This is a genomic window from Janthinobacterium pasteuri (genome assembly GCF_051380775.1).
In the GTDB taxonomy this organism is placed as follows: domain Bacteria; phylum Pseudomonadota; class Gammaproteobacteria; order Burkholderiales; family Burkholderiaceae_D; genus Janthinobacterium.
In genome coordinates, this window is sequence record NZ_JBNYXS010000007.1 from 113,564 (window position 1) to 225,004 (window position 111,441).

A 111,441-nucleotide genomic window follows, 5' to 3' on the forward strand; every position below is an offset into this window, starting at 1 on the left:
CAAGAGGCGCCGGACGCTGTCGGCTTGCTCAGTAAAGAGAACCTCGACCGCTGGCTGCCGGCCTCGCGCGACGTCGATGCCTATTTCCTGGGGCCGCAGCCGTTCATGCGGGCCGTCAAGCGCTACTTGCGCGAGCTGGGCGTGCCGGAACAGCAGACGTACCATGAGTTCTTTGGACCGGCTGCCGCATTGAATTGAATTTCTGCCTGCATTGTGTTGTCCCCGCGAGAAAAAACCGCTGCCGTAAGGGGCGGGTAAGTCTCGCTCCGTATTGTGAAGGCAAGCTCGATAAGAAAAGAGCAGGCTTTTTCATAACGGAGGCAACACCATGCATGACAATCTGGTACAAAAACTCAAGAGTGACCCCAATTATCATCGGTTGGTCAAGGTACGCTCCCGCTTCGGCTGGGCGCTGACGGGCCTGATGATGCTGGTGTACTACGGCTACATCCTGCTCATCGCCTTCAACAAGGAATTTCTTGCCACTAAAACGGGCACAGGCGTGATGACCTGGGGCATGCCGATCGGCCTGTTCGTCATCGTGTTTACCGTGGTGATCACCGGCATTTATGTGCGCCGCGCCAACAAGCAATTCGACGACCTGACCAGCGCCATCCAGGCACGGGTGCAAGCATGAACGGCGCCCCATCGATGCAACGCAAACTCACCTGCCTGGCAGCCCTGACCTTGCTGGCGAGCGCCAGCAACAGCGTGCTGGCGGCCGGCGCCGACCTGGGCCAGGCAGTCAAGCAACCGACCAACTGGACGGCGATCACCATGTTCGCCGCGTTCGTCATCTTCACCCTGTTCGTCACCAAGTGGGCGGCCGCCAAGACCAAGTCAGCCTCCGATTTCTATACGGCCGGCGGCGGCATCACGGGCTTCCAGAATGGCCTGGCCATTGCGGGCGACTATATGTCGGCCGCTTCCTTCCTCGGCATTTCCGCCGCCGTCTTCCTCAACGGCTACGATGGCTTGATCTATGCCATCGGTTTTCTCGTCGGCTGGCCCGTGATCACCTTCCTGATGGCCGAGCGCTTGCGCAACCTGGGCCGCTACACTTTTGCCGATGTGGCCGCCTACCGCTTCAAGCAGGCGCCGATCCGCATTTTCTCGGCGTCCGGCACCCTGGTCGTGGTGGCGTTTTACCTGATCGCGCAAATGGTGGGCGCAGGCCAGCTGATCAAGCTGCTGTTCGGCCTGGAATACTGGATCGCCGTCGTCCTGGTCGGTACACTGATGATGATCTACGTGCTGTTTGGCGGCATGACTGCCACCACTTGGGTGCAGATCATCAAGGCCGTGATGCTGCTGGGCGGCGCCACCTTCATGGCCGTGGCCGTGCTGGCGCAATTCAACTTCAGCCCGGAAGCGCTGTTCGCCAAGTCGGTGGACGTACATGCCACCAAGGAAGCCATCATGGGCCCTGGTTCCTTCATCAAGGACCCGATCTCGGCCATTTCCTTCGGCATGGCGTTGATGTTCGGTACGGCAGGCTTGCCGCACATCCTGATGCGTTTCTTCACGGTGCCGAGCGCCAAGGAAGCACGCAAGTCCGTGTTCTGGGCCACCACCTGGATCGCCTACTTCTACATTTTGACCTTCATCATCGGTTTTGGCGCCATTGTGCTGGTGAGTACCAATCCCGAGTTCAAGGATGCTGCCGGCAAGTTGCTGGGTGGTAACAACATGGCGGCCGTGCATCTGGCCAAGGCCGTGGGCGGTAATGTATTCCTCGGCTTCATGTCGGCGGTCGCGTTTGCCACCATCCTGGCCGTCGTGGCGGGGCTGACCCTGTCGGGCGCTTCAGCCGTATCGCACGACTTGTATGCCACCGTCATCAAGAAGGGCAAGGCTACGGGCGCCAATGAATTGAAAGTGTCGCGCGTGACGACCATCGTGCTGGGCATTATCGCCGTGGTGCTGGGTATCGCCTTTGAAAAGCAGAATATCGCCTTCATGGTCTCGCTGGCCTTCGCCATCGCCGCCTCGGCCAACTTCCCCGTGCTGTTCATGTCGGTGTTGTGGAAAGACTGCACCACGCGGGGCGCCACCATTGGCGGCTTCCTGGGCTTGACCACGGCCGTCGCGCTGACGGTGGTGTCGAAGTCCGTGTGGGTCGACGTGCTCGGTCATCCCGCGGCGCTGTTCCCGTATGCTTCGCCGGCGCTGTTCTCGATGACGGCCGGGTTCGTTGGCATCTGGCTGTTCTCGGTGCTCGACAAGAGCCCGCGCGCGCGCATCGACCGCGCCGGTTACGAAGCGCAGCAAATGCGTTCGGAAACGGGCATCGGCGCCTCTGGTGCCAGCGCGCATTGATGGCGTAGTGAGTTATTGAAGGAAACAATGCCCGGCTTGCCGGGCATTGTTGTTTTTGGCGCGCGCTTACTTCGCCACGCGCAGGGGAATCACGCCCGCCGCCAGCGCCGGCGCGCCCGGCGTCGCTTCGAGTATCGATGCCAGCGTCACCGTGTCGAGCACGGCCAGGAAGGCAGCTGTGGCCTGGCCCAGCTTGGCTTTCAGCAGGCAATCGGGTGTCAGCGGGCAAGTGTTGTTTTCCTTGTTAAAACATTCCGCCATGAAAAAATCGTTTTCCGTCTCGCGCACCACCGTGCCGATATTGATCTCGGCCGGATCGCGCGCCAGGCGCAGGCCGCCATTCCTCCCACGCACCGTTTCCACGATGCCTGACAGGCCCAGCTGGTGCACCACCTTCATCAGGTGATTCTTTGAAATGCTATGCAGGTCGGCGATGTCCTGGATGGTGACGAGGCGGTCGCGGTGCACGCCCAGATACATCAGGGTGCGCAGGGTATAGTCGGTATAGGCAGTCAGTCGCATGAGGTTCGCTTATAAAGATGTGGATTACATCCTTGTTTCAAGCCGCCAGCATACAGGAGAGTGCCTGGCCACCGCCACCGGCATGTGACTTGCGCCGTCACTTTTCAGCTGGGAAAGACAAATTTGGTTGCCTTTCGCTTAAATGCGTAGTAAATTTTCATATTGTTGTGCTGGCAAACAGCTTGCAAGCCCTTTGCTGCCCTTTTGACGTGGATTTTATTGATGAAAATCAAGAGTGTGGTGAGACAATAAGGTAAATTTACTACAAAATGGATGATGGGCGTTTCCCGAGCCGGGGAGCGCGTACTACGCAATCTGTGCGGAGCCGCCGTGGCCGCCCCAGGAAATGAATACCATGCAAATGAATGAAGTGAAAGACGAGCTGCTGAGCAGCGATATCCGCCAGCTGGGCCGTCTGCTGGGCGACGCCATCCGCAACCACCTGGGCGACCCCGCCTTCGAGCGCATCGAGCATGTGCGCCAGCTGGCCATTCGTTTCCGCCGCGACAATGATGAAGTGGCGCGCGCGCAGCTGTCGGACGCGCTGCAAGCGCTGTCGCAGGAAGAAACCACGCAATTGACGCGCGCTTTCAGCTATTTCTCGCTGCTGGCCAACATTGCAGAGGACCAACACCACATCCGCCGCACGCGCGCCCATTTGATCGCCGGTTCGCCGCCGCGCCAGGGTAGCCTCAGCCATGCCGTCGGCAATGTGTTCGACGCGGGCAAGGCCGATGCGCTGGAAACGTTCTTTGAAGATGCGTTTGTCAGCCCCGTCTTCACGGCGCATCCGACGGAAGTGCAGCGCAAGAGCATCCAGAATTGCCAGATGGCCATCGCGCGCCTGTTGAGCGAGCGCGACCGCGTGCAAATGACGCCGGAAGAGGCCGAGCAAAACGAAGAAGCGTTGGGCCGTGGCATCGTCACACTGTGGCAGACGCGGTTGTTGCGCACCAGCAAACTGTCCGTCATGGATGAGGTGGCCAATGGCCTGTCGTTCTACGATCACACCATCCTGCGCGAATTGCCGAAACTGTATTCCTCGCTGGAAACCATGCTGGCCCAGCGCGATGCCCGCTGGGAAGATGCGGAATTGCCCAATTTCATGAAGGTCGGCAGCTGGATCGGCGGCGACCGCGACGGCAACCCCTTCGTCACGGCCGACATCCTGCGCAGCACGCTGCAGACGCAGGCCGACAAGGTGCTGGACTTTTACCTCGGTGAATTGCGCAAGCTCGCTTCGCAACTGTCCTTGGCACAAATACTCAATGCATGCAGCGAGCCGCTGCGCGCGCTGGCCGAGCGCTCGGCCGATGCGTCACCGCACCGGGTCGACGAGCCGTACCGCCGCGCCCTGCATGGCATCCATGCGCGCCTGGATGCCACGCGCGTGGTTCTTTCTGGCAAGGGCAAGCAAGCCGAAGGCGTGCAGCCTTACGCTGCCGCGTTGGAATTGCTGGCCGACCTGGACGTGGTCCAGCATTCGCTCGTCAGCAATGGCTTGCGCGCGCTCGCGCGTGGCCGGCTGCGCCAGCTGCGCCGCGCCGTCAAGGTGTTCGGCTTCTCGCTGGCACCGCTCGATCTGCGCCAGAACTCCGACGTGCACGAGCGCGTCGTGGACGAACTGTTCGCCGGTGCCCAGCCGGGCCTCGTGTATCTGGACCTCGATGAAGAGCAGCGCATCGCCGTGCTGCTGGCCGAACTGGAATCGCCGCGCCTGCTGACCTCGCCGTATGCGCAATACTCCGAGGAAACCACGTCCGAACTCGACATCTTCCGCGCCGTGCGTGAAGCCCATGTCAAATATGGCCGTGAATCGGTGCCGAACTGCATCATTTCGAAGGCAGCCAGTGTCTCGGATTTGCTGGAAGTGGCCTTGTTGCTGAAAGAAGTGGGCTTGCTGCGCCAGGATAGCCGCGAAGTGGACGTCAACATCATTCCCCTGTTCGAAACGATCGACGACTTGCGCGCCGGCCCCGCCATCATGGCGCGCGCCTTCGGCCTGCCGTTCTACCGTGGCTTGCTGGCGTCGCGCACTGACCAGCAGGAAGTCATGCTCGGCTATTCGGACAGCAACAAGGACGGCGGCTTCTTGACCTCCGGCTGGGAACTCTACAAGGCCGAGATCGAACTGGTGACGGTCTTCAAGCAATACCAGATCAAGCTGCGTCTGTTCCATGGCCGCGGCGGTTCCGTCGGACGTGGCGGCGGCCCCAGCTACGAAGCCATCCTGGCCCAGCCGGCCGGTGCCGTGCAGGGACAGATCCGCCTGACGGAGCAGGGCGAAGTCATCACGGCCAAGTATGCGAACCCGGAAGTAGGGCGCCGCAACCTGGAAGTGCTGGTGGCTGCCACCATTCAGTCGACCCTGCTGCCGCAGGCGCAGCTGCAGCCGAAGGCCTCGGCCGGCGCGGGCCACCTGGCGGCCATGGAAGAGCTGTCCGGCACGGCTTTGAACGCTTACCGCGACCTGGTCTACGGCACGCAAGGCTTCGAACAGTATTTCTGGGAATCGACAGTGATCGCGGAAATTGCCGCGCTCAATATCGGCAGCCGTCCCGCCTCGCGCAAGAAATCCACGTCCATCGAGGATTTGCGCGCCATTCCCTGGGTCTTGAGCTGGGCACAATGTCGCTTGATGCTGCCGGGCTGGTTCGGTTTTGGTTCCGCCGTGCAAGCCTACCTGGCCGCCCATCCGGCCGATGGCGCCGACGTGCTGCGCGGCATGTACACGGATTGGCCATTCTTTACCTCCTTGCTGTCGAACATGGATATGGTCCTGGCAAAGAGCGATATCGCCATTGCCGGCAAGTATGCGGAACTGGTCAAGGACAAGGCCTTGCGCGAGGCCATCTTTACACGCATCCGCGCCGAATACGCGGCCACGCTGGACGCCTTGAAGCTGATTACGGGCCAGGAAGAGTTGCAGCAAGCCAACCCGCTGATGCAGCGCTCGATACGCAACCGCTTCCCGTATATCGACCCGCTCAATCACGTGCAGGTGGAGCTGTTGAAACGCTTCCGTGAGGGCAAGCAAGATGCGGCGGCGCGTACGGGCATCCATTTGTCGATCAACGGCATCGCGGCGGGGTTAAGGAACAGTGGTTAATTGTTAGGGTCAGTCACTGCGTGATCGGAATGCGCCCCACTGGGGCGTATTCCCCCGCCGGGTTTGACCCCAGCAGTTGTGTTTGGGCTGGTTTTGAGTAAAAAACAACAAGGAGACAGCATGACCATCAAAGTTGCCATCAATGGCTATGGCCGCATCGGCCGCAATGTCTTGCGCGCGTTTTATGAAGGCGGCAAGCAGCAGGATATCGAAATCGTCGCCATCAACGACCTGGGCGATGCCAAGTCAAATGCGCATTTGACGCGCTACGACACGGTGCACGGCAAGTTTCCCGGCGTCGTCACCATCGATGGCGACAACATGATCGTCAATGGCGACCGCATCCGCGTCTTCGCGCAGCGCGACCCGGCCCTGATACCGTGGGGCGAACTGGGCGTGGACGTGGTGCTCGAATGCACGGGTTTCTTTACCACCAAGGAAAAAGCCTCGGCCCACCTGAAGGGGGGAGCAAAGAAAGTCATCATTTCCGCGCCGGGTGGCAAGGATGTGGACGCGACCATCGTGTTTGGCGTCAACCAGCACGTGCTGAAGGCATCGGATACGGTCATCTCGAACGCTTCGTGCACGACGAATTGCCTCGCGCCACTGGTCAAACCGCTCAATGACGCCATTGGCATCGAATCGGGCCTGATGACCACCGTGCACGCCTACACGAACGACCAGGTACTCTCCGACGTGATGCATGAAGACTTGCGCCGCGCCCGCTCGGCCACGCATTCGATGATCCCTACCAAGACGGGCGCGGCGGCGGCTGTCGGTCTGGTCTTGCCGGAACTGAATGGCAAGCTGGACGGTTTCGCCATCCGCGTGCCGACGATTAACGTCTCGCTGGTCGACCTGTCTTTCATCGCCAAGCGCGACACGACGGTGGTCGAAGTCAATGCCTTGCTGAAAACGGCGTCGGAAGGCGCGCTGAAAGGCATCCTCACATACCAGACGGAACCGCTCGTTTCCATCGACTTCAACCACAACCCGGCTTCGTCGAACTTCGATTCGACCCTGACCAAGGTTTCGGGCCGCCTCGTGAAAGTGTCGTCGTGGTACGACAACGAGTGGGGCTTCTCGAACCGCATGCTCGACACCACGGTTGCCCTGATGGCGGCCAAGTAAGAACGTAGTACCGCTGATCCAGCGCACCAGGACGGCCGGCCCACAAGGCTGGCCCTTGTAGCAACTCATTATAGAAAGCAGCACACCATGACCATGCAAGTACAGCAACGCGCCACCAAGATCGTTTCCACCATCGGCCCTGCTTCGAACGATATCGATACCCTCGTCCGCATGTTCAAGGCCGGCGTCGACGTCGTGCGCCTGAACTTTTCGCATGGCAAGGCGCAAGACCATATCGACCGCGCCCGCATGGTGCGCGAAGCGGCAGCCCTGTGCGGCCGCGAAGTGGCCATCATGGCCGACTTGCAAGGGCCAAAGATTCGCGTCGGCAAGTTTGAAGAAGGCAAGATTTTCCTGGAAAACGGCGCTTCCTTCATCCTCGACGCGAAGTGGGGTGAAAACGGCGAGCTGGGCAACCTGGAACGCTGCGGCCTCGACTACAAGGAATTGCCGCGCGACTTGCGCACCGCCGACGTGCTGCTGCTCAACGACGGCTTGATCGTGCTGACGGTCGATAAAGTCGTCGGCAGCGAAATCCACACCACCGTCAAGATCGGCGGCGAATTGTCGAACAACAAGGGCATCAACCGCCAGGGCGGCGGCCTGTCCGCGCCGGCCCTGACGGCGAAAGACATGGAAGACGTGAAAACGGCGATGAGCTTCCAGGCCGATTACGTGGCCGTGTCCTTCCCGAAAAACGCCACCGACATGGTGATGGCGCGCCAGCTGGCCAATATCGCCGGCGAAGCGTGGGACCATAAGCCGATGATGATCGCCAAGATCGAGCGCGCGGAAGCCATTCCTGCCTTGCAGGAAATTCTCGACGCTTCCGACGGCATCATGGTGGCACGCGGCGACCTGGCAGTCGAGGTGGGCAATGCGGCCGTGCCGGCCTTGCAAAAGCGCATGATCAAGATGGCGCGCGCGTCGAACAAACTGGCGATCACGGCCACGCAGATGATGGAATCGATGATCGTCAACGCCGTGCCGACCCGCGCGGAAGTATCGGACGTGGCCAATGCCGTGCTCGACGGCACGGACGCCGTCATGACGTCGGCCGAAACGGCCTCGGGCCGCTATCCGATCGAAACGGTGGAAGCCATGGCCGCCATCTGCCTGGACGCGGAAAAATGGGATACCTGCAAGCTGGACGCCGATTTCCTCAACGCCACGTTCTCGCGCATCGACCAGTCGATCGCCTACGGCGCCCTGTTTACGGCCCATCACCTGCGCGTGAAAGCCATTGCCACCCTGACGGAATCGGGTTCCACGGCACTGTGGATGAGCCGCTGCAACATCGACATCCCCATCGTCGCGCTGACCCCCAGTGTGGGCACGCGCCGCAAGCTGGCCCTGTACCGCAACGTCAGCACGCTGGAACTGACGTCCGGCACCGACCGCGACAAAGTCTTGCAACAGGCGGAAGACTTGCTGCTGGAACATAAGGTCGTGGCCAAGGGCGACACCGTCGTGCTGACCTGGGGCGAGCCGATGGGCAAGGTCGGCGGCACGAACGCGCTGAAAATCATGAAGATCGGCCAGCACTAAGCATGGCATAGTTGGAAACGGCGTAAGCCGGCTTGGCGCTGCGCGCACAAGCCGGCAAGCGTCGCTGCAGACTTAAGAATGCCTGAAACAGGCGTCCACACCGGCGAACCGCAGGCTAGATGCGCAATCAGCCGTTGCGGCGCCCACATTTCCGTGTCAGCATGGTTTTCCTGCCTTCCGAGGCGACTCCGGAGTCCATGATGAGTACCTACCTTCCTGCCTTGATCTGGTCGCTATCGGCCTTCGCCTGCCTCTACATTGCCAAACGCCGCTGCTTGAAAACAACTGTCTTGCGGGCAGTCCTGGTGGTTTTTCTGGGACCGTTTGCCATTCCCTTCGTGCTGGCCGCAAGCCCAGAGACCCGCCATCGGGCATAATCGCCCGCGACCAGCTGATCGAATACGACAGTATATAAAGCACTAGCAGCCACGTTGAAACAACAGTTTCCAGGCATCAGTGGCCACTGGCATTGACGCCGGACGTTCGCCCCGTTGGCCGAGGTGACCGGCTGCGGCCGGCCCTGAACCTGCCCGTCCCGGGCGCCCTCGCCAGGTCCCGTGGCCAGGCAACTGGTGCGATCGGCTCGCGCGTGAGAAGATAGATACTTTCCCATTTGGCAATTGAAAGAACCGTCAAGATGAAACCCGGATATGCTGCTGTATTGATGCTCATGCTCGCTTGCACGGCCCAGTCCCGGGCGCAGGACGCATCATGCGATGCGGACGACAGAGCGGCCGTGACATCGCTCGATGCACTCCCTGCCCAGGTTCAGGACTTGCTGGGGCGCGCCAGGCCGGGCATCGACGGGATCGCGGACATCGGTGGTAAATTCAATCCGAGCGATGTTATCCTCGATCAAACCGTGCCGATGCGCAGGCTGATTGGCGGTGTCGCAGGCCAGCGCTGCATCTCGCTGACCGTCGAATACGGCGGCGTGGGTCACTATGAAAAAAAACTGGAGTACCGCTTGATTGCGCATAGCTGGGTGCAAATAAAGGGAGCGAATGCGGAATGGGCGCCTGCCGCCTTGCCACCGGGGATACGCTGATGCTGACACCACCATCTACCGGCTCTTTCAGGAGTGAACGTGAAACCGAATGACATGCGCATCGCCTTGTTGATCGATTGCGACAACGTGAGCAGCAGCGCCGTAGAAGGCGTCCTTGCCGAGCTGGCCAAGCATGGCACCGTCAATGTGCGGCATGCGCATGGCGACTGGAAGAGCAGCTATCTGAGTGGCTGGGTAGAAAAACTCCATCCCAATGCGATACGTCCCTTGCAGCAGTTCGCGTATACCAGTGGCAAGAATGCGACGGACGCTGCGATGATCATCGATGCGATGGACTTGCTGTACAGCAAGAACGTCGACGGCTTCGCCTTGATGACGAGCGACAGCGATTTCACGCCGCTGGTCATGCGGATCCTGGAGAGCGGCTTGCCTGTCTTCGGCTTTGGCGAACGAAAAACGCCTTTGGCCTTCGTGCAAGCGTGCTCGCAGTTTATCTACATTGAAAACCTGGTGCCCGCGTCGCAAGTGGCGGCGGGGCAGGCAACGGCCGAGGCCGAACCCGTTCGTGACAGCGCGTTGATCGAGGATCCCGTCCTGACGCAACTGTTGCTCAATGCCGTGAGTCAGACTTCCGAGATCGACGGCTGGTCCCATTTGAGCAAGGTCGGCAAGTACGTGTCCAATACCAGTTCTTTTTCGCCCATCAACTACGGTTACAAAAAACTCAGTGAAGTCTTGCGCGCGAGCGGCATATTCGATATCGAGATGCGCAGCGATAACACGGCGATGTATGTCAAGCCCAACATCGTGCGGCATGCGCCGGCGGCAGCGAAGCCCGCGCAAAAACGTTAAGCAGGCGTTGAGGGGCTGGTAATGAAGAGCTTGTATATGAACCGCCAGCAGCCACACTGAAACAACAGTTTGCCTGGATGGACGGGCGCCGGCATTGACGCAGGCGTGCAGTGTTTGCGATAATGAGAATTATTCTCAGTTGGGTGGCGTGTTCCACCCGGCTATCGCAACCCCTCTACCTTGCCGCTTGCAGCGCAGGAGTCCCTAGTGAACATTGCGCAGTCCGGCGAATCGATCGCAGTCATTTACAGCAATCATCATGGCTGGCTGATGCGCTGGCTGCGCGCCAAGCTGCAGTGCGCGGACCATGCGGCCGACCTGGCCCACGATACCTTTGTGCGCCTGCTGACGGCCCCGCAAGGAGGCCGGCAAACCTTGCATGAACCGCGCGCCTACCTGACCACCGTGGCGCAGCGCTTGCTGATCGACCATTACCGGCGCCTGTCGCTGGAGCAGGCGTGGCTGGAAACCCTGGCGCAGCAGCCCGATCTGCTGATGCAGTCGCCGGAAGAGCGTTTGCTGGTGCGCGAAGCCTTGCAGCGCATCGATACCATGCTCGATGGCTTGCCGCCGCTGGTGCGCAGCGCCTTCCTGCTGGCGCATGTCGACGGCCTTGCTTACGGGGAAATCGCCCGGCGCCTGGCCGTGAGCGAGCGCAGCATCAAGCGCTACATGGTGCAGGCGTTTGAGCGCTGCATCCTGCTGATCCTGTGAGCGCCAGCATGATTGCCATCGATCCCGGCGCCGCGCGGGCGGCAGCGCAATGGCTGGTGCGCCAGCATGCAGGCGCCTTGACCCCCGACGAGCAGCAAGCGTTCCAGACCTGGCGCGCCAGCGATCCCGCGCACGAAATGGCGTGGAAGCGGGCCGAGCTGGTGTGCGGCACCCTGGCCAGCGTGCCGGCCGCGCTGCGCCAGACGGCGGACACGGTGCCAACATCGCCGCAGCGGCGCGCCGTGCTCTACGGCCTGGCCGGGCTGATCGCGGCCGGGCCGGCACTGTGGCTGGCCAGCCAGTCGGCACCCTGGCAGGCTTGGCGCGCCACCATCCGCACGGCCAGGGGCGAAATCCGCCACTTGACCTTACCAGATGGCACGCAACTGGCGCTCAATACGGACACGGCCATCGACCTGCGCTTTGACGGCGCGGCGCGGCTGGTGCTATTGCATGCGGGCGAACTCCATGTCGCCACGGCGCACGACGGGGCCGTGCCAGCGCGCCCATTCCTCGTGCGCAGCAGCAATGGCGTCGTGCACGCGCTGGGCACGCACTTCAGCGTGCGCCACGCTGGCAGCGTGCTGGCGCCGCGTACGCAGGTGAGCGTCAGCGAAGGCGCCGTCGAGATACAGCCAAGTGAAGCCCCCGGCGCCTTGCGCAGGGTCGATGCGGGCCGGCAGGGCAGTTTCGACGACCGTGCCGTTTCTGCCTTGACGCCGCTGGCGCCGCACGCTGCCGGCTGGCTGCAGGGCGTGCTGATCGCCGAGCGCATGCCGCTGGGCGAGGTGCTCGAACAGGTGGCGCGCTATCGCTACGGCGTGCTGCGCTGCGATCCGGCGCTTGCTGCCATGCCCGTGGATGGCATTTTTCAGCTGAACGACCCGGACAACATCCTGCTCTTGCTGCAGCGCGCCTTGCCGATCCGGCTGGTGCGTCGCACGCGCTACTGGATCAGTGTCGAGGCGGCTTGACGTCACTTGCAGAATTTGCCGTTTGCCTGTCCCTTTTTTCAGATTGCTCCGTCATACAAGGTAGAGAACGAACAATCCGAACCATCGAAAGGGCTTACATGGCTTTGCAGCACCGCATCCTTGCACCATTTTCACCAGCGCGACTGACGCTCCATCCCACCACGGGCGCCGTGCGCGCCGCGCTGGTCCTGTTCCTTGCCGTGGGCGCGGCCGGCGCCAGTTTGCCGCAGGCCGCGCTGGCCGCCGAGTCCGGCGCTGCCGCCAGCGCGCGCGCCTATCATATTCCTGCCGGCAGCCTGCGCGATGCGCTGTCCACGTTTGCCATCGCCGCAGGGATCAACCTGTCCACCCAGGGCGTGGCACTCGACGGCCTGGCGACGCCGGGCTTGCAGGGGCGCCATGGCGTCTCCGCCGGCTTGCAAAAACTGCTGCAGGGCAGCGGCCTGGAAGTGACGGATGGTGGCAATGGCAATTATCTGTTGCGTAAAATCAATACCAGCACGGCCGATGGCGGCCTGGCCAGCATGCCCGCCGTGATCGTCAGCGCCGAGGCGGACCGCGCCACGGAAGGCACGGGTTTATACACGTCGAGGAATATGTCGACCGCCACGGGCTTGAACCTGTCGCAGCGCCACACGCCGCAAACGGTCAGCGTCATTTCGCGCCAGCAAATGGAAGATTTCGACCTGACCACCTTGCAGGACGTGGCGCGCGCCACGCCCGGCCTGTATGGCAAGACGCAGGGCGTGTCCGACCAGGAAACCACGTATTTTGCGCGCGGTTTTGCCTTGAGCCACGTGAATGTCGATGGCTTGCCGCTCGATGTCACGGGGTTCAATGAACGCAACGTCTCCGCCGACATGCTGATGTACGACCGCGTGGAAGTGGTGCGCGGCGCCACGGGCCTGATGGAAGGGGCGGGCGCACCGTCGGGCAGCATCAACATGATACGCAAGCGTCCCACGGCCACGCCATTGCTGAACGCGTCTGCCCACCTGGGCAGCTGGAAGGACCGGCAATTGACGGTCGATGCCAGCAATGCGCTGAATGAATCGGGCAAGGTGCGCGGGCGTGTGGCGGCCAGCTGGCGCGACAGTGACAGCTTTGTCGACGTGGTCAACAATACCAACGGTACCGTGTATGCGATCGTGGAAGCGGACCTGACGCCATCGACCACGGCCGGCATCGGCTTTTCGCGTCAGCACAGTCGCACCGACGGCGTGTTCGTCGGCTTGCCGACCTTGCTTGACGGCCGTCACATGGACTTGCCCCGCTCGACTTTCCTGAATAATGCCGATTCCTTCCAGAAACGCGATAACAACGTGGTCTTCGCCGACCTGGAAACGCAGCTGGAGAAGGGCTGGCGCAGCCGCTTCGCCATCACGCGCATCGATGCCTCGTCAAGCACGCGCAACACCACGAACAGCCGCGTCGATGGCGAAACGTATTTGCTGGAACAGTCGGAAACGGGCTGGAAGTACAACACGCAACAAGTGGTGGCCGACTGGCGCTTGAGCGGCCCCGTCACCTGGTTCGGCCGCCAGCATGACCTCATCGTCGGCGCCAGTTACCGCCATGACGACTCGGATGCGGGCCAGAGCTGGGAAGGCGCGCAAACGCGCGTGATCGATATCCGCCACTGGAATCCGCGTGCCTACCCGATGCGCGGCGGGCCGTTCGAGCCCTATAACTGGGGCCGCAAGACGGACGAGAAGGGTATCTATGCGGCCGGCAATTTCAGCCTGGCCGATCCGCTGCGCCTGGTGCTGGGCGGACGCTTCGGCTGGTATGCGCAGGACGTCACGGGCTGGTATGCCAGCAACCCGACGTGGCGCCGCGACCTGACGGAAAACGCCAAGTTCACGCCGTACGCGGGCCTGGTCTACGATCTGGACCAGCACCATTCCCTGTATGCGAGCGGCACGCAGATCTTCCAGCCGCAAAGCGTGCTCGATGTACAGGGCAATACCTTGCCGCCTTTGAGCGGCAGCAACCTGGAAGCGGGCGTCAAGGGAGAATATTTTGGTGGCAGGCTCAACGCCAGCGGCGCCTTGTTCCGCATCAAACAAAACAACCGCGCCATGACCGATGAAGTCAATTGCCCCACGGGCGGCGCCATCTACTGCGCCCGCGCTGCCGGGCAGGTGCGGAGCGAAGGCGTCGATCTGCAATTGTCGGGCTCGCCTTTGCCGGGCTGGCAGATCGCGGGCGGCTACACCTATGTACTGGCCAAGTATACGAAAGATAGCGTGACCGCCAACATCGGCCAGCGCATCGCCACCGATGAGCCGAAGCAATTGTTCAAGCTGTACACGAATGTGCAGCTGAGCGGCAGCCTGGCGCGGTGGAATATGGGCGCCTCCGTGACTGCACAGGACAAGATTGACCGCCGCGACACGGCTTACCTGACGCAGCAGGGCGGCTACGCCATCGTCGGGCTGACGGCCGGCTACCGTCTCAGCGAGCAGCTGCAGCTGCGCGTGAATATCGATAATGTGCTGGACCGCCGCTATTACCAGGGCCTCGGTTATGCCTGGTCGGGCGGGCTGGAACGCTACGGTGCGCCGCGCAGCGTGCTGCTATCTCTGAACTACAAGCTGTAGCCGTGGCGCCAGCGGAGCGCGCCCGTCGGGGCGCCTCTGCTACACTGCCGCCGTCTTCATTTTCACACTGCTCCCATGTCCGCTACGCCAGTCCTGACGCCCCTGAAAAACGCTTTCCAGCTATCGCGCGCCGAGAATAATATTGAGCTGATCCTGCCCGAACTGCTGGCCGCGCAACTGCATGTCGTCATCGGCGGGCAAAGCGAGCAGATCGACCTGTTCCTCGTGCCATCGCCCAATCCCGAGCGCCAGTGCGTGACGGTGGCGGAAGACCTGGCCTTCCTGAGCGGCATCGCGTTCCCCAAGATTCCCGTCACGGGCGCGCAATTGCTCGCCTCGATTCCGCCCGGGATCGAGATCGTCATCCTGCATGGCGACGGCGCCAACTACCTGACGCGCGAGCAGCTGGCGTGGTTTCGTGGCATGCTGACACCCGGCGCTTGAAGCCGGCGCGCGCCGAATGGATCCGTTTTTCGCCGGCCGACGATGCAAGTTCTCATGCGGAGATGATGGCCGATCTGCGTCACGTGCTGTGGCGCAGCGAGGGTTGCTGTGCCAGATCAAGGACGAACTGAGCCGCCGCTGTAGACTGGCCGGTCTTCCTGTCAGCGAGACGGCTGGCCGAATCCGCCAGCAATCCGGGGCCAGCCGCGCACGCTGGCCGCAGGCACAGGCGGCCATTGTCGTATCGCCGCCGCAATAAATATCATTTTTGATAACTATATTGCTGAAGTCCTATGAATATGTTCGCAAAGCAACTATACTCATGGCTCTTTAAAAAATCATCGTCACGCTGGCGGCCAGACATCCGCGCCAGAGTTCGTACGCATTCCGCTTTTTCACTCTGTAAAAGCACCTTTCCCCCGCGCGGCAGGCGCGGGCGTGATGACCGAGCCTTGCCCTGGTCGACTGCTACCGTTGTCATTTCCGCTGTGTTGCCGCTTTAGTAAAAAGCGTGGCGCCGGCGCGCGCGGTGCGCCGTCATGTTTTGCGACGTCACGTTTCACTCACCTTATGCCACGACAGTATGCTTAGTTCCATGTTTGATGTATCGGACAACACGCTTGCCTATATCTATGGCACGCACAATGCCTGGCTGGTGCTGTTTTCCATCGCTATCGCCATCTTTACCTCGTTCATGGCGCTGCAGATCGCCGGCATGGCGCGCAGCAGCGAGCGCGGCTTCCAGCGCCAGACAGCCATCATCACGGGCGCCATCGCGCTCGGCGGCGGTATCTGGTCGATGCACTTCATCGGCATGCTGGCCTTCGACATCTGCACGCGTGTGTCCTTCGAGCCGAGCCTGACTCTGCTGTCCATGCTGCCAGGGGTGGCCGCTTCGTGGGTGGCGCTGCACTTGCTGGCGCGCCCGCGCATCAGCTGGCGCCAGCTGGTGGTGGGCGGCGTGCTGGTGGGGCTGGGCATCGGTTCCATGCATTACAGCGGCATGGCCGCCATGCAGACTTCGCTGACCCTGCATTACCAGCCCTGGCTGTTCGCGCTGTCGCTGCTGGTGGCCGTCGTCATGGCCATGCTGGCGCTGTGGATACGCTTCGGCCTGAGCGCCTTTTGCCAGCGCCTCAGTGCGCTGACTGCGCTGCTGGTCAGCAGCGTCGTCATGGGCCTGGCCATTTCGGGTATGCATTACACGGGTATGCTGGCGGCGCGCTTTTCCGGTACGCCCACGGCAGGCGAAAACACGATTACCGTGCAAGCCTCGTTCGTGGCCCTGGCCGTGGCACTGATCACCGTCACCCTGACCGTCTTCGTGGCCGCCGCGAACGGCTTGCTGCGCTACCGCCAGTTGCTGCGCCACGCCAGCGTCAGCGAGTCGCGCCTGCGCGCCATCGTCGACACGGCCGCCGATGGCCTGATCACCATCGATGGCCAGGGCAAGGTGCGCTCTTTCAATCCCGCCGCGGAAAGCCTGTTTGGCTGGAGCGAAGCGCAGATCGTCGGGCGCGACGCCAGCGTGCTGCTGCAAGCAGCCGACGGCGCCGAGTACGAGGGCTATCTGCGCGACTACCTGGACACGGGCGCCTCGCGCATCCTCGACAGCGGACGCGAACTCGATGGCCGCCACAAGGATGGTGCGGTGCTGCCCATGCGCGTGGCGATCGGCAAGATCGACACGCCGGGCCAGCCCCTGTTCGTGGCCTTCGTGACGGACATGCGCTCTTCTCGCAGCATGGAGCAGGCGCTGAAGGACAGCGAGCGCCAGTACCGTACCCTGATCCGCAATATCCCCGGCGTGTCCTTCCACTGCAGCTTCGCGCCCGAATGGAAGACGATCTTCATCAGCGATGCCGTCTTCAACCTGACAGGCTGGATGCCGCAGGACTTCGTCGAAGGGCGGGTCAGGCTGTTCGACCTGGTGCATCCGGACGACCGCCAGCGCGTCAACGATACCTGCGTGCAGGCGGCCGGCGAAAAACGCGACTTCGAGAACGTCTACCGCATGATTCACCGTGACGGGCGCGAGCGCTGGGTGCGCGAAAGCAGTGGCCCCGTGCTCGATAACGATGGCGTGGTGCGCTGGATCGACGGCGTCATCCTCGACATCACGGAAAGCGAATTGCGCAACGCCGAATACGAAGGCAAGGTGACGGCCATCTCGCGCGCGACGGCCGTCATCGAGTTCGACCTGCAAGGGCGCATCCTGGCGGCTAACCAGAACTTCCTCGACCTGGTTGGCTACCAGCTCGACGACGTGCTGGGCCTGCATCACAGCATCTTCTGCGAACCGGATTATGTGACCTCGCCGGACTACATCGCGTTCTGGCAGCAGCTGGCCAATGGCCAGTTCAACACGGGCGAGTACAAGCGCATCGACAAGCATGGCCGGGAAGTGTGGATACAGGCCTCGTACAACCCGATCTTCAACACGGACGGCAAGCCGTTCAAGGTGGTCAAGCTGGCCACCGACGTCAGCGAGCGGCGCGCCATGCAGGAAAACCTGCGCGCGGCGAAAGACCGCGCCGAGCTGGCCGCCGAATCGAAGACCAGCTTCCTGGCCAACATGAGCCATGAAATCCGCACGCCGATGAACGCCATCATCGGCTTTACGGAAGTGCTGCTGGGGACAGCGCTGGACAGCCTGCAGCGCCGCCATCTGGGCACGGTGCGCCAGTCGGCGCGTTCCCTGCTCGAACTGCTCAACGACATTCTCGACACGGCCAAGCTGGAAAAAGGCGCCACCGAGCTGGAACTGGTGGACTTTTCGCTGCCGGACCTGGTCGACCATGTGGCGGCTTCCCTGCGCATCACGGCGCAGGCGCGCGACCTGGTGTTGCATGTGGATGTCGATCCGGGCATGGCCCAGTTCTTCCTGGGCGACGCGCGCCGGGTGCAGCAGGTGCTGACCAATCTGATCGGCAATGCCGTCAAGTTCACGGAAGTGGGCCATGTGCGCGTGGCAGTCGGCATGCAGGGCGAGCAGGTGCATATCGCCGTGCAAGACACGGGCATCGGCATCCCCGCCGACCGCCTGGACAAGATCTTCGCGCCGTTTACGCAAGCCGATTCCTCCATGAGCCGGCGCTTTGGCGGCACGGGCCTGGGCACGACGATTTCGCTGCAATTGGTCGAACTGATGGGGGGCACCATCACGGTGGAAAGCACCCTGGGCGTGGGCAGCGTGTTCCACGTGCTGCTGCCGCTGGCGCCGGGCAAGGCCGTGTTGCGCCGCAGTGAGCAGCCCGTGGTGGCTTTGCCGCCGCTGCGCATCCTGGCGGCCGACGACGTGCCGCAGAACGTGGAGCTGCTCCTGATCAGCCTGGGCGCGGCCGGTCACCAGGTGATCGCCGCCAGCGATGGCGAGAGCGCCGTGCGCGAGTTCAGTAAAGGCAGCTTCGACATCGTCCTGATGGACGTGCAGATGCCGCGCATGGATGGCCTGGAAGCGACGCGCCTGATTCGCGCGCACGAGCGCGAACAGGGCTTGAAGGCGACACCCATCATCGCGCTGACGGCCAGCGTGCTGGAACAGGACCGGCGCGCCGCGCAGGCGGCGGGCATGAACGGTTTTGCTTCGAAACCGCTTGAAATGCACAAGCTGACGGCGGAAATTGCCCGCCTGCTCAATATCGCCGTGGCCATGCCGGCTCCTGCGTCCGGCGCGGCGACGCGTGCGGCCGCCGGCCAGGTGGACTGGCAGCGTGGCATTGCCCTGTGGGGCGGCCGCGAAGCCTTGCAGCGGGCCATTGCGCGCTTCGTGCAGGCGAATGGCGATTGCGCCGCCATGCTGGCCGCGGAGCTGGAACGTGGCGGCAGCAGCGTGGCTGGCCACCTGCTGCACCGTATCAAGGGCGCGGCGGGCAACCTGTGCCTGGTGCAGGTCGAAAGCCTGTTGGAACGCATCGAGCAAGCGATCGCGCGCCAGCTGCCGGCGACCGAATTGCTGGTGCAGCTGGCTGCCGCCTTCATGGCCCTGGCCGGCGAGCTGGAGGAGGGCACCATGGCGACACCGGCGCAGGCCAACGCAACGCCTGATGCCGCCGTACCGCTCGATGCATCGGTCGCCGGTGCCTTGCTGCGGCAAGCCATCGCCAGCCTGGAAGGCGGGCAGCTGGACGACCCCTTGATGGCGCAGATCGCCGCCATGCTGGCGCCGCACGGCCAGCAACAGCGCCTGCAGGCGCTGGCCAGCGCCATCGACGACTTTGAATTTGCGCGCGCCGCGGGCGTGCTGCGCCAGCTGCTGGCGTGGCTGGCAGCACCTGCACCTGCCGACCTTTCCTGATATTGGGCTAACGATGACCTTACACGAAGACAAACCGATCCTGCTGCTGGTGGACGACGAAGCGACGAATCTGCAGGTGCTGCGCCAGATCCTGCAGGACGATTACCGCCTGCTGTATGCCAAAGATGGCGAGAAGGCGCTGGAACTGGCGCAGAACAATCCCGTCGAACTGATCTTGCTCGACATCATGATGCCCTCCATGACGGGCTATGAAGTGTGCCGGCAGCTGAAAGCCATGCCGGCCACCGCGTCCATCCCCGTCATTTTCGTCACCGCCCTGTGCGACGTGAAGGATGAGGCGGACGGCTTTGACGCCGGCGCCGTCGACTACATCACCAAGCCCGTCAGCCCGTCCATCGTGCGCGCCCGCGTGCGCACGCATCTGTCGCTGGTAGACGCCGAGGAATTGCGCCGCTCGCGCCTGCAGGTGATCCAGACCCTTGGCCAGGCGGCCGAATACAAGGATAACGAGACGGGCATGCACGTCATCCGCATGAGCTATTACGCGCGCCAGCTGGCGCTGGCGGCCGGCTACAGCGCGGCGCATGCGGAAGATTTGCTCAACGCGGCCCCCATGCACGACGTGGGCAAGATCGGCATCCCCGACGCCATCCTGCAAAAGCCGGGCAAGCTCGATGCGGACGAATGGCAAGTCATGCGTCGCCACGCGGAAATCGGCGCGGCCATCATCGGCGAGCACGCGGGCGGCCTGCTGAAAATGGCGCGCACCATCGCCCTGACGCACCACGAGAAATGGGATGGCAGCGGCTATCCGCAAGGATTGAAAGGCGAGGAAATCCCCCACGAAGGCCGCATCGTCGCCATCGCCGACGTCTTCGACGCCCTCACCAGCGAACGCCCGTACAAGCCCGCCTGGACGGTGTCGGACGCAATCGCCACCATGCAGCGCGACAGCGGCACGCACTTCGACCCGCAGTTGCTGGCGCTGTTCGTGGAACACTTGCCGGCCATGCTGGAGATCAAGGACAAGTGGCGCGAGCCGGCGTAGGGCGTATCAAGTCAGGGCGGGTTCACGCGCAGGTGATCGGCAAGCAGGCGCGCGTATGCATCAGTGTTGCCGAATTGCACGTTTGAGCATGCCATGCTTTTGCCCAATGTTGCCATATGGCGTGACGATATCGCATAGGCCAGTTTGCCGGGCTGGCGGCGCGATGGATACATGAAGCCGTGAATTGCGCCGGTCTCTTGCGCAATGATCTGATCCAGCTGCCAGCCCAGCCATTGGCACCAGGCGTGATCGGGACTGCGCAATTGATCGTAAATACCAAGCCGGCTGGCTGCCAGCCCTGTCAGGTCGAGCAAGTTCAGGGGGATGGCGAATGACAAGGTTGCGATCAGCGCTAGTTCTGCCCTGCGCGCGATGTAAAACGTGCCCGGGCGCGTGACATCGTTGCAGTAAAGCTGAGCTTCCCAGGCCGCCGTGTAGGCATCGTCCGCGATATATACCCAGTGATAGGGGAAACCGTCCGGGCCGGCCAGCTCGGCAGGTGGGCCGAAGCGGTAGGTGCGTCCGACCTTCGCCGGCCAGATGGATGCTGTGTTCCACGCCGCGCGCACCAGGGCCTGGTCGGCTTGAAAGGTGACGACATTGCGCAATAGTTCAGCGCGTAGCGATGCCAGCGCCGGCAGGCGCGCAGCTATTTCTGGCGGGATAGGTGTTTCTTCCAGTTCAGGCCTCATGCCGGACTAGCCTACGATGTCAGCCATCCCCCTATGCTGCCACTTGGCCGCCGTCAGCACCTTGCGCAATCTCGCGTTTGCCGGCAGATCCAGCAGCGCTTGCTGGCTTGGATGGATCTCGGCTCGCGTCTCGAATGATTTGCCTGCAAGCATCTCTGCTGGCGACAGTTCGTTAAATTCGTCGACACTACTGACCCAGAAGGCATGGATTTCACTCGTCGGCTGGTCGGAAAGGACGGCCAGTACCGGTTCAATCAGTTCCGGCACCGGCTGGACAAATTGCCAGGCTGGAAATTCCTTGCCGATGCTGCGTCCCTTGGGCGTCACGCAATAAAACCGCCTGCTTTCCACTGCGCGATACAGCGACGCCTGCGACAGTTCCACCCATCCTTGTCCAATGACATCGGACACCTTGAGTTTTGACACGGGAAGCTGGAGCGGCGCGAGCGGCCGCGCGGCGCCCAGCGAGGCGCGCGCCTGATGGAGTGCGCGCGTGGCCAGGTCGATCAGGCGCTGGCGCTCGGGGCCTTGCGCCAATATGTCGAGTTGTGCGGTCACGAGCTGCGAGAATTGTTCCACCACCCGCAGGTCGCTATCTGTTGATGCCTGACGGTCGGGCGCCAGAGTATCGTGATGCAGATGCGCTGTCATGATGATTCCTTTGCAGTAGCATGGTAAAGAACATCTTATACAAGATTCTCATGTTTCGCAACTTTATCATGCGGCGCAACTTTCTTATCCAACGGTAAGCCATGCGGGGGAGAATGCCAAGTGCCTTAAGGCAAAGTGTCCGGCTGGCGCAAAATCCGCCGTATCTCCAGGATCGCCTGCGGGCTTTCCTGCACGCTGTGCCACGAGGGGATGACTTTTTCCGACAGCGCGCCGTCGAGGTGGGCGCTGGCGTAGGGCACCACGCCGTCGCTCGATTCCGCCAGGGGCAGCTGCGGCGTGTCGTTGCCCATGATGGAGTAGTAGCGCACTGTCGGGCTGATGGGCAGGTCGGCCACCAGGCGCACGAACGGGTCCTTGTCGCTGAGGTTATCGATGCTGTTGGGGATGCGCAGCGGTTCGCTGCTGCCCGTGTCGAGCTGCGCCAGGCTGCCGGCCGCGTCCGATAACTGGTCGAGCATGGTGATGGGCAGGGTGACGAGGTTGGCGATCCAGCGCGCCACTTTATGGTTGGCGAACGAGGTGCCGCGGTGCGGCGCGGCGATGAAGATGGCGCGGTTTACCTGCGGCATGGCCGTGAAATTCAGGTAGGGCGCCAGTCCGGCGCGTACTTTTTCTGCCTTCTTGCCCTGTAAATTGTATTCTTCCGTGATGGCGTCGAGCAGGGTGTTGCTGGCGTCCGAGATCATCAGGCGCGCCAGCACGCCGCCCATGCTGTGGCCGATCAAGACCATGTCGTTCGCGGCATCGGCCTTGGCCGAAGGGTCGAACTGCGCCAGCGTCGCGGCCAGCGCCTGGCGGATGGCGGCGTTGTTGGCGGCCAGCGGCGCGTTGCTCGGGTAGTACACCTGCCAGATCTGGTAACGGCGGCGCAGCTGCTCGTCGCCCATCAGTTCATTCGCCACGTTGATCCACGCTTCCGGGCTGCTGGCCAGGCCGTGCAACATGACGATGGTGCGCTTGTTCGGGTCGTAGGGCTGCATCAGGTGCACCTGCGGGCGCGAAATGCCGTCGGCGCGGCCGAACAGGGTGCGCAGCGCCTGTACGCCGAAGCCGGAACGGGCCAGCCACAGGCCATAGCCGGCCGTGAAATTGGCCGCGACGGGCAGTTCCTGGCCCGCCATGCGCATCGATTCGCTGCGCGTCGGGTCCACCAGCATCACCATCAACTGCTGCGTAGCCAATACCTCCTGCAGGCTGTTGCCGTCGAAGCGGATCAGCGCCGTGACGACCGGGAAGCGGGTTTCCTGGTAGGGCACATACGCGTCTTTCGATGCGCCTGGCCTGGGCATGACGGCGACCAGGTCGGCGCCGAAGCCGTCGCGCCGGTATACATTGCGCAGGCCGGAAAACGACAGCGAGGTGGCCGGCAGCAGTTCTTCGGGCAGGCTGCCGTCTTCGGGCAGGCGCAGGGCCGACAGTTCACTGTCGATCTGCCAGCCGGCGACGCGGATCACATGGCCGTCTGGGCGATACTCGCCACGGTGGCGGAACAGATTGCCGACAGCCTTTTGCACGGCGTAGTTATAGTAGTCGCGGATTTGCGTCTGCCGCTCCTCGAAGGCGCGCTGGCCCGGCGTGCGCGTCGTGTAGAACAGGTAAGCATAGGCGTAGCGTGCCGATTCCAGCCAGGCGGCCAGCAATTCGGCGCTGGCATGGCCCCCTTGCTTCTCTTCTGCCAGCGCGCTTTCCAGCCACAATTCTGACAGCGTGGCCAGGCGCTGCTCGTCGCTGAGCAGATCGGAGCGGGCCAGGTCGGCGCGGCAGCTGCCCGTATTGGTTTCGCAGGCGGCGATGTCGCTGCCGATAATGCGCAGCACTTCGCTGGCCGAGGCGCTGAGTTTTCCCGTGGTGAGGATGTCGCCGCGCCGCTGCTGCAGGTAGTCGGCCGGAGAAATGGCGCTGACGGTGACGGCGGCGCAGCCGCTCAGCAGCGCCGTGGCGCACACGAGGGCGCAGGCGCGCAGACGCTGCATCAGCATTGGGTGGCGCGCCTTAGAAAGAGTAGACCAGGGTCAGCGACGTCTGCGTATCGGTGTTCTTCTTGTCGTCGGGCACGCGCGTGTCGTTGCGGGCGCTGAAGGCGGCCTTCATCTGCATGGTGCCGTTGATCTTCGTGCTGAGGGAGGTTTCGGCAATCGAGTGGGTGTTCGACGTACCGCGTTCCACGCTGACCGTTTGCGTAAACATCGCCGACTGGCTGATCTTCCACTTCATGGCGGCCGCGCCGCGCACCGTCAGGCCGTGCTCCGATTCGCCCGTGTCGTTGGTGCCGCTGAAATAGCCAGGACCGATTTCCACGTCGACGCTTTTGTCGCTCGACTGATACCAGCGCGAGCCATGACCGACGGCCAGGGTCGAGTACTTGGTGTAGGCGCCGAACTTGTCGTTCACGTGCGAAGCCAGCACGAACAGTTTTTCATGGTCGGCCATCAGCTTGTAGGCGGCCTTGGCGGAGGCGGAAAAGCGTTCCGCCGAGCGCTCGCGCACTTTTTGTCCGTCGTCGTCGGTGATTTCGTCTTCCTTGAAGTAGCCGCTGAAGATGTACTGGTTGCTCCAGTCATCGAGTTCCTGGCGCGCGTCAATCTTGCCTGTCACCGAGGTGCCGACCGTATTGCCCGAGGTGGTGATGGCGCCCAGTTCGGCGGAGGTGCTCCAGCTGCCGATGGGAATTTCATCGAACAGCATGCTTTGTTTTACGTCTGCTGCTGCGGCGCTGCCGCAGGTGATGGCCATGGCCAGTGCCAGTGCGAGAGAGTGGGTCGATTTCATGGCTGTATTGGTCTGTGGCGCGCGCCAGGCGCGCCTGCTGTTCGTTAATGGCAGTAGTGGCTATGCAGGCCGCGGCAAGCCGGGCGGCGCCTGAAACAGGAGCGCGCGGGCGCGGCCAAACAATGTCGAGGCTGTATTGTACCCGACCCCGTCATCGCTTGCCGCACGCGACGGGGCTGGCAAGTGGCGCGCGCCTGGCGTATGCTGCGCATGTTTGCTGTCCCGATCTTTACAAGGAATTCCCCGTGCGCTGCCTGGTCATCGAAGACGAAGCCGAAACTTCGCGTTACATTTGTGCTGGCCTGCGCGAGGCGGGCCACGACGTCACCGCCTGCGACAATGGCATCGACGGCATGCGTCTGGCCTGCGGCGAAGACTGGGATGCGCTGGTGCTTGACCGCTTGTTGCCCGGCGAGATCGACGGCCTGGCCATCGTCGCGCGTCTGCGCGGAATGGGCCGCAACACGCCCGTACTGGTGCTCTCGGCCCTGTCCAGCGTCGACGAGCGCGTGCGCGGCCTGCGTAGCGGCGGCGACGATTACCTGTCGAAGCCCTTCGCCATCGCCGAACTGCTGGCACGCATCGAGGCGCTGCTGCGGCGCGCCGCGCCCGTGCCCGAATCGACGCAGTTGCAGGTGGCCGACCTGGTGCTCGACATGCGCACCATGCGCGTGACGCGCGCCAACCGGCAAATCGCCCTGCAGCCGCGCGAATTTCGCCTGCTGGAATACCTGATGCGCCACCAGGGCCAATCCGTCACGCGCGCCATGCTGCTTGAAGCCGTGTGGGATTACCATTTCGACCCGCAGACGAACGTCATCGACGTGCAGGTGAGCCGCTTGCGCACCAAGGTGGACAAGGAATTTTCGCCGCCGCTGATCCACACGGTGCGCGGCGTCGGCTACACCCTGGGCGTGCTCGATGGTGCGTAACTGGCACCGCTCCATTGCGGCCCGGCTGGCACTTGGCTATGGCGTGCTGGTGGTCGTCTCGATCAGCATCGTGTGCGCCGTATTCTATGTCGGCACCATCGGCGTGCTCGATCGTAGCGTGGACCGCAAGCTGATTTTGCTCTCGGAGCGCCTTGCCGCGCTGTACGAGCAGGGCGGCAGCAGCCGCACGACGGCGGAAATCGCCCATCTGCTCACCGACCGCACCGATAGCGACACGGAGATCTTCTTGCTGGTGGATGCCGGTGGCCACCGCGTGGCCGGTAATCTGTCATCCTGGCCCGACGCGGCCAGTCCCGTGGGCCGCTTGCTGCACCGCGACGTCACGCGCGAAGGGCGCAGGGTGCCCGCGCGCATGCTGATCCGCGACCTGGCGGGCGGCGCGCGCCTGTTTGTCGGACGCGATATGGAAGAGGGCAAGTCCATCCGCACTCTGGTGCTGCGTTCGCTGGCCTATGGCGGCGGCGTGGCCATCTTGCTGGTGGTGGCGGGCGCCTGGCTGTTCCGCCGCCAGCTCGAGGCGCGCATCGGGCAAATCCGCCGCACGGCGGGCGAAATCGAGGCGGGCGACCTGAGCCGGCGCATTCCCGTGGCCAGCGAGGATGAATTCGGCTTGTTGAGCCGCGACATCAACCGCATGCTCGACCGCATCGAACACCTGATGGAAGGCGTGCGCCACGTGTCGAACGCCATTGCGCACGACTTGCGCACGCCGCTGGCGCGCATCCGCAACAAGCTCGATGGCGCTTTGCGCCAGCAGCAGAGCGTGGCCGGTTTTGAGAACGCGGCGCAGGCGGCCATCGACGACATCGACGACCTGACGCGCGTGTTCGACAAGCTGCTGCAGATCGCGGCCGCCGAATCGGGCATGCGTCCCGAGAATTTCGACGACATCGACCTGCAGCAGATCGCTTCCGATATCGTGGAAATGTATGAAGCCACGGCCGACGAGCAGGGCGTGCTGCTGGTGCAGATGGTTGGCGACAGCGTGCCGGCGCGCGGTGACCGCAACCTGCTGGGCAGCGCGCTGGCCAGCCTGGTCGACAACGCCATCAAGTATGCGGGCCCGGGCGCCACGGTGGAAGTGTCGGCCGGCAGCGATGCGCAGGGCAGCTGGCTGGCCGTGCGCGACAACGGCCCCGGCGTGCCAGCGGAAGAACTGCCGAAGCTGACGCAGCGCTTTTACCGGCTCGACAAGAGCCGCCATCTGCCCGGCAATGGCCTGGGTCTGTCCATCGTGGCGGCCATCGCGGCCCTGCATGGCGGCAGCCTGGAAATCGAGGATGCGGCGCCGGGCTTGCGGCTGCGTTTCAGGCTGGACGGTTTTGCTGTCCGCTAAGCCAGCCTTGCTAGTCGTGATATTTTTTTGACATAAGAGTTGCCATATTTTCTTTTTAATAAAATATCATGATATAATTTTGATACTTTTTGTGGCATCGCCATTTGACGGTGGATCCTGCCCGTCGTCGGGCGGCCGCATCGAGTGATCGCCATATCTGCCTGGTTCTCATTGCTGGCGCGGTGCGCCAGTTCGACAGGCGGATATCGGGGGTAAGCATGACTGGTGCTGGCATGAAGAATGGCCATTTCAGCGGCCGTATCGTTTCTCTCGATGGCTTGCGTGGCCTGGCCGCGATGCTGGTCGCCGTATATCATCTGCCGTTCATCTTCGGCTTCAAGGTCACGCACGCCTATTTGGCGGTTGACTTCTTTTTCATCCTCTCCGGCTGGGTCATGGCACATAGCTATGAAGAGCGCATCCGCCTTGGCATGCCGTTCAGAGACTTTCTGTATAACCGCTTTGCCAGGTTGTATCCGCTGTACGCCGTCGCGCTACTGGCGGCCGTCGCCGTTGCCGTGATCAAGAGCCGCATCGGCCCCATGTCGGCTAACATCGCATGCTTCGTGCCCAATGCGCTGATGCTGCCCTGCCTGCAGGATGACGGGTCTACTTTTCCCTTGAATGGACCCAGCTGGTCGATTTTCGTCGAGGTGTGCATCAATCTGATCTGGTTCCCTGCCGTCCGCATGGGCATGCATACTTTGCGCTGGAAGTTCGCGCTGCACCTTGGCTCGGCGCTGCTGCTATGGGGATTCGCCGTCTGGATGAATCGCTACCTGGCCGGCTATGAGTCGAATGACCTGCACGAAGGCTTGCTGCGTGGCCTGCTGGGCTTTGCAGGCGGCTTGCTGTTGTTCCAGTGCCGCATGCATGCCTGGATACTGGCCTATTTTGCGGCCCTGACGCTTGGCGTGTTTGCCGCCTTTTATGCGGCGGGCGATACCGCCAATGTCATTCCGCTGGGCATCGTCGTGATGGGCGTGCTACCCGCGACGGTATGGCTCGCCGCCAGGCTGCGGCCGGCGATACTGGAGGGCCGGGCGGCAGCCTTCCTGGGCGACTGCTCGTATGCCATCTACCTGCTGCATGTGCCGCTGGTCATGCTGTTGCAAAAGCCGCTGCGTCTGATGCTTCCAGGCACGGGCATAGCGGATTACATGATGAAGGCGGCGATCTTCACCGCCATCCTGCTCATTGTCAGTAACATCAGCTATCGCTTGCTGGAAGTGCCGGCACGGCGTTGGCTGCTGCTGCGGCTCAAGCGCGGCCGCAGGGAGGCGGCAGCCGGCGCGATACCATAATGTGCTGGTGCGCCAGACGCCAGGTCGACATTACCAACTTGTAACCCCCTTCGTTTTCACCTCCCCCTATCATTCGCTCTACCCCGGCATAGAGCGGCTGCGCACGCGCAGCAGCCTGTGACGGGCTGTTTGCGGCCGTCGCCGCGTCCCGTTCAGCAGAGCCGTTCGCATGCATACTTTTACCGCCACTGGCGACAGCGCCGCGCCGCAGCAGCCGGCACTGCGCCAGCATGGCCACCGCCTCAAGGCCGCCCTGGGCGCGCTGGTCTTTCCCGTGCAGCGCGCGCGCTGGCAAGCCTTCATTGCCGGCACGCCGGGCCTGGCGGCGCTGGCGCAAGCCCATCCCAGCCTGCTGTACAAAATCTACCGGCCCTACGCCAGCCGCCGCTTCGGCTGCGCGGCGCGGGCGGAGCTGTTGCGTGGGCATTACCGCTTCCTGTGGCAGGCTGGCGCGCGGCCGCTGGTGGAATACGCTGCCCGGCGCGCGCTGGTGCTGGCCAGCATCGAGGGCAAGGATGGCGCCACCTACCGCTTGCAGCTGACCGCCATCTACGACAGCCATCGCGAAGGGGAGTTGTGCCTGCGCCTGACGCGCGACGGCGTCTCGCTGTACCTGGCCAGTTTCCTGTTCCGGCCGCAGCCTGGCGGCGGCGTCATTCAGCTGGGCGCCTTGCAGGGCTTGCGCTCGCCCGCCGGTGCACAGGCGGTGAAAGAGGCCACGCGGGCGCTGCACGGCTGCCGGCCCAAAAACCTGATGGTGGCCGCCTTGCGCGACCTGGGCGACTTTTTCGGTTGCGGCCATCTGGACCTGGTCAGCAACGCCAACCGTATCGCGCTGAACTGGCGCCGGCGCCGCCACATCTCCTGCGACTACGACCTGGCGTGGCAGGAACTGCATGCGCTGCCTACCAGTGACGGCAATTACCGCCTGCCATGCGGCCCTTGCCGGATGCCGGAGCTGGAGCAGGTACCATCGAAAAAACGCGCGGACGCGCGCCGCCGCGGCGCCATGCTGCTGCAGCTGGCGGCGGACATGCGCTGGCAAGTGGCGGCCCTGCTGCAGCGTCAATGAAAGTACAAGCCGGAATTTTTTGACCTGCGCGGCTTTTTTGCCGGGCGGCCCGGCGCAACTGGCGCGATGGGCGTATACTTGTTGGCGTTCTCAACCTGAAGCCAGTCACCCCATGCCAGCACAATTCCCCACTTCGCGCATGCGCCGCCTGCGCGCGACCCCGCAACTGCGCGAGCTGTTCCGCGAGACCGAGATCAATCCGCGCGACCTGGTCCTGCCGATCTTCGTCGATGAAGGTGCCAGCGATTTCATCGACATCAAGTCCATGCCCGGCGTGCGCCGCATTCCCGAAGCGAAGCTGGCGCAGGAGGTCGAGCGCTACGCGCGCGCCGGTTTGCGCTCCGTCATGACCTTTGGTATTTCGCACCACAAGGACAGTCACGGCACGGACACCCTGAACCCGGACGGCCTGGTGGCGCGCATGTCGCGCATTATCAAGGACGCCGTGCCGGAAATGGTGGTCATGTCCGACACCTGCTTCTGCGAATACACGGACCACGGCCATTGCGGCATCCTGCATGGCGACACGGTCGACAACGACAGCACGGTGCTGAACCTGGGCAAGCAGGCCGTCATCGCGGCCCAGGCGGGCGCCGATATCATCGCGCCATCGGCGGCCATGGATGGCCAGGTGGCGGCGATCCGCAGCGCGTTAGATGCAGCCGGTTTCCACGATACGCCCGTGATGGCGTATTCCACCAAGTTCGCTTCCGGCCTGTACGGCCCGTTTCGCGATGCGGCAGGCAGCACCCTGAAGGGCGATCGCAAGACGTACCAGATGGACCCGATGAACCGCCGCGAAGCTATCCGCGAGTCCTTGATCGACGAAGCCGAAGGCGCGGACGCGCTGATGGTGAAACCGGCCGGTGCCTACCTGGACATCATCCGCGACCTGCGTGAAGTGACGCGCCTGCCAATCGGCGCCTACCAGGTCAGCGGCGAGTACGCGATGATCAAGTTCGCCGCGCAGGCGGGCGCCATCGACGAGCGCCGCGTGGTGCAGGAAACCCTGGGTGCCATCAAGCGCGCGGGCGCGGACATGATCTTTACGTATTTCGCGATGGATGTGCTGAATAATCCGTATTAAGCATTTCCCCATCAATTATCTTCACCCCCAAAGCAAGTTCCGGGGTCAGACCCGCCGGGTCTGACCCCAGCATTCACGCCGTTGGGTATTCTTAGCTTCCCATGCCCCTGAAAATCTCCCGCATCCTGCACGCCGGCTATGTCTTCGAATGCGAAGGCACGGCTATCGCCTTCGACCCCATCGTCGAAAACCCGTTCAGCCGCAATTGCCACGCGTTCCCGTCCGTGCGTTTCGACCTCGACGCCGTGCGCCGGCTGCGCTGGGATGCCGTCTTCATCTCGCACTTCCACGACGACCACTGCTCGCTCGACAGCCTCGATGTGCTCGACCGCGCCACGCCCATCTACCTGTACTGCGTCTTTGACGAGCTGTTCGCGATGATCCGCGCGCTGGGTTTTACCGCCGTCGAGCGGCTGCACGTGGACGTGCCAGTGCGGGTGGGCGCCATCGAGGTGATCGCGCGCAGGGCGCTCGACGACGATGTCGACTCGCTGTTCCAGGTGCGCGCCGCCGGCCTGAACGTGCTCAACGTCGTCGATTCCTGGATCGGCCCCGAAACCCTGGCGCAGCTGGCCGCATTTGCGCCCTGGGACATGGTCTTGTGGCCGTTCCAGACCATGCGCGAGATCGCCGTCATCGCACCGTCGCAGGCAGTGCGGGGGCAAGTCGAGCTTCCCGACGACTGGATTCCCCAGCTGCGCGCACTGGCACCCCGTTGCCTCGTGCCCAGCTCTTGCCAGTTCGTGCAGGAAGACTGGTCCTGGTACAACCACGCGATGTTCCCGATTACCTACCGCCGCTTCGCCGATGAAATCGGCGCCGCGCTGCCGGGCGCGCACATCTTCCGCCTCGACCCGTCGACGTCGGTGCTGCTCGACGCGCACGGCGTGAGCAGCGCCGAACCCTTGCCCTGGGTCATACCCGTGGGGCCGCAGGACGTCGATTTCGACTATCGCCCCGAGGTGCTGCCATCCGCCACGGCGGAGATTGCCCGCCGTTTCGCGCCCTTAAATGCCGCTGACACGGCGCTGGTGCTGGACTTCTGCCGCCATGGCTTGCTCGAACGCTACCGCGACATGGAGCTGTCCGAGGATAGCTACTTCCAGGCGCCGCGCCTGTGGCGATTGTCGCTGTATGGCCACGACGGCGCGGCCACCGTGCTGCACTACCGCACGCATGGCGACTTCATCGACCTGGTGCCCGCCACCGGCGAGGCGCCCGGCTGGACCACCGAGGTGCCGCTGGCGAAGTGCCATGCGGCGCTGGTGCTGGGCGAATCGCTGACGTCGATGTACATGCGCATCAACGATGGTCCTTTCGACGCGGCCACGCAGGCCGGGCTGATGGAAGCGGACATCGTCGATGACCCCTTGATCCGCTGCCTGTTCAACGACGCCATCGGCGCCTACCAGGCGGCGCAGCTGAAACGTTTGCTGGCCCGCTGAAGAAAACGCCGCGACAGGGTAAGATAAGGTTCTCAGATCAAGGAATACACAACATGACACAAGACACCGAAACCGCGATCCTGGCCGGCGGCTGCTTCTGGGGCGTGCAAGACTTGCTGCGCCGCTATCCGGGCGTGATCGCCACGCGCGTGGGCTACAGCGGCGGCGACGTGGCCGACGCCACCTACCGCAACCACGGCACGCATGCGGAAGCGATCGAAATCATCTTCGACCCGAACACCATCAGCTACCGCAAGATACTCGAATTCTTCTTTCAAATCCACGACCCCAGCACGGAAGATCGCCAGGGCAACGACCGCGGCACGAGCTACCGCTCGGCCATCTTTTACACCAGCGACGAGCAAAAACGGGTGGCCGAAGACACCATCCGCGACGTCGACGCCTGCGGCCTGTGGCCAGGCAAGGTGGTGACGGAAGTGGCGCCGGCCGGTCCTTTCTGGGAAGCGGAACCGGAACACCAGGATTATCTGCAGCGCTTGCCGCACGGCTATACCTGCCACTACATCCGCCCGGACTGGGTCTTGCCGCAGCGTCAACAATAAGCGTCACGGGAGGCAGCCATGCGCTATTGGCAGGTGGCGCGGCGGCAGGCGGAAGGCCAGCTGGAGCTGGTGCGCGCCCTCGACCTGGTGGCCGCCATCGGCCACGCGGACGTGAATGCCATGGCGGGCGCTATCCTGAAAACGGCCGGCGCGGCGGGCATTTTTTGCAGGATATCGCCGACAGCTACACGTGCCATGACTATGCACTCGACGGCAACCAGAGCGTTATCGCGCCCGACTGGAATCCAAAGCAATAATGTGAGCATATTGACACGAAAATAAAGGCTATGCTGTCGGCAGAGTGTTGATGCGCCGGGAAACAACGGCCATCGGCAAGGCTGATAGCCAGTGCCTGTCGCCGCGCGCGATCTCGCCTTTTCATGGCTCAGGAATCATTCTTCGAAGGAGTCCATTGTGTCCTCATCTGAACTGAATGCGGTAGAACACGTCTATCTGATCGCCGGTAATCTTGGTCTGCCCGGCGCGCCCATCCTGAATCTGGCCCTGTTTTACAACCCTGACGATGGCAGCGTCAGCGGCGAAGCCCTGATCACGCAATCGATCGCGCCACCGCATGGTCGCGTGGTGATCCGTCCCGTCAGCGGCCCCGTGCACGGCCTGGGCATAGGCGGCGCCACGCGTGTCTTCAGCCTGAGCGGCGAATACGTGGTGTCAGTGCCGCCACCGGCCATCGGCAGCTACCTGGCCAAGTTTGAAGCGACCTTTGTGACCGATAATAACTGGAGCGGCCACGGTTCCTTCAGCTATGGCAACCAGAAGATCGACAACGTGCCCATCAAAAAACGCGGTTAAGTAATCCTCAGGAAATTATTGTGAAATTATGACGAACAGAACCGGATGCTCTATGCAAGGCGCCCGCTGCGACGCAGTGCGAGCACTGCTAGCAGCGGGCAACGCCCCCAAAGCGTCGGTTATGGAAGTCAGAAATCACAATAATCTATTGGCGGTTACTTAGTCCTTTTGGCCAGCGATTGTCCCCAAAATGGGGGGCAGCCGCTGGCCTGGTCGTCTGCATACTGTGTTGCAAACCGGAGCATCCGGCCGCTCTCCCCCAGCAAAATCAACAAGGGGAGAGTGATACTTCATGGTGACATGCATGACCATCGCCCAAGCGGCCACCCCCGCCATTTCCGCCACTACTGCGCCCGTTTTTGACGCGGCTGCCAATCAGCTGGAACAGCAGGTGATGCGCAAGGTATCGCGCCATGTGCTGAGATTTTTGTTCCTGCTGTTCGTATTTTCCTTTCTTGACCGCGTCAATATCGGCTTCGCCAGCCTGACCATGATGCAAGACCTGGGCTTGTCCGGCACCCGGTTCGGCTTTATCACCACGCTGTTCTACACTGCCTCCATCGCTTGCAGCATTCGCCATCGCCTATGCGCAGTCGCCCCTGAATGCGCCAGAGAACGAAACGTTTGCCGCCGGTCCGTCGCCGGGTACGGTCATGCCGGAATCTCCGCTGGTGCTGCCGCACAACGGCGGGCAAAAAGCGGGGTATATTAGCGATCTGGTGCAGCGCTCCGATGGCGATGTTACGGGACTGTACTTCAGCGACGATGGTGCCGTGCCGCTGGCGGCGGCCAGCATCGTCCAATCAAAGTAACAAGGAGACAATATGACCGACATTGAACTGGACAATCTTAATACCGGGCTGTGCCACACCATGGGCGGCCTGTGCGAACAGCGTTCGGCCTTGTTCCTGGCGGTGAGCGCATGATAGGGGCCGGCTACCAAAGTGGCTTCGGCAACGAATTTGCCACAGAGGCCGTCCCCGGAGCCTTGCCGCACGGGCAAAACTCACCGCAACAGGCGCCCCTGGGCCTGTATGCGGAACAATTGTCGGGCACGGCCTTCACGGCGCCGCGCGCGCAGAACCGCCGTTCCTGGCTGTACCGCATTCGCCCCGCCAGCCAGCATCCGCCGTTTAGCTTGCTGGGAAATACGCGCATCGTCAGCGATTTCCACGCCATGCCCCCCACGCCGCCTAACCAGCTGCGCTGGGACCCGCTGCCGCTGCCCGACAACAGCACGCCGGTCGACTTCATCGACGGCTGGCAGACGCTGGCAGGCAACGGCAGTGCCGAAGCGATGAGCGGCTGCGCCATCCACGTGTATGCGGCCAACCGTTCCATGCAGCGCTTCTTTTACTCGGCCGATGGCGAGCTGCTGGTCGTGCCGCAAGAGGGCCGGCTGGCGGTTGCCACGGAACTGGGCTTGCTCGAACTGGAACCGCAGGAAATCGCGGTGATTCCCCGCGGCGTGCGCTTCCGCGTGACCGTGCCGGACGGCCATGCGCGCGGTTATGTGTGTGAAAACTTCGGCACGGCTTTTCGCCTGCCTGACATGGGACCCATCGGCTCGAACGGCCTGGCCAATAGCCGCGATTTCCTCACGCCGCACGCGGCCTATGAAGATATCGATGGCGAGTGCGAACTGGTGGCCAAGTTTGGTGGCCATTTGTGGCGCACGACGCTCGACCATTCGCCGCTGGATGTCGTGGCCTGGCATGGCAATTATGCGCCGTACAAATACGATTTGCGCCGTTTTAACACCATCGGCTCGATCAGCTACGACCATCCCGACCCGTCGATTTTCCTCGTGCTGCAGGCACCCAGCGAGAACCCGCTGCTGGGCGCCATCGACTTTGCGATCTTCCCGCCGCGCTGGCTGGCCGCCGAGCATACTTTCCGCCCACCCTGGTTCCACCGCAACGTGGCCAGCGAATTCATGGGCCTGATCCATGGCGTGTACGACGCCAAGGCGGCCGGTTTCGTGCCGGGCGGTGCCAGCCTGCACAACTGCATGTCCGGCCACGGTCCCGATGCGCAGACGTTCGAGAAGGCCTCGCACAGCGACACGTCCGCGCCCATGAAGGTGGGCGATACCATGGCCTTCATGTTCGAGACGCGCACCATCCTCAGGCCCACGCCGTTCGCCTTGGACGGCGGCCTGCTGCAAAACGACTATTTCGAGTGCTGGCAAGGCTTGCGCAAGCATTTCGATCCTGATCAGGGGTAGCCATTCAGAGGGCCTGCGCCCGCGCGTGGGCTGCCGTGATCCTTGCCCTCAGCGCTTCAGTGCGGCACGCACACGCGCCCTGCCACGCTGGCTACGCCATCGCCCGCATGCGCGCGCAGTTGCAGCAGCATCAGCGCCACGCCCAGCATCAGCGCCGCAGCGCAGAGTTTCTTGTGCATCGTCTTTCCCGTTTTCACTATTTTTATGGAGGTTTGCGACAATATTATTGCCGAAATTCAGCGTGCGGATGATCAAATTGCCAAGCGTGCTCTACAATTATGCATCTTGCGCATCCGCGCCATCTGAATGCTATGCATAGTATGTGAAGGGAATGACAAGCCTGTGACTTCCAAGCCGATCAAGATCGCCGCCACCGTCGTCGTGGCACTCGCCGCTGGGGCCGGCATTTACACTTATACCCGTCCCGCCGCCACCGCCACGCCTGGCGCTCCCGCCTCGGGCAGTCCGGCCGCCGCGCCCCGATCCGCCGTTGATACGGCCGCCGTGGCCGTCCAGTTCCGCGATTTGCTGGGCAATTTCCGCAAGATCATCGTGCTGCTGGCCGACGAGCAAAGCTTGCCGGAAGGCGCGCGCGACGAAGCCCGTAAAGTGGGGCAGGCGCTGTTCCATGAAAACCAGGAACGCATCGCCAAGCTCGATGCGGCGCTGGACCAGCTGACGGCGCCCACGAATCCGGGCCGCTTCGAGGCGCTCGACAGCCTGCTCACGTATATCGAATCCGACCCCGGCCTGTATGACGCGGACCGCCTGGCCTTCCGCGAGCTGCTGCAAAGCATGCTGGCCGACGTGGCCAAGGATTCATCCTTGCCGGCGATCAAGCTGCACAAGCGCATTTCGGAAGACCTCGATGCGCTGGGCGAGATCGAGCGCAATTACGAGAAGGAAATCCGGCAAATCTTTGGCAACCTGGGCCAGCGCGCCATCGAACTCAAGCGCGAGCGCTGGGACGATTACGTGGCGCAGCTGAAAAAGCTCTACAGCCGCGAACAGATTCTCAAAGAAAACGGCATTGTCGTGCCTTATGCGGTGCCACCGGCCGGCTCCGTACCTGAAGCCAAGCCCGTCCCGAAGAAGGACGAGGCGGAAATCTTCGGTCTGGGCTTGCCGAAGAAAACCATCGTGCTGACCTTCGACGACGGCCCGCACCGCCGCTATACGGAAGAAATCAGCGCCATCCTGAAACAGTATGGCGTACCGGCCGTGTTCTTCAACGTGGGCCGCAACCTGGGCAGCCTGGATGCGGAAGGCCACGCCAAGCTGAACGCGGGCGCGGAAGTGAGCCGCAAGCTGATGCAAGAGGGCTATGCCGTGGGCAACCACAGTTTCAGTCATGCCCAGCTGTCGAAACAGACGGGCGACAAGCTGAAAGGCGAGATCCTCGGCACCGACACCTTGTTGAAAGCCATCAGCCCCGAGCGGGCCGCGCTGTTCCGCTTTCCGTATGGCGCGCGCAACAGCGAAGGCATGGCCGCGCTGGCCGATGCGCAGTTGAAATCCGTGATGTGGAATATCGATTCGCTGGACTGGGCCGACCCCGTGCCCAGCTCCATCACGAATCGCGTGCTGGCGTCCGTCGACAAGGCGGGACGCGGCATCATCCTGTTCCACGACATCCATGAACGCACGGTGAAAGCCTTGCCTGCCGTGCTAGACAAGCTGATCGCCGAAGGCTACCAATTCGCGGGCTGGGATGGCACGAGCTTCCAGGTGGCAAAAAGCACGGCGCCCGCGCCGGAAAAAGTGCCTGTGACCACGGGTTATGCGAATTCCTGGGCCGTGGTGATCGGCATCGATGATTATGCGAAGTGGCCAAAACTGCAATACGCGGTGCGCGATGCGCAAGGCATCCGCGAAACCCTGATCGAAAAATTCGCTTTTGCGCCCGAGCGCGTCGTGACCCTGAAAAATGGCGAAGCGACGCGCAACAATATCCTGGCCGCCTTCCACGACAAGCTGGCGCATGGCGGCGTGCAAAAGAATGACCGCATCTTCGTCTTCTTTGCCGGCCACGGCGCCACGCGCAAGCTGAGCTCGGGACGCGACCTCGGCTACATCGTGCCCGTCGATTCCGACCCGGCGCAGTTCGCCACGGATGCGATCCCGATGACGGAAATCCAGAATATCGCCGAGTCCCTGACAGCCAAGCATGCGTTCTTCGTCATGGATGCCTGCTACAGCGGCCTGGGCCTGACGCGCGGCGCCGGTTCCAGCTCCTTTTTGCGCGACAACGCCAAGCGCATCGGCCGGCAAATGCTGACAGCTGGCGGCGGTGACCAGCTGGTGGCCGATGGCGGGCCGAACGGCCACTCCGTGTTCACCTGGACCCTGCTGCAAGGCTTGGCGGGCAAGGGCGACCTGAATGGTGATGGCTTGATCACTGCGACGGAACTGGCCGCCTACGTGGCGCCGGCCGTCTCCAGCGTCTCGAACCAGACGCCCGCGTTTGGCAGCCTGCCTGGCTCGGAAGGCGGCGATTTCGTCTTTGAATTGCCGGGCGAAACGGAATTCCTCAGCCCGAATACGACACAGCTGTCGACGGAAGCCATCGCCCTGAACAGCAAACTGGACGCCAAGCCGGCGGCCGCCAGCGTGACGGTGAAGGATTTGCAGGGCGGCGAACAGAAGATCGTCACGCCGGGCGCCGTGCCGACGTCCACGCGCCAGCTGGCGCAGCGGGCCAACGACCGCGGCTTGCAGTTGTACAAGGAGAAACAGTATGCGGCGGCGGAAGCGCAATTTACGGAAGCGCTGAAATTGCGCCCCGATTTTGCGCTGGCCGCCAATAACCTGGGCTTTGTCTTTTACAAGCAGGAAAAATACCGCGAAGCGGCCCGCTGGTTTGAAAACACGGTCAGGATGGATCCGTCGCGCGCCATTGCCTACCTGAACCTCGGCGATGCGTATGCCAAGGCCGGCGATGCCGCCAAGGCCAGGGCTGCATACAAAACCTATCTGGAACTGGCACCGACGGCGTCGACGGCCCCGGCCGTGCGGCAAAAGATGGAGAAGCTTTAATTTTGCCCATGGTTCACGTCTTCACCTGCAGCGGCCGCTTCACCAGCCGGGAAGCGCTGCAGGCCTATCTGGCGCCCACGTACACGGAATATGGCAATGAAGTGCCGTCGCCATTCTTCCTGGAAACGGGTCTCACGCAGTACGCGTCAGCGTGTGTGGAAAGCGCGCTGCTGGCGGCGCCAGCGCCGCTGGCGCAATTGCTCGCTGGCGTGTCGCATGGCGATAGCTGGCTGGCGCAGGCCTGTGCGGACGCGGAGGCGCAGGGCGTGCAGGCCGACGCGAGCGTGTGCGTGTTTGCGCCGAATCGACTGGCGCATCCGCAGCGCAGTTCACTCCATTACGTGGGCAGCTACCGTTACCGGGTGGATTGATCGCCGTCCTGGCGCTCTTCGTTCAATAGTTTGTTGACGCTGGCCAGCAGGCTGGTGCCCGACGTGGTGATGAAGCGCGCGCCTGCCGCCTGCGCTTGCGTGCCGTAGCTGGCGACCGTATCTTTGCTGCAATACACCACGATCGGCAGGTCCGGCTGCACTTGCCGCACCTCGCGCACCGTGCGCACGCCCGCATCCTTGATGCGGCGGCGGTTTTCCATCCGTGCCATGTCCGTGATCAGCAGCGCATAGTGTCTCTGTTGCAGCATGGCCAGCGCCTGCCGCATCGATACAGCCTGGTCGACCTTGATGTTTTCCCGTTCCAGCTGTTCCACCAGCAAGGTATTGTTGCGCGGATGGTCGTCCAGCCACAGCACCAGACTGGACGGCTTTTGCGCCCCCGGCACGCCGGCCAGGGCCGTGACGGCGGCGCCGCCATCGGGCGGGTGGGCCAGCAGCAGTTGCGTGACGGCTTCCTGCATGTCGTCGAGCGACTTTTGCTGCAAACGGCTCAGCTCCGTCACTTCGATTTCCTTGCCGCTTTCCAGGCGCACGGACTCGTTTTTGACGAGGCTGTCGGCGCGCTTGATCATGATGGACAGGTAAATGCGCGTGAGCAGGTAGCCGATCAGGAAACCATGCACGGAAAAGAACAGCATAATGCCGCCCACCACCGCCATTCCCGTGGCCGTGTCCGTGGCCAGGCTTGGGGCGATGAAGGCGGTCATGCTGCGCGCGCTGCCGGGCAGGCTTTTAAGTTCGATCAAACCCACGCCGACGATGATTTTCGTCAGCCAGTCCGACACTTCCACCAGATTCGAATTGATTTCCATGGGCGTGGGCGTGCCCAAAAACAGGGTATTGCTGGGGTTGCCGGCCGCCGCATCGGCGCTTGCTGCGGGCGGTTCGTCCGTGCGATGGCTCTTGCCATTGGCCCGCTCGTCGGACGGTGCCACGTTGACGGTGCCCGAAGGCAGGCTGCGCGGTATGCCGAACAAAAAGCCCAGCAGCATGCCGCTGACACAAAAGCCCAGGCTCCACAGCAGGGCTGGCACGGCGTGGTAGTACGGCGGCAGCAGCGCGCCCGCCAGCACGGCCAGCAGCCCCGCCAGCAGGATGTACAGCAGGATGTACGGCAGCACGTCGCGCTTGCGCGCGGCCGTTATAGCGGTTTTGCTCGCTTTGCCGGTGCTGTCGCTGTCGCTGTCGTTGATGTCCACCGTCGCTCCTTGAAAAATGCTGAATCCAGGCTGCCAGCCTGCCGCGTATATATCCGATGGGAGCCTGTACAGCCATCATAAAAAGGGGAGACGCGATGCGATTGAGAAAACGCAAACTGCTGGCAGCTTGTGCACTGGTATTGTTGAGCATGGAGCGCCAGGTGGCGGCGCAAGCGCCAGCCGAGGCGGCCACCGTCGCCGACGCAGCGCGTACCGTACGTGTGACGGGCCACTACGACAACGCCGTCGGCACCTCGGACGCGGCCAGCCAGGGCGTCATCACGACGGACTTGATTGTCAACCGGCCCGCCTTGCGCACGGGCGAATTGCTGGAATTCGTGCCGGGGCTGATCGTCACCCAGCACAGTGGCGACGGCAAGGCCAACCAGTATTTTTTGCGCGGCTTTAATCTTGACCACGGCACGGATTTCGCCACGTATGTCGACGGCATGCCCGTCAACATGCGTACGCACGCCCATGGACAGGGTTATTCCGACCTCAATTTTCTGATTCCCGAGCTGGTGCAGCGCATCGATTACAAGAAGGGGCCGTATTTTGCCAGCGAAGGTGATTTCGCCTCGGCCGGCGCGGCGCGCATCCGCATGGCCGATAAATTGCCGCAAGGCCAGGCCAGCATGTCCGTCGGCCAGCACGGCTATGTACGGGGCGTCGTGGCCAATTCCTTTGGTGCAGGACCAGGCACCTTGCTGTATGGCCTGGAAGTGAATCGCAACAACGGCCCCTGGGACGTGCCGGAAAACGTCCGTAAATATAGCGGCGTGCTGCGCTACAGCCAGGGCACGCCGGACGCTGGCTACAGCGTGACGGCCATGGCGTATCGCAACAGCTGGAACGCCACCGACCAGGTGCCGCTGCGCGCCGTGGACTCCGGGCAGATCGGCCGTTTCGGCTCGCTGGCGCCCAGCGACGGCGGCGACACGTCGCGTTACAGCCTGTCGTACGCCATGCGCCAGCGCACTGAAAACCGGCTGTTCGAGCTCGATGCTTACCTGATCCGCTCGCAGCTGGAGCTCAACAGCGATTTCACCTACCTCCTGGCCGACCCGGCTGCAGGCGACCAGTTCCAGCAAAGCGAGCGGCGCACGGTGGCGGGCGTGAATGCCAGCGAAAGCTGGACCACGCAGCTGTTCGGTCTTCCCCTGCGCAACAAGCTTGGCGTGCAGGCGCGTGTCGACCGGCTGTCGCCCGTCGGACTGTACAGCACGGTGGAGCGGGTACGGCAAAGCACGGTGCGCGAAGACCGCGTGCGCGAGGCCAGCGTCGGCCTGTATGGGGAAAACACCGTGCAATGGCTGCCCTGGTTGCGTTCCGTGGCAGGCGTGCGCTACGACGCCTACCGTTTCCAGGTCGACAGCAACGTGGAGGGCAACAGTGGCACGGCGAGCGACCATGTGGTGTCGCCCAAGCTGTCATTGATATTCGGGCCGTGGCGCAAGACGGAGTTTTTTGTCAATTATGGCAAGGGATTCCATAGCAACGATGCGCGGGGCACGACGCAGACGCGCTTGCCCGATGGCACGCCTTCCACACCCGTCACGCCCCTGGTGCCGACCAAAGGCATGGAACTGGGCGCGCGCACGGAATGGCTGCCGGGTCTGCAAAGCTCGCTGGCCCTGTGGCGCCTCGATCTCGCATCGGAATTGCTGTTCGTGGGCGACGCGGGCGAGACGCAAGCGAGTCGCGCCAGCCGCCGCCACGGCATCGAGTGGAACAACCATTACATAGCCGCCCCTTGGCTGCTGTTCGACCTGGACCTGGCCGCCTCGCGCTCGCGCTATACGCAACATGATCCGGCCGGCAACTTCATTCCGGGTTCCATCGACAAGGTGGCTTCGTTCGGCGTGACGGTGACGGACCAGGGGCCCTGGTCGGGCGCCTTCCAGCTGCGCTATTTCGGTCCCCGACCCTTGATCGAGGACAACAGCGTGCGCTCCGCCTCGACAACCCTGGCGTACGCGCGCCTTGCGTATCAGCTCAACCGCAAGACGCGGCTGTCGCTCGACGTGTTCAACCTGTTCGATAAACGCGCCAGCGACATCGATTATTACTATGCGTCGCGCCTGCCCGGCGAGGCGGCGGACGGGGTGGACGACCGGCATTTCCACCCGGTGGAACCGCGTTCCGCGCGCCTGACCTTGTCATATGCGTTCTGACAACGGTAAACTGTGGCATGACAGATCATTTGGTCACTACCAGTAAATTTCTTTCCCTCGTACTGCGCCACGCGCCCGAGAAAATCGGCCTTGCACTCGATGCCCAGGGCTGGGCCGACATCGGCCAGCTGCTGGCGCAGGCGGGCAGCCATGGCCGCTCCATTTCCCGTGAACAATTGCAGGATGTGGTGGCGCGCGACAGCAAGACGCGCTATGCCATCAGTGCCGACGGCTTGCGCATCCGCGCCAACCAGGGCCACTCGCTGGCCGCCGTCGACATCGGCTTGCCACCCGCCACGCCGCCTGCCATGCTGTACCACGGCACGGCCAGCCGTTATGTCGAGGCGATCCGCGCGGGCGGCCTGCTGCCCGGTTCGCGCAATCATGTCCATCTGTCTGCCAACCGCGAAACGGCCTTGGCCGTGGGCGCGCGCCACGGCAAGCCCGTCGTGCTGACGGTGGATGCGGGTGCCATGCAGGCGCAAGGCCACGTGTTTTATGTGTCGGACAATGGGGTGTGGCTGGTTGATGCCGTGCCGCAGGCCTGTATCGGCTTTCCTTGAATCGGCATGCGCTGATGCGCCGATGCATGGGCCCGGCTCATGCACTCACGCGCTGATCAGCTTGATGTCGGCTATCCGTTCGACCAGCCACACACACGCCACCAGGGCAATCGCCAGCGATCCCACTGTCAGCACCTGGCGGTACAGCCAGGTCTTGCGCAGCAGCCAGGCGACGGGCAGGAAGGCGGCGACGATGGCCAGCTGGCCCAGTTCCACGCCGACGTTGAAGCCCAGCAGGCTGGCCAGTAAGGAACCTTGCGGCAAGCCCAGGTCGCGCAGCACGCTGGCAAAACCGAAGCCGTGGATCAGGCCAAAGGCGAAGGCCGCCACGGGGCGCTTGCCCCGGAACAGGGGCAGCAGGTTATTCAGCGCAGCCAGGATCACGGAAGCGGCAATGGCCGACTCCACCCAGCGCGATGGCATGGACACGAGCGACAGGCTGGCCAGGCTGAGGGTGATGGAGTGGGCGAGCGTGAACGCCGTAACGACTTTCAGCACGTCGATAAATGCTGCCTTCAAGCCCTGCTGTTGCTCGCGCAAGCCGGGCAGCAGCACGGCCGGCAGCAGCAGCGACAGCAGAAATAGAATATGGTCATAGCCGATCCAGATATGCCAGATGCCGTGTTTGACGTAGGCGCCGAACTGCGCCAGGCGGTCGGGTGCGGCCAGCGAAATCGTCTGGCGCGGGCTGTCCGGGTCGAAGATGGCCGTTTGCGTGGCGCCGCCGCTGTTGATCTTGAGCAGCCCCTTGTGCTGCGGGTCGAGGTCGGCGAACAGGGTGTAGCCGATCGTCACCCTGGCTGGCGCGGTGCCGGGGCAGGTGGCCTGGAAGCGCAGCACGTTGTAGGCGCCGTCCGTGTGGCTGTCGATCAGTTGCGCTACAGCTTTCAACGGGCAAACGCCCTGGTCGCTGGCCACCTGCAGGCGCTGCAGTGCATAGGCGGCGATCGCGTCGTGGCGCGCGCGGATTTCATCCCAGGTCAGGGCGCCGTCGCCATTGCCATCGAGGCCGATGGCGAAATCGAGGTCGCGCAGGGCGATATCCCATTGTCCCTCGATCTGCTGGCCCTGGATAGCCAGGCTCAAATAGCTGTCGCTGGGCTTGTGGGCTTGCGCGGGGGCCAGCCAGGCGCACAGTAGCAGGATGAAAAGGCAGCGTTTCACAGTACACCTGCCTTCTTTGTCGCACTGAGTTTCTGGCCATCCTGCGGCCCCAGCTGCCTGACGAGGCGCTGCAGGGCCACGTCTTCCACGCCATTCGCGGCGATCCAGGCCAGCACCGGTTGCGCGGCCCCGTAATTGCGCGCGGCCAGCGATGCTTCCAGCAGGACGCGCATGTCGGTCACTTCCTTCTGGATGGCCCAGTTTTTCTGCGCCAGTTGCAGCGCAGCGGGGATATCTTGCTGCAAAAACAGCGCGAAACGGGCTTGCTCGCGCTGGTGCACGGTGTCGCCACGTTGCATGGCGGCGTTGAAGCGGGCCGCCAGTTCCGCTTTGGCCGCCAGGAATGCCGTCTGCTGGCCGGGCAGAGATTGCAGGGCCAGCGCGTAACGCAGCAGCAGCGCGTCGATGCGCTGCTGGTCTTTCAATAACTTGACGACGTCCTGCGGGCGTTGCTGGTCGAGCAGGAAATCCGCGTAGGCGCCCAGCAGATAGCTGTCGCGCGGCTGCTGCGCCAGCGCCTGCTTGTAGCGCGCTTCGGCCAGCGCCGTTTCGCCGCGCCGCGTGGCCATTTCCGCCAGCAGGGTTGCGGCCCAGCTTTCCAGCTCGGGCGCCGCGCCGCTGCTCCTCTGCAGGGTCAGGTCCAGCAGACGCTCGCTGCTGGCGGCGCGGCCCGTGACGCTGGCGATATTGGCAAGGCAGGTGACGGTGACCAGTTGCGTCGTCAAGGCTGACAGGCGGGCGCAGGCGGCCGTTGCCTGCGCGTAATCACCCTGCACGGTGAGTACGGTGGCGCGCGTCAGCCAGGCCTGGCCATTTTGCGGCTGCTGCGCGATGACGGCATCGAGATCCTGCAGCGCGAGGCCGAACTTGTGGGTACTTTGCAAGATAGTGGCGCGTAGCAGGCGCACGGGCAGGGGCGGCGCCGCCTGCCGCCACCAGGGTGCCAGCGCCGCTTGCGCATAGCCGAGGTAGCGCGGGTCCGTTTCGCTGCGCGCCAAGGAAATATAGCGCTGCGCCAGGCTGCTGGCCAGGGCCAGGTCTTGTGGCGTCGCATCGAGTTGCTGGCGCAGGCCGCGCAGGGCGAGCTGCGTGGCGTCGGCGCGGCGCGGCAACTGTTCGATGATGGCGTTGCCATCTTTCGGCGTGTAGGGTGCGGCCAGTGCGAATAAAGGCAGGCAGGCGCACAGCAGGGAAATCGGTGTTTTCATTGTGGACGCCATCGACAGGAATTGGCACGGGCGCCGGGGAGCGTACTCCCAGGCGCCCGCAGGGGCTTACAGCGGCACCGGTTCCGTATCTTCCGGAGACGTCGCCATGATGGCGTCGATGGCCACGCCGTCCTTGTCATCGCTGGTGGTCAGGATGACGTTGCTGACGGCCACATAAAACGCGTCGAGCAAGACCACGGGTGGAGGATTGACACCACCATTGTCGCCGTCGTGACTGCTGCTACCGCCGCCACCGCAGCCGGCCAGCAAGGCCGTGAGCGCCAGGGCGCCGCATGCATAGAGCTTTTTCATCGCATTCTCCTGGTTACAGCTGCGGCGAACCGGCCACGGGGGTTTTCAGGTAAGGAAAACCTGCCGTGAACGACGTTTCGTCAAGGAAGGCGCCATCCGTGAAGTGCAGGCCGCCGGCAGGAGCGTCGGCCGGAGCGCAGCCGATGTTCAGGGTGCACAGCTTGCCCATGGCCACGCGCAGCACCACGTCGACCACGTCGTCGCCGGGGCGGCGGCCGTTCGGGAAGCCTGCGTTATCGCCGCCGATGACGCCGAGGCGGTTTTGCGCACCGACATTGGTGGCCGCGATCGAGGTGTTCAGGCGCAGCATTTCCGATGCCGTCACGGTGACGGGCTGGTTCACGCCCTTGATGCCCGTGAGGAAAGTAGCCACCAGGTCGTTGCGGGGGAAGTTGGTGGGCGCCTTGGCGCCTGCCGAGCCGAACAGCACTTCCACCAGCGCTGGCGCCGTCGGGTTGGTGACATAGTCGGCAAATTGCGCGTCGCCCGAAGGCTTGCTGGCGTTGAAGCGGTCCTTGTCCTTCAGGCCGATGACCAGTTCATTTACCAGCGGCATGCCCAGACGCGACACTTGCACCCACGCGCCGCCTTCCTTCGACGCCGCGGTGCTGCCCGGCGCCGGGTTCAGCAAACGGCCCTGGCGCAGGCTGGCCGTGGTCCAGCCGCCGATGACGGGGTCGGTGCCCGCCGTCAGGCAGGTGGTCGGCACTTCCATCTCGATAGCCGTGACGTTTTTCCGCGCCAGGTCATCTTTGGCTGCGGATTCCGCATTCGCGGCAAACTCCGTGGCAGGCGCCTTGATATTGATCAAGTCGAACGTTTCGCCCAGGTTCACCACGAACGGGTCCTTGCGCTGGCCGACGAACATGCGCGCCGGCGTGGCGCAGCCGGGGATGTTGACCGTGTAGACGTGCTGCGCGGCATATGCGGCGTAGTTGGGAATGGACTTGGTGCCGATGTAGTCGACTGGTTTATCGAAGGTCGTGCCGCCGCCCGTGGCATTGGTCACGCTGCTGCGCGTACCCGTGCGGCGGTCGCCCCGCACCACCGTTACGCTGTAGGTTTCGCGCACGTTCAGCCCAGCCGGGTTGACGCTATCGATGGCGCCGCCGTTGATGACGAGCGGAATCGAGACTTTCTTGCCGCCCACGGTGAACTGGCCATCCTTGATGGTGTTGGTGAAGCGGAACTGGAAGGTGAGGTCTTCCTTGCCGTCGCCATTGTTGTCAATATGGATTTCATACAGGGCGTTGGGGTCCATGGCGAAATAGTTGGGCCCGCCGTAGGCGTCTTGCAGGGGAATGTAGTCGGCCACCAGGGTGGTGTAGGCGCCGCGGCCCGTTTCATAGCTGCGGAACATATAGAAGTCGGTGGCGTCGACTTTGGGGTTTTGCGTGATGAATGGCGCTTCGCGGTGGCTGGAGGCAAAAGCGGGCGGGGCAATGGCCGCCGCCAGAAAATTGCCCAGGATGGCCGCGCCAAGCGCGGTTTTCGATATTGACAAAGACATTTCGATTCTCCCGATTTTTGTTAGCGTTGACAGACAAGTCCAAGAAACTGCAGGCTGCCTAACTTGTACGAACGGGGAAAAAGAACGGATTCAACTTTTTATCAACGTGTGCAGCTGATTTTGCCAGCCCCTTACCAGACCAGCACTTTGGGGCCGATGGCCGCGCCGATGGCGGTCGGCACCAGCATGCCCAGCACGTACCAGAAGCCGACGAAGCTGGCCGCCAGCTCGGGGCAGTGCAGGCAGTACACGAGCGCCGCCATGGCGCCGGCGGCAAAGCCGGCAGCCGCGCCCGCCAGGCGCAGGCGCGTGGGCGCCAGCTGGCGCATCAGGCGCAGGACGGCGGCCAGGATGGGGAGCGAGAGCAGGGCGATCAGCAAGGGGCAGCTACGCCAGGTGGCGCCCCAGAACAGTTCGGCGCGTTGGTCGGCTGGGGCTTCCTGCACGATAATGGCGCCCAGCGCCCACATCAGCAGCAGGGGCGTGGCGATCAGCAGTGGCAGGGCGCGCGCGTTGGCGCCCGGCACGCACAGGCGGCGGCTGACATGCCAGGCCGCAAGGCAGAGGCACACGACAAAGCCCACCTTGATCCAGAAGTCGGGCAGCAGTGCCAGCTGCTCCAGATTGGGGCGCACGCCCAGCAGCATGGCCGTCAAGGCCACGCTGGCCAGCAGGCCGGCGCCCAAAGTGGACGCGGCGCGCCAGTGCGTACCCGGGGGAGCTGCTGTGGCCACGTCCGGGCCACTGGCCAGCATGGCGATCAAGTCATCGGTTTTCATGGTGCGCTTCCTTCCATCCTTAAATTGGCTGCCAGTGCCTTCAAGCCGCGATGTACGGCCACCTTGACGCTGGCTTCCGAAATGTCCATGGCGGCCGCCGTGTCGCGCACGGACCAGCCGTCGAGCTTGGTATGCACGATGGCGTCGCGCTGCTGCGCCGGCAAGGTGGCCAGCAGCTTGCCCAGGTCGCGGCTGGCCTCGGCTGCCTCGGCATCGGCGCTGGAAAACATTTCCTGCGCACTATCTTCTTCGTCATACGGCAAGTGCTGCGCCTCGCGCCGCCCATGCCGGCGCAGCCAGTCGATCAATTTGTAGCGTGCGATCGCATGGATCCACGACGTCAGCGGCACACTCGTGTCATACGTCAGCCGCTGGTTGTGGATGGCCAGCAAACATTCCTGCACCAGGTCTTCCACCTCGTCCGGCCAGCGCTGCAGGCGGCGCCGGAAGAACGCACGCAAATGGGCGCTGCTTGCCTGCAAGAAACTGCGGTACGCCTGCGCATCGCCATCAAGCCCGCGCAGCATCAAGCCATGCAGCCGCAATTCCGTGCTGTGCAGATGTTCGCTAACAGGTATTCGTTGCATGCAGGCCTTTGGTGACAGGCGTTGAAAAAAATAAATTGAAAAATAATGGAAGGTGGCTGTAACCAATCCCGCCATCGCGGCGAATTGACAAGCAAGCACGTTTCTTCATTCACTATAACGGGTAGTCATCATGCATATCAAGCACCGCCTTGCCGCCAGCCTCGTTCCGCTCTGTCTGTGGGCCGCGACTTCACCCGCTTACGCGCAGATGGCGGCTGGCCAGCGCTGCGCCGTGCAAAGCGGACCGCAAACGGCGGCGCTGGTGGAGCTGTACAGCAGCGAAGGCTGCTCCAGCTGCCCGCCCGCCGACCAGCGCCTGAACGCCTTGCGCAAGGAAGCGGGGGCGGCCAGCCTGGTCGTGCCACTGGCGCTGCACGTCACGTACTGGGACCAGATCGGCTGGACGGACCCGCTGGCGCAGGCGCAATTCGATGCGCGCCAGGCCGAACTGCTGCGCCACCAGCCGCGCCATGTGGCTTACACGCCCCAGTTTTTCGTCGGCGGCACGGAATTGCGCAGCTGGGATACGCAGTTGCCGGCCGCCATACGCCGCATCAACGCGACCGCCGCGCCCGTCGCTATCCGCCTGTCCGCCACGCCGGGCCAGGATGGAAAACTATTGCTGGAAGCCAATGCCAGCGCGCCGGACACGCAGACGGGCGGCCAGTTATACCTGGCCATCAGCGAAAGTGGCATCGTGTCAACGGTGCTGCGCGGCGAGAACCGCGGCGCCACCCTGCATCACGATGCCGCCGTGCGCCTGTGGCTGGGGCCGGTTGCACTGGCGCAAGGCCGCGCCCAGCTGCGCCGAGAAGTCAAGCTGCCCGCCAGCTGGCGCCCCGAGAACCTGCAAGTGGTGGCCTTCGTGCAGCGGGCCGACAGCAGCGCCATCCTGCAAGCCGTCAGCACAGCGCAATGCGCGAAAGGAGTACTGTGATGCATACGCCCACTGTTTCAAGCGCCGTGATCCATCCCGCGTGGCTGCGCCTTACGCACTGGCTTAATGCGGTGGCCGTCGTGATACTGGCCACCAGCGGCTGGCGCATCTACAATGCTGCGCCGTTTTTCCCGTTCGAGCTGCCGCGCGCCCTGACCCTGGGCGGCTGGCTGGGCGGCGCCCTGCAATGGCATTTTGCCGCCATGTGGCTGCTGGTAGCCAATGGCTTGCTCTATTTGCTCATTAATATCGTATCGGGACGGCTGCGGCGCCAGTTCTTTCCTCTCTCGCCGCGCCTGCTGCTGGCCGATTTCCTTGCCGCGCTGAAGGGCAGGCTGGCCCACGCAGACCCGCGCCACTACAACATGGTGCAGCGCGCCGCCTATCTGTTTGTGATGTTAGATTGCATCGTGCTGGTGCTGTCCGGTCTGGTGCTATGGAAATCCGTGCAGTTTCCCCTCTTGCGCGAGCTGCTGGGCGGCTACGAGAGTGCGCGCCGCGTGCATTTCATCGCCATGGCGCTGCTGGTGGGCTTTATCGGCGTACACTTGCTGATGGTGGCGCTGGTGCCGCGCACCCTGGTCGCCATGCTGCGCGGCCGCTAAAGGAGATGATCATGAAAAAAACCATCCTCTTGCCTGCGTCGGGCCAGGCCATGCTGGCCGACGCCCTGCGCCAGATCCCGCAACCCTCGCGCCGCCTGTTCCTGCAGCGCAGTTTGACCCTGGGCGGCCTGTCGCTGCTGACCGGTTGCAACGTCAGCGACCCGTCCAGCATCGAGACAGCCTTGACGGCGGTCTCGCGCTTCAATGACCGGGTGCAGGGCTGGCTCTTCGACCCGAACAAACTGGCGCCGACGTATCCCGATTCCATGATCACCCGGCCGTTTCCCTTCAACGCGTATTACGGCGAAGACGAGGTGGAAGAGGTCGATGGTGACGCCTGGCGCCTGGAGTTGAGCGGCTTGATCGCCGACAAGAAGCCGTGGAGCTTGCCGCAGCTGCGTGCCTTGCCACAGGAAACGCAAGTCACGCGCCACATCTGCGTGGAAGGCTGGAGCGCCATCGGCAAGTGGGGCGGCGTACCGTTTTCCCATTTCCTGAAACGTGTCGGCGCCGACACGACGGCAAAATACATCGGTTTCAAGTGCGCCGACGATTACTTTACCAGCATCGACATGGCCACGGCCCTGCATCCGCAAACCATCATGGCCTTGACGTATGACGGCCAGGAATTGCCGCCCAAGTACGGCTACCCGATGAAATTGCGCATGCCCACCAAGCTCGGCTACAAGAATCCCAAGCACATCCAGGCCATTTTTGTCACGAATACGTATCCGGGAGGGTATTGGGAGAATCAGGGATACAACTGGTTCGGCGGTTCCTAGGAAGACGGCAAAGGCGGCCATGTCGCATTGCCTTGTCGTACTAATCGTAGTGCCTGCGGCAATGCACCTGGCCCTGACCATCTCCCGGCCTTCCTATTATTTAGCAGTAAGCAGCACCCTGTAGCACAGCAACAGCTTTACCACCGGGCATTTGCCCATATAACCTAGAGACAAGGACTTATCATGAAAACCACCATCACCGCCATCATCGCTTCCGCCATCCTCATGTCGGGCGCGGCCTTCGCCCAGGACGCCATGAAGAAAGACCCGATGGCCAAGGACGCTTCGGCCGATGCCATGCACAAGGATGGTATGGACAAGGACGGCATGAAGAAGCCGATGGCCAAGAAGCACATGAAAAAGGATCACATGGCCAAGGATGGCATGGCAAAAGATGCCATGGCGAAAGATGGCATGAAGAAGGATGAGATGAAGAAAGACGAGATGAAAAAGGATGCGATGGGCAAGTAAGGCTGAAGCAGGTCAAGGCGTGGTGACTGCCTGTCACCACGCTGCGGGATTGATCACGCCGATGGCCATCAATGCGGGCTTGCAAAATAGATATCCCTGCATCAAGTCAATGCCCATCTCCTTCAGGCAATCGCGTTCGGCGGTCGTCTCGATGCCCTCCGCCAGGACTTGAATGTTGAGTTCCTTGCAAATAGCGATGATGCCCCTGACGATCGCCTGTTTGGGGGCGCTTGCCTCGATGCCGCGTACCAGTTCCATGTCGATCTTGATGATGTGCGGCTGATACTCCGCCAGCAGGGTCAGGCCCGCGTAGCCGGCGCCAAAATCGTCGATGGCTGTCTGGAAGCCGAAGCGCCGATACTCATGGAAGATGTTGACGAGGTGGGGCCGGTCGCGCACTTCTTCGCCCTCGGTTACCTCGAAGATGATGCGGCGGATGGGGAAGTCGTATTCGCGCGCCGCGGCTAAAGTGGCCTGGATGCAAGCCTCGGGGCGATACACGGCGTTCGGCAGAAAATTGATGGATAGATATTCCTCGATGCCCAGCCGGGCCGCACCCTCGATGGCGCGCACGCGGCAGGCCTGATCGAACACATAGCGGTTTTCGTTATTGACTTGGGACAAGACCGAGTAAGCCGATTCGCCGTTGGGCCCGCGTACCAGTGCTTCGTGGCCAAAGATCGAGCGTGTGGACAGGTTGACGATCGGTTGATAGGCAAAGGTGAAATCGAAGCCCAGTGGCTCGGCTTGCTGGCACTGGCTGCAAGCAGCCTTTTTCGCTGATTGGGCTGAGGTGAAGCTGGAGGACGTCATGGTGGCCTGGCCTCTGATGAGAGATGAAGAAGTTGTACAGTAGTTATAACACGGCCTGTTGCCGGTCCAGTGTTATTTCTGGCAGGCAAGGATAGGTAATGGATGATGTCCGGCTTGAAAACGAATAAACAAGCCGATCAAGATGCCAACGCAATGTGTAGTAAGCTGGTCGCCTTATGATTTCCTGCATGCACAGTCATGACCGAACCGTCCGCCGCCGCGCTGTCCCCCGAAGCACATCCCTCCGACAAATCGCTCCGTCGCCGCTCGCTGTTCGCCGCCTGCAGCGCGCATGCCGTGCATGACGGCTTGACGGACGTTATTTACGTGCTTCTGCCCATCTGGCAGGCGCAGTTTGCCATCAGCTACGCCATGGTGGGCCTGTTGCGCGGGTCGTACTCGGGCATGATGGCGGGATTCCAGTTGCTGGCCAGCCGCATGGCCAGGCGCTGGGGACGCGAACGCCTGCTGGTGGGCGGCACGGCGCTGGCCGGCGTCGCTTACCTGATCGCGGGGCAGGCGGGAGGCCTGGCCGTGCTGCTGTTCGCCTTGCTGCTGGGCGGCCTGGGGGCCAGCACGCAGCATCCGCTGGCCTCGTCCATCGTCACCGATACGCACGACGCGGGCGGCGGCGTGAAGGAAGCGTTGTCGCACTACAACTTTGCCGGCGATATCGGCAAGACCCTGATTCCGGCCCTGGTGGGCTTGCTGTTGCTGGTGTGCAGCTGGCAAGCCAGCGTCTCGCTGCTGGGCTTGCTGGGCCTGGCGGCGGCCGGCTTGCTGTGGTGGCTATTGCCGAAGCCGGGTGAGCTGCAGGCCGGCGCCAGGAAGGCGGGCAAGAGCATCGTGGGTAGCGGCTCGAAAGGCAGCTTTCGCGCACTGCTGGCCACGGGCACGCTGGACAGCGCCGTGCGCATGGGCTTTCTCACCTTCTTGCCATTCTTGCTGAAAAGCAAGGGCGCTGGCACGGCCGGCATCGGCGTGGCGCTATCGCTGCTGTTCGTGGGCGGCGCCTTCGGCAAACTGCTGTGCGGCTATCTGGGCGCGCGCATCGGCATGATGAAGACTGTGTGGCTGACGGAATCGATGACTTCCGTACTGATTGTCGCGGCCCTGTGGCTGCCCCTGGCCGGCGTCATGGCCATGCTGCCCTTGCTGGGGCTGGCGCTGAACGGCACCTCGTCCGTGCTGTACGGCGCGGTGCCGGAACTGGCCGAACCCGGCAAGCGCGAGCACGCTTTCGCGCTGTTCTACACGGGCAGCATCGGCGGCGGGGCCTTGTCGCCCGTGCTGTTCGGCGCGCTGGGCGACCATACCAGCGTAAACACGGCCCTGCTGGCGCTGGCAGCCTTGTTGCTGCTCACTTTACCGCTGGCGTGGAAAGTGCAGCGGGGCCTGGCCCATGGTGGCGCCACATGACAGGATGCGTCGCATGAGTCTGCCATTGCCGCGCGATAAACACGATACGCAGCATGCGCAAGCCCTCATCGCCTTGCCATGGGACGAAGTTGCTCCGGCCATGCCGCAAATCCTGGAGTGGATCCAGGACGTGAATTGGCCGGTGGCCGCCGTGCTCCTGCCTTATCTGGCCGGCATCGGCCCACGCCTTGCCCCCTATGTGAAAACGGTGCTGGCCAGTAACGACGAACAATGGAAGTACTTTGTTCTGCAGGGCATCGTGCGCCATTCGCCCGGGCTGGCTGACGCTGTGGACGGGGAGTTGACACGCTTCGCCCTGGCCCCAACGGCTGCCGAGCTGGAGGAGGGCGTGGCCGAAGTGGCCAGGGCAATTTTGGCGCGCAGCGGCGCCGATGCGGCGTGACTTGCCCGCCAGCACCCCCATCGTCTACACTCGCCACATGAAAAATTTTGAAAAGCGGCGCGACCGCTATGACTTGTTCCGGGCGTTTGACAATCCCCTCGTCAACATCAACTTCCAGCTCGACGTGCCGGACTTCCGGCCCTGGTGCAAGGAACGAAAAATCCCCGTGTTCCACTTTTTCCTGTTTTGCCTGCTCAATACGGTCAGGGAGATCGACAACTTCATGTACCGCATCTATCAGGGCGAAGTGATCAGGATCGACGATTTCCCCGCTTCGTACACCGTCATCAACGGCGACGAGAACCTCAACTACACGCGTTTCGTGATGACGGACCAGCTTGATCTCTTCCTCGAACGCAGTCTGGAAGCCAAGCGCACCGCCGAAGCCAGTTCCGCGCTGATCAATACGGGCGAGGGCGAAAGCGAGCGCGAGCAGCGCAACAATATCTTCATCACCTGCCTGCCGTGGCTGGACCTGGCGGCCATCGAGCACCCGATCTACCGCCACCGCGACGCTGACATTCCGACCTTTACCTGGGGCAAGTTCGGCCCTGCACAGGACGATGGGCGCATGCGGGTACCGTTTTCTGCGCAGGCCCACCATGGTTTTGTCGACGGCTACCATGTGCAGAAACTGGCGCAGGCGCTGTCGCAGCGCATTGCCGCCATCATTGCCTAGTTCGACAGATAGTCGCTGGGCGCCTGGCCCAGCACGCGGCGGAAGGCGGCCGTGAAGGCGCTGGGGCTGGCATAGCCGAGGTCGAGCGCGACCCTGGTAACGGTTTGTCCCCCGGCCAGTCGCGTGATGGCCGCCAGCAAACACGCTTGCTGGCGCCATTGGGCAAAGGCCAGCCCCGTCTGTGCGCGGAACTGCCGCGTAAAGGTGCGCCGGCTCATGCCCGCCTGCACCGCCATCGCGTCCAGGCTACTGTCCAGGCTCGGTTGTTGCAGCAATTCCATGCATAGCCGTGCCAGCCTGGCGTCCTGCGGCAGGGGCGCGTTCAGGGGCAGGGCCCTGGCTTCGGCAATCTCATCGAGCAGCAAGGCCATCAATCGACCGTCGCGCGATTCTTCCGCATACAAAGCCTCTACGCTCACGGCCCCGGCCAGCAACTGGCGCAGCAGCGGCGAGGCGTCCAGTACCTGGCAATCGGATGGCAAGCCCATCCTGGCGATGGCGTCTGGGGCGATAAACACGTTGTGCATGGTCACGGCGCCATGCATGCGCATGCCGTGCATGAGCCTGGCTGGTACCCAGCAGGCGCGCTGCGGCGGCACCAGCCAGTTGCCTTGCGGCGTATGTACGCTGATGACACCCTGCGCTGCATAGGCGAATTGCCCGCGCGCATGGCCGTGGCTGGGGAAAATGGCGCCGGAAGCATAGTCGCGTGCGGTAGCGATCAATGCGCGTGGCACTTCCGTATAAAAATCATCCATGGCCCATACTCTACAGGATTTGACCTTATAGCGAAGGCGGGCCGCTTGATCCGCCCGTACCATCCACTCTTTTTCAGGAGTGTATATGCACAATAGCTATCATCGCGTGGGTCATGGCTCTCACGCCGTCATCGTCCTGCACGGCTGGTTTGGCGACGCGCACGCGTTTGCGCCGATGGAAGTGACGCTCGATGGCGGGGCTTTCAGCTATGTCTTCATGGACAATCGCGGCTATGGCGGCATGCGCGGCGCGCAAGGCGACTACTCGATGGACGAAGTGGCCCGCGACGCGCTGGCGCTGGCCGACGCGCTTGGCTTTGCCACCTTCAGCGTGGTGGGCCATTCCATGGGCGGCATGGCGCTGGAACGGCTGGCCTTGCTGGCGCCCTTGCGTTTGCGCAAATTGGTGGCCGTGGCGCCCGTGCCCAGTTGCGGCGTGGCACTCGACGCGCCGGCGCGCGCGCTATTTCTGGATGCCAGCGGCAACCAGCAAGCGCGGCGCGCCATTATTGACCGTAGCACGGGCGGGCGCTTGTCCGCCACCTGGCTGGACTGGAAAGCGCAATACTCGTGGGACAGTTCGGATCCAGCCGCGTTTGCCGCCTGTTTCCTGGCGTGGAGCGGGACGGATTTCAGTGAAGAGGTCAAGGCGGCGCGCGTGACGCTGCCCTTGCTGGTGCTGGTGGGGGAGCACGCCCCCCGTTTCGACGCGGCCCTGATGCGCCGCACGTATCTGGCGTGGTATCCCGAGGCCAGGCTGGAAGTGCTGGCCAATGCGGGACACTATCCGATGAACGAAACGCCGCTGGCCCTGGCGGCCAGCATCGAAGCGTTTTTGACGGAAGAGGATTAGTTACGCCGCCTTGGCGCGCAGGCGCAGCAGGCTCAGGCCCAACAGCACGAAGGCGCCGCCCGAAATACGGTTGAACAGCTTGGCGCGGCCCGGCGTGGCCAGCTGGGTTTTCAGCAGGCGCGCCAGGTTGGCGTAGAACAAATGGGCCAGCATGGCGCAGGCGACAAACGAGGTCGTCAGCACGGTGAACTGGATGGCCACGGGTTCGCCCGGCGTGATGAATTGCGGGAACAGGGCCGAGAAGAACAGGATGGCCTTGGGATTGGTCAGCGCCACCGTCAAGCCCTGGCGGAAGAGTTTCCAGAACGAATTTGGATTCGCCGCGCCAAGCGCCACGGGCGCATCGGCGACGATGCTGGTCTTGCTGCGCCATTGCTTGATGCCCAGGTACACCAGATACAGGGCGCCAGCCAGTTTCAGCAGCATGAAGGCCGTGGCCGAGGTCGCCAGCACGACGCCCATGCCAGCCATGGCCACGCCGGAAATGATGAACAAACCAAAGCCATTGCCCATGCTGCTGATCATCGCGCGGCGCGGGCCGACGGCGATGGCATTCGAGATGGCCAGCAAGACGGCCGGGCCGGGAGAAAACGTGACGAGCAGGGCGACGCTGCAGAAAAGCAGCCAGTTCGAGAGATGCATGGATGGTTCCTGGTGGGGCCGAAGCGGGATTGAGAGTCAAAACACGCTTATTGTACGAAGTTTTCGACTCCCGTGTCAGTGGCCCTCGCGTGAATCAGGCTTAGCGTCAGGCAAACAGGCTGGCGACCATGTGGTTGATGGCGGCGCCACCGGCGATCAGCCAGCAGAACAACAGGCCGGCCAGCAGCAGGGGCTTGATGCCGGCGCGGCGGATGGCCGACATATGCGTCGTCAAGCCCAGGGCCGCCATGGCCATGGCCAGCAGGGCCGTGTCGAACTCGGTGATGGTGGTCACGGTGCTTGCTGGCAGCAGGCCCAGGGAATTGAAGGCGACCACGCCGATGAAGATGAAGGCGAACCAGGGGATGGCCAGCTTGGCCGCCTTGTCGTGGCCGCTATTGCCACCTTTGGCCTTGCCGCGCGCCAGTACTGCCGACAGGATGACGAGGAAGGGCGCCAGCATCATTACACGCACCATCTTGGCGATCACGGCCGCGTTCGCCGCTTCTTGCCCGATGGACTTGCCGGCCGCCACCACTTGCGCCACTTCATGCACGGTCGAGCCGATATACACGCCGAAGGCGGCAGGCGTGGCGCCCAGCACCTGCCAGCCCTGATTCCACCGGTACAGCAAAGGGTACAAAAAGATGGCGATGGTGCCAAATACCACGACGGTGGAGACGGCCACGGTGACATCCTCGCTGCGCCCCTTGACGACGGGTTCCGTGGCCATCACGGCCGCTGCGCCGCAGATGGAGCTGCCCGCGCCGATCAAAATGGCGCTATTGCGTTCCAGCTTGAACACCTTGGTGCCGAGGAACATGGCCAGGCCAAATGTGGACGCCAGCACCAGCGCATCGATGGCGATGCCGGCCAGGCCCACCTGGCCGATATCCTGGAAGGTCAAACGAAAGCCGTACAGGATGATGCCAAGTCGCAATAACGTCTGCTTGGAAAAGGCCACGCCCGCGCCGCAGGTGGGCGCCAGGCGGCCATACACGCTGTTACCCAGCACAATGCCCAGCATGATGGCCAGGGTCAGCGCGCTCATGCCATGGCTTTGCATCCATTCCAGCTTGCCCAGCGCGATGGCGCCCCAGGCGATCGCGCCGCTCAGCAGCAGGCCCGGCAAAAGGCGGCCATAGCGGTCGCTGAAACTTGTTGTGTTGCTTGTTGAGAGAGAAGACATGCCGTACTCCATGGTTCTGTGTTCGTGTGGCATGACTGTACAGTTCGGCGATTAAATGGTAAAACGGATTGTTTTGGTAGGTTTAACCAATAAAATAGGTAGATTTAATGGCCTTAACTTTGCGGCAACTGCAGATTTTTCTCGCCGTGGCGGACACGGGCAGCACCAGTGCGGCGGCCGAACACATTGCGCTGTCGCAATCGGCCACCAGCGCGGCCCTGAATGAACTGGAAACCTTGCTGGGGGCGCAGTTGTTCGACCGCGTGGGCAAGCGATTGCTGCTCAACGACAATGGCCGTTTGCTGTTGCCGCAGGCGCGGCAGATGCGCGACGGGGCCGCCAGCATCGAGCGCCAGTTCGCGGGCGCCGACCCGTCCGTGCCCGTCAGCCTGCAAATCGGCGCCAGCACCACCATTGGTATCTATCTGTTGCCGCAGATCCTGGCCCAGGCGGCGCAGCAGTATGGGCGCAGCATTCCGCAGGTGACGATCGCCAACACGGCCGACATCGCTGCCGCCGTGGCGGAGTTCCGTGTCGATATCGGCCTGATCGAAGGGCCGTGCCACGAAGCGGGCTTGCTGGTGGAGCCATGGCTGACGGATCAGATGCTGATCGTGGCCGCGCCCACGCATCCGCTGGCGCAGTTGCGCCATCTGCTCAGCTTTGCAGAACTGAACCAGGCGGGCTGGCTGCTGCGCGAAGCGGGTTCGGGCACGCGCGAAGCGGTGGAGCAGGCGCTGGTGCCGTATCTGCACTATCTGCGCCCCGCAGGCGAATTCAGCAACTCGGAAGCCATCAAGTATGGCACGGCGGCAGGGCTGGGCATCGCCTGCCTGTCGCGCGTGGTGGTGGCCGATCTGCTGGCCAGCGGGCAACTGGTGGAGCTGGAAACCATGCTGCCGCCATTGGAGCGCAACTTTTACCTGATACGCCAGTCTAAAAAGATCCTGTCGCCCCGCTTGGCGGGTTTCCTGGAATTGTGCCGCCACGCCTCGCGCATGGCGGGGTAGGTAGGCGCGGCGTCATTTTGGCCGCGGAGCTTGTAGTGCCGCATCGGGCGGCGCCAGCGTGCCCGCGCGCAGCCGCTTGACGGCTTCGGCCACGGCGCGCGCCACGTTGCGCACTTCTTCCTGCATATGGGTATCGCGGTCCAGGGTTTCGTGGCTTTGCGCATAGCTGTCGTAATAGCCGATGTAGCGGTCCAGCCGTGACTTCGCGCCTGCGTCGACCAGGCCCATCCAGTCGAGCCAGTCCGACAGGCCACGCCGCACGCCTTCGATACCGGCCACGTCGCCATGCACGACGAGGCCATACGCGCGCCCGGCCAGGTGTTTCGGGTAATTCCAGCCTTGCAATTCCAGGGCCTTCGCTTCCACGGCTTTCTTGCCGTGCGTGGACGTGGGGTCGGGGTTGCCGCCGTCGGCGCAGACGAGCCGGTCTATCATCAGTTTCAGCACGCCGGGCGTCTGGTACCAGTACACGGGCGTGAGGATGATGACGGCGTGCGCGGCCGTCCAGCGCGCGTAAATGTCCGCCATCCAGTCATTCGTCTGGCGTTCGCCATGGTTCGGGTAGCAGCTGCACGGCCAGTGGCACAGGGGCATGGCTGTCGAGACACAGCCTTTGCACGGGTGGATGTGCAAGTCATACGAGGACGTCAGCAAGCTCAGGTCCAGCACGTCCGCCTCGATGGCATCGGCCTGCAGCACTTCTTTCGCCCATTGCGTCATGCGCCAGGTCTTTGATATTTCGCCAGGGCAAGAACCGTCGTTGCGCGCCGCGCCGCAGATCAGCAGCACGCGCGACGGCGTGGCGGGATCTTTCTGACGCGCCTCGGCCGCCAGCAAGCGCTCGCGCGTGGCAAGCCATTCCACCGACAGCTCGTAGTCGGGGTCGGCAAAACCCGGTCCGGCCTTCTGCGTGACGGGCGCCTTGCGGCCATCCTGGTAATTCTTCCACGCCACTTCTTCCACCTGCACCAGGGCGCCGCGCACGGCGTCGAACGTGGGGTCGGCAAACGAGCGGATGAATTGCAAATGAAATTCGACCCTGCCCAGCGGAGCGGGCGCCTGGCCCTGGCGCGGCTGGGGAGTGGGGGGAGTGGCGGACATGGCTTCTCCTTGAGGTGTTGTGCCATTTTGCTTGAGCAGCGGCCGCTGGTCTGTGCGCTGAACAACTGTGCAACGATTGCTTGCCAAATTCCCGTGTTCGGGATAAATTCCCATATATGGAAAATAGGAAATTGACTGATCACGATACGGAACAGCGGCTGGCAGCGCGTTTAAAGCAGTTGCGCGTGGAGCGGGGCTGGTCGCTGGACCAGCTGGCCAGTGCCAGCCAGGTCAGCCGCGCGACCCTGTCGCGCCTGGAAAATGGCGAAGTCAGCCCAACCACGGCTGTGCTGGGCAAGCTGTGCGCCACGTATGGCCTGGCCATGTCGCGCCTGCTGCGCATGGTGGAAGACGACTTCGCGCCCCTGCTGCTGCGGGCCCAGCAAAGCGTGTGGACCGACCCGGACACCGGTTTTATCCGCCGTTCCGTTTCGCCGCCGTCGCGCGCGCTGGCCGGCGAAGCGCTCGAATGCGAACTCGGCGCTGGCGTGACGATTGCCTATGCCACCTCGCCCCGGCCCGGCATGGAACACCATCTGTTGCTGCAGGAAGGCCAGCTGAACGTGACCGTCGATGGCCGCTCCCATTCATTGCAGGCAGGCGATTGCCTGCGCTACCAGTTGCATGGCGCCAGCACCTTTGTCACGCCAGCCGACAGCGGAGCCCGCTATTTTTTGTTCATCGTCTGAGGTTGATATGTCCCCATCACTGCACCATTTTACCTGCGCCGATATTCGTGCACGCTTGCCGGAACTGGGCGCCTTGCTGCAAGACTGCGTGCACGACGGCGCCAGCATCGGCTTTATCTTGCCCTTCGACGCGGCGGCCAGCCAGGCGTTCTGGACAGATAACGTCTTGCCGGCCGTCACGCGCGGCGTGCGCCTGCTGCTGGTGGCCGAGGTGGAAGGGAAGGTGGCGGGCGCCGTGCAGCTGGACTGGGACACCAACCCCAACCAGGCGCACCGGGCCGAGGTGCGCAAGCTGCTGGTGGCGCCCGCTTTCCGCCGGCGCGGCATCGCCCGCTTGCTGATGCAGGCGCTGGAAGTGCGGGCGCGCCAGCTGCCGCGCAGCCTGCTGACGCTCGATACGCGCAGCAGCGACCATGCGCAGGCGCTGTACTTGTCGCTGGGCTATGTGGTGGCGGGCAGCATCCCCGCCTATGCAGTGGCGCCGGCCGGCGACCGGCTGGACGCCACCACCATCATGTACAAGCAGCTGTAGCAATGCTTGATTATTGAGCATTGAGCAATGAGCAATGAGCATTGAGCATTGAGCAATGAGCAATGAGCAATGAGCGGGAACTCAGGCTTTCAGGCGCGCTCTAACGACTGGGGCGCGCGAGCGTGCCAGGGCGGGTGCGGCCTTGTCTTGCATCGTGTCTTGCGCCGCAACAAGGCTGATGGGCGGCGCCGCGTGCAGGGGCGCCACCTCATTGCCCAAGGTGAAGATATCCACCGTGCCCGACAGTTGCTGGGCGCGCTGCTGCATGCTCGCCGCCGCCGTCGACGCCTGTTCCACCAGCGCGGCGTTTTGTTGCGTCACATGCTCCATCTGCACGATGGCGGCATTGACTTGCTCGATGCCGGACAATTGCTCGCCGCTGGCCATGCTGATTTCGCCCATGATGTCCGTCACGCGGTGAACGCTGGCAACGATTTCACGCATGGTGGCGCCCGCCGTATCGACCAGGCGCGCGCCCGCGTCGACCCGCTCGACGGAGTCGCCGATCAATTGCTTGATTTCCCGCGCCGCGCCGGCCGAACGCTGGGCCAGGGTGCGCACCTCGGCGGCCACGACGGCAAAGCCGCGTCCCTGTTCGCCTGCGCGCGCCGCTTCCACGGCCGCATTCAGGGCCAGGATATTCGTCTGGAAGGCGATGGCGTCGATCACGCCAATGATATCAACGATCTTTTTCGACGACGCATTGATCGAGCTCATGGTATCGACTACTTGTGCCACCACCTTGCCTCCTTTGCCAGCCACATCGGCGGCCGATAGCGCCAGCATGTTGGCTTGCCGCGCATTGTCCGCATTTTGTTTGACGGTGCCCGTCAGCTCTTCCATCGAGGCGGCCGTTTGCTCCAGCGAACTGGCTTGCGCCTGCGTGCGCTGCGACAAATCCAGGTTGCCGGCGGCGATCTCTCCCGAGGCGCCCGCGATGTCCTGCGTGCCGCCGCGCACATCGCCCACGATATGGATCAAGCTGGCATTCATGTCTTTCAGTGCCTGCAGCAACTGGCCCACCTCGTCGCCGGATTCGACGCGGATATTGCCGCTCAGGTCGCCGCCGGCCACCTTGCGCGCCACCTTGACGGCGTGCCGCAGGGGCCGCACGATGCCGCTACTGATGAACCAGGCCGTGGCCAGGCTCAGCACGCCGCCGATCAGACCCAGCGCGATGATCAGCACGCTGGTATTGCGCGCGCGGGCAATGGCCGCCTCGGCCGCCGCGCGCATCTGCGTTGATTGCGTGGCGATCTGCTGGTCGATGTCGCGCAGGGTGGGCTGCTCTTGGGTGCTGTTGCGTGTGGCTTGCAATTGCTCGATGCGCGCATAGCGCTGGTTCACGCTGCTATCGATTTCCCCGCTCACCGTGGCAAGCTGCCAGGTGCTGATGCTGACGACCACCGCCAGCAACAGCGATGACAACAAAAAACCCGTGGTCAGACGTACACCGATGCGTATATTTGAAATATTCATGTCCCCTCAGCTGTTGTCCCATGGTGGCCGCACCCCATGCGGGCGGCACGGCGCGGCGCTGTTGCCCCTGATGTTGCTGGGGTGAAATGAGTGTAGCAGTGCAATACTAAGTAATCTATAAATATTTCCATATTGAAATTGGTTACTGCTTGTTTAGCAACAGCTGGCCACTTTTGTCGAAATTATTGCCAGATAAAATCACCGTTCTTATTACAGACTCGTCCTACCTCGAACCCCGGCATCGTCTGACTGGCATATGCCGGCGCCGTGCCTACACTGATCTTTGCACAGGGCCGGCGGCGGCACCTGTCTTCTTACAGGAGGCTGATATGGCGAATATCCAGGCAGGATCGGACGGTGCGGCAAACGAGGAAATGACGGCAAAGCGCCTGAACGTGGTCGACTGGATCTCCATGATCCTGCTGATCGTGGGCGGCTTGAACTGGGCGCTGGTGGGCTTGTTCGATATCGATATCGTGGCCCGCATCCTCGGTGCCATGTCGACCGCGTCGCGCGGCGTGTATGTGCTGGTGGGGCTGGCGGCGCTGTATTCCATTTACCTGTGCGTGCGCAAGCTGCCAGCCAAACCCTAAGGGAAGCACTGCCTGTCGGTGACCATCCCCGGCGTGAACGCGCATTCAAGCAGGTGGAACGGGACTTCAAACAGGGAGGGCGTTACCCTGGCGGCGCACAAGCAGCGTAAGGGCTTGCTGCAAGCGCTGGAGGCTTGAGCTGCTGTCGTGGCTTGATGGGCCGCGTCCGCCTGTCCGCGCGCGCGTGGCCGGGCCAGTGCGTGACCTGCCTACTTAGCTGCCTACTTACCTGCTTACTTACTGCGTGCGCAGGTAGGCCAGCAAGTCGGCCACTTGCTGCGCATTGCCGATGCCCCAGAAGCGCATATTATTGCCGGGAATGAAATCGCTGGGGGCTTTCAGGAAGCCCGCCAGGTTTTGCTCGGTCCAGACAATATTCGCGTTTTTCATGGCCGCCGAATACTTGTAATCGGCGGTGGAACCGGCTTTGCGGCCGATCACGCCCGTCAGCCTGGGGCCGAAGCCGCCGCGCGCCGATGGCCCCACCTGGTGGCAGGAGGCGCACTTGCGAAACGCCACCTTGCCCGCTTCGGCATTGCCCATGACGGTGGTGGGCGCGCCGGCTGCCTGTGCGGCGGCGCCAGGCGCCAGCAGCAAGGCTGCAGCGGCGAGAGGGGGGAAGCAGCGGAAAAGGAAGGTGGATTTCATCGGTGGGGCAGGAATGCACGATAGGGCAAACGATAACGCATTTTACAGGCAGGCATCAAAACCTGCCCGCCACCGCGCAGCCATGCACGGTAGCGCTGCACGACGCGGTAGGGGCTGGACTGAATGCCGCTAGCGCTTGCCGCCTTGCGCACCCAGCGCCGCCATGGCCGACGCGAACACGATGCAGGCGATGGCCAGCCACTGGATCAGGCTCAGCTGTTCCCCCAGCACTGCCATGGCGGCCAGCGCGCTGACGGCGGGTGCCGCGCTGCTAAACATGCCGAACACCCCTTGCGGCAAGCGGCGCAGGGCAAAGATTTCCAGCGAATACGGCAGGGCGCTGGACAGCATGGCAATGGCCAGGCCCATCAAGGCAATCGATGGCGCCAGCAGGGCCGTGCCCGAGTAAGCAACGCCGATGGGCACCGTCACCATGGCCGCCACCGTCATGCCCCAGGCCACCGCTTGCCCGCCTTGCAAGGTCGAGGCGCGCTTGCCGAAGATGATATACAACGCCCAGCACAGCGCCGCCCCCAGCGCATACGCCACGCCGACGGGGTCCAGGCTGCCCGGACTGCCTTGCAGCGGCAGCAATAAATAGAGACCGAACACGGCGCACGCGACGGCCAGCAAATCGCGCGGCCGGCGCGACGACAGCATGGCCACCGCCAGCGGCCCCGTCACCTCGATGGCCACGGCAATGCCGATCGGTATCAGCGCAAACGCCCGGTAAATCAGCAAATTCATCAATCCCAGCACGGAGCCGTAGACCAGCAAGTTCAGCACATCCTTGCGCGTCAGGCGGAAGCGCCAGGGACGGAAGATGGCCAGCAGGATCAGCGCCGAAAACCCCACGCGATACGCGGTAATCCCCTCGACCCCGATGACAGGAAACAGATTCTTCGCAATCGCCGCCCCCAGATTGACAGAAATCTGCCCTCCCAAGACGGCCAGGGACGGGAGCAAAATGCTGTCGGGCAGGGGGGAGGTCGAGGCGGGGGAGGTCATGGGGCGGTATTTTAATATGCCTGAGGCTGGCAGTCGCTGGCAGATTGGTAAGCAGGGGAGATTTAACCGGGCAGTTGCTGACATGACTGGTGTATCTCGGCTTCTTTTTCGATATGATGTTGCAAAATGCGCGACAGTTGTAGAATTGTTTACTCATGGCCAGAAGTGGCCGTTGCTAATCGAACATCTTTTACCATGTTGATTCTTAACACTGGTAAACAATTATCGCCTGTGGCCCAGCCACCTATTGGCTGCAATCGATAACGGCGCCATGCAGAACAGGTTGAACAACGGTGCCATTAGCAGACCCAATGCAGCAGTGGAGCTTTGCGGGGCCACAAACACCGACCAGTAGGTGTGCGCGTCCAGCAGCAGCATCAGCAAGGCGCCGGCTAACAGAGCACCGCAATTCTTGCTGCGTTGTAGCGCAAGTGCCAGCAATAGGTAGGGCGCCAGCGACCAGGCGCACAGCGCCGTCCGAAAGACGATGCCGCCACCGTTGGCCAGAAATAGTGCGGTGATCAGGTGCAGGCAAGTGCCAACCGTCAGCAGTAGCCAGCTTGCCTGTCGTGGTGATTTAAGCGGCGATATCCCGGTTTTCATCGATCTGCGGTACGGTTGATTCCAGTAGATCGTATATGTCTTTTGAACCCAGCGCCAGATGCGATGCGATCGTCCCCTCGGCGGACACCAGTACAGCGCTCGGAGTCACCAGCGCGTCGTAGCGCTCGGATACCTTTCGGTCCTCTTGCAGCAGCGTGGTGCAGGAGCCGGTGGTATGTGGACGGTGCAGCTGTCCGGCATCGACGCGCAGGATGACGGCGATGCTGATCAAGCCCTGGTATTGCCGATGCCAACTCTCAATGCGCGGCGCCAGTTCGGCACAAGGGCCGCAGGCTATGTCGGAGAATACCAGCAGCACCGGCAGGCCGACAGACCTGAGCTGCGCCAGCGTCTTCGCTTCGCCAGTGCCCATTTCCGGCAGCGCGAAGTCCGGCGCCATGCTGCCGACTGCCAGTCCGCGCGGGCGCATGTCGACCGCATGCAGTGGCTGAATGTTGGCGGCGTCGAGTCGCAGCTCCATCGTATCCATGCGCAAGATCAGGCGCCCGTTCTGGCGCAGCGTATGCAGTAGCAGCCACCATTGCACCGCCATCACGGCGATGCATATCGACAGTGCCGGGGCCGTGACCAACATCTCGGCCAGATGCGTCCATACAGGAGCATGCGCGTATGCCGGACCAGCGTAAATCAGCGCGCCCGCCATCGACAGCAGTACCCCGTTCCTGAGCAGCGTAGTGGCGCTGATCGGCGTGGCGTCCTGCTGACCGAAGCAGTTGCAACTGGGCCGCTGGCCTTGCAGCAGCTTGTACGCCAGCACGGCGTTGTAGAGCGCCAGCAGTGCGGCGCCGGCGATGGCGCTCCACCACGTGGACATCGCCAGCGTCAGCATGAAGGCGATCGCCAGTTCGCACGTCGGCATCAGCCACGCCAGCTGCGGCTGCAATGCAGTGGGAATACCGAATTCCGCCAGCGTTTGAGCGTACGCCTGCCGGTGCAGTAGCTTGCCGGCTGCGGCCATCAGCAAGATGGCGCCTAACAGCAGGCGCAAGACCGTGAATGGCACTATAAACGCGTCCATTATCTCTTTCCTCCCAGGGTAGGTCCATCGTAACGTTGAGCGCCACCAAACGGCGAGATGATCGATGCGTTCGTCAGGTCGGAGCACAGTGGCCCGCACAATGCGGTGCCGCCGCAACAATTTGTGCCGGCGCAACCGTATCCCGGTGGGCAATCGTCGTTGGAGCTGCAGGTGGGCAAACCGGCGCAAGGAGTATTGCCGTGCACGCAGACGCCCGAGCCATTCGGCGTCGTAAAGCACACGCAGTCGCCGCCGCCGACGCATGCCGGGAAGGCGCCGCAACTGCCGCCGGCGCAGGTCTGGCAAGCCGTAGGCGGGCAGCAGTCGCACGAGAGCTTCTGGGCGTCGTCATACGCGTTTTGGCCATAGGCGGACACCGCGTTGTAATAGGCCTGCGCTTGGGACAGACAACCGCCGCGCTTGATGTTCTGTATGGTGCCCGTGCCGGGGAAGGCTGCGGTGCAAATAGCGCTAAGGCTACCAAGGAAGTTGGTATCGCACGCTGTCCTGTTCTGGTTGCACTTGTCGTAGCAACAATCGTGAGTATTACAAGCGGGAACGAAGCTGACGCCGAAGTAACTTTGCGGCGGCGGCACCCACGATCCGACCGCGCCGCAACCATTGGCGGTGCAGGTATGCGCCAGGTTAGCGGTGCGGGAAGGGCAGTGCGCCAGATGGGCAATGGGGTGCTTTTGCACCACGCCGTTGGGCGTGCAGCAGGCAAGGGCGGAGTCGTACACGCGGTTATTGCACAGGCAATTGCGCGCCGCCCAGGCGTTGTCGATGCCGAACCGGGCCAGGGTCATGCCGCCCAGGCCGAGCACGACCATTTTCAGTGCGGCGCGGCGCGAGGTGACGCCAGCGAGCGTGCGTGCGATGTCGTCGAGTACCGTATGGTCTGAGGTTTTCATGTCGTTCACCTATCGTGCTCTGGATGGCGACAGTACCGAGTCCAGCCCCACCGGTCCGGCATTGTTGGCCGCATGGTCCCATGAGATCAGGCTGTAGGAGGTGGACTCGGAGCGCCCGGTTGGACTTTGGATCTCGAAACCGCCAAGCGCTTGCTGGGGCGCGATATGGGCATCACCAGAAATCCAGCCCACATAGGTCATCAGGTCGGAATCGGACTGCCAGCCGTGTGGCGTGCCGGTGACGGTGGTGGGTGCCACGATGTCGAGGTGGAAGGCGGCGATATACAAGGAGCTGCCCAGCGGCTCGTCGTTGAAGATGGTGTAGGTCCAGGTGGCGTTATTGAGCAGCACGTTAACATGCGAGCGCAGACGTGGCGAGGCATACGGCGCCGGCTGCGGAATCATCACGTAGCGATTGACGACGAAGCCCAGCGTGCCGCCGGCCTCGTAGGTGCCGCGCAGGGTCAGCAGGTATTGCTGGCCGGGCGTTAGCCCGGTGGTGCTGAATCTGGCGCCTATGCTGCCGCTGCCTTCGTTCATCAGGCTACCGATGTACACCGGAAAATTCTGCGGGCTGATTCGCCGTGCCGCACCCAGTGTGGCGCCGGTCAGGAATACCTTGCTGGCGGTCTCGCTACCGATGTTGGTAACAGTGATCGAGACGATGACTTCTTCGCCGGTGTTGATGACCGTGGCGTTGCCCGTGCCGATCTGTGGCTTGCTAGCCATGATTGCCCCCATGGTTGGAGAGAGTGCGGCAAAGCATCATGCCAGCCAGGCCGGCCAGCATGATGGCCAGCGTGGGCGGCTCCGATACGGCCACCACTTGGTCGACCAGGAAGCTGAAGCTGACGACGTCGGAGAAGCTGCCGCCAAGGTCCTGCAGCATCACATCGAGCGTATGCACGCCGGGCAGCGCGTTGGCCGCCACGTCGATAGTGAACAGGGCAACATTGTCCCTGAACGAAAAACTGGGAATGCTGAACAGGACCAGTCCCAATGTTTGCTGTGGCGTCAGCGCGCCTGGATCGAAATTGCCAAAATTCAGGAACAGGTCGGTCGCGTCCAGCGCCGTGTTAGTCCTGTTGATGATGCTGCCGGTGATGCTGACGCTGCCACCGGCCGAGGCAGGCATGGTGGTCTGTGTTGAGGTGAGCGTGAGTAGCGGCAGCGCGTGCGCGCTGTGTGCCAGCGCGAGGAGTATTAGTGCGGCCAGCGCGCTACAGAACGATTTGTGTAGAGTATAGAGCATGGAAATCCCCTGGTTGGCATCATGGGATTAGCTATGCATTAACTATGCCAGTCCGTGGGAGCTCTGTTAAATCAAGGCTTGCACAGGATTGCCCGAGGCAGTCGAGGGGAAGTGTAAAGATGACCGACAAGCTGTCGATGTTAATCATTGTCATCAGAATCACCCAGGCACCTAAGGTCCAATGGATTTGAGATCGTTTTCACAGCAATCTCTTCTCTGTCACGATAGATCCAGGTTACAGTGTTGCGATCACCGATTGAATCCCCACTTGCTGCCTGTCGCGCCGCATAGTTACCTGTAACCCGGAGTAGTATTGAATGACTGTTTTTAGTATCGGCGACACCAATTTTGACGTAGATATCGCGAAATCAAGCATCAGCCAGGAAGAAGATGGCACTGGCATGGTGGAACTGAACATCGATATCCATGGGGACGACGATGTGTTTATGCGCTTGACCGAGCCCGATGACGCGCAATGGTCGTGGGCGCTGTATCCGCCTGCGTTTTTCCTGCACGGCTTGCGCATACCGGAAGGGCAGGAAGGAGCGTTTGCGATCGGGATGCTCGATACGCATCCCGAGGCGGAGGAATCGGGTATATATATGATGGAGTACGGTGACGTATCGGCCGTCAACATCATTGAGTTGTCGGCACGACGCCTGCTTGTGTCGGGCATGGTGGACTTATGCGGCAAGCGGTTGCCATTTCATATCGATATGCCGCGCGCATAGTGCCGGGGCCGGTCCCGAAGGGACCGGCCGTTGCTAACTTAATCCAGCTTCAACGCCTTTGCCACCTCTCCCCACGCCACATACTTGAAGTTCTGCGGGCCGTCCGGCAAGCGCTTGTAGCCGTCCTGGATCACCAGCATGCCTTGCGCATACGCGCCGCCCAGGTTGGCGGAGGTGACGTCGAGGCCATCCGTTTCCGACGTGCCGTCTATGCCGGCCGGCAAGTTGAAGCCTACCTTGAAGCGGCCGCGCACTTTATATGGTGCTTGCGCATCGAGCACGACGTAACTGCTGTCGCCCTGGCTGGAAACAATCAGGTAGCCGGTGTCGGGCGCGCCCCCCGGCTTGCGGTAGATGGCCATGCCTTCCACGTCGGCGCTCAAGTGCGCTCCCACGGGCAAGACCATGGCCAGGGCGTCAGGCTTGGCGGCGTCGGCCGAGGTGGTCCACACGCCGCGCGTTTCCTCTCCCAGGAAGAGGCGGGCGTTGGCGTCGTCGGCAACGCAACCTTCCGGTTGCGTGGCGACCTTGAAGCTGCGCAAGAGGGTGGCGCTGAACTGTTTGCCGCTCAAGCCAATGCGGTATTGCTGGAAGGTGCCGTCCTTGTCGTTAATGAACGCTTCCACGCCGCCGCTGGCCGGTTGATACAGGCACATGCCGTAGATGCTTTTCAGGCCGGTCGGAAAACGGCCCGCTTCCGCGACGTCGCCACTGGCATTGATGATGAAGAGCATCATGCTGTTGTCATCGCGCTGGGTGGCCACAGCCAGGTCGACCTTGCTGCCGCCAAAACTGATGTTTTGCCGCACGTCGACGTTGTTCAGGCGGCCCACTTCCAGCAGCTGCGTCTGCTTGCCTTGCAAGTCGTAGACCAATAGCCCCTGTTTCTTGTTGGTGCCGAGGATGCGCGCATTGGCCGGATCGCTGGACAGCCAGATGGCCGGGTCGTCCGCCGCGTCACCCTGGCGTGCCATCGGCACCGTCTGCGCTTGCGGGGCGATGAAGGCGACCGCAGGCAGCGCTTCCGCTTGCCCAGCCCATTTCAAGGGGCGCACTTGCCAACCGCTCTTGCCGCGCAACATCAACGAATTCCCGTCGAGCGCCAGCTGGCTATCGCCCTTGCGCACATTCAAGGCGACAGCTTGCGGCGGCAGGGCCGTCCAATTCCCGCCCTGATGGGCGACCAGGTGCAGTTTTTCCGCCTTGCCGTCGAGCACGGCCACGCCACCCGGCAGCACGGCCAGCGCGCCGGCGCCGCCGTCCAGCTGGCCATATGGCTTGCGCAGGGCGACCACTTCGCGCTTGCCCATGCCTTCGGACTCGGCGTCATACGCCCACACGCCCATGTTCGCTTCGCTCACCAGCAGGCGCTGGGCGCCATCGTCGACTCTGCAATGCTTGGCGTGCGGCGGCAAGGCCAGTTTGCGCACCAGGCTGCGCTGTTCGCCCTGCATCACCCATTGTTCCGCTTGCCCATCCTTGCCGATCAAGAACAGATGATCGAGTTGCTGCGCGTCGCGGTACAGGCACGATGCTTCCACGGAAAACGTGGGAACGGGAAACGGCGCTAGACGGTTCAGCTTGCCAGCCTGCACATCCACGGAGACGGGCAGCGGGCGTTGCGTGTCCGCTTCCAGGAACACGGCCAGCACGCGATTGGCGTCGATACGTGTGTCGAGCTGCTTGGCGCGCACGGCGAGGCGGTCCTGTTCCTGGCCTGCAGCGTTGAACAAGCGCAAGCCATGCTTGTCCAGCGTCAGCCAGCCGCCGCCCGGCAGGCGCGCCAGCTCTTCGGCCTCCTGCATTAAAGAAGGTAAAGCAATGGCGGGGACGGCCAGCGCCAGATTGCTGAAAGAAAAGGCGGCCAGCAGGGCGCTGCACAGGACGGCTTTTTTTTTGTTATTCAAGATCATCATCAGAAGGCGCTGGCTTTCAGGCTCACTTTGAAAGTGCGGCCGTATTGTTCGTTCTGCACGTTGTACTGTTTCGTGTCTTGATACACATAGTATTTTTCGTTGTTCAGGTTGGCCGCCTCGAACATCAGCTGGAACTGCTTGTTGATCTGGTACGACAGCGAGAAATCGAGCTGTTTCTGGCTGGCGACGATATGGTCCTGGCTTTGATCGAGGATGTCGCCGCCCATTTCCAGCAGGTACGGCGACTTGTAGTTGAGGGCCAGGCGGGCGCTGATCGGGCCCGTTTCATAGCCCAGCATCAAGTTCATCACCTGGTTCGACTGGCCCGGCAGGCGGATGTCGCGGGTGAGTTGCTTGTTCGTGGCCTTGTCGAAGCGGCCGATTTGTGCGTTCGAGGTGCTGAGGGTGCCATTCACGCCGACGAGAAACTTGTTGAACGGCGCCGGCAGCATGCGCAGCAGCTGCATGTAAGCCAGTTCGATGCCTTTGACTTTCGCCGCGTCGCCATTCGCATACGAGGTGGCCGTCGTGTAGCCCGTCCACTGGCCCGTGCCGGCCAGGTTGGTCGTATACGTAAAATTCTTGATGTCCTTATAGAAACCGTAGGCCGACATCACGCCGTCGTTGCCCAGCACTCTTTCGATGCCCAAATCCAGGTTGTTTGCCTTCAAGGGCTTCAAGTCCGGGTTGCCGATCACGGCTTCCGTGTTGCTGGCCAGGCTGATGCCGGGCGCCAGCTGGCTGAAGTTGGCGCGCACCACGGCTTGTGTCCAGGCGGCCCGCACGCTGGTCTTTTGATCGACGTCATAACGGGTTTGCAGGTTTGGCAGCCAGTTGGTGTACGAACGTTCGCGCGTCAAGGGCGTGGCCAACCCTGCACTGTCCACTTGCGAGCCCGCCGCTTCAAAGCTGGTGCGCTCGGCGCGCACGCCGCCCAGGATCTGCCAGGCGTCGAAGTCGTAGCTGTTTTGCACATACATGGCGTTGATGTCTTCATGCATGCGGTAATCGTTGATGATGGACTCGGTGGCCAGGCGCGCCTTGTCGCGGTCCAGGCCGGCGACTCTGGCGCGGATGAGAAACGGGTCCAGCGCCACGCCGATGTTGCCCAGGTCATAGTCAAGCTTGTGGCCCTGCACGAAGTTGCTCATTGAGGTGGAAGCGGCGCCCCAGTAATTGCCGCTGCTGGCTTTGCTGCTGTTATATGTCCATTGATCCGTGTCATTGCTTTTTTCGCGGCGGCTGACTTTCGCGCCGAATTTCAGGGTGGCGATGTCGAACTTGCGCGCCAGGTCGATGCGCGCGTGGTGTTCATTGTCCTTCGAGTAGCGCTTTTGCAAGGTGATGGCGTTGAGCGCATAGCTGGCCGGGTCGTACAGCGAGGCGGGGCCGCTCAAGACAGGTTCTTGTGTGCCGTTGAAACTGATGCCGGCGACATTGCTGGTGCCGCGGAAACGGCCGTCGTTCAAGGACTCCGGCGTGTCTTCCGTGGCGCGGCTCATGCCGCCTTTCACGTCCAGGGTCCAGTCGCCCGATTTCTGCTGCGTGCCCAGCACGAGCGAGCGCACTTGCTGCGTGTACTTGCGCTGGCGGATGCGGCGCTCGGCGCGCGCGCTGGCCGTGGCGCCTTCGGCCAGGCTGCCGCCCGCGATATTGCTGATGGTCAGGCGGTCGCGCACTTCATCGTCGGAAAATTCACTGACGAATGAGCGCAAAAACCAGCTGTTGTCCGCTTCGGGGCGGTAATCGAGGTTGACGGCCAGGGCGCCGCGCTTGCGTACGGGCAGGTAGTCGCGCAATTCCAGGCTAGATAATTTCCCCTTGCTCCAGGCGCCGCCCGTTTCGACGTTGTCGGAGCCGAACGAGCGCCTTTCCGCGCTCAGGCCTGCGGCCACGCCCAGCTTGCCGTCGAGGAAGCGCTGGGCCCACAGGGCGCCGCCGCTGGGGCTGGTCTTGCCCGTCTTTTCATCATGGCTGGCGCCCACGTTGGCCGACAGCAGCTTGCCCGGCAAGTCGAAGGCGGACAGCGATTTGACTTCGATGGTGGCGCCCAGGGAGTTGGCGTCCATTTCCGGCAGCAAGGTCTTCGAGACTTCCAGGGTGCGGATCAGGCCGGCAGGCAGGATGTCCAGCGCCACGGCGCGGCGGCCCGCTTCCGGCGACGGCACCAGCGCGCCGTTGATAGTGACGGCGTTCAGGTCCGGCCCCAGGCCGCGCACCGTGATGTAGCGGCCTTCGCCCTGGTCGCGCTGTACGGACACGCCCGGCAAGCGGGCCAGCGCCTCCGCCGCGTTCTTGTCCGGCAAGCCGCCGATGTCGTCGCTGCTGATGACGCTGATGATGTTGTCGGCTTTCTCTTGCGCGGCGATGGCATTGCGCAGGCTGGCGCGCTGGCCGCTGACGACCACGGTGGCGGCCGCCTGGCCATCGTCCTGGCTTTGCGACTGCGCATGGCTTTGAGCGCTGAAGATGGCCATGATGCCGAGTGACAGGGCCGTCAGGCGCAGCGGGGAGGGGAACGAAGTGTGCATGGTTTTCATGAAGAGCTCGGTTAGGGAGGAAGGAACCGGGCGGATTCTAGGCAGCAAATATGACGGTTGCGTGACCGGCAAGGGCTTGCCACCCTGAAAACAAGGGCATACGAACGCTTTCCTGCTGGAAATGGGCCGTGGTGAGCTGAAATGACCTGCCGGCGCATGGCGCATGGGGCGCGGCATGCCGTATTTGCAGGATAGTCACTAGTAATGCTGAGCCGTTTGCACCTGCCGCATGGGCGCAGGGCATGTCATCGTGCCGTCACGGGCGGGCGCTATCGTGGCGACAGCACCACTTTTAAAGGTTTCCCACATGCTGCCGTTGCACCGTAACAGCCTGATTGCCGCCGCACTGGCCTTGCCCCTGTTCTTTTTTCTGTACGCCACACTGGGCCACGTTAAACCGTTCGCCATCTGGAAATGGATGGATATCGTCTGCGAAGGCGGTACGGCCGTCATGGCGGGCATCTGGTTCATGTTTACCCTCAGCAGCCGTCCACGGGGACGGGTGACGAGTCTGATTGCCGGCGGCCTGTGCGCCATCATGCTGGGGTCCTGGGCCGATTGCCTCGATGAATTCTTTGCCGTCGACAAGAGCGCCGTGTGGGATAACTGGCTGGAAGCCTTGATTCCGTTTGGCATGCTGGTGCTGACCATCGGCATGTATTACTGGCGCCAGGAACAGTTCCGCCTGAACGAACACCTGCAAAAGCGCGAACGTCTGTTCCGCGACCACCGCGCTTTCGACCGCATCACGCAGCTGGCCGACGCCAGCTATCTGCGCACGCAGATGCGCCTGGAGCAGGAGCGCCGCCCCGGCCTCGATTGCGCGCTGGTCTTGCTCGATATCGACAGCTTTCATCTGATTAACCGCGAATACGGCCACCGCGAAGGCGACCGCGTGCTGCAAGCCGTGGGTCACATGCTGCTGCTGAACTTGCGTAATGACGATTTGCTGTGCCGCTATGCGGGCGACCGCTTTGCCGTGCTGATGCCTGGCGTGTCGCGCGAGCATGCGGCCGTGAAGGCGCGTCATCTGTGTGCCATGGTGGGGCAGATGCGCCACCACGCCAACGATAACCGCGAAATTCGCCTTAGCCTGCGGCATGCCTGCTCGCTCACCGATGGCGTGCCGGAAGTGGTGTTAGCCGAGCTGAGCCGTGCAGTGGAAACGCCGCGCTCCGGTGCCGGGATCAGTTCCGTCGCACCTGCCTGATGCTGCTGAACCAGCAAGGCGACCCCAGCATCGCGGCCCATCACCAGCCGGCGCTGGTGCTCGATTATGCGCGCAGCCGCGACCTGGCCACGGCGCCGCTGCTCAAGGGCACTGGCCTCGATGGGGGCGCCCTGCCATCCGCGGAAAGCCAGGTCAGCGCCGCGCAATACCTGCAATTGCTGGCCAACGTGGCGCGCGGCCTGGACAGTGCCGACACCAGCTTCATGCTGGGCCAGCAAATGCTGCCCGGTCATTACGGCGCGGCCAGCCACGCCTTGCTGCAGGCGCAGAATTTGCGCCAGGCCTTGACCATCCTGTGTGATTTTCATACCTTGCTGTGTCCGCTGTTGCAGCCCCGCTTGCGCGAGGCGGGTGATATGCAGGTGCTGTACTGGACGGACGCGTTTGGCGCGCCAAGCCAGCTGCCTTTTTTGGTGGAAATGCATATGACGGCACTGGCGGCCATGTGCCGCTGGCTGGCCGGCGAGGCGCTGCCGTGGCGCTTCTGCTTCAACCGTGCGCGGCCCCGCCACGTGGAGCAGCATGAAGTGCACCTGGGCCAGGCACTGCGCTTCGATTGCCAGGTCGACGCCATGCTCATCGATTCCAGCTGGCTCGACAAGCCCTGGCCGCGCGGCAATGCCACGGCGGCCGCGCTGGCATTGCGGGCGGCGGCCGTGGCGCCCGTGCCGCCAGCGAGCCTGCTCGGCGCGCTGTACGACTACTTGCTGGCCAATATCCGCTGCGCGCCGACCCTGGAACGCACGGCGCAGGAGTTCGGCGTCAGTCCCGCCACGTTCAAGCGCCACCTGGCGCGCCATGGCACGCATTTCCAGGCTGAGCTGGACCAGGTGCGCGCGCACAAGGCCATCTACCTGTTCCAGGCGCATGGCTACGACAACGATGCCGTGGCTGCCTACCTCGGCTTTCATGATGCCACCAACTTCCGTCGCTCGTTCAAGCGCTGGACGGGACAAACGCCGCAGCTATTGCGTCACGCCTTAGCCTTGTTTGTTGCTGGTTAAAGACGTTCTGCACGCAGCGTTGCGCGCCAGCGCCACAGACAGTCGTTCCAGAGGGAACAATTGCCCGTTCTGCTACATCCATAGTACACTCGACCAGAGAGCGAACAGACGCGCTTTGAGGCGCTCCGGCACAGCGGCAGACGACCGGTGTGCCGTGCCTTAACCCAGCCTGGAAACTGGCGTCACCAGTATGGTGCGCCGGACACCGGGCAACTTGATAATGCTCAATCGTGTATTCACAATCGCAGATCGATCCAGTCGTCAGTTTCCGTAACACCCAGGGTGAGGCGGTGCGCGGCACGATTTTCAACTTGCAGCGCAATTCGCTGGTCATGGAAATCTACAATCCATACTCGATTGTGCAGGTCAGCGAGGTGCTCAATGACGTGACAGTGCGCATGGGGGCGAAGAACGCCTATGTGGGCAAGGGCGTCGTCATCAGCAGCGTCAACACGGGCCTGACGGCCATCGTTTCCGTGACCCTGATCGACGAATGGCGCGAGCTGAGCGACGTGGTGGTGGTCAAGGGCGCCGTGGCGAAAGAGTCCAGCGCCTTTGTTGCCGGCTGGGGCGAGCGCTTCCGCATCCGCCGCGACTACCAGATCGTCGTCAACGAAATGCGCGCCTTTTTGTCGGAGGTGGCGCGCTGGGTCGAGCAGGTCGACTTGTCCGATTCGCTACCCAAGGAAAACGGCCGTCTGCGCGCCGATATTTTCGATGAGCTGGCCCTGCCGCTGATGGAGCAAACCCAGCTGTACTTGCGCCAGCTCGAGGTGGAAGCCTCGCTCGTCGAGGAAGAGCGGGCGCCGGCCCACCGCGCGTTCGCCCAGGCCGCGCTGCACCCCCTGATCCTGCGCGCGCCGTTCGTCTTCCGCACGTTTACCAAGCCGCTTGGCTATGCGGGCGATTACCAGATGGTCAATCAGTTGCTGGACGATCCGCGCCAGGGCCCAAGTACCTACTTTCAGATCGTCAATGCGGCATTTTTGCAGGCGGCCGTGGCGACGGCGCACCGCAACCGCATCGATATCCTGACGCAATTTCTGGCGCACAAGGCGGCCGAGGCGCGTGTTGCCGGGCGCGTCTTCAAGGTGCTCAACGTGGGCTGCGGCCCTGCCATCGAGGTGCAGCGTTTTCTCGAGACTTGCCCCGATGCGCAATGGCTGGCCTTCGAACTGGTCGATTTCAGCAGCGAGACCTTGGACTGGACGCGCGCGCGCCTGACCACCATCATGCAGCGCACGGGACGTGTGGTGGAGATCGATTATGTGCACGATTCCGTGCACAACCTGCTCAAGCGCCGCCACGGCTCTGGCACCGCAGGCTTGCCCGGCAGTTTTGATGCCGTGTATTGCGCCGGCCTGTTCGATTACCTGTCCGACAAGGTGTGCGCGCGCCTGCTGCTGCATTTCGCCTCGCGCGTGGGGCCGGGCGGACGTTTGCTCGTCACCAATGTGCACGCCGACAATCCGGGCAAGTTCGGCATGGAGCATTTGCTGGAGTGGCATTTGATCTATCGCAATGAAGCGGGCCTGACGGCCTTGCTGCCCGAACATGCGATGGCGCCGAAAATCTATGTCGATGCCACGGGCGTGAATGTGTTCGCGGAAGTGAGCATTCCTTGATGGATACTCCAGGCCTGCACGCCGGCTACACGGCCGTTTTGCGCAACTTCCGCCTGGAATTCAGCCGCGGCGGGGCCTACACGGGCATCGTCCTGATCCTGTTGGGCATGGGCCTCGATTCGGCCCTGTATCCGGATAAGCAGTCGGCCTTCACCGGTGCGCGCATCCTCGTGTCGGCGCTGATCTTTTGCGTCGTGCTGGCCATGCGCACGCGCTGGGCGCAAGACCGCATCCAGGGACTGACTTTTGTGTGGCTGATCCTGCCGCAAATCATGATCGCCTGGATGATCGCCGTCACGGAAGGGGCCGCCTCGATCTATTACGTGGGCATGACCCTGGCCATCTATTCCTCGGGCATCGTGCTGGCGTTCGGCTTGTGGCAAAACATGGTCTTTGGCGCCATCTCCTGCCTGCTGTACGTGGCCGCCTGCGCCTGGCATGCGGGCGGCTTCGGCTTGCCGGCCACGTTTGTCGTCAACTGTCTGTTCCTCATCATGTCGGCCAGCATCAGCGCCGTGTTTACCTATTTCAATGAGCGTGCCCGCTTCATGCTGTTCCAGCTGAAGGCGGAAGTGGCGCATAAAAACACGCAGCTGGAAGAAACCAACAAAAGCCTGGCCGATATTAAGGGGCAGATGCTGCAGCAGGAGAAAATGGCCGCCATCGGCACCCTGGCCGCCGGCATGCTGCATGAAGTGAACAATCCCGTGAATTTCTGCATGATGGCCATCGAGGTGGCCATCGAAGACCCGGCCGCCCAGCAAAGTGCGCTGGTGAGCGAATGCCTGGCCGACGCTAAGCAGGGCATGCTGCGCGTGCAGCACATCGTTTCCGACTTGAAGACCTTTGCCTACCGCAAGAGCGGCAACCAGCTGGAAACGGGGCATTTCCAGTTCCGCAGCGCGCTCGACGCGGCCATCCGCCTGGTGGGGCATGAAACGAAGAATGTCAGTATCAGCCACGACTTGCCGGTCGACACCCTGGTGCGCGGCGACGAGGCGGCCATCGTGGGCGTGTTGATCAACTTGCTGGGCAATGCCGTGCTGTCCATGCGCAAGGGCAATGCGCCGCCGTTCGAGATCCGCATCACGGCGCGCTGGGATGACAAGCGCCTTCGCATCAGCGTGCGCGATAACGGCCCCGGCATTGCGCCGGAAAACCTGGCGCGCGTGTTCGAACCGTTCTTCACTACGCGTGAAGTGGGGCAGGGGCTGGGCTTGGGCCTGAGCATCAGCTACGGCGTGATCCAGCGCCACGGCGGCACCCTGAGCGCCGAAAGCGAGCTGGGCCAATGGGCCAGCATGAATTTCGACTTGCAGCGCTCCGACTGGGAGGGCCGTTAGCATGGACAACGATAGCCGCGCCAGCGTGCTGTATGTGGATGACGAAGCGCTGGCGTGCAAGTATTTCGAGCGCGCCATCGGTGCGCGCTACCGCGTGCTGACGGCGCAGAGCGTCGATGCGGCGCTCGCTTTGCTGGCAGACAATGGCGCCCAGGTCGACGTGCTCGTTACCGATTACCGCATGCCGGACCGCCTGGGCAGCGAGCTGCTGCAGGAAGTGGCGCAGCACTACCCGCACATCGTCTGCATGCTGGTGACGGCGTATGCGGACAAGGATGTGCTGCTGGAACTGATCAACGGCGGTGCGCTATTCCGCCTGCTGGAAAAGCCGCTCGACTTGCCCGCCATGCAAACGGCGCTGCAATTGGCCGTGCAGACGGGACGCGAGCGCGCCGCGCGCCGCCAGGCGCTGGTGGCGATGGAAGAGTCGCTGGCCTTCCTCGCGCATGAATTGAACACGCCGCTGGCGGCCATCGCCAATTTTGCGCGCGGCATCGCGCGCCGCGCGCAGGCGGACTCCGCACCGCAGGCCGAGATAGGCGAAGCGGCCGCCTTGATGCACGATAATGCGCGCTATTGTTTGTCCGTGCTGGCCAGCTTTGTCGACACGGTGCGTCTGGCCAGTGCCGGGCCGGGCATGCAAGGCGGACGCCGCGCCGGCAGCGCGCGCCAGCTGCTGGCCGCCTTGCTCGACAGTTATCCCTTGAGCACGGCCCAGCGCGCCGCCATCACGGTCGAGCAGGGCGAAGATTTCGCCATTGCCGAGTCACCCAACTGCGTCGCGCTGATTCTGTCGTCCGTGCTGGCGAATGCCTTGCGCTCGGCCGATGAGCAAGCCCATCCTGCCATCGGCATCCGCATCGATGCCGGCCGCATCACGGTGCGCGACAATGGCGCCGGCATCGCCCCCGAGATTGTCGCGCAGCTGTTGATCGACCCCGTCAGTGCCAGCGGCGATGAAGGCAAGGGCTGGGGCATGGTGTTTTGCCACCGCATGATGCAATCGTTCGGCGGCAACCTCGATATCGCCACCGAGTTTGGCAGTTCCACCACGGTAACCCTGAATTTTCCAGTACATATAAGGAACGAGCATGATTGACGCCAATCTGCGTTTGCCGGCTCAGCGTGAGCCGACGCAAGGCTTGCCGACGATACTCTATGTCGATGACGAGGCCAACGCCCTCAAATATTTCCAGCGCGCCATCGCGCCGTTGGCTGACGTGCTGACGGCCACCTCGGTCGAGGAGGGCAAGCGCATCCTCGACGAGCAGGCCGACCGCATCGCGGTGCTGGTGTCGGACCAGCGCATGCCCGGTGCCTACGGCAACGAGTTGCTGTCATACGCCTGGGACCGCCATCCGCACATCGTGCGCATCCTGACCACCGCGTATTCCGAACTGGAGCACACGGTGGAAGCCGTCAACCAGGGGCAGATCCACCGCTACATCCAGAAGCCGTGGGATATCGCGGCCCTGCGCATGGAATTGAAGCAGGCGCTGGAGCTGGCGCGGCTGCGCAATGAACACGCCCAACTGCTGCGCGAAAAGCTGATGGTGCGCCAGCGGCAAGCCGTCGCCAACCGCATCGGCGCCCTGTACGCCCTGTGCGCCAGCCTGGCCGGTGCGGAACAGCAGCTGCCTGTGGAAGCGTATTTGTCGGCAGCCCTGACGGCCGGCGTCACGCCGCCCGAACCGGACTGGCTGCTGATGGATTATGCCGACCTGGTCAGTTCGGAAGCCTTCCGCGGCACCGCTTTTGCCGCCGCCGTGCGCCAGCAGCTCGACACGCTCGAGCGCGAGCATCCGGGGCGTGGCGTGGAGCAAGCGATCGACATGCTGCTGCCCGTGTTTGGCGCAGCGCTGCAAAACCTGGGTGGCACGGCGCTGTTCCTCGATGGGCGCCTGCTGACGGAATTTCTGGAAACGCCCACTACCACGCCCGTCTCATCTATCCACTCGTTCTGGCTGGCCAGCTTGCTGTGGCTGGCGCGGCGTGGCTGGTCCTTGCAACTGAGCAAGACGGAACTGGGCTTGCAGGGCAAGGTGGTGCAGGCTGAACCGGCGCTCACGCCGGACCATCTGGCCGCCTGGATCGAGCAGTTCTGACGGTGCGCAAAATAAAACAGGGCCATGCGGCCCTGTCGGAGGCGGCTAAGGGTTGAACTTATTGTTCCGCAGCCGCCTTCAGGTTGTTCAAGCCTTTTTCAAAATCCTTGCCGATCATCCTGTCCATGCTGACGAAGACCGTCATGACCTTGCTGACGTAAGGGCTGGGGCCTGTCATGGTCCAGTTCACCTTGGTGCCTTCGCCCTCGGGTGTCATGCTGAAGGTGGTGGTGTTATGGCTTTCGAACGGTTTGAGGAAGTCCAGCTTGATGACGGTGCGCTCGGGCTGGGCCGCTTCGGTGATTTCCATGCGGCCGGCGCCCACCTTGTCGTTGCCTTGCCACGCATATTGCGCGCCCAGGCCAGTGGCCGGGCCCGCAAAGGTGCGGCGCATGGCCGGATCGAGCTTTTCCCACGGCGACCAGGCAGCCCAGTAGTGGAAATCCGTGATCAGGGCGGCGATTTTCTCGGGCGGGGCCTTGATGGTGATTTCGCGCTGGACACTAAAGGTATCGGGCTTGGTGGTGGCATAGCCGAAGACGGCGGCGACGACGACAACGATCAGCAGCAGGGTTTTTTTGATCATATGCTCTCCAAATCTTGAATGGTCGATGCGAACAAATCAAGGCAATCTTAGCAGATATGAATGGCTGTGCGCAGCCTGTTGGCCTTTATTTGCGCCAGCTCTGCGCCGGGCCGCCTGCACGTCCGTCTGCACGCCAGTTCGCCGTCGCGCACAGGCGCGCACGCCAGGTTTGTGCAGGTTTGTGGTGAGGGCCGGCGTCCGCTAGAATGCTCGCCTGCAAAGATTTCTGAGGGAAATATGATTCAACGATCGATCGCCAGGCTGACCCTGGCGTGCGGCTTGCTGGCTTCCGCCTTTGCCGCCAACCTGGCGCATGCCGATGCCTGTCCTGCCCATTACGTCGATGGCCGTAAGCCGGAAATCACCAACCCCAAGCTGGACGTGGCGACGAAAGAGCTGTGCTACAACGTGTTTGGCGTGATGCACTCGGGGATTACGCGCACGCCCCTGTGGTCGGCTGAACACTTGACAGTGAACAACCTGGACGCGGCGCAGGACTTGTCGCGCGAAAATTCCTTCCATGCCGAACGCAAGCTGCCCGCCGCCCAGCGCGCGGAACTGGCCGATTATGCGCGCAGCGGATTTGACCGTGGCCACATGGCGCCGAACGGCGACATGCCGGACCGCCAGAGCCAGCACGACAGCTTTACACTGGCCAATATGGTGCCGCAGGACGCGCGCAACAACCGTTATGTGTGGGCCGGTATCGAAGGTGCCGTACGCAAGATGGCGAAGAAGGAGGGCGATTTGTACGTGATCACGGGGCCGGCCTTTATTGGCGGAAACTTGCGCAAGGTGGGCAGGGTGATCGTGCCCAGCCATCTGTACAAGGCCGTGTACAGCCCGCGCCAGCGCGCCGGCGCCGCCTATTTCATAGCAAACGTCGATACCAAGACGTATGAAGTGCTGAGCATTGCGCAACTGGAAGACAGGATAGGCATCGATCTGTTACCGTCGCTGACGCGCCAGCAAAAGCTTCGCATGCTGAGTTTGCCGAAGATTAATAGCAAGTCCAAAAAATAATCCCCTTGAGAGGAAATCCCATGTGCGCAAAGAAATTCGTCCCGTATGCCAATGAAAGCGATGTGCTGGAGATCGGCGGCATGACCGTCGAAAACCGCATCGACCGTATCAGCATCAGCGGCGACATCGACCTGACCCAGGACAAGCCGGGCCTGGCCCTGGCGAAACAGCTGCAAAAACTGCTGGGCGACGTGGTGGCGCAGCTGGAAAAGCAGGAACTGCCCGACCAGCTGCCGCCGCCCGAGGTGACGTCGGTGGCCAATCCCTTCGAGTGACGTTGGCCATGGCCGGGCCGCTTCAATAGCGTCAGGCCAGGCCGGGAAGCCGCTTGAGTTCGGCCAGCAGCAAATCCCAATGCCAGATCTGCTCTGGAATGTACGATGCGCCGCCCGGCCCCGGGCGCAGCATGACTTCGGTTGCCACGCCTTTTGCCATGAGCTCGCGTTGCGCCCACTGCATTACGCGGCGCTGTCCCGTCAGCCAGCTGCGATGTTCAGGCGACAGCAGTGCCAGGGCCTGGGGCAGGCGACAAGCGAGGGTTTGCCGCAGGCGGATGACCGCTGCTTTGTCTGTCCGCTCAAAGGCAGGTTCAAGCACGTAGGCCTGGCCGGCCGCGTCGCGGACGTCATATTTATCCTGCAGATAGTTACTGACATGGTTTCCGCTCACAACGGTCTCGATCTTGCCCGACAGGACGTCAAGCAGGAATGCATTGACGCCGACGTAGCAAAATTCGCTGCGTCCATGCACCACGTATGCCTCGGAATTGGCGCGGATGATCCAGTAGTCGCCGCGTTCGGACAGGACACAACACTGGATCGCGTGCTTCATGTAGTGCGGCGACTGCGGATCGCCTTCGCAGAGCCGCAATATCATTGCTTGTGCAGTGTCAGCGCTGATCATCATTTTCGCTGGCCCCGTGACCATTGCAGATAATGCAGGGCAATCGCGATGCCGCTCATGCCGATGGCCCAGTTCCGCAGTTGCCACAGCGACGGCCCCATTTGAACGGCGTACGGTGACATATATTTATAGAAAAACATCTGCACCAGGTACAGGGCGAATGCAGTGGCCAGGATGCCGGCCCTGGCCAGGCGGCCCGGTGTCTTGCCCACCCACTCCGCGATAAAAATGATCGGCAAGGCAATAAAGAGCAGCTTGTCGCGATGCAGGCTTGCCGGATAGATCTCGGTAATGCCCAATACAATCGCATTCAGGCACCAGTAGGCATAGACGGCAGCGATGATGTACAGGCACGCGCCGATGCGCCGCCGGCCGCCAGGGCTGGGGCGGGGCAGTTTCGCTGATGCAAAGTAGAGCCGGGCATCCTCGCGGTACAGCAGGTAGAGGAAGGCCGCGAACGCCGGTACTGCAAACAGCAGTCGCAGGGCGAGGCTGCCCTGTGCCGGTGATTCGATGGTGATCATCACCCCCATGCTGATCATGCCCGCGATGACGTAGGCCATGCGCGCCCAGCGTTGTGCGCAAAGCAGACCCATGGCAATGAAAAAATTGCCATAGCCACATGCTTCAAGCAACTGCAGCGCACCGGACGCCATGTGGCGGCCAAATAGCAGGAAATAAGTGACCATGCCACCCGCGTTCATGAGTAAAAAATAGGCAGTCACCGTGACGGCTGGGGGACGCGGGCGTCTCGCCTGGCTGCTGTCGGGCGTGGTCGGCGGGAGCGTCTCCGGTCGTGGAGAATCGAATACTTCGGATGTCATGAGGATGTACGCGCTATGAATTTGCTACGGCAGGGCGCGCGGCAGGCGCCCGTGCGGAATGGAATCCCATCCGACGGCCTGCATCGGATGGGGCTGATACAGCGCCGGCTTACTTGGCGAACGCGTCGCTTGCCGGCGTGATCGTCACCGCTTCCGGCTTGATGTTCAGCTTCATTGCGCCGATGACTTTGTCTTCATCGAGCAGCGCCTGCGGCTTGTTGCCGTCGTACTTGATGGGAGAAAACGCGTCGCTGACGAGCTTTTCCTTCAAGCCGGCCGCATCCTTGGCGACAATCACCACGGACAGGTTCTTTGCCGACAGATGCTGTTTGATGGCACGGTTGACATCGGCCACCGTCAGCTTCGACAAGCCGTCGCGCATCAGCTTGGTGAACTCGGGCGTGCCATACCATTGCGAATCGAGCGCGTAACCCAGTTGCTGGTCCTGCGTCGAGGTCATGACGAACACATTTTTCATCAGGTAGTCGCGCGTGGTGGCGAAATCGTCCTGCGTCAAGCCGTTGTCGACCAGCTTGCCCAATTCCGTCAGGGCCACGCGCAAGGCGAAGTGGGCGTTGTCCGGCGCCACGGGGCGTATCCAGATTTCGAACAACTGCGCCTTGCGGCCCAGGTTCGGGTTCGGGAAGAACTGAACCATGCCGCGCGGGAAGGCTTCGATGTACGCGTAATCGCCATAGTTCATGCCGCGAATTTCGCGGATGCGCTGGTACAGGTAGGAATTCGAGGCGCGGTGCTCGCCCAGCCAGGTCTTCGCCAGCCACAGGGCGGGGAAGTCCGGGTGCGTGCGGGTCACGTCGAGCGGCAGGCCGAAGGAAATCGCCGTGGCGCGCGTGTTTTTCTCGATGATTTCCACTTCCAGTCCCTGCGCCTTGCGGCCCGCGGGTTTCGTGGTGGCCGGCAAGCCTGGGCCGGCCGGCAGTTTGCCGAGTGCCTGTGTCAACGAGGCTGTCATGGCGTCGGACACATCGCCGGAAATGCCCACCTTGACGGCACCTTGCGCATACGCGCTCTTCCAGAACTGTTTCACATCGTCGAGCGTGATGGCGTCGATGCCGGCCACCGTGCCCAGCACCGGGTGGCCATACGGCGTACTCGCGTAGACATTGGTTTGCAGGCGCTCCTTGGCGAATTCCTCTTCGTTATTGTCCTTCAGGTCCAGCAACAGCGCGTTCTTTTGCGCATCCTTCAGGCGGCGGAAGTCGTCTTCGCGGAAACCGGGCGAGAGCAGCAGCGGCAGGGCGATGGCGTTGAACTGCGTCCAGTTATCCCTGTGGATGGAGCCCGTGAAAGTCGTCATTTCCTTGTCCGTCTGCTGGGAAAAGCTGCCGGCCAGCGGGAACAGGGCCTGGTTGACCTCGTCGATCTTGCGCTCGGACGAACCACCGGACGCCACCATGGCGGCCGTCAGCGCGGCCAGGCCTTCCTTGCCTTGCGGATCTTGTGCGGAACCGGCCGTAAACAGCAGCTTGTAGCGGATTTGCGGCAGCGCGGATTTTTGCACCAGCACGTCGAACCTGGCGTTCGAGGCGGCGGGCAGCAGGCTGGCCAGCTTCGGCGTGGTGGCGATGGCCGCTGCCATCGGCTGATGCGACAGGGTGGTCACCACCAGGCCCTCGTCCGTCAGGTATTTGCGCGCGGCCGCCTGCAGGTCGGCCGGCGTGAGCGTATCGATCAGACGGTAGTACTGGTTGATGGTGGCGTACGAGCGGTCGAAATGCACGAAGGACGCCAGGGTGCCGGCGATCTGCTCCGTGTTGTCTAGCGAGCGGATCAAGCCGTATTTTTCGGCCGACTTGGCGTCCGCCAGGTCTTTCTCGCTCACTAGCGTGTCGCGCAGCTGCGCCACGGTGGCCAGGATGGCGTCGCGCACGTAGACGGCGTCATCGATGTTTTTCACGCGCGCGCCGAGCACGGCCAGGGTCGGATCGACGCGGTCCGGCGTCATCTCGAACAATTGGTCGACCTTTTGCTCGTTCTGCACCAAACGCTTGTACAGCGGCGAAGTGCGGCCGAACGACAGCGACAGCAACGTTGCCAGCGCGGCCTGGTCCTTGTCTTTCACGGAAAACGCGGGCGCGTGGAAGCCCACGGCTACCCATGGCAGGGTCGGCGTGGGCCAGGCCACGTGCTTGTAGACGGGGCCGCGCGGCGCAGGTTCCACGGGCACGGCCGCCTGCTGCTTGCCACGCTGCCAGCCGCTCCAGTATTTTTCCACCAGCGCGATGGCTTGCTGCGGCTCCACGTCGCCGGCGATGATGATGGTGGTGCGCTCGGGACGGTACCAGCGGTCGAAGAAGAGCTTCGAGTACGCGTACTGGTTCGGCATGTCTTCGATATCCTGGATAAAACCCATCGTCGTGTGTTTGTAGGTATGCGTCGTGTAGGCGCTGTCGCGCATCACTTCAAACAGTTTCGAGACGGGATTGGCGCTGTTCTTGTTGTATTCGCCCAGCACGGCCCGCGATTCCGTCTTGAACGCATCTTCCGCGTAATCGAGGTGCTGGAAGCGGTCTGCCTCCACCTTCAGCACGGTTTCCAGGTCTTGCCTGGCAAACGTGGTGTGGTAATTGGTCAAATCGTCGCTGGTGTACGCGTTCTGGCGCGCGCCGGCGCGGGTGATGACTTCCTGGTATTTCTCGGGCGGATAGGCCTTGGTGCCACGGAACATCATGTGCTCGAAGAAATGCGCGAAACCGGATTTGCCCGGTTCGACTTCATTGCGCGAGCCCGTCTGCACGGGAATCTGCAGCGAGACCAGGTTGGGGAAGCCGGTTGGCACGATGATGATCTTTAATCCATTGGCCAGGGTCTTTTCGGTGGCCTTGAACGGCAGCAAATCGGCCTTGCTGGCAGTGGCGCTGTGAGTGGTAGCCGGTTTGACTGGCGCGGCGGCCAGATTCGACGAGGCCATGGCCGACAGGGCGAGGGCGAAAGCGGGGATGAATGTGGGCAGCAATGCGGGCATGACTCTTGACACGGGGGCTCCTTCTTTTTGGGATGTTATGAAAGTGCAACGCCGCAGCATAGAATATTCATGCCGCCGTGCATAGGGGCAGGATGTGCAACGAGGAATGACGCCTAGAAGTCAGGCTGCAGGATGCGCGTGGTGAGGTGACTGAGAAAATTGCGCCGGGTCGGCAGGAACATGCGGATATACACGATGCCGTGCGCACGGTCATGGTGGTACACGACGCGGATGTCGTGGCACAGGCGCTGCCGCACGTCCAGGCCGAGGTCGCGGGCTTCTTCGATGGGCGCGCCACTGTCGGGATAAGTCTTCAGATCGGCAAAGAGTTGCCGAAAGGCCGGGGTGAAATGCTCGCAGGTCGCTGCCGCATGGCGCGCCTGGAAGTCGCTGTGCAATTCCCTGAAATCGGCTGCGGCGCTTTTCAGTACGACGAGGCGCGTCATCTCAAGCCTGGTCGAGGCTGGCCAGGAAGTCTTCTTCGGACACCACGTCGCCGCGTGCGATTTCCTGGTTGCCCATGGCGATCAGCTTCATGAACGCGTGCTGTTCCTGCATCTGCTGCGCCTGCCGTTTGCCTTCCTGGTACGCGTGCATGGACAGCACGACCATCTTCGCTTCGCCATTTTGCGTGATGATGATGGGCTCGTCCTGGCCCGCGTCAAAGCTGTTGACGATCTCGGTCGTATTGGCCTTGAGGAAGGAAATTGGCTTGATGCGTTCCTTGAGGTTCATGGCGGCTCCGAATGAGTCAAAGTGTGACAGGACCAAATATACACCAAATTTGGTCGTGCTCCCTTGTCGCTTACGTGAGCGTGGTTTCCGGCAGGCTGATGCGGTTGCGGCCCAGGTGCTTGGCGCGGTACATGGCGCAGTCGGCCGTGTGGATCAATTGTCCCAGTTCTGTGCCGGGACCGGGCAGGGCCGTGGCGGCGCCGATGCTGACAGTGACGCAGGCACCGTCGGAGCGCTTGCGCGGCAGTTGCAGCCGCTCCACGCGCTGGCGGATGCGTTCGGCGACGATGGCCGCGCCCTTCAGCGACTGGTTTGGCAGGATGACGGCAAACTCTTCGCCGCCATAGCGGGCCACCATGTCGTTCGTGCGCATTTCGCTGGCGACGGCGCCAGCCACCTTGCGCAGGCACAGGTCGCCGCCCTGGTGGCCGTGGCTGTCGTTGTATTCCTTGAAGTTGTCGACATCGACCATCAGTAGCGACAGGGGCTGGCCCTGCCGCTGGGCGCGCTGCCATTCGGCCAGGATGGTGTCGTCGAAACAGCGCCGGTTCGCCAGGCCCGTCAAGCCATCGCGCGTGGCCAGGCGTTCCAGTTCCACCTGCGCGCGTTTTTCATCGGTCATGTCGCGCAGGGTTTCGACCACGGCGATCAGTTCGTCGCCATTGCCGTAGATGGGGCTGGCATCGACGGCCAGGTAGCGGCGCCGGCCCGTGCGCGGCATGTCGCACCAGTTTTCCGCACACAGATTGCTGCCCGTGCTGCTGCGGTATTGCTGCTGTACCTGCAGCGCGCGCATGTCGCCGCCGCGTCCGGCCAGCAGCAGGTCGGCCAGGGTGGGGCGCTCGTCGTTGTAAAAGCAGCGGCCCGGCTCGTGCGTGCCCAGCACTTCGCTGGCCGGCACGCCCGTCAGCTGCTCGCAGGCGCGGTTCCAGATCATCACCCGCCCATGCGCATCGAGGACAAAGGTGGGCACCACCAGCAACTCCATCATCTTGACGGCGAAACCCTGGGCTTCATCGCAGGGCGATGCGCTGACACGTGCATGGCTATCCGGCATGTATGCATCCTTCCTGGGCGTGAACGGGTGGGGGCGGGCTCCTTGGTCATGATGCAGCGTGGCGTAGCGACGGTGTTGATGTGGAGCAATATTTTCAGCGATGGACCATCGCTTCGTCGTGGCAGCCTGGCAGCGGTAGCGACAGGTGCAAGGTGGTGCCGGCGCCGCTGCGGCTGTCGATGTGCAGCTTGCCTCCTGCGGCCGTCACGCGCTCATGCATGCCGGACAGGCCGCAACCGAGGCGTGGCGGCGAGCCCGACAGCCCGACGCCGTCGTCGCTGATGCGCCATGCCAGGGTGTCGCCCGCTTGCTGCAGGCACAGCTGGACATGCGTGGCGCGCGCATGGCGGGCGATATTGGCCAGCGCTTCCTGCAGCGCGTGGTATAGCAGTGGAGCGTGCGCGCTGCCGGCGGCGGCGTCGAGCCGGTAATCGCAGCTGCAGTCGATGCCCGTGCTGCGCTGGAAGTCCGCCAGCAAGTCGTCGCACGCCGCTTGCAGACCGGCATCGAGGGCGGGCGGGCGCAGGTCGTGGATGACGCGGCGCAGCGCCGCGATACTGAGGTCGACATTGCGCGCCATCCCGGCCAGTTGTCGTGCCAGCTGGGGCGTCGCGCCACGCGTGCCGGCCTGCAGCATGGACATGTCGATTTTCAGGGTCAGCAAATGCTGGCCCAGGTCGTCGTGGATGTCGCGCCCGATGCGCAGGCGTTCCTGCTCGCGTGCCTTGCGCTGCCCGCTGGCCAGGCGCACCTGCTCGGCGTCAGCGCGCAGTTATTCCAGCGTCTGCCGGCGCAACGCCAGCCGGTGCCGGCGCCACAGCAGCAGCGCCATCGCGCCCAACAGGATGTCACATGCCGCCATCAAGGTGGCGGGTGTGTCGTCCGTTAGTATCGGCACGGTGTGCAGGGTAGCGATTGCGCCGGCCGCCAGGCGGGCCAGAATGCTCAGGCGGTACGGCAGGCGTATCCAGCGTTGCAGCATGTCCTTACTCCCTAAATATTTTCCAGTAGGCAATGTTCTTACAGAAAATATAATAACTTTGGTTTATGTATATTGTCTAAACGCAAAAGCTACGCAGTTATGCCTGCCGCTGTGGCTTTCTTGCCTGTTGACACCGTGGCACCAGGTGGCGGCCACGACATTTGCACGGGAAGTGTCGCGGCGGCATATAATAGAGGGTTGTCAATCGGCTTTTTCGGTGACGGCGCTGTGCGCCGGCATCGCTGCGGACGCCTTGCGCGAGAACGCCAGCCAGCTCTTAGGAAACACAGTGACTTATAGCATCAAAGAGATTTTTTACACCCTGCAGGGCGAAGGTGCGCACGCGGGCCGTCCGGCCGTGTTTTGCCGCTTTTCCGGCTGCAACCTGTGGACGGGCCGCGAAAGCGACCGCGCCACGGCCGTGTGCCAGTTCTGCGACACGGACTTCGTCGGCACGGACGGCGAACTGGGCGGCAAGTTCAAGACGCCCCAGGAACTGGCCGCGCTGATCGACAGCCTGTGGCCGGCCAGCTACGCGCCCAGTAAATACGTGGTGTTTACGGGCGGCGAGCCCTTGCTGCAACTGGACACGGCCCTGATAGACGCCATGCACGCGGTGGGCTTTACCATCGCCATCGAAACCAATGGCACCTTGCCCGTGCCGGACGGCGTGGACTGGATCTGCGTCAGCCCGAAAATGGGCTCCACCCTGGTGGTGCACAAAGGCAATGAAATCAAGGTGGTCATTCCCCAGTTCCAGCAAGACCTGGCCGCCTACGAACAACTGGATTTCGAGAACTTCTTCGTGCAGGCGATGGACGGCCCCCTGGCCGCGCACAACATGAAGCTGGCCATCGAGACGTGCAAAAGCAACCCGAAGTGGAAGCTGAGCCTGCAAACCCATAAACTCCTGCAAATACCTTAACAACACCTATGCTGACTATCACACGCAAGCTCGAATTCGACGCGGGCCACCGCATTCCCGACCATAAAAGCCAGTGCCGCAACTTGCACGGCCACCGCTACACGGTGGAAATCACCCTGGTCGGCAAGGTTATCGAAGCGGAAGGCAATTCCGACAATGGCATGATCATGGACTTTTCCGACGTGAAAACCCTGGCCAAGCAGCACCTGGTCGATGTCTGGGACCACGCCTTCCTCGTGTATGAAAAAGACACGGCCGTGCGCGACTTCCTGGCAAGCCTGCCCGACCATAAAACCGTCGTCATCGACCGCATCCCGACCGTGGAAAACCTGGCGCGCATCGCTTTCGAGATATTGAAAGCGGCATTTACCGATCATTTCGGCACGGGCTTGCACCTGCATAAGCTGGTGCTGCATGAAACACCGAATTGCTGGGCAGAAGTCACCGATGACTGAAACGCACGCTAGCGCGCAGGACGCGCGCTACATGCAGCTGGCCCTGGAGCAGGCCCAGCATGCGTGGGACCTGGGCGAGGTGCCCGTCGGCGCCGTCGTCGTCAAGGATGGGGAAGTCATTGCCGTGGGCTACAACCAGCCCATTGGCCGCCACGATCCGACGGCGCACGCGGAAGTGATGGCCTTGCGCGCAGCCGCCGAAAAGCTGGGCAACTACCGCTTGCCAGGCTGCGAACTGTACGTGACCCTGGAACCATGCGTGATGTGCTCGGGCGCCATGCTGCATGCGCGCCTGGCGCGCGTGGTGTACGGCGCGGGGGACCCGAAGACGGGCGCCTGCGGTTCCGTGCTGAACCTGTTCGAGCAGCCAGCCTTGAATCACCAGACGGCCATCGAAGGGGGCGTGCTGGCCGACGAATGCGGCGCCTTCCTCAAGCGCTTCTTTGCCGAGCGCCGCCGCGCGCAGGCGGAAGCGCGCAAGCTGGCCAATCCGCAGGCCTGACACCAGCCCTGACAGGGCGGGGCCGCCATGGTCTTGCCCTGCATGTCATCCCTGCCATCGCTGCCAGCCTTCCCGGCTGGTATTTTTGCAACTGTTGCGAAATAACATCTGTCTAGACTACTTTGCCATTCTCAAATGAGAATGATTCGTGTTACAGTAATGTTTTCGCCAGCAAACTTCCCTTGCGCATCGTTATCGATCCGGGTTCAAGAGCCAGCCTTTACTCTTAGACCGGATCATCATGACTACAGTGCTTCTGCAGCGCTCCGCTGCACCCGTCGTATCCCTCGCGCCACTTCCCGCTCGCCGCCACAATCTGGTATTGCGCGCCGCCTTGCTGGGCCTGTTTGCCGCGCCCCTGCTGCCTGTGTATGCGCAAACCACCGCCGTCAACGCGGGCACGGCCGCCCAGGAACCGGGCAAGTTGCCCGTGTTTCCGGAAATCGTCGTCAATGCCAAACAGGACTATGAGCGCCGCGCCGGCACCAAGACCGTGATCCGCAGTGAAGACCTGGAGCGCCGCGGCGTCACCGAGATGGGCGGCATCGTGCGCTACCAGAGCCTGATCAGCGCGCCGATGGCGGCCTCGGGCGGTGGCGGCGTGTGGGATGGCGCGGGCAATACGGGCTACAACATCCGTGGCCTGGAAGGCAACCGCGTCAGCCTGGATGTCGACGGCATTTCCCTGCCGGATGCGGCGCCCAAGCCGGATGGCACAACCCTCAACGCCTTCGGCACGGGCCGCGATTATTTCGATCCTGAAACTTTCCGCGAAGTGCGCATCGATTCGGGTACGACAGCCGCCAGCGGCGCCAATCCCGGCCTGGGCGGCGGCGTGTCCTTCATCACCAAGTCGCCCGAAGACTATCTGGGCGAAGGGCAAGACCATTATGTGGCCTACAAATACGGCCGCGCCACGGCCGACCGCAGCAATGCGCACACCGTGACAGGGGCTGCCAGGATCGGCGCCACGCTGCAAGGCCTGGCCGTGTACGTGCGCCGCGACGGCGAGCAGATGGATACGCGCGGCAGCACCGCCGCCAATCCCGACGACTGGCATTCGAACGCCTTGCTGTCCAAGCTGGTATGGGCCTTGCCGGGCGAACAAAAGCTGGATTTGACGGTCGACATATTCGAGCGCAAGAACAAGCGCGATCTGCGCAACAAGGTCAGCGCCATGTATCCGGACGGCGTGCAGCAGGATTCCAGCACCAAGCGCACGCGCGTCAGCCTGGGGCATGATGTGGTGCTGAAGGACTTCGCCCTGTTCGACCGCCTGACCTCGAAAGTCTATCTGCAGAATGCGAAAACCGGGGACCAGACGAGTGGGCGCTATGTGTATCGCGGCACTTTCCTGCGCGCCATCGACACCAGCTTCAAGAACGACAGCATCGGCCTGACGTCGGAAGCGTTCAAGCAAGTCAATGCCGATAACGCGCTGGTGTATGGCGTGCAGCTGGAGCAGGGGGAATCGCGCCGTCCCTGGGTGGAGGACCGCACGGTCATCGCCACGGGCGCGCACCAGATCACGCGCAAGAACCGCATGGCCGACATGGATAGCACCAAGCTGGCGCTGTATGTGCGCGACGACTACCGTTTCAATGTGGGCGGCAAGAAGGCGGTCCTGACGCCGGGCTTGCGCGCCGACTACCGCAAGAATGAGCCGAAAAATCTGCAAAACTACGCGATCGGCGTACCGGGCGCGTCCAAGGAAATACGCAAGGACAGCGACACCTACTTCACGCCGAGCCTGAGCCTGTCCGTGGAAGTGCTGCCACAAATGCATGCCTACGCCACGTTCACGCGCGGCACGCGCCTGCCGACGGCGATCGAACGCACGGGCACCTATGATTCCATCAGCTATACGGGCACGGGTAATGGCTACGCCGTGCTGGGTAATGCAAATCTGGGCAAGGAAACCAGCAAGGCGTATGAGCTGGGCTTGAAAGGCGACGTGACCAGGGGCTTGAGCATGCATGCCTCCGTCTACCAGACGGAATACAAGAACATGATCGAGTACGTGGCGCAAGACTTGGACCCGGTGAATTACCCGACCCTCACCCAGGGCTTGTTCCGTCCGGAAAACATCGGCAATGCGCGCACCTGGGGCGCCGAGCTGAGCCTGCGCGCGGAACTGGGCGCCTGGGCGACGGTCATGCAGGGTTATCACGTCGACTTGGCCACGGGCGTGGCCAAAGGGCGCTCCTTCAATACCCTGACGGGCGAAAGCGGCGGCCTGGCCTCGGTGGCGCCGGCCAAGACGGCGCTGACCTTCGGCTACGATCACGCGAATCAACTGTTCGGCCTGGCGCTGACGGCAGTGCATGCCGGTGACAAACAGGCGCCGAACGACTTGCTCATGGGCACGACCGCGCCGCGCTTCAAAGTGCCGTCCCACACCATCTTCGACTTGTCGACCTACTGGAACGTGCACAAGAACGCCAAGATTATCGTCGGCGTGTACAACTTGACGGATCGCAAGTATTGGGATTACGCCGCCTCGCGCAGCCTGGCCGCCGGCACCACGGCCGCCAGCCGCGCCGAGATCGAACGCTACGCCAAGCCTGGCCGCAACGTGGCAGCCAGCCTCAGCGTCAACTTCTAATTTTTACCGGGGAGGGGTGCTTTGAACTGACCCCTCTTTTTTTCCATGTTTGATTGAATGGTCTCTCTATGAAGTTATCCAAACTCGTTCTATCCCTGCTAGGCAGCCTGCTGATTGCAAACGCAATCGCGGCCCCAGCCACCTTGGCGGAACGCTGGTCCACCTTGCGCACGGAACAGCCGAAACTGCAGATCCGCGACGCGGCGCGCGCGCTGGGTGTATCCGAAGCGCAATTGCTGGCCACCAACATCGGCAAGGGCGTCACGCGCCTGCAGGCCGAGGGCAACCAGCCGCGCGAAATCATGCGCGCCGCGCTGGACCTGGGCCTCGTGCAAGCGATCACGCGCAATGAAAATGGCGTCATCGAAACGACGGGCGTGGCCAGCAAATTCAAGCAGGTGGGCGACAAGTCCGAGCAGGCCGACGCCAGGCAGGACCCGGAAACGGAAGCACGCCAGCGCAATATCGCGGGCGGCTACCTGGGCGGATCGATCGACCTGCGCTTCCACTTTGAAAACTGGAAATACGCATTTGCCGTGGAACAAGCAGGCCGCGACGGCAAGCCGACGCGCAGCCTGCAATTTTTTGACGCCAACGGCACGGCCGTGCACAAGATTTATCTTCGCAATGAAGCGGGCGTGGCCATCTACGACAAGCTGGTGGCAAACTTCCGCATGCCCCAGCAAGGCGGGGAATTGAACGTGCTGGCCGTGGCGCCGAAAGCGGCCGAAAAGCCGGACAGCGAGATCGACGTCAAGGAATTCCAGCTGGCCTGGAAAGACATGACGGACGTGCACCAGTTTGCGCAAATCATGCGTGAATTCCATTTGACGCGCGAACAGGCGCTGCGCCTGGCGCCGGCCGGCGTGGTCGAGCGCGTGACGCCCGCAGCGCTGCGCACCTTGCTGGAAAATGCGGCGAAGGACAAGGTTGCCATCATGGTGTTCCTGGGCAATGAAGGCTTGACGCAGATCTACAGCGGCAAGATCGAGAAAACCATGGCCGCCGGCGGCTTCTTCAATGTGCTGGACCCGGACTTCAACCTCCACATCCGCGACACGGCCCTGCGCAGCGGCTGGGTCGTCAAGCGCGGCGGCGTCACCTCGGTCGAATTCTTCGATAACGATGGCACGCAAGTGGTCTCTTTCTTCGGCGTGCGCGAACGCGGCAAACCGCAGCCGCAAAGCTGGGTCGACCTGGCTGATTCCTTGCCTAAGGCCAAGTAAGTTGCTGCACCGTTGCCGCGCGCCGTACCGGCGCGGCAACACTTCAGTTTGACTTCCGCATGAGTCGTGATGGCAAGATCACAATAGTGGTATGCTGATTGCAAGGCCGCAGCGATCGTGCCTGCGTGCTGGTTCCTGGAAAAGAGGCAATCATGGCAACCATCATGGCGAACGGCCTCAACATAGCTTATGAAAGCCACGGCAACCCGGACGATCCGTGTGTGCTGCTGGTCATGGGTCTGGGTATGCAACTGATCGCCTGGCCGGCGGACTTCGTCGAAGGCATCGTCGAGCAAGGTTTTCGGGTTGTGCGTTTCGATAACCGCGACAGCGGCCTGTCGAGCAAGATGGCGCTGGCGGGTAAGCCGTATCTGCCGCTGGCCTACGTGAAGAACCTTGTCGGCTGGCCCCTGAAAACTTCCTACACCCTCGATGACATGGCGGACGATGCGCTGGGCTTGTTGGCGGCCCTGCGCATTGCTCAGGCGCACGTGATCGGCGTATCGATGGGCGGCATGATCGCGCAAGTGATGGCGGCGCGCGCGCCGCAGCAGGTGCTCAGTCTGACCTCCATCATGTCGAGCAGCGGCCGGCGCGGTTTGCCCGGCCCCACGCGGGCGGCGCGCAATGCCTTGTTGCAACGTCCGAAACGCAATGCCAGCCGCGCCGAACTGATGGCGCACATGGCCGCCACCGTGCGCGTCATCGGCAGCCCCGCCTATCCCGTCTCGGAAAAACTGCTGTACCAGCGCATCGAGGCGGCGTTGCAGCGGGGCAGCTGCCCCGAAGGCGTGGCGCGGCAAATGGTGGCGATTGCCGCCTCGGGCGAGCGCACGGCCTTGCTGCCGAGCATCAGCTGCCCGGCATTGGTGATCCATGGCGCAGCCGACCCCCTGATTCCCGTCGCCTGCGGCATCGATACGGCGACGCTGATTCCGGGTGCCCGGCTCGAGGTGATCGAGGGGATGGGGCACGATATGCCGCCCCAGCTGATCGAGCGCCTGCTCGCCTTGATCGATGTGCATCTGCAAGGTAAGATGGCGCCCCAGATGCGCTCCCAGCCAGCTTGAACGTAACTAGGCGCGCGCACCACTTGACTAGCCGGGGCATATTTTGAAGACACCTGAGATTGGCATCGCCATTGTGGCGCCGGGCGGTTGCGCGCCCGATGACGCGGCCGTGGCGCGCGGCATCGCGCGCTTGCAGGCGCAAGGCGCCACCGTCCACAATTACTACGACCCCGAACACACATTCCAGCGCTTCGGCGGCACGGATGCGGGACGCCTGGCACAGCTTGACGCGGCGGCAAACGACCCGGACGTGCAGGTGGTGATCGCCTTGCGCGGCAGCTACGGCATCAGCCGCATCCTGCCCGACATCGACTTCACCGCCATGGCCGCCAGCCGCAAGCTGTTTGTCGGCTACAGCGACTTCACGGCCTTCCACATGGGCTTGCTGGCGAAAACGGGCCGCGCCAGCTTTGCCGGCCCCATGATCTGCGACGATTTCACCCGCGACGAAGCCGAGCAATTTACGCTCGATCAGCTGTGGTCATGCCTGGCCGGCCCCACGCACACGGTCACGGGCGTGTCTGCTTGCAACCCGCAGGTCGACGTGGTGGGGACATTGTGGGGCGGCAACCTGGCCATGCTGGTCCACCTGCTGGGCACGCCGTATTTCCCGCAGATCGATGGCGGCATTTTGTTCCTGGAAGACGTCAACGAACACCCGTACCGGGTCGAGCGCATGTTGCTGCAATTGCTGCATGCGGGCGTGCTCCAACGCCAGCAGGCGATCGTGCTCGGTGACTTTTCCGGCTACAAACTGAGTCCCATGGACAAGGGCTACGATGTTGACGTCATGCTGGCCTACGCGCGCCAGCGCTTGCCTGTACCCGTGCTGACGGGGCTGGAGTTCGGCCACATCCGCCGCCGCGTCACCTTGCCAGTTGGCGGCCACGCGCGGCTGCAATCGGATGCTTCCGGCTTCAGCCTGCAGGTAAGCGACTACCCTACCTTGGCGCGCCCCTGAACGCCCTCAGCGCCGTGAACGCCAAACCCGGCCGTTTGCTGCAACTCGATGTGCTGCGCGGCAGCGCCGTGTTTGGCATCTTGCTGGTGAATATCTGGGGCTTTGCCTGGGGCACGATTTCCTTGCGTTACGGCACCTTGCCGGCACAGCCGCCCGTGCTGGACCAGCTCGTCATTTTCGGCGTGGCAGCGCTGGCGCAGTTCAAGTTCTATCCTATCTTCGCCTTCCTGGTTGGCGCCGGCTTTGCCTTGCAGACGCGTTCCCTGAAACGCCAACTGGGCAGCTGGGAGGCCGCGCAAACCGCTTACCGGCGCCGCCTGCACTGGCTGCTGATATTTGGCTTGCTGCACGGTTTCCTCATCTGGAGCGGCGACGTGCTGACTTCGTATGCCGTCGCCGGCATGCTGATCCTGCCACTGGCAGCCGCGAGGCTGAGTCGCGTGCGCAACCGTGCCTGGCTGGTGGCGGGCGGCTTTTTGCTGTTTATGTGTTTGCTCATTCCCTTGGGGCAGCAGGGCGGCGCACCGGACATCGCGCGCGATCTGCACAGTTTTGCGGAGCGTTACGCCATCTACACGCAGGGCAGCGCCTGGGCCGTGGCCAGGCTGCGCGCCAACGATTTCCTCGTGTCCATGCTGTATGCCATCGTCATGTTGCCGCATATCATAGTGCTGTTCCTGCTGGGCATGTTGTCCGTGCGCTGTGGCTGGCTGACGCAGCCGCAGCGCCACCAGCGCCTGTGGCGCCGCGTGCGTGGAGTGGGACTGGGCGTGGGCTTGCCGTTCAGCCTGCTGGCGGCGGGCGCCATCGCGTGGCAGGTGGCTGATCCCTATCAAACCGTATTCGATACGGCCCTGTTCGAAGTGGGCCTGTTCGCCGGTGGCCCCGTGCTGGCGGCCGGCTATGTGGCCGCGCTGATGCTGGCCAGTCCCTTCATGCTGCGCTGGCTGGGTGCATGGCTGGCGCCCGTGGGACGCATGGCGCTGAGCAATTATCTGCTGCAATCGCTGATCGGCACCTGGCTGCTGCAGGGGGCGGGCCTGGGCTGGGGCGCCAGACTGCGTCCGGCCGAGATGCTGGGGCTTGCCGTAGCGATCATGGCGGGGCAGGTGATACTCAGCCGCTACTGGCTGCACTACTTCCGCCAGGGGCCGATGGAAGCGCTGTGGCGCCGGCTCGCGCGGCTGCCTTAATCCGTTCCCCAGTCAAACGCGGCTTGCGGCGATGCCGGCGGCGGCGCCTTGGCCCTGGCCGTGGGCACCAGCGGATGATCCACGGCATGCCACTCGAACAGTTCCACGTCGAGCATGCAGGTGCGCGCCAGGTGCAGCGCCGCTTCGGGCGATAGCGCGGGTGTCAGCCAGCGGTGCGCGTCTTCCAGGCTGACGGCCACGGGGCGGCGGTCGTGGATGTCGACCATGCCGCCCAGGCTGTCGGCCGTCACCAGCACGAAGCCCGCTTCCTCGCGGTTGTGCTGGTAGGGGCCAAACTGGGCCAGCACCAGCAGGTACAGGCGCGCGCGGTCGCGGCGGTGGATGTGCCACGGCAGCTTGCTGCCCTTTTCACCTGTCCATTCATACCAGCCATCGACGCAGACGGTGCCGCGCCCCGCGCGCAGCAAAGACTTCCAATAGGCGCCGGCGAGTTTTTCCAGGCGCGCATTGATGGCGAGGGGGATTTTTTTCCTGCCGGGGGCTGGCACGGTTTGCGCGGCCCAGGCGGGGCGGTAGCCCCAGAAGACATCGTCAACCCGGTGCACACCTTCCTGGATGTGCAAGATGGGCCGGTACGTGCCGGGCGAGACGTTCAGGTGCGGCTCGGCCTCGCTGTCGAACACCGCGTCGGTCCAGCCGAAGGATGACGCCAGCACGCGCGCCGTGTCGTTTTGATCGAATCGTCCACACATGGCGAAATCATACCCTATCGCCATGGAGCGCGCGGGCTGGCGCGCGCCTGGCGTGGGTGTGGGCCAACGTACAGACTGCGGGTGGCAGGTGGCGCACAGTGGAGGCCAGTCAGTTGGCTAACGCATCTTGCATCGGAGGAAATATGTCTTTTGAAAATCCCACCATTCACAAAGGTTTTACCATCAGCGCCACGGCCAGCCAGCGCCGCGATGGTCGTTGGGTTGGTTCGTATGTCAGCCAGAACCAGGCGTGCGGCGCGTATGCGGACACCTGCGATTACGATGATTGCAGCAATGAAAAAGAGGCACAGCAACTGGCGCTGTCCGTCGGCTGGCGCCTGGCCGATGGCATGCAGGCACGTTAAACTGTGCGCTGCGTCAGCTGGTGCGCCGCAAAGCCACCAGCAGGCCGGCCACAGGGAAGAGCAGGGCGGTGGCCAGGCGTACGGCGCTCAGCGAAGCCGTCTCCACACCCACGACGTGCGGCAGGGCCAGCAGTAACAGTGGAGCGGGCACGGCGATGGCAAAGAAGAACAAGTACCACGAGTAGCCATTCTTTTTGGCCAGCAAGGCAATCAGGGCGCAGCCGATCAGGAAGACCAGCGGTAAATTCACATATTCCATGGTGACGCACTCTTGACAAGGGGAACGCGATTATACCCGCTGTCCGCCAGCGGGGCGCTGGTCGTGGCCTTGCGTAGTCTTAATTGCCGACCAGGTCAGGCGGTTGTGGCGCCTGCTTGCCGCAGGCCGGCGTATCGGCGGGCAGCAGCGCCGTGATGGCACTGCTATAGATGAGTTCCTGGGCGTAGGCCGATGCCTCGATCAATGCCGCATGCACGGACTTGAAGCTGCTGAGCGTTTCAATCAGCACGGGCTTGGCGTACACCTGCTGCGTATCGCCGCGCTTGCTGATCAAGATCATGCCCCGGTAGCGCCCATCCTTCTCCAGCGCCCCCGTCACATGAAATTCATAACCCCTGATCTGGTGTTTTTGTTGTTGATCCATGCTCCCCGCCTCCCAGCCTGATTGTCGTGGCCCAGCCCTTTTTTACGCGTATCGAATGGTCGAGTTTTTGATCTGTATCAATACTGTCAGCCATGGTTCAACTAGCGTCATCACCCAGCGCGAATGGCGCGGATCTGCTGGGCCGTTTCCTCGATCTCCCGGTACGCTTCCTGGATATAGCCATTGATCGGATGCCCATCCATCCACTCGAAATAGGCGCGCTCGTCGTGTCTGATGGCGAAAGGGACGTGGTGGTCGCGTATTGACTCGGCCGTTTCGCGCACCAGTGAGGCAAAAATAAGCTCCAGAGTTTCCATGATGGTCACCTTGCGAGACATGAATGCAGAGCCTTGAATGTAGCACAAAGTGGAGCTTGGTCCATGCCGCATGCCGTGGCGTGCGCAGGCTTTGCGGGGTGTCAGGCCGGATGACCGATATGCTCGTACAGGATCACGCAGCCGATGACGATCAGCACCAGGCCGCCCACCAGTTCGGCGCGCCGGCCTGCCACTGTGCCCAGCACGCGGCCCAGCATCACGCCCAGGGTGACCATGACGAAGGTGGAAAAGCCGATGGCGGCGGCCGTCACGACGATGTTGGCGCCCAGCAAGGCCAGGCCCGCGCCCACCACCATGGCGTCGATGCTGGTGGCCAGGCCGGTGGCGGCCAGCACCCAGAACGAATGCGACTGCGCGGGCGCTTCATCCTCGTCGTCGGAAAGGGCATTGCGTATCATCAACAGGCCGATGATGCCCAGCAGGCTGAAGGCGATCCAGTGGTCCCATGCTTCCACGTAGGGCGCTGCCACGCTGCCCAGGGCCCAGCCTATGACGGGCGTGATGGCTTCGATGACGCCAAAAATCAGGCCCGTGCGCAGCGCCTCGCGCCATTGCGGCTTGTGCAGGGCGGCGCCCTTGCCCACGGCGGCCGCGAAGGCATCGGTGGACATGGCAAGGGAGAGGGCGGCGGTGGCGGCGAAATTCATCGTTGGCTTTCTGTAAAACCTGGCTGGGATGTGTATAAACTAGTAACCCGGCGATTTTACCCTACGTACAGCACCACCAAGGAGGCCAGCAGGCAATACGCGCCAAAGAAATGCCAGCGCCCCCGCTCCAGCCAGTGCGACAGCCAGCGCAACGCCAGCAAGCCGGCCAGGAAAGAGAGCAGCATGCCCAGCACGCTGGGGCCCAGCAGGTGCAGCAGGCTGTTGCCGTGTTCCAGATGGTCCAGGCTGCCATTTGCCACGGCCTGGTAGAAGCGCCAGCCTTCCTTGACCAGCACGGCGGGCGTCAGCACCACGGCCAGGGCAAAGCTGAACTCCTCGGCCCGGCGCTGCGGCACGCCCATGGCGATGCCGGCGGAAATGGTGGCGCCCGAACGGGAAAATCCCCGGAACGGCAGGCACAGGCCTTGCACTGCGCCGATCAACATGGCCTTGCCGAAGGATAAGGTGCCATGCTGGCGCGCTTGCAGGCGCGAGGAGACGATAATCAACACGCCGGCAGCGGCCAGCGCGGCAGCCATCAGTTTGGCGTTGCCGAACAGGTGCTCGATTTCAAAGCCGGGCGCATCCTTGCTCATGATGTGCGTAATGCCCTTCAGCAAGCCGAAGCCGACGATGCCCGTCAGGGCCGTGGCGGCCACGAGCAGCAGCACATTGCTGCGGAAGGCGGTGGCCGAGCTGAAATAGGTGGCGCGCCAGGATGTCCAGAAGTACACGATGACGGCAAACATCGTGCCCGTGTGCAGCATCACCAGCAGCATGGTCAGTTCAGGTGACGTGGGGTCCAGGCCCATCCATTTTTCCGCCATGATGACGTGGGCGGAGCTGGAAACAGGCAGCAGTTCGGCGAAGCCCTGGACGATGGAAAGAATAAATAATTGCAAAAAGCTCATGGGACTCTGGAATCAGGCGGGGAAGATGGGCCGCCGATTTTACCCGCCAGTGACGGCGGGCGCGTCCCGCAGCAGATTACAGTTTGTCCATGTTTACGGCTTGGCCGCTACTTGCGGCTTGAAGACGGCGCGGAAAGCCTTCAGCGCGGCCGGGTGATAAATCGTGCCATGACTTTCTTCCGGCATCTTTTCCAGATGCCATTGCAAGCCGGGCGGCGCCTGTTTTGCCAGCACCTCGGACAGGCGCTGCACTTCGACGGCGATGCCCGCTTCGCTGCTGGACGCCAGGTACAGGCTGTGCTTGCCTGGCTTGCCCTTGGCCAGCAAGGCTGCCGCCTGGCGCGGCAGGGCGCCATGATTCCACCACAGGCTGGGGTCGAATGCCAGGTAATGGTCGAACAGCTGCGGTTCCAGCAGGTACGTTTCCACCACGAACAGCCCCGCCAGCGATTCGCCGACGATGGCCGTTTCGCCTGTCGTGCGGTAGCGGCGTTTGACTTCCGGCATCAGTTCATCGCGGATGAAGGCCCGGTACGCCGACGCGCCGCCCACCACCGGGGCGATCTTGCGGTCTTCGCTACTCTCCGTCGGGCCCGTCAAGTCGCGCCGGCGCTGCGTGTTTTGCATGCCGACCAGCATGAAGGGGCGCATCGTGCCATTCGCCACCGACACTTGCAGCAAGCCGGCCACGTGCAGGAAATCCTCCGCCACGCCGCCGTCCGGCATGTACAGCACGGGCAATGGCGCATCGGGCGGCGTATCCCAGGCGCGCGCCATGTAGACATTGATGTGGCGCTTTTCCTTCAGCGCCTGCGAATCGATGCTGAAGCTTTCGCCGATGACGAGCGGTATGGCCGCGCTGGAGGTGGCGGTGGGCGCGGCAATGGCGAGATGGAAGGAGCTGGACAGCAGCAGGGCGGCGGTGAGGTGCAGTGCAAGGCAAGAGCGGCGCATGTTTTCCTGTGATAAGTAGTGGATCGATGGCATGTACTCGTATAGACATGCCATCAAGCAATTTTATCTTATCTATTTTAGCTTTGATGCAGTATTACTTGATTGTTAATAGTTCCCTTTCGAGCACGATACCTGCCTTGTCCACCGTATAGGCGACCAGCAGCGCGCCATCGTCGGCGCAGGCGTGGCAGCTCTTCAGGGGCGTGGAAAACAACAGGCGCTGGCCACCGTCTTGCGTTGCCGTACTGCCAATAAAGTCGGCGGGGGCAAACGGTACGGCGTCCGGGTGGGCGGCGGAAAACGCGTGCCAGGCGGGTGTGGTGCGGTCTTCCTCGCGCACGGAATCGTCGTCGACGTCGATGGCCGCGCCATCGCTGCCGATCAGCAAGCTGCCTTCATTCGTGTTGGCGCGGAAAGGATAGGTGACGGTGGCCAGGGCCACCTTGCCCAGCGGGCGCCAGGCGGAGATGAAGCCCGCCTTGTTTGCCTTGACCAGCATCCTGGCGGCGGCGATCGCTTGCGGGCGCGCGCCGGCGCGCTGCATGGTGCGCAGCATGCAGACGTCGGGCGCGGAGGGCGATTGCTCGCTGCGGCAGGCCGACAGCGAGCGTTCCTGCCACACGGCGCGCGCATCGACGGGGCCCGTTTCCAGGGCATGGGCCGCCTGCATGGTGGCCAGGGCCGAGAACGCAAGGATGGCGCAGCTAACTACGCGGCGGGAAAATCGTGTGGGCATGCATGGGCCTCTCAATAGCGGAAACGATACAGTCTCCGATTATAGGAGGGGGCGGCGTGCTCGCGCGCACGGCTGGCTGGCCGCTTGCGCCTCGATTAACGTTTTTTTGCCGCCGCCTGGCGCAAGGCCTTCGCTTCCAGCTTGTTGAGTATGTGCGGGCGCGTAGCCAGCTCCGCCTTGACGGCGGCGATGGCGGCGCCGAACTGCTGCCCGGCCTGCGCAGGGCTGGCGCCTGCATAATCGTGCTCGTTGGATTGGGCGGCGCGCAGCCGGCGCAGCAGCGCCAGCAGTTGCTTGCCGTGCAGGGCAGGCAAGTGCTGCGCCAGCACTTGCTTGGCTACCGCGCCTTCCACATGCTCGGGGTCGAGCAGGCGCAGCAAGGCCAGGCCTGCGGGCCGTGGGACCGGAGTGAATTTGTTCATCCGGCCATTCTAAACGACGCCAGAATTACAGGTACTCCCAGATTTCATCGAAAGTTTCGCGTGCGAAATCGTTGCGCCAGGCTTCCGTATTCTTTTCGCGGCTGACGGCAAACACGGCGCGCCAGGTCTGCTTTGGTGCGCTGGTGTAGGTCGCGGCGATCTTCTTCAGGCCAGCCGTGCATTGCTCGACCTTGCAGCCGCTCTTGGCCAGTTGCTGGGCGGCAGCCGCCCATGCCACGGGCACTTTGACGACCTGGCATTCGAAGCTGACGGCGGCCGTCTGCATGCCGTTTTCCACCGTCACCGGGTCCGCCTTGGTGGCCTGGCATGCGGCGCCATTCTTGGCGGCGATGACATTCGCGGCCAGCAATTCGGCGGCCGGCGTTACGGCTGCGCGCATGGCGGCGGGGAACAGGTCAGCGATCAGCTTGCCAGTTTCCGTTGGAAACCTGGCGTCCGTTTCCTTCAAGCCGCTGTACGACGCGTATTCGGCGCTCTGTTGGCCCGCCAGGCGGGTTGGGCGCAGGTAGGCATTGAGCTTGGCGACGCTGGCTTCATCGTGGTTGATGATGGTTTTGATGTACAAATTGGCCACGTCGACCGGCGCCAGTTCGACGGCTGCTGCTTCGGCGGCGATGGTGGGCTGGGCCATTGTCACGGCGGCGGCAAAGACGGTGGCCATCAGGGCGGTGTGCGATGTTTGTTGCGTTTGATGCATGTATTTTCTCCACGATTCGATGTCAGGCGCCAAAAGATGCTTTGAGGCAATTCTAGCGCCCGCATTATATATGGTGAAAGTCATAATGTTGCGCACGTCAGGTCATCCACCTCATGCATCCGCCTTGCTGGCCCTTTCAAGCAAAGCCAGCAGCAGCTCCTTGCGCCGGCCTTGCGCCTTGCGGGCAAGGGCTGCCAGTTTTTCCAGCTTGCCCCAGACTGGATACAGCATGTGCTCGATCAGATAGCCTTCCAACCCCTGCAGTTGCTGGCAGAACAGTTCCAGCTTCTCCACCTCTTCCAGTTCCGCCTGGATTTTCACCTTGGCGTTATCCGTGCACGCGCGCAGGCACGCCGCCAGCACGGCAATAGAATCCGTCGTGACGCCATGCTGCTCGGCAAAGGCGGCCGTGAACTGGTCCTGCACGCACTGGTGTTCCTCGTCGACGTTGACCATATAGTGCTGCACCAGGGGGAAATAGCGAGAGTCCAGCAAGCCCAGGCCGAACGCGGCGTAAGTGCCGGGCATGCAATTCTTTTCGCCTTCCGTGTCGGCGTAGAACTCGAATTCTTCGATGGCTGCGCGCGCATACGCTTCCAGTTGCGGCTGCAGGGCAGCATGGGCGAGGGCGTTGGCAAAGAAGCGGTGCGTATCGGACCTGGCCAGGCCTTTCAAGGGAAGATATTCCTTCACCTTCGATTTGAGCTTGATCTGGTAGCTTTTCGGGAAACCGTTTTGCAGCAAGTGCGTGATGAATGCCAGCGCCTGCGCATACGCGCCTTCCTCTTCCCGGGCGATGCTGATGCTGATGGTGGCAAACACATCGTTGGCGCGGCATTCCAGCAGTGCATTTTTTACATGGATGTCGGCATCGGGGAAGCTGCCGCTGCCTTCCTTGAGCATGCGCACGGCCCGTTCGCTGCCCAGTTCGCGGGCGATTTCCAGGAATTTCAGGCCCTTTGATTTAGCGTAGTTCGGTTCGTGGCGCAATATCATCACGGCACCATACAGCAGCAGGTCGATCGGCTGCAGCGCCTGCGCATCGTGCAATGCGCCCGCCTTCAAGGTGTATTCCGTGGCGCGGTAGCGCGATAGCGCGCGGTCATAGTATTGCGGCAGGAAGATATTTTCCGCCCATACGGTGATGGCGCGGATGATATGGTAGCGGTGCTCGGCCAACGTGTCCGGACGTGCCTTGTTCAAGGCCTGGATGCGGTCATACTGGGCGATGATCCAGGCCACGTCAGGTTGCGGGAACAGCTGTTGGTCGAGCAGGTGGCGCGCCAGGAAGAACGTTTCCTGCGGTGGCGTTGGCTCGCTGCCCTGCGTGAGCGTTTGCCCGATGTACGCGTGTATGTTTTCCAGCAAGGCCTGGCGCTTGCCGTCGTTGACGTATTCCAGCAACGTCAGGTGCAGCTTGCCCTGCGCCGTCTGGAACTTGCCGCGGAAGGTGAAACGGTAGTCGATCATCGGCGTGTCCACCAGCGGCACCAGGCGGGCTTGCACCAGCGCCGTCAGCTGCGGCGCGACAGCCTCGCGCATTTGCGCATCGTCCAGGCGCGCCGGCGTCCTGGGGCGCGCGTCGTCGTCATCGAATCCCAGGTCGAGATCGTCGGCGGTGGTGCGGCCCGGCTTGTAATCGAGCATGAAGTCATTGAAGATGCCCGCTTGCAAGGTCGTGCGCTTGACGGATTGCTCCAGATCCGTGCGCTGCAGGCGCTCATCGAACCAGGCGTGGATGGCCGCCGTCATTTCCTGTGTTGCCAGCTCTACAAGTGTACTCATTAGTATCGTCGTCTTTTCCTGCGTTGCGCGTGACAGTGCCACCGGCTGCCGTCACGGTCATGTTTGATATAAAGCACTATTTTAGGTGTTCGTGCCTGGCCGCAACAAGGGCCGCACGGCTGTCAGGACGGGGCGGTGAGGAAGCGCGCGTCGATGTCATCGGACAGCGGTCCCACGGTGATCGTGGTGTGCCAGCCGGAAGGCTTGTCGTTGCCATCAAACAGGGCGATGCGCGTGTGGACAAACAGGACCGAATACACGCCCGATTTCATGTCGCGGTTCAAGTCCCAGTGCATCAGCTCGATCGCTTCGCCCATGCGCGGCAAATGGGCGCCCGGCGGCAGCAGAATGTTCTGGTTGATAAATTCCCTGCTCGGGCCCGGTTCCTTGTGGCGCGGATCGATGTAGCGGAACGAGACGCTGGTAACGATGTTTTGCATGCGTGGCACCTGCTTGGTTATATATTTGATGACAATAGCACAGGGAGACGCCCGAAGCGTGCGCTGCACGGCACCGGGCGGGCGCGCACCTATGTTCGTTAGCAGACGGTGATTGGCAAGTCATCGCGTTAGGCTTATCTATTCTTAGTCATTGAGATTGCCGAAAACGCCATGATGCATATATTTCTCGCGGAAAACCGCGCCGAACTGGAACGCCGTTGCCGTGACAAAGTCGCCAAGCGGCCCCTGCGTTTTTCGACTGAAATGCAGTTAAGAGAAGGCATCCCCATCTTTCTGGATCAGTTGATCCGCACCCTGAAGGCGGAAGAGGCGGGCCACATGGCGAAGAGCCTGGCCATTTCCGGCCCCGCCGATGGCAATGCGCTGGCGACATCGGAACTGGCCGACAGCGCCACCACGCACGGCGGGCAATTGCTGGCGCTGGGCTATTCCGTCAGCCAGGTGGTGCACGATTATGGCGACCTGTGCCAGGCCGTCAGCGACCTGGCGCTGGCGAGGGGCGAACAATTCGCCGTCGAGGAATTCAGGACGCTGAACCGCTGCCTCGACAACGGCATTGCCGAAGCCGTGTCGGAATTTACCCAGCGGCGCGACGTACTGATTGCGAATGAGCAGGCACTGGCATTGAGCCAGCGTATCGGCTTTTTCGCCCATGAATTGCGCAATCACCTGGGCACGGCCGGCCTGGCCGTCGCCGCGCTCAAACAGGGCGGCATGGACGTGGCGGGTGCGACTGGGGCCGTGCTCGACCGCAGCCTCGTTGGTTTGCGTACCCTGATTGACCGCTCGCTGGCGGAAGTGCGGGTGGAGGCGGGCCTGACCTTGCAGCGTTCGGTATTCTTCCTGAGCAACTTCATCAGTGAATTGGGCTATTCGGCCAAACTGGAAGCGGACTTGCTGCGTTGCACCTTGATCGTGGAAGAGGTCGCACCCTTGCTGCAGCTCGATGCGGATCAGGATTTGCTGCTCTGTGCCGTGGGCAACCTGCTGCAGAATGCCTTCAAGTTTAGCGCGCCGAATGGCACGGTGGTGCTGCGCGCGTATGCGAACGGCGAGCGGATCAGGATCGAAGTGGAAGACAACGGCGCCGGCCTGTCGCCGCAGGCTGCAGATGACTTGTTTTTGCCCTTTACGCAAGGCGGCGCTAACAAGACGGGCCCGGTCTTGGGCCTGTCGATTGCCCGGCGCAGCGTGGAAGCGAATGGCGGTACCTTGAGCGTGGAAAGCGTATCTGGCCATGGCTGCGTCTTCATTATCGACCTGCCCCGGCATGCGGGGGCTGTCGCCACCCCCGTGCCTTGAGCGGACGCTGCAGCCATGCCCTATGCCATTGCGCGCGACTGCTAGCGCTCGCCCTGTGCCAGCCAGTCGCGCGGCGACAGGCCCGTGCATGCGCGGAAGGCCCGGGTGAAGGCCGGCTGGCTGCCATAGCCCACTTCCAGCGCGACGTCCTGCACCAGCCAGCCTTGTTTGAGCAGCGCCTGGGCGCGCAGCATGCGCTGGCTTGTCAGGTATTGGGCCGGCGGACAAGCGATGACCGCGTGGAACTGGCGCGCGAAGCGGCTGCGCGACATGCCGCACAGGCTTGCCAGCGATGCCACGCTCCAGCGGCGCCCGGGATGGTCGTGCATGGCCGCCAGGGCTTTGGCGAAGGCCGCGTCGGACAGGCCGAACAGGCGCGAGGCCGATATCAGCTTGCTGGCCAGCGCATGGCGCAGCAGCTGGACGAGCAGCACGTCGCACAGGCGGTTGAGCACCAGTTTCTGCCCCAGTCCGCCATGCTGCGCCTCGTCGAACAGCAGGTCGAGCACGCCGGCCATCGCCGGTAGTTGCGCCAGCGGGATGTGCAGGCAGGGCGGCAGCTTATCGAGGACGGCATCGCCATCGCCCGCCAGACGGACGGTGGCGCACAGCAGCCGTGCCGTGCCGGCGCCCGTGTCCAGGCCATGCGCCAGCGCGCGCGGATAGAACACCAGCGAGGGCACGTCGACCTGCAACAGCGTGCCATCGTCGTGGGTGAAGGTCACAGGTCCCCGCCGCACCAGGTGCAGGTGGCCCGTTCCCGGCTGGGCCGGAAAGTGGTTGCTGCCGCAAAATGCGCCCTCGAAGAAGGTGTCGGCAGAGAACTCCATGCGCATCAACAGGGCAGACAGACGATCCATGGTTAACAAAGAGACGGAAAGATATAAATTGTAGACTAAAAGCAACTAATGTTTCCACTTTTATCGCTATGATGATGGCCCGATGTTTGTCCTGGACAACATTTTCTTACTGCGCCACCTGAATGGAGAGTTACCATGGCATTGTCCAACACATTGTCCAACTTAAAGATCGGCACCCGCCTGTATCTGGCCTTTGGCGCCGTCCTCGCCTTGCTGGCGATACTCGTCGCTTCCGCACAAACGAATTTGTCGCGGCTGGGCGAGGCGAATGGCTTGAACATCCATACCTACGAGGTACTGGCCGAGGCAAGCAGTTTGCTGGAAAGCCTGATCAATATCGAAACGGGCCAGCGGGGCTTTGCGCTGACCGGCAAGGATAGCTCGCTGGAGCCGCTGGTCGCGGGCCAGCGCAGTTTTGGCGAGCATTTGCAAAAGATCCGCGCCCTGACGGCGGACAATCCTGCGCAGCAGGAGCGCCTGGCGGTGCTCGATCGTACCCGGCAACAGTGGCAGGTAAGCGCCATCGAGCCCGTCATCGCTCTGCGTCGCGCGGCCGCCGCCGATGGCAATCTCGATGCGGTCGTGGCGGCCGAGCAGGCGGGCAAGGGCAAGTCGGCCATGGATGCGATGCGCGCCTTGCTGGCCGACATAGGCAAGACGGAAAGTATGCTGCTGGCGCAGCGCGCCGACGAAGCTGCTGCCCTGAAGACGCGCACCACGGTGGTGCTATTGGGCGGAGGCGCCGTCGCCGTGTTGCTGGCGGCGGTCCTGGCCATCTGGTTGACCCGCAACATCACCGTTCCCCTGAGCGCAGCCGTGACGCTGGCCAAGCGCGTTGCGCAAGGTGATCTGGGCAGCCATATCGACGTGCGTTCGCGCGATGAGACGGGGCAGTTGATGGCCGCCCTGCGCGACATGAATGCGGCCCTGGTACGCATCGTGGGCGAGGTGCGTGGCGGCACGGAGACGATTGCCACGGCGTCGGGCCAGATCGCGGCGGGCAATATGGACTTGTCCTCGCGTACGGAGCAACAGGCCAGTTCGCTGGAAGAAACGGCGTCTTCAATGGAAGAACTGACGGCGGCCGTCAAGCAGAATGCGGACAATGCGCTGGCGGCGCGTTCGCTGGCGGCGGCGGCGTCCGCCGTGGCCGTCAAGGGCGGTGCGGTGGTGTCCGACGTGGTGCAGACCATGGGCTCGATCAATGATTCCTCGCGCAAGATTGCTGACATTATCGGCGTGATCGATGGCAT

General features: G+C 62.8%; 112 protein-coding genes (2 of these 112 only partly in view). 62 read left to right on the forward strand and 50 right to left on the reverse strand.

Going from position 1 to position 111,441, the window contains the following annotated elements:
• From hmpA to ACQ4WN_RS09670, 3 genes are all read left to right on the forward strand, one after another.
• Positions 1–198, forward strand: the 3' end of a protein-coding gene (gene hmpA, locus ACQ4WN_RS09660; protein ID WP_436551337.1) for an NO-inducible flavohemoprotein. The gene continues 984 nt to the left of window position 1, outside the view; the window shows 198 of its 1,182 coding nt (coding positions 985–1,182); its start codon lies off the left edge, out of view; the stop codon is at positions 196–198.
• Between the two features lie 130 nt (positions 199–328).
• Positions 329–637, forward strand: coding sequence for a DUF485 domain-containing protein (locus tag ACQ4WN_RS09665; RefSeq protein ID WP_436551338.1), 309 nt, complete (start codon positions 329–331; stop codon positions 635–637).
• Positions 638–651: 14 nt separating this feature from the next.
• Entirely contained in the window at positions 652–2,319 is a 1,668-nt protein-coding gene (locus ACQ4WN_RS09670) for a cation acetate symporter (protein ID WP_436551339.1), read from the forward strand.
• A gap of 66 nt (positions 2,320–2,385) precedes the next feature.
• Here the strand turns inward: ACQ4WN_RS09670 and ACQ4WN_RS09675 are convergent, their stop codons facing one another.
• On the reverse strand, positions 2,386–2,841 hold the full coding sequence (locus ACQ4WN_RS09675; protein WP_219309648.1) for an RrF2 family transcriptional regulator: 456 nt from the start codon (positions 2,839–2,841) through the stop codon (positions 2,386–2,388).
• 355 nt (positions 2,842–3,196) lie between these two features.
• On the opposite strand from ACQ4WN_RS09675, the gene ppc reads away from it, so the two are divergent.
• From ppc to ACQ4WN_RS09735, 12 genes are all read left to right on the forward strand, one after another.
• The gene (ppc, locus tag ACQ4WN_RS09680) at positions 3,197–5,950 is read left to right on the forward strand and encodes a phosphoenolpyruvate carboxylase (protein WP_436551340.1); all 2,754 of its coding nucleotides are present in this window, start codon (positions 3,197–3,199) and stop codon (positions 5,948–5,950) included.
• A 120-nt stretch (positions 5,951–6,070) separates the two neighbouring features.
• The gene (gene gap / locus ACQ4WN_RS09685; protein ID WP_436551341.1) at positions 6,071–7,081 is read left to right on the forward strand and encodes a type I glyceraldehyde-3-phosphate dehydrogenase; all 1,011 of its coding nucleotides are present in this window, start codon (positions 6,071–6,073) and stop codon (positions 7,079–7,081) included.
• Between the two features lie 87 nt (positions 7,082–7,168).
• Positions 7,169–8,629 (forward strand): pyruvate kinase, encoded by a 1,461-nt coding sequence (gene pyk, locus ACQ4WN_RS09690; protein WP_436521963.1) that lies wholly within the window; start codon positions 7,169–7,171, stop codon positions 8,627–8,629.
• Positions 8,630–8,826: 197 nt separating this feature from the next.
• Positions 8,827–9,006 carry a hypothetical protein gene (locus tag ACQ4WN_RS09695; RefSeq protein WP_436551342.1) on the forward strand — a complete coding sequence of 60 codons (180 nt, stop codon included), beginning with the start codon at positions 8,827–8,829 and terminating at the stop codon, positions 9,004–9,006.
• A 359-nt stretch (positions 9,007–9,365) separates the two neighbouring features.
• Positions 9,366–9,677 (forward strand): hypothetical protein, encoded by a 312-nt coding sequence (locus ACQ4WN_RS09700; protein WP_436551343.1) that lies wholly within the window; start codon positions 9,366–9,368, stop codon positions 9,675–9,677.
• A gap of 39 nt (positions 9,678–9,716) precedes the next feature.
• On the forward strand, positions 9,717–10,490 hold the full coding sequence (locus tag ACQ4WN_RS09705; RefSeq protein ID WP_436551344.1) for an NYN domain-containing protein: 774 nt from the start codon (positions 9,717–9,719) through the stop codon (positions 10,488–10,490).
• A gap of 207 nt (positions 10,491–10,697) precedes the next feature.
• The gene (locus tag ACQ4WN_RS09710) at positions 10,698–11,204 is read left to right on the forward strand and encodes a sigma-70 family RNA polymerase sigma factor (RefSeq protein ID WP_436551345.1); all 507 of its coding nucleotides are present in this window, start codon (positions 10,698–10,700) and stop codon (positions 11,202–11,204) included.
• Between the two features lie 8 nt (positions 11,205–11,212).
• Positions 11,213–12,178, forward strand: coding sequence for a FecR domain-containing protein (locus ACQ4WN_RS09715; protein WP_436551346.1), 966 nt, complete (start codon positions 11,213–11,215; stop codon positions 12,176–12,178).
• A gap of 98 nt (positions 12,179–12,276) precedes the next feature.
• Positions 12,277–14,781, forward strand: a complete 2,505-nt coding sequence (locus ACQ4WN_RS09720; RefSeq protein ID WP_436551347.1) for a TonB-dependent siderophore receptor — start codon at positions 12,277–12,279, stop codon at positions 14,779–14,781.
• 75 nt (positions 14,782–14,856) lie between these two features.
• Positions 14,857–15,225: a hypothetical protein gene (locus tag ACQ4WN_RS09725; RefSeq protein ID WP_436551348.1), complete on the forward strand. Its 369-nt coding sequence runs from the start codon at positions 14,857–14,859 to the stop codon at positions 15,223–15,225.
• Between the two features lie 595 nt (positions 15,226–15,820).
• The gene (locus tag ACQ4WN_RS09730) at positions 15,821–19,522 is read left to right on the forward strand and encodes a PAS domain S-box protein (RefSeq protein WP_436551349.1); all 3,702 of its coding nucleotides are present in this window, start codon (positions 15,821–15,823) and stop codon (positions 19,520–19,522) included.
• A gap of 13 nt (positions 19,523–19,535) precedes the next feature.
• Positions 19,536–20,531 carry a response regulator gene (locus ACQ4WN_RS09735; RefSeq protein ID WP_436551350.1) on the forward strand — a complete coding sequence of 332 codons (996 nt, stop codon included), beginning with the start codon at positions 19,536–19,538 and terminating at the stop codon, positions 20,529–20,531.
• Between the two features lie 11 nt (positions 20,532–20,542).
• Here ACQ4WN_RS09735 and ACQ4WN_RS09740 read toward each other — a convergent pair whose 3' ends face one another.
• The 4 genes from ACQ4WN_RS09740 to ACQ4WN_RS09755 form a co-directional block, all read right to left on the reverse strand.
• On the reverse strand, positions 20,543–21,139 hold the full coding sequence (locus ACQ4WN_RS09740; protein ID WP_436551351.1) for an RES family NAD+ phosphorylase: 597 nt from the start codon (positions 21,137–21,139) through the stop codon (positions 20,543–20,545).
• A 90-nt stretch (positions 21,140–21,229) separates the two neighbouring features.
• A complete protein-coding gene (locus tag ACQ4WN_RS09745) occupies positions 21,230–21,874 on the reverse strand; it encodes a hypothetical protein (RefSeq protein ID WP_436474232.1) in 645 nt (214 codons plus the stop codon).
• A 125-nt stretch (positions 21,875–21,999) separates the two neighbouring features.
• Complete coding sequence (locus tag ACQ4WN_RS09750; RefSeq protein ID WP_436551352.1) at positions 22,000–23,874, reverse strand: esterase/lipase family protein; 1,875 nt, start codon at positions 23,872–23,874, stop codon at positions 22,000–22,002.
• A 13-nt stretch (positions 23,875–23,887) separates the two neighbouring features.
• A complete protein-coding gene (locus ACQ4WN_RS09755; RefSeq protein ID WP_436551353.1) occupies positions 23,888–24,664 on the reverse strand; it encodes a DUF481 domain-containing protein in 777 nt (258 codons plus the stop codon).
• 245 nt (positions 24,665–24,909) lie between these two features.
• Here ACQ4WN_RS09755 and ACQ4WN_RS09760 point away from each other — a divergent pair, with 245 nt between their 5' ends.
• From ACQ4WN_RS09760 to hmgA, 11 genes are all read left to right on the forward strand, one after another.
• Positions 24,910–25,596 (forward strand): winged helix-turn-helix domain-containing protein, encoded by a 687-nt coding sequence (locus ACQ4WN_RS09760; protein ID WP_071077124.1) that lies wholly within the window; start codon positions 24,910–24,912, stop codon positions 25,594–25,596.
• A complete protein-coding gene (locus ACQ4WN_RS09765) occupies positions 25,586–26,953 on the forward strand; it encodes a sensor histidine kinase (RefSeq protein ID WP_436551354.1) in 1,368 nt (455 codons plus the stop codon). The genes ACQ4WN_RS09760 and ACQ4WN_RS09765 overlap by 11 nt, the downstream gene beginning before the upstream one ends.
• 218 nt (positions 26,954–27,171) lie before the next feature.
• Entirely contained in the window at positions 27,172–28,257 is a 1,086-nt protein-coding gene (locus ACQ4WN_RS09770; RefSeq protein ID WP_436551355.1) for an acyltransferase family protein, read from the forward strand.
• 169 nt (positions 28,258–28,426) lie between these two features.
• Entirely contained in the window at positions 28,427–29,329 is a 903-nt protein-coding gene (locus ACQ4WN_RS09775; protein ID WP_436551356.1) for a VirK/YbjX family protein, read from the forward strand.
• A gap of 112 nt (positions 29,330–29,441) precedes the next feature.
• Positions 29,442–30,416, forward strand: coding sequence for a porphobilinogen synthase (gene hemB / locus ACQ4WN_RS09780; protein ID WP_436551357.1), 975 nt, complete (start codon positions 29,442–29,444; stop codon positions 30,414–30,416).
• A gap of 101 nt (positions 30,417–30,517) precedes the next feature.
• Complete coding sequence (locus tag ACQ4WN_RS09785; RefSeq protein ID WP_436551358.1) at positions 30,518–31,861, forward strand: MBL fold metallo-hydrolase; 1,344 nt, start codon at positions 30,518–30,520, stop codon at positions 31,859–31,861.
• Between the two features lie 53 nt (positions 31,862–31,914).
• Positions 31,915–32,424, forward strand: coding sequence for a peptide-methionine (S)-S-oxide reductase MsrA (gene msrA / locus ACQ4WN_RS09790; protein ID WP_436551359.1), 510 nt, complete (start codon positions 31,915–31,917; stop codon positions 32,422–32,424).
• Positions 32,425–32,442: 18 nt separating this feature from the next.
• Positions 32,443–32,706 carry a hypothetical protein gene (locus ACQ4WN_RS09795; RefSeq protein WP_436551360.1) on the forward strand — a complete coding sequence of 88 codons (264 nt, stop codon included), beginning with the start codon at positions 32,443–32,445 and terminating at the stop codon, positions 32,704–32,706.
• A gap of 132 nt (positions 32,707–32,838) precedes the next feature.
• On the forward strand, positions 32,839–33,237 hold the full coding sequence (locus tag ACQ4WN_RS09800) for a DUF1842 domain-containing protein (protein ID WP_436551361.1): 399 nt from the start codon (positions 32,839–32,841) through the stop codon (positions 33,235–33,237).
• Positions 33,238–33,541: 304 nt separating this feature from the next.
• Positions 33,542–33,949, forward strand: a complete 408-nt coding sequence (locus ACQ4WN_RS09805; RefSeq protein ID WP_436551362.1) for a hypothetical protein — start codon at positions 33,542–33,544, stop codon at positions 33,947–33,949.
• 210 nt (positions 33,950–34,159) lie between these two features.
• Positions 34,160–35,464 carry a homogentisate 1,2-dioxygenase gene (hmgA, locus tag ACQ4WN_RS09810; protein WP_436551363.1) on the forward strand — a complete coding sequence of 435 codons (1,305 nt, stop codon included), beginning with the start codon at positions 34,160–34,162 and terminating at the stop codon, positions 35,462–35,464.
• A gap of 56 nt (positions 35,465–35,520) precedes the next feature.
• Here the strand turns inward: hmgA and ACQ4WN_RS09815 are convergent, their stop codons facing one another.
• The gene (locus tag ACQ4WN_RS09815; RefSeq protein ID WP_436551364.1) at positions 35,521–35,643 is read right to left on the reverse strand and encodes a hypothetical protein; all 123 of its coding nucleotides are present in this window, start codon (positions 35,641–35,643) and stop codon (positions 35,521–35,523) included.
• Between the two features lie 163 nt (positions 35,644–35,806).
• On the opposite strand from ACQ4WN_RS09815, the gene ACQ4WN_RS09820 reads away from it, so the two are divergent.
• Together ACQ4WN_RS09820 and ACQ4WN_RS09825 are read left to right on the forward strand one after the other, a co-directional pair.
• A complete protein-coding gene (locus ACQ4WN_RS09820; protein WP_436551365.1) occupies positions 35,807–38,500 on the forward strand; it encodes a polysaccharide deacetylase family protein in 2,694 nt (897 codons plus the stop codon).
• 8 nt (positions 38,501–38,508) lie between these two features.
• A complete protein-coding gene (locus ACQ4WN_RS09825; RefSeq protein ID WP_436551366.1) occupies positions 38,509–38,871 on the forward strand; it encodes an immunity 22 family protein in 363 nt (120 codons plus the stop codon).
• Here ACQ4WN_RS09825 and ACQ4WN_RS09830 read toward each other — a convergent pair.
• The gene (locus tag ACQ4WN_RS09830; protein WP_436551367.1) at positions 38,856–40,091 is read right to left on the reverse strand and encodes a response regulator; all 1,236 of its coding nucleotides are present in this window, start codon (positions 40,089–40,091) and stop codon (positions 38,856–38,858) included. The genes ACQ4WN_RS09825 and ACQ4WN_RS09830 overlap by 16 nt on opposite strands.
• 95 nt (positions 40,092–40,186) lie before the next feature.
• Between ACQ4WN_RS09830 and ACQ4WN_RS09835 the strand changes: the two genes are divergently transcribed.
• The gene (locus tag ACQ4WN_RS09835; RefSeq protein ID WP_436551368.1) at positions 40,187–42,265 is read left to right on the forward strand and encodes a TonB-dependent receptor; all 2,079 of its coding nucleotides are present in this window, start codon (positions 40,187–40,189) and stop codon (positions 42,263–42,265) included.
• Positions 42,266–42,282: 17 nt separating this feature from the next.
• Positions 42,283–42,828 (forward strand): RNA 2'-phosphotransferase, encoded by a 546-nt coding sequence (locus ACQ4WN_RS09840; RefSeq protein WP_436551369.1) that lies wholly within the window; start codon positions 42,283–42,285, stop codon positions 42,826–42,828.
• Positions 42,829–42,873: 45 nt separating this feature from the next.
• Here ACQ4WN_RS09840 and ACQ4WN_RS09845 read toward each other — a convergent pair whose 3' ends face one another.
• The 6 genes from ACQ4WN_RS09845 to ACQ4WN_RS09870 all read right to left on the reverse strand — a co-directional run bounded on the left by ACQ4WN_RS09845 (position 42,874) and on the right by ACQ4WN_RS09870 (position 48,388).
• Complete coding sequence (locus tag ACQ4WN_RS09845; RefSeq protein ID WP_436551370.1) at positions 42,874–43,992, reverse strand: HupE/UreJ family protein; 1,119 nt, start codon at positions 43,990–43,992, stop codon at positions 42,874–42,876.
• On the reverse strand, positions 43,989–45,200 hold the full coding sequence (locus ACQ4WN_RS09850; protein WP_436551371.1) for a tetratricopeptide repeat protein: 1,212 nt from the start codon (positions 45,198–45,200) through the stop codon (positions 43,989–43,991). Before ACQ4WN_RS09850 ends, ACQ4WN_RS09845 begins: the two co-directional genes overlap by 4 nt.
• Before the next feature lie 66 nt (positions 45,201–45,266).
• Positions 45,267–45,512 (reverse strand): hypothetical protein, encoded by a 246-nt coding sequence (locus tag ACQ4WN_RS09855; protein WP_436551372.1) that lies wholly within the window; start codon positions 45,510–45,512, stop codon positions 45,267–45,269.
• Between the two features lie 13 nt (positions 45,513–45,525).
• Positions 45,526–47,022, reverse strand: a complete 1,497-nt coding sequence (locus ACQ4WN_RS09860) for a DUF4331 domain-containing protein (RefSeq protein WP_436551373.1) — start codon at positions 47,020–47,022, stop codon at positions 45,526–45,528.
• 131 nt (positions 47,023–47,153) lie between these two features.
• Positions 47,154–47,801 (reverse strand): NrsF family protein, encoded by a 648-nt coding sequence (locus ACQ4WN_RS09865; RefSeq protein WP_436551374.1) that lies wholly within the window; start codon positions 47,799–47,801, stop codon positions 47,154–47,156.
• Positions 47,798–48,388: a sigma-70 family RNA polymerase sigma factor gene (locus ACQ4WN_RS09870; RefSeq protein WP_436551375.1), complete on the reverse strand. Its 591-nt coding sequence runs from the start codon at positions 48,386–48,388 to the stop codon at positions 47,798–47,800. Before ACQ4WN_RS09870 ends, ACQ4WN_RS09865 begins: the two co-directional genes overlap by 4 nt.
• A gap of 130 nt (positions 48,389–48,518) precedes the next feature.
• Between ACQ4WN_RS09870 and ACQ4WN_RS09875 the strand changes: the two genes are divergently transcribed.
• The 4 genes from ACQ4WN_RS09875 (at position 48,519) to ACQ4WN_RS09890 (ending at position 51,183) form a co-directional block, all read left to right on the forward strand.
• Complete coding sequence (locus tag ACQ4WN_RS09875; protein ID WP_436551376.1) at positions 48,519–49,325, forward strand: DUF1223 domain-containing protein; 807 nt, start codon at positions 48,519–48,521, stop codon at positions 49,323–49,325.
• Positions 49,325–49,930 carry a cytochrome b/b6 domain-containing protein gene (locus tag ACQ4WN_RS09880; RefSeq protein ID WP_436551377.1) on the forward strand — a complete coding sequence of 202 codons (606 nt, stop codon included), beginning with the start codon at positions 49,325–49,327 and terminating at the stop codon, positions 49,928–49,930. Before ACQ4WN_RS09875 ends, ACQ4WN_RS09880 begins: the two co-directional genes overlap by 1 nt.
• Positions 49,931–49,935: 5 nt before the next feature.
• A complete protein-coding gene (locus ACQ4WN_RS09885) occupies positions 49,936–50,712 on the forward strand; it encodes a molybdopterin-dependent oxidoreductase (RefSeq protein WP_436551378.1) in 777 nt (258 codons plus the stop codon).
• 183 nt (positions 50,713–50,895) lie between these two features.
• Positions 50,896–51,183: a pentapeptide MXKDX repeat protein gene (locus ACQ4WN_RS09890; protein ID WP_436551379.1), complete on the forward strand. Its 288-nt coding sequence runs from the start codon at positions 50,896–50,898 to the stop codon at positions 51,181–51,183.
• A gap of 33 nt (positions 51,184–51,216) precedes the next feature.
• Here ACQ4WN_RS09890 and ACQ4WN_RS09895 read toward each other — a convergent pair whose 3' ends face one another.
• On the reverse strand, positions 51,217–51,996 hold the full coding sequence (locus tag ACQ4WN_RS09895; protein WP_436551380.1) for an EAL domain-containing protein: 780 nt from the start codon (positions 51,994–51,996) through the stop codon (positions 51,217–51,219).
• Positions 51,997–52,194: 198 nt separating this feature from the next.
• Between ACQ4WN_RS09895 and ACQ4WN_RS09900 the strand changes: the two genes are divergently transcribed.
• The 3 genes from ACQ4WN_RS09900 to ACQ4WN_RS09910 are packed head-to-tail and all read left to right on the forward strand — an operon-like array spanning position 52,195 to position 54,497.
• Positions 52,195–53,415 (forward strand): MFS transporter, encoded by a 1,221-nt coding sequence (locus tag ACQ4WN_RS09900; protein WP_436551381.1) that lies wholly within the window; start codon positions 52,195–52,197, stop codon positions 53,413–53,415.
• A gap of 13 nt (positions 53,416–53,428) precedes the next feature.
• Positions 53,429–53,818 carry a DUF5071 domain-containing protein gene (locus ACQ4WN_RS09905; protein WP_436551382.1) on the forward strand — a complete coding sequence of 130 codons (390 nt, stop codon included), beginning with the start codon at positions 53,429–53,431 and terminating at the stop codon, positions 53,816–53,818.
• 37 nt (positions 53,819–53,855) lie between these two features.
• Positions 53,856–54,497, forward strand: a complete 642-nt coding sequence (locus ACQ4WN_RS09910; RefSeq protein WP_436551383.1) for a CatA-like O-acetyltransferase — start codon at positions 53,856–53,858, stop codon at positions 54,495–54,497.
• On the opposite strand, the gene ACQ4WN_RS09915 is transcribed toward ACQ4WN_RS09910, so the two are convergent.
• A complete protein-coding gene (locus ACQ4WN_RS09915; RefSeq protein WP_436551384.1) occupies positions 54,494–55,255 on the reverse strand; it encodes an AraC family transcriptional regulator in 762 nt (253 codons plus the stop codon). The two genes, ACQ4WN_RS09910 and ACQ4WN_RS09915, sit on opposite strands and share 4 nt — an antisense overlap.
• An 85-nt stretch (positions 55,256–55,340) precedes the next feature.
• On the opposite strand from ACQ4WN_RS09915, the gene ACQ4WN_RS09920 reads away from it, so the two are divergent.
• Positions 55,341–56,108, forward strand: coding sequence for an alpha/beta fold hydrolase (locus tag ACQ4WN_RS09920; RefSeq protein ID WP_436551385.1), 768 nt, complete (start codon positions 55,341–55,343; stop codon positions 56,106–56,108).
• On the opposite strand, the gene ACQ4WN_RS09925 is transcribed toward ACQ4WN_RS09920, so the two are convergent.
• Positions 56,109–56,750 (reverse strand): LysE family translocator, encoded by a 642-nt coding sequence (locus tag ACQ4WN_RS09925; RefSeq protein ID WP_436521838.1) that lies wholly within the window; start codon positions 56,748–56,750, stop codon positions 56,109–56,111.
• Positions 56,751–56,856: 106 nt separating this feature from the next.
• Positions 56,857–57,939 (reverse strand): YeiH family protein, encoded by a 1,083-nt coding sequence (locus ACQ4WN_RS09930; RefSeq protein WP_436551386.1) that lies wholly within the window; start codon positions 57,937–57,939, stop codon positions 56,857–56,859.
• A 107-nt stretch (positions 57,940–58,046) separates the two neighbouring features.
• Between ACQ4WN_RS09930 and ACQ4WN_RS09935 the strand changes: the two genes are divergently transcribed.
• The gene (locus tag ACQ4WN_RS09935) at positions 58,047–58,949 is read left to right on the forward strand and encodes a LysR family transcriptional regulator (RefSeq protein WP_436551387.1); all 903 of its coding nucleotides are present in this window, start codon (positions 58,047–58,049) and stop codon (positions 58,947–58,949) included.
• Between the two features lie 12 nt (positions 58,950–58,961).
• Here ACQ4WN_RS09935 and ACQ4WN_RS09940 read toward each other — a convergent pair whose 3' ends face one another.
• Positions 58,962–60,050, reverse strand: coding sequence for a flavodoxin family protein (locus ACQ4WN_RS09940; RefSeq protein ID WP_436551388.1), 1,089 nt, complete (start codon positions 60,048–60,050; stop codon positions 58,962–58,964).
• Positions 60,051–60,166: 116 nt separating this feature from the next.
• On the opposite strand from ACQ4WN_RS09940, the gene ACQ4WN_RS09945 reads away from it, so the two are divergent.
• Together ACQ4WN_RS09945 and ACQ4WN_RS09950 are read left to right on the forward strand one after the other, a co-directional pair.
• On the forward strand, positions 60,167–60,739 hold the full coding sequence (locus tag ACQ4WN_RS09945; RefSeq protein WP_436551389.1) for a helix-turn-helix domain-containing protein: 573 nt from the start codon (positions 60,167–60,169) through the stop codon (positions 60,737–60,739).
• Between the two features lie 7 nt (positions 60,740–60,746).
• Entirely contained in the window at positions 60,747–61,271 is a 525-nt protein-coding gene (locus tag ACQ4WN_RS09950) for a GNAT family N-acetyltransferase (protein ID WP_436551390.1), read from the forward strand.
• 81 nt (positions 61,272–61,352) lie between these two features.
• Here the strand turns inward: ACQ4WN_RS09950 and ACQ4WN_RS09955 are convergent, their stop codons facing one another.
• Positions 61,353–62,750 carry a methyl-accepting chemotaxis protein gene (locus tag ACQ4WN_RS09955; RefSeq protein ID WP_436551391.1) on the reverse strand — a complete coding sequence of 466 codons (1,398 nt, stop codon included), beginning with the start codon at positions 62,748–62,750 and terminating at the stop codon, positions 61,353–61,355.
• Positions 62,751–63,079: 329 nt separating this feature from the next.
• Between ACQ4WN_RS09955 and ACQ4WN_RS09960 the strand changes: the two genes are divergently transcribed.
• A complete protein-coding gene (locus tag ACQ4WN_RS09960; protein ID WP_199534280.1) occupies positions 63,080–63,343 on the forward strand; it encodes a DUF378 domain-containing protein in 264 nt (87 codons plus the stop codon).
• Positions 63,344–63,580: 237 nt separating this feature from the next.
• On the opposite strand, the gene ACQ4WN_RS09965 is transcribed toward ACQ4WN_RS09960, so the two are convergent.
• The 7 genes from ACQ4WN_RS09965 to ACQ4WN_RS09995 all read right to left on the reverse strand — a co-directional run bounded on the left by ACQ4WN_RS09965 (position 63,581) and on the right by ACQ4WN_RS09995 (position 68,804).
• Complete coding sequence (locus ACQ4WN_RS09965; protein ID WP_436551392.1) at positions 63,581–63,991, reverse strand: c-type cytochrome; 411 nt, start codon at positions 63,989–63,991, stop codon at positions 63,581–63,583.
• Positions 63,992–64,120: 129 nt separating this feature from the next.
• Positions 64,121–64,999 carry an EamA family transporter gene (locus tag ACQ4WN_RS09970; protein ID WP_436551393.1) on the reverse strand — a complete coding sequence of 293 codons (879 nt, stop codon included), beginning with the start codon at positions 64,997–64,999 and terminating at the stop codon, positions 64,121–64,123.
• A 222-nt stretch (positions 65,000–65,221) separates the two neighbouring features.
• Complete coding sequence (locus tag ACQ4WN_RS09975; protein WP_436551394.1) at positions 65,222–65,602, reverse strand: hypothetical protein; 381 nt, start codon at positions 65,600–65,602, stop codon at positions 65,222–65,224.
• Positions 65,577–66,641, reverse strand: coding sequence for a peroxiredoxin family protein (locus tag ACQ4WN_RS09980; protein ID WP_436551395.1), 1,065 nt, complete (start codon positions 66,639–66,641; stop codon positions 65,577–65,579). Before ACQ4WN_RS09980 ends, ACQ4WN_RS09975 begins: the two co-directional genes overlap by 26 nt.
• On the reverse strand, positions 66,641–67,552 hold the full coding sequence (locus ACQ4WN_RS09985) for a phospholipase A2 family protein (protein ID WP_436551396.1): 912 nt from the start codon (positions 67,550–67,552) through the stop codon (positions 66,641–66,643). Before ACQ4WN_RS09985 ends, ACQ4WN_RS09980 begins: the two co-directional genes overlap by 1 nt.
• Positions 67,553–67,561: 9 nt before the next feature.
• A complete protein-coding gene (locus ACQ4WN_RS09990; RefSeq protein WP_436551397.1) occupies positions 67,562–68,281 on the reverse strand; it encodes a hypothetical protein in 720 nt (239 codons plus the stop codon).
• Entirely contained in the window at positions 68,274–68,804 is a 531-nt protein-coding gene (locus ACQ4WN_RS09995; protein WP_436551398.1) for a hypothetical protein, read from the reverse strand. Before ACQ4WN_RS09995 ends, ACQ4WN_RS09990 begins: the two co-directional genes overlap by 8 nt.
• Before the next feature lie 317 nt (positions 68,805–69,121).
• Between ACQ4WN_RS09995 and ACQ4WN_RS10000 the strand changes: the two genes are divergently transcribed.
• Complete coding sequence (locus ACQ4WN_RS10000; protein ID WP_436551399.1) at positions 69,122–69,535, forward strand: hypothetical protein; 414 nt, start codon at positions 69,122–69,124, stop codon at positions 69,533–69,535.
• Between the two features lie 38 nt (positions 69,536–69,573).
• On the opposite strand, the gene ACQ4WN_RS10005 is transcribed toward ACQ4WN_RS10000, so the two are convergent.
• Positions 69,574–71,448 (reverse strand): phytase, encoded by a 1,875-nt coding sequence (locus tag ACQ4WN_RS10005; protein WP_436551446.1) that lies wholly within the window; start codon positions 71,446–71,448, stop codon positions 69,574–69,576.
• A 2-nt stretch (positions 71,449–71,450) separates the two neighbouring features.
• Complete coding sequence (locus tag ACQ4WN_RS10010) at positions 71,451–73,991, reverse strand: TonB-dependent receptor (protein ID WP_436551400.1); 2,541 nt, start codon at positions 73,989–73,991, stop codon at positions 71,451–71,453.
• Positions 73,992–74,298: 307 nt separating this feature from the next.
• On the opposite strand from ACQ4WN_RS10010, the gene ACQ4WN_RS10015 reads away from it, so the two are divergent.
• The 6 genes from ACQ4WN_RS10015 (at position 74,299) to ACQ4WN_RS10040 (ending at position 81,299) form a co-directional block, all read left to right on the forward strand.
• Entirely contained in the window at positions 74,299–75,201 is a 903-nt protein-coding gene (locus ACQ4WN_RS10015) for a GGDEF domain-containing protein (protein WP_436551401.1), read from the forward strand.
• The gene (locus ACQ4WN_RS10020) at positions 75,201–76,226 is read left to right on the forward strand and encodes an AraC family transcriptional regulator (protein WP_436551402.1); all 1,026 of its coding nucleotides are present in this window, start codon (positions 75,201–75,203) and stop codon (positions 76,224–76,226) included. The genes ACQ4WN_RS10015 and ACQ4WN_RS10020 overlap by 1 nt, the downstream gene beginning before the upstream one ends.
• 230 nt (positions 76,227–76,456) lie before the next feature.
• Positions 76,457–77,851, forward strand: a complete 1,395-nt coding sequence (locus ACQ4WN_RS10025) for a class I SAM-dependent methyltransferase (protein ID WP_436551403.1) — start codon at positions 76,457–76,459, stop codon at positions 77,849–77,851.
• The gene (locus ACQ4WN_RS10030; RefSeq protein WP_436551404.1) at positions 77,851–79,194 is read left to right on the forward strand and encodes a sensor histidine kinase; all 1,344 of its coding nucleotides are present in this window, start codon (positions 77,851–77,853) and stop codon (positions 79,192–79,194) included. Before ACQ4WN_RS10025 ends, ACQ4WN_RS10030 begins: the two co-directional genes overlap by 1 nt.
• Before the next feature lies 1 nt (position 79,195).
• Positions 79,196–80,293 (forward strand): hybrid sensor histidine kinase/response regulator, encoded by a 1,098-nt coding sequence (locus tag ACQ4WN_RS10035; RefSeq protein ID WP_436551405.1) that lies wholly within the window; start codon positions 79,196–79,198, stop codon positions 80,291–80,293.
• Complete coding sequence (locus tag ACQ4WN_RS10040) at positions 80,286–81,299, forward strand: response regulator (protein ID WP_436551406.1); 1,014 nt, start codon at positions 80,286–80,288, stop codon at positions 81,297–81,299. The genes ACQ4WN_RS10035 and ACQ4WN_RS10040 overlap by 8 nt, the downstream gene beginning before the upstream one ends.
• A 58-nt stretch (positions 81,300–81,357) precedes the next feature.
• Here ACQ4WN_RS10040 and ACQ4WN_RS10045 read toward each other — a convergent pair whose 3' ends face one another.
• Positions 81,358–81,885: an SRPBCC family protein gene (locus ACQ4WN_RS10045; protein ID WP_436551407.1), complete on the reverse strand. Its 528-nt coding sequence runs from the start codon at positions 81,883–81,885 to the stop codon at positions 81,358–81,360.
• A gap of 237 nt (positions 81,886–82,122) precedes the next feature.
• Between ACQ4WN_RS10045 and ACQ4WN_RS10050 the strand changes: the two genes are divergently transcribed.
• The gene (locus ACQ4WN_RS10050; protein WP_436551408.1) at positions 82,123–82,908 is read left to right on the forward strand and encodes a DNA/RNA non-specific endonuclease; all 786 of its coding nucleotides are present in this window, start codon (positions 82,123–82,125) and stop codon (positions 82,906–82,908) included.
• A 20-nt stretch (positions 82,909–82,928) separates the two neighbouring features.
• A complete protein-coding gene (locus ACQ4WN_RS10055; protein WP_436551409.1) occupies positions 82,929–83,183 on the forward strand; it encodes a hypothetical protein in 255 nt (84 codons plus the stop codon).
• A 31-nt stretch (positions 83,184–83,214) separates the two neighbouring features.
• Here ACQ4WN_RS10055 and ACQ4WN_RS10060 read toward each other — a convergent pair whose 3' ends face one another.
• From ACQ4WN_RS10060 to ACQ4WN_RS10095, 8 genes are all read right to left on the reverse strand, one after another.
• Positions 83,215–83,814, reverse strand: coding sequence for a hypothetical protein (locus ACQ4WN_RS10060; protein WP_436551410.1), 600 nt, complete (start codon positions 83,812–83,814; stop codon positions 83,215–83,217).
• The gene (locus ACQ4WN_RS10065) at positions 83,811–84,500 is read right to left on the reverse strand and encodes a hypothetical protein (protein WP_436551411.1); all 690 of its coding nucleotides are present in this window, start codon (positions 84,498–84,500) and stop codon (positions 83,811–83,813) included. The genes ACQ4WN_RS10060 and ACQ4WN_RS10065 overlap by 4 nt, the downstream gene beginning before the upstream one ends.
• Before the next feature lie 244 nt (positions 84,501–84,744).
• Positions 84,745–87,633, reverse strand: a complete 2,889-nt coding sequence (locus ACQ4WN_RS10070) for a M16 family metallopeptidase (protein ID WP_436551412.1) — start codon at positions 87,631–87,633, stop codon at positions 84,745–84,747.
• Positions 87,634–87,734: 101 nt separating this feature from the next.
• Positions 87,735–88,067, reverse strand: a complete 333-nt coding sequence (locus ACQ4WN_RS10075) for a type II toxin-antitoxin system RelE/ParE family toxin (RefSeq protein WP_436551413.1) — start codon at positions 88,065–88,067, stop codon at positions 87,735–87,737.
• Position 88,068: 1 nt separating this feature from the next.
• Entirely contained in the window at positions 88,069–88,356 is a 288-nt protein-coding gene (locus tag ACQ4WN_RS10080; protein WP_436551414.1) for a type II toxin-antitoxin system prevent-host-death family antitoxin, read from the reverse strand.
• A gap of 70 nt (positions 88,357–88,426) precedes the next feature.
• Complete coding sequence (locus ACQ4WN_RS10085; RefSeq protein WP_436551415.1) at positions 88,427–89,413, reverse strand: sensor domain-containing diguanylate cyclase; 987 nt, start codon at positions 89,411–89,413, stop codon at positions 88,427–88,429.
• 94 nt (positions 89,414–89,507) lie between these two features.
• Entirely contained in the window at positions 89,508–90,164 is a 657-nt protein-coding gene (locus ACQ4WN_RS10090; protein WP_436551416.1) for a sensor histidine kinase, read from the reverse strand.
• A gap of 21 nt (positions 90,165–90,185) precedes the next feature.
• Positions 90,186–90,395 carry a hypothetical protein gene (locus ACQ4WN_RS10095; RefSeq protein WP_436551417.1) on the reverse strand — a complete coding sequence of 70 codons (210 nt, stop codon included), beginning with the start codon at positions 90,393–90,395 and terminating at the stop codon, positions 90,186–90,188.
• A gap of 289 nt (positions 90,396–90,684) precedes the next feature.
• Here ACQ4WN_RS10095 and queE point away from each other — a divergent pair, with 289 nt between their 5' ends.
• The 8 genes from queE (at position 90,685) to ACQ4WN_RS10135 (ending at position 99,332) form a co-directional block, all read left to right on the forward strand.
• Positions 90,685–91,320: a 7-carboxy-7-deazaguanine synthase gene (gene queE, locus ACQ4WN_RS10100; RefSeq protein ID WP_436551418.1), complete on the forward strand. Its 636-nt coding sequence runs from the start codon at positions 90,685–90,687 to the stop codon at positions 91,318–91,320.
• Positions 91,321–91,328: 8 nt separating this feature from the next.
• A complete protein-coding gene (gene queD / locus ACQ4WN_RS10105) occupies positions 91,329–91,775 on the forward strand; it encodes a 6-carboxytetrahydropterin synthase QueD (protein ID WP_035819191.1) in 447 nt (148 codons plus the stop codon).
• On the forward strand, positions 91,768–92,277 hold the full coding sequence (gene tadA / locus ACQ4WN_RS10110) for a tRNA adenosine(34) deaminase TadA (RefSeq protein WP_436551419.1): 510 nt from the start codon (positions 91,768–91,770) through the stop codon (positions 92,275–92,277). The genes queD and tadA overlap by 8 nt, the downstream gene beginning before the upstream one ends.
• Before the next feature lie 241 nt (positions 92,278–92,518).
• On the forward strand, positions 92,519–94,882 hold the full coding sequence (locus ACQ4WN_RS10115) for a TonB-dependent receptor domain-containing protein (protein WP_436551420.1): 2,364 nt from the start codon (positions 92,519–92,521) through the stop codon (positions 94,880–94,882).
• A 68-nt stretch (positions 94,883–94,950) separates the two neighbouring features.
• Complete coding sequence (locus ACQ4WN_RS10120) at positions 94,951–96,108, forward strand: hemin-degrading factor (RefSeq protein WP_436551421.1); 1,158 nt, start codon at positions 94,951–94,953, stop codon at positions 96,106–96,108.
• Between the two features lie 152 nt (positions 96,109–96,260).
• Entirely contained in the window at positions 96,261–97,178 is a 918-nt protein-coding gene (locus ACQ4WN_RS10125) for an alpha/beta fold hydrolase (protein ID WP_436551422.1), read from the forward strand.
• Positions 97,179–97,221: 43 nt separating this feature from the next.
• Positions 97,222–98,139 carry a muramoyltetrapeptide carboxypeptidase gene (gene ldcA / locus ACQ4WN_RS10130; RefSeq protein WP_436551423.1) on the forward strand — a complete coding sequence of 306 codons (918 nt, stop codon included), beginning with the start codon at positions 97,222–97,224 and terminating at the stop codon, positions 98,137–98,139.
• 14 nt (positions 98,140–98,153) lie between these two features.
• On the forward strand, positions 98,154–99,332 hold the full coding sequence (locus tag ACQ4WN_RS10135; RefSeq protein WP_436551424.1) for a DUF418 domain-containing protein: 1,179 nt from the start codon (positions 98,154–98,156) through the stop codon (positions 99,330–99,332).
• On the opposite strand, the gene ACQ4WN_RS10140 is transcribed toward ACQ4WN_RS10135, so the two are convergent.
• Positions 99,329–100,045, reverse strand: a complete 717-nt coding sequence (locus ACQ4WN_RS10140) for an SOS response-associated peptidase (RefSeq protein WP_436551425.1) — start codon at positions 100,043–100,045, stop codon at positions 99,329–99,331. The genes ACQ4WN_RS10135 and ACQ4WN_RS10140 overlap by 4 nt on opposite strands.
• A 143-nt stretch (positions 100,046–100,188) precedes the next feature.
• Here ACQ4WN_RS10140 and ACQ4WN_RS10145 point away from each other — a divergent pair, with 143 nt between their 5' ends.
• The gene (locus tag ACQ4WN_RS10145; protein ID WP_436521767.1) at positions 100,189–100,410 is read left to right on the forward strand and encodes a hypothetical protein; all 222 of its coding nucleotides are present in this window, start codon (positions 100,189–100,191) and stop codon (positions 100,408–100,410) included.
• Positions 100,411–100,423: 13 nt separating this feature from the next.
• On the opposite strand, the gene ACQ4WN_RS10150 is transcribed toward ACQ4WN_RS10145, so the two are convergent.
• The 11 genes from ACQ4WN_RS10150 to ACQ4WN_RS10200 form a co-directional block, all read right to left on the reverse strand.
• A complete protein-coding gene (locus tag ACQ4WN_RS10150; protein WP_436551426.1) occupies positions 100,424–100,669 on the reverse strand; it encodes a hypothetical protein in 246 nt (81 codons plus the stop codon).
• 79 nt (positions 100,670–100,748) lie between these two features.
• Positions 100,749–101,054 carry a hypothetical protein gene (locus tag ACQ4WN_RS10155; RefSeq protein ID WP_436551427.1) on the reverse strand — a complete coding sequence of 102 codons (306 nt, stop codon included), beginning with the start codon at positions 101,052–101,054 and terminating at the stop codon, positions 100,749–100,751.
• Between the two features lie 110 nt (positions 101,055–101,164).
• The gene (locus tag ACQ4WN_RS10160; RefSeq protein ID WP_436551428.1) at positions 101,165–101,371 is read right to left on the reverse strand and encodes a hypothetical protein; all 207 of its coding nucleotides are present in this window, start codon (positions 101,369–101,371) and stop codon (positions 101,165–101,167) included.
• Between the two features lie 101 nt (positions 101,372–101,472).
• A complete protein-coding gene (gene mntP, locus ACQ4WN_RS10165; protein ID WP_436551429.1) occupies positions 101,473–102,039 on the reverse strand; it encodes a manganese efflux pump MntP in 567 nt (188 codons plus the stop codon).
• A 56-nt stretch (positions 102,040–102,095) separates the two neighbouring features.
• A complete protein-coding gene (locus ACQ4WN_RS10170) occupies positions 102,096–102,950 on the reverse strand; it encodes an undecaprenyl-diphosphate phosphatase (RefSeq protein ID WP_436551430.1) in 855 nt (284 codons plus the stop codon).
• 93 nt (positions 102,951–103,043) lie between these two features.
• Complete coding sequence (locus ACQ4WN_RS10175; RefSeq protein WP_436551431.1) at positions 103,044–103,904, reverse strand: alpha/beta hydrolase; 861 nt, start codon at positions 103,902–103,904, stop codon at positions 103,044–103,046.
• Positions 103,905–103,998: 94 nt separating this feature from the next.
• Entirely contained in the window at positions 103,999–104,640 is a 642-nt protein-coding gene (locus ACQ4WN_RS10180; protein WP_436551432.1) for a hypothetical protein, read from the reverse strand.
• 95 nt (positions 104,641–104,735) lie between these two features.
• Complete coding sequence (locus ACQ4WN_RS10185) at positions 104,736–105,062, reverse strand: hypothetical protein (RefSeq protein ID WP_436551433.1); 327 nt, start codon at positions 105,060–105,062, stop codon at positions 104,736–104,738.
• A gap of 25 nt (positions 105,063–105,087) precedes the next feature.
• Positions 105,088–105,780 carry a hypothetical protein gene (locus ACQ4WN_RS10190; RefSeq protein WP_436551434.1) on the reverse strand — a complete coding sequence of 231 codons (693 nt, stop codon included), beginning with the start codon at positions 105,778–105,780 and terminating at the stop codon, positions 105,088–105,090.
• A 111-nt stretch (positions 105,781–105,891) separates the two neighbouring features.
• Entirely contained in the window at positions 105,892–107,565 is a 1,674-nt protein-coding gene (locus tag ACQ4WN_RS10195) for a DUF6138 family protein (RefSeq protein ID WP_436551435.1), read from the reverse strand.
• 122 nt (positions 107,566–107,687) lie between these two features.
• The gene (locus ACQ4WN_RS10200; protein ID WP_436551436.1) at positions 107,688–108,005 is read right to left on the reverse strand and encodes a hypothetical protein; all 318 of its coding nucleotides are present in this window, start codon (positions 108,003–108,005) and stop codon (positions 107,688–107,690) included.
• A 171-nt stretch (positions 108,006–108,176) separates the two neighbouring features.
• On the opposite strand from ACQ4WN_RS10200, the gene ACQ4WN_RS10205 reads away from it, so the two are divergent.
• A complete protein-coding gene (locus tag ACQ4WN_RS10205; protein WP_436551437.1) occupies positions 108,177–109,328 on the forward strand; it encodes a sensor histidine kinase in 1,152 nt (383 codons plus the stop codon).
• Positions 109,329–109,369: 41 nt separating this feature from the next.
• Here the strand turns inward: ACQ4WN_RS10205 and ACQ4WN_RS10210 are convergent, their stop codons facing one another.
• Positions 109,370–110,188 (reverse strand): helix-turn-helix transcriptional regulator, encoded by an 819-nt coding sequence (locus ACQ4WN_RS10210; RefSeq protein WP_436551438.1) that lies wholly within the window; start codon positions 110,186–110,188, stop codon positions 109,370–109,372.
• Positions 110,189–110,323: 135 nt separating this feature from the next.
• On the opposite strand from ACQ4WN_RS10210, the gene ACQ4WN_RS10215 reads away from it, so the two are divergent.
• Positions 110,324–111,441, forward strand: the 5' portion of a protein-coding gene (locus ACQ4WN_RS10215; protein WP_436551439.1) for a methyl-accepting chemotaxis protein. 520 nt of this gene lie beyond the right edge of the window; the window shows 1,118 of its 1,638 coding nt (coding positions 1–1,118); its start codon is at positions 110,324–110,326; its stop codon lies off the right edge, out of view.

Bases quoted from the DNA above. Each gene is read 5' to 3' on its own strand.
- ACQ4WN_RS10190 (WP_436551434.1), bottom strand. From the start codon at position 105,780: ATGCATCAAACGCAACAAACATCGCACACCGCCCTGATGGCCACCGTC.
- ACQ4WN_RS10080 (WP_436551414.1), bottom strand. From the start codon at position 88,356: ATGAACCTCAAGGAACGCATCAAGCCAATTTCCTTCCTCAAGGCCAAT.
- ACQ4WN_RS10160 (WP_436551428.1), bottom strand. From the start codon at position 101,371: ATGGAAACTCTGGAGCTTATTTTTGCCTCACTGGTGCGCGAAACGGCC.
- ACQ4WN_RS10035 (WP_436551405.1), top strand. From the start codon at position 79,196: ATGGACAACGATAGCCGCGCCAGCGTGCTGTATGTGGATGACGAAGCG.
- ACQ4WN_RS09920 (WP_436551385.1), top strand. From the start codon at position 55,341: ATGCACAATAGCTATCATCGCGTGGGTCATGGCTCTCACGCCGTCATC.
- ACQ4WN_RS09970 (WP_436551393.1), bottom strand. From the start codon at position 64,999: ATGACCTCCCCCGCCTCGACCTCCCCCCTGCCCGACAGCATTTTGCTC.
- ACQ4WN_RS10015 (WP_436551401.1), top strand. From the start codon at position 74,299: ATGCTGCCGTTGCACCGTAACAGCCTGATTGCCGCCGCACTGGCCTTG.
- ACQ4WN_RS09695 (WP_436551342.1), top strand. From the start codon at position 8,827: ATGATGAGTACCTACCTTCCTGCCTTGATCTGGTCGCTATCGGCCTTC.
- ACQ4WN_RS09770 (WP_436551355.1), top strand. From the start codon at position 27,172: ATGACTGGTGCTGGCATGAAGAATGGCCATTTCAGCGGCCGTATCGTT.
- ACQ4WN_RS10000 (WP_436551399.1), top strand. From the start codon at position 69,122: ATGACTGTTTTTAGTATCGGCGACACCAATTTTGACGTAGATATCGCG.
- ACQ4WN_RS09735 (WP_436551350.1), top strand. From the start codon at position 19,536: ATGACCTTACACGAAGACAAACCGATCCTGCTGCTGGTGGACGACGAA.
- ACQ4WN_RS09855 (WP_436551372.1), bottom strand. From the start codon at position 45,512: ATGAAAAAGCTCTATGCATGCGGCGCCCTGGCGCTCACGGCCTTGCTG.
- ACQ4WN_RS09715 (WP_436551346.1), top strand. From the start codon at position 11,213: ATGATTGCCATCGATCCCGGCGCCGCGCGGGCGGCAGCGCAATGGCTG.
- ACQ4WN_RS09980 (WP_436551395.1), bottom strand. From the start codon at position 66,641: ATGGACGCGTTTATAGTGCCATTCACGGTCTTGCGCCTGCTGTTAGGC.
- ACQ4WN_RS09865 (WP_436551374.1), bottom strand. From the start codon at position 47,801: ATGAAAACCGATGACTTGATCGCCATGCTGGCCAGTGGCCCGGACGTG.
- ACQ4WN_RS09910 (WP_436551383.1), top strand. From the start codon at position 53,856: ATGAAAAATTTTGAAAAGCGGCGCGACCGCTATGACTTGTTCCGGGCG.
- ACQ4WN_RS09850 (WP_436551371.1), bottom strand. From the start codon at position 45,200: ATGAAAACACCGATTTCCCTGCTGTGCGCCTGCCTGCCTTTATTCGCA.
- ppc (WP_436551340.1), top strand. From the start codon at position 3,197: ATGCAAATGAATGAAGTGAAAGACGAGCTGCTGAGCAGCGATATCCGC.
- ACQ4WN_RS10210 (WP_436551438.1), bottom strand. From the start codon at position 110,188: ATGGATCGTCTGTCTGCCCTGTTGATGCGCATGGAGTTCTCTGCCGAC.
- ACQ4WN_RS10020 (WP_436551402.1), top strand. From the start codon at position 75,201: ATGCTGCTGAACCAGCAAGGCGACCCCAGCATCGCGGCCCATCACCAG.
- ACQ4WN_RS09835 (WP_436551368.1), top strand. From the start codon at position 40,187: ATGCGATTGAGAAAACGCAAACTGCTGGCAGCTTGTGCACTGGTATTG.
- ACQ4WN_RS10155 (WP_436551427.1), bottom strand. From the start codon at position 101,054: ATGGATCAACAACAAAAACACCAGATCAGGGGTTATGAATTTCATGTG.
- ACQ4WN_RS09965 (WP_436551392.1), bottom strand. From the start codon at position 63,991: ATGAAATCCACCTTCCTTTTCCGCTGCTTCCCCCCTCTCGCCGCTGCA.
- ACQ4WN_RS09675 (WP_219309648.1), bottom strand. From the start codon at position 2,841: ATGCGACTGACTGCCTATACCGACTATACCCTGCGCACCCTGATGTAT.
- ACQ4WN_RS09840 (WP_436551369.1), top strand. From the start codon at position 42,283: ATGACAGATCATTTGGTCACTACCAGTAAATTTCTTTCCCTCGTACTG.
- ACQ4WN_RS09925 (WP_436521838.1), bottom strand. From the start codon at position 56,750: ATGCATCTCTCGAACTGGCTGCTTTTCTGCAGCGTCGCCCTGCTCGTC.
- ACQ4WN_RS09870 (WP_436551375.1), bottom strand. From the start codon at position 48,388: ATGCAACGAATACCTGTTAGCGAACATCTGCACAGCACGGAATTGCGG.
- ACQ4WN_RS09930 (WP_436551386.1), bottom strand. From the start codon at position 57,939: ATGTCTTCTCTCTCAACAAGCAACACAACAAGTTTCAGCGACCGCTAT.
- ACQ4WN_RS09730 (WP_436551349.1), top strand. From the start codon at position 15,821: ATGTTTGATGTATCGGACAACACGCTTGCCTATATCTATGGCACGCAC.
- ACQ4WN_RS10145 (WP_436521767.1), top strand. From the start codon at position 100,189: ATGTCTTTTGAAAATCCCACCATTCACAAAGGTTTTACCATCAGCGCC.
- ACQ4WN_RS09985 (WP_436551396.1), bottom strand. From the start codon at position 67,552: ATGAAAACCTCAGACCATACGGTACTCGACGACATCGCACGCACGCTC.
- msrA (WP_436551359.1), top strand. From the start codon at position 31,915: ATGACACAAGACACCGAAACCGCGATCCTGGCCGGCGGCTGCTTCTGG.
- ACQ4WN_RS09890 (WP_436551379.1), top strand. From the start codon at position 50,896: ATGAAAACCACCATCACCGCCATCATCGCTTCCGCCATCCTCATGTCG.
- ACQ4WN_RS10040 (WP_436551406.1), top strand. From the start codon at position 80,286: ATGATTGACGCCAATCTGCGTTTGCCGGCTCAGCGTGAGCCGACGCAA.
- ACQ4WN_RS10010 (WP_436551400.1), bottom strand. From the start codon at position 73,991: ATGAAAACCATGCACACTTCGTTCCCCTCCCCGCTGCGCCTGACGGCC.
- ACQ4WN_RS09665 (WP_436551338.1), top strand. From the start codon at position 329: ATGCATGACAATCTGGTACAAAAACTCAAGAGTGACCCCAATTATCAT.
- ACQ4WN_RS10055 (WP_436551409.1), top strand. From the start codon at position 82,929: ATGTGCGCAAAGAAATTCGTCCCGTATGCCAATGAAAGCGATGTGCTG.
- ACQ4WN_RS09825 (WP_436551366.1), top strand. From the start codon at position 38,509: ATGGTTCACGTCTTCACCTGCAGCGGCCGCTTCACCAGCCGGGAAGCG.
- ACQ4WN_RS10150 (WP_436551426.1), bottom strand. From the start codon at position 100,669: ATGGAATATGTGAATTTACCGCTGGTCTTCCTGATCGGCTGCGCCCTG.
- queD (WP_035819191.1), top strand. From the start codon at position 91,329: ATGCTGACTATCACACGCAAGCTCGAATTCGACGCGGGCCACCGCATT.
- ACQ4WN_RS09915 (WP_436551384.1), bottom strand. From the start codon at position 55,255: ATGGATGATTTTTATACGGAAGTGCCACGCGCATTGATCGCTACCGCA.
- ACQ4WN_RS10065 (WP_436551411.1), bottom strand. From the start codon at position 84,500: ATGGTCACTTATTTCCTGCTATTTGGCCGCCACATGGCGTCCGGTGCG.
- ACQ4WN_RS09950 (WP_436551390.1), top strand. From the start codon at position 60,747: ATGTCCCCATCACTGCACCATTTTACCTGCGCCGATATTCGTGCACGC.
- ACQ4WN_RS09975 (WP_436551394.1), bottom strand. From the start codon at position 65,602: ATGAAAACCGGGATATCGCCGCTTAAATCACCACGACAGGCAAGCTGG.
- ACQ4WN_RS09960 (WP_199534280.1), top strand. From the start codon at position 63,080: ATGGCGAATATCCAGGCAGGATCGGACGGTGCGGCAAACGAGGAAATG.
- ACQ4WN_RS09880 (WP_436551377.1), top strand. From the start codon at position 49,325: ATGCATACGCCCACTGTTTCAAGCGCCGTGATCCATCCCGCGTGGCTG.
- ACQ4WN_RS10205 (WP_436551437.1), top strand. From the start codon at position 108,177: ATGATGCATATATTTCTCGCGGAAAACCGCGCCGAACTGGAACGCCGT.
- ACQ4WN_RS10030 (WP_436551404.1), top strand. From the start codon at position 77,851: ATGGATACTCCAGGCCTGCACGCCGGCTACACGGCCGTTTTGCGCAAC.
- ACQ4WN_RS09725 (WP_436551348.1), top strand. From the start codon at position 14,857: ATGTCCGCTACGCCAGTCCTGACGCCCCTGAAAAACGCTTTCCAGCTA.
- ACQ4WN_RS10180 (WP_436551432.1), bottom strand. From the start codon at position 104,640: ATGCCCACACGATTTTCCCGCCGCGTAGTTAGCTGCGCCATCCTTGCG.
- ACQ4WN_RS09795 (WP_436551360.1), top strand. From the start codon at position 32,443: ATGCGCTATTGGCAGGTGGCGCGGCGGCAGGCGGAAGGCCAGCTGGAG.
- ACQ4WN_RS09995 (WP_436551398.1), bottom strand. From the start codon at position 68,804: ATGCTCTATACTCTACACAAATCGTTCTGTAGCGCGCTGGCCGCACTA.
- ACQ4WN_RS09900 (WP_436551381.1), top strand. From the start codon at position 52,195: ATGACCGAACCGTCCGCCGCCGCGCTGTCCCCCGAAGCACATCCCTCC.
- ACQ4WN_RS10185 (WP_436551433.1), bottom strand. From the start codon at position 105,062: ATGAACAAATTCACTCCGGTCCCACGGCCCGCAGGCCTGGCCTTGCTG.
- ACQ4WN_RS09755 (WP_436551353.1), bottom strand. From the start codon at position 24,664: ATGAAATCGACCCACTCTCTCGCACTGGCACTGGCCATGGCCATCACC.
- ACQ4WN_RS09670 (WP_436551339.1), top strand. From the start codon at position 652: ATGCAACGCAAACTCACCTGCCTGGCAGCCCTGACCTTGCTGGCGAGC.
- ACQ4WN_RS10085 (WP_436551415.1), bottom strand. From the start codon at position 89,413: ATGCCGGATAGCCATGCACGTGTCAGCGCATCGCCCTGCGATGAAGCC.
- ACQ4WN_RS10195 (WP_436551435.1), bottom strand. From the start codon at position 107,565: ATGAGTACACTTGTAGAGCTGGCAACACAGGAAATGACGGCGGCCATC.
- ACQ4WN_RS10075 (WP_436551413.1), bottom strand. From the start codon at position 88,067: ATGACGCGCCTCGTCGTACTGAAAAGCGCCGCAGCCGATTTCAGGGAA.
- ACQ4WN_RS10175 (WP_436551431.1), bottom strand. From the start codon at position 103,904: ATGCGCCGCTCTTGCCTTGCACTGCACCTCACCGCCGCCCTGCTGCTG.
- ACQ4WN_RS09885 (WP_436551378.1), top strand. From the start codon at position 49,936: ATGATCATGAAAAAAACCATCCTCTTGCCTGCGTCGGGCCAGGCCATG.
- ACQ4WN_RS09745 (WP_436474232.1), bottom strand. From the start codon at position 21,874: ATGACAGCGCATCTGCATCACGATACTCTGGCGCCCGACCGTCAGGCA.
- ACQ4WN_RS09940 (WP_436551388.1), bottom strand. From the start codon at position 60,050: ATGTCCGCCACTCCCCCCACTCCCCAGCCGCGCCAGGGCCAGGCGCCC.
- ACQ4WN_RS10045 (WP_436551407.1), bottom strand. From the start codon at position 81,885: ATGATCAAAAAAACCCTGCTGCTGATCGTTGTCGTCGTCGCCGCCGTC.
- ACQ4WN_RS10005 (WP_436551446.1), bottom strand. From the start codon at position 71,448: ATGATCTTGAATAACAAAAAAAAAGCCGTCCTGTGCAGCGCCCTGCTG.
- ACQ4WN_RS10125 (WP_436551422.1), top strand. From the start codon at position 96,261: ATGGCAACCATCATGGCGAACGGCCTCAACATAGCTTATGAAAGCCAC.
- ACQ4WN_RS10170 (WP_436551430.1), bottom strand. From the start codon at position 102,950: ATGAGCTTTTTGCAATTATTTATTCTTTCCATCGTCCAGGGCTTCGCC.
- hmgA (WP_436551363.1), top strand. From the start codon at position 34,160: ATGATAGGGGCCGGCTACCAAAGTGGCTTCGGCAACGAATTTGCCACA.
- ACQ4WN_RS09875 (WP_436551376.1), top strand. From the start codon at position 48,519: ATGCATATCAAGCACCGCCTTGCCGCCAGCCTCGTTCCGCTCTGTCTG.
- ACQ4WN_RS09815 (WP_436551364.1), bottom strand. From the start codon at position 35,643: ATGCACAAGAAACTCTGCGCTGCGGCGCTGATGCTGGGCGTGGCGCTG.
- mntP (WP_436551429.1), bottom strand. From the start codon at position 102,039: ATGAATTTCGCCGCCACCGCCGCCCTCTCCCTTGCCATGTCCACCGAT.
- ACQ4WN_RS09990 (WP_436551397.1), bottom strand. From the start codon at position 68,281: ATGGCTAGCAAGCCACAGATCGGCACGGGCAACGCCACGGTCATCAAC.
- ACQ4WN_RS09750 (WP_436551352.1), bottom strand. From the start codon at position 23,874: ATGCTGATGCAGCGTCTGCGCGCCTGCGCCCTCGTGTGCGCCACGGCG.
- ACQ4WN_RS10140 (WP_436551425.1), bottom strand. From the start codon at position 100,045: ATGTGTGGACGATTCGATCAAAACGACACGGCGCGCGTGCTGGCGTCA.
- ACQ4WN_RS09720 (WP_436551347.1), top strand. From the start codon at position 12,277: ATGGCTTTGCAGCACCGCATCCTTGCACCATTTTCACCAGCGCGACTG.
- ACQ4WN_RS09895 (WP_436551380.1), bottom strand. From the start codon at position 51,996: ATGACGTCCTCCAGCTTCACCTCAGCCCAATCAGCGAAAAAGGCTGCT.
- ACQ4WN_RS09935 (WP_436551387.1), top strand. From the start codon at position 58,047: ATGGCCTTAACTTTGCGGCAACTGCAGATTTTTCTCGCCGTGGCGGAC.
- ACQ4WN_RS10115 (WP_436551420.1), top strand. From the start codon at position 92,519: ATGACTACAGTGCTTCTGCAGCGCTCCGCTGCACCCGTCGTATCCCTC.
- ACQ4WN_RS09805 (WP_436551362.1), top strand. From the start codon at position 33,542: ATGACCATCGCCCAAGCGGCCACCCCCGCCATTTCCGCCACTACTGCG.
- ACQ4WN_RS09775 (WP_436551356.1), top strand. From the start codon at position 28,427: ATGCATACTTTTACCGCCACTGGCGACAGCGCCGCGCCGCAGCAGCCG.
- ACQ4WN_RS09905 (WP_436551382.1), top strand. From the start codon at position 53,429: ATGAGTCTGCCATTGCCGCGCGATAAACACGATACGCAGCATGCGCAA.
- ACQ4WN_RS10060 (WP_436551410.1), bottom strand. From the start codon at position 83,814: ATGATGATCAGCGCTGACACTGCACAAGCAATGATATTGCGGCTCTGC.
- ACQ4WN_RS10095 (WP_436551417.1), bottom strand. From the start codon at position 90,395: ATGCTGCAACGCTGGATACGCCTGCCGTACCGCCTGAGCATTCTGGCC.
- ACQ4WN_RS10200 (WP_436551436.1), bottom strand. From the start codon at position 108,005: ATGCAAAACATCGTTACCAGCGTCTCGTTCCGCTACATCGATCCGCGC.
- gap (WP_436551341.1), top strand. From the start codon at position 6,071: ATGACCATCAAAGTTGCCATCAATGGCTATGGCCGCATCGGCCGCAAT.
- ACQ4WN_RS09860 (WP_436551373.1), bottom strand. From the start codon at position 47,022: ATGTCTTTGTCAATATCGAAAACCGCGCTTGGCGCGGCCATCCTGGGC.
- tadA (WP_436551419.1), top strand. From the start codon at position 91,768: ATGACTGAAACGCACGCTAGCGCGCAGGACGCGCGCTACATGCAGCTG.
- ACQ4WN_RS09765 (WP_436551354.1), top strand. From the start codon at position 25,586: ATGGTGCGTAACTGGCACCGCTCCATTGCGGCCCGGCTGGCACTTGGC.
- ACQ4WN_RS09955 (WP_436551391.1), bottom strand. From the start codon at position 62,750: ATGAATATTTCAAATATACGCATCGGTGTACGTCTGACCACGGGTTTT.
- ACQ4WN_RS10050 (WP_436551408.1), top strand. From the start codon at position 82,123: ATGATTCAACGATCGATCGCCAGGCTGACCCTGGCGTGCGGCTTGCTG.
- pyk (WP_436521963.1), top strand. From the start codon at position 7,169: ATGACCATGCAAGTACAGCAACGCGCCACCAAGATCGTTTCCACCATC.
- hemB (WP_436551357.1), top strand. From the start codon at position 29,442: ATGCCAGCACAATTCCCCACTTCGCGCATGCGCCGCCTGCGCGCGACC.
- ACQ4WN_RS09785 (WP_436551358.1), top strand. From the start codon at position 30,518: ATGCCCCTGAAAATCTCCCGCATCCTGCACGCCGGCTATGTCTTCGAA.
- ACQ4WN_RS09945 (WP_436551389.1), top strand. From the start codon at position 60,167: ATGGAAAATAGGAAATTGACTGATCACGATACGGAACAGCGGCTGGCA.
- ACQ4WN_RS10120 (WP_436551421.1), top strand. From the start codon at position 94,951: ATGAAGTTATCCAAACTCGTTCTATCCCTGCTAGGCAGCCTGCTGATT.